The organism is Sedimenticola thiotaurini (genome assembly GCF_001007875.1).
GTDB lineage: Bacteria > Pseudomonadota > Gammaproteobacteria > Chromatiales > Chromatiaceae > Sedimenticola > Sedimenticola thiotaurini.
The window spans coordinates 2015092-2129524 of record NZ_CP011412.1 but is presented as its reverse complement, the minus strand read 5'-3'; the positions used below and the strand labels follow the sequence as shown (position 1 = coordinate 2129524).

General features: G+C 59.2%; 108 protein-coding genes, 1 other RNA gene, 2 pseudogenes and 1 riboswitch (2 of these 112 running past the window's edge). Of the genes and pseudogenes, 68 read left to right on the top strand and 43 right to left on the bottom strand.

All coding sequences use genetic code 11. The features are described 5' to 3' along the window. The 5 genes from AAY24_RS09680 to AAY24_RS09660 all read left to right on the top strand — a co-directional run. Nucleotides 1-199: the end of a FecCD family ABC transporter permease gene (locus AAY24_RS09680; RefSeq protein WP_046859513.1), read on the top strand. The gene continues 854 nt to the left of window position 1, outside the view; 199 of the gene's 1053 nt are visible here — the last part of the coding sequence; its start codon lies off the left edge, out of view; its stop codon occupies nt 197-199. Next, nucleotides 196-963: an ABC transporter ATP-binding protein gene (locus AAY24_RS09675; protein ID WP_046859512.1), complete on the top strand. Its 768-nt coding sequence runs from the start codon at nt 196-198 to the stop codon at nt 961-963. The genes AAY24_RS09680 and AAY24_RS09675 overlap by 4 nt, the downstream gene beginning before the upstream one ends. A gap of 241 nt (nt 964-1204) precedes the next feature. Then, nucleotides 1205-1945 carry a MotA/TolQ/ExbB proton channel family protein gene (locus tag AAY24_RS09670; protein WP_046861179.1) on the top strand — a complete coding sequence of 247 codons (741 nt, stop codon included), beginning with the start codon at nt 1205-1207 and terminating at the stop codon, nt 1943-1945. Continuing rightward, nucleotides 1920-2378, top strand: coding sequence for an ExbD/TolR family protein (locus tag AAY24_RS09665; RefSeq protein ID WP_046859511.1), 459 nt, complete (start codon nt 1920-1922; stop codon nt 2376-2378). Before AAY24_RS09670 ends, AAY24_RS09665 begins: the two co-directional genes overlap by 26 nt. 2 nt (nt 2379-2380) lie before the next feature. After that, the gene (locus tag AAY24_RS09660) at nt 2381-2785 is read left to right on the top strand and encodes an ExbD/TolR family protein (protein WP_046859510.1); all 405 of its coding nucleotides are present in this window, start codon (nt 2381-2383) and stop codon (nt 2783-2785) included. 52 nt (nt 2786-2837) lie between these two features. Here AAY24_RS09660 and AAY24_RS19195 read toward each other — a convergent pair whose 3' ends face one another. Then, nucleotides 2838-3359 (bottom strand): hypothetical protein, encoded by a 522-nt coding sequence (locus AAY24_RS19195; protein WP_199930335.1) that lies wholly within the window; start codon nt 3357-3359, stop codon nt 2838-2840. 112 nt (nt 3360-3471) lie between these two features. Between AAY24_RS19195 and AAY24_RS18910 the strand changes: the two genes are divergently transcribed. Continuing rightward, nucleotides 3472-3744, top strand: coding sequence for an energy transducer TonB (locus tag AAY24_RS18910; protein ID WP_199930334.1), 273 nt, complete (start codon nt 3472-3474; stop codon nt 3742-3744). Between the two features lie 240 nt (nt 3745-3984). Here the strand turns inward: AAY24_RS18910 and AAY24_RS09650 are convergent, their stop codons facing one another. From AAY24_RS09650 to metK, 8 genes are all read right to left on the bottom strand, one after another. Continuing rightward, nucleotides 3985-4188: a DUF2061 domain-containing protein gene (locus AAY24_RS09650; RefSeq protein WP_046859508.1), complete on the bottom strand. Its 204-nt coding sequence runs from the start codon at nt 4186-4188 to the stop codon at nt 3985-3987. A 134-nt stretch (nt 4189-4322) separates the two neighbouring features. Further along, nucleotides 4323-5255 carry a LysR substrate-binding domain-containing protein gene (locus AAY24_RS09645; RefSeq protein WP_046859507.1) on the bottom strand — a complete coding sequence of 311 codons (933 nt, stop codon included), beginning with the start codon at nt 5253-5255 and terminating at the stop codon, nt 4323-4325. A 115-nt stretch (nt 5256-5370) separates the two neighbouring features. Further along, a complete protein-coding gene (locus AAY24_RS09640; protein WP_046859506.1) occupies nt 5371-6105 on the bottom strand; it encodes a 16S rRNA (uracil(1498)-N(3))-methyltransferase in 735 nt (244 codons plus the stop codon). 1 nt (nt 6106) lies between these two features. Beyond that, nucleotides 6107-7459, bottom strand: coding sequence for an adenosylmethionine--8-amino-7-oxononanoate transaminase (locus AAY24_RS09635; protein WP_046859505.1), 1353 nt, complete (start codon nt 7457-7459; stop codon nt 6107-6109). Nucleotides 7460-7509: 50 nt separating this feature from the next. Continuing rightward, complete coding sequence (locus AAY24_RS09630) at nt 7510-8631, bottom strand: hypothetical protein (RefSeq protein WP_199930333.1); 1122 nt, start codon at nt 8629-8631, stop codon at nt 7510-7512. A 193-nt stretch (nt 8632-8824) separates the two neighbouring features. Next, nucleotides 8825-9682 (bottom strand): methylenetetrahydrofolate reductase [NAD(P)H], encoded by an 858-nt coding sequence (gene metF / locus AAY24_RS09625; protein WP_046859504.1) that lies wholly within the window; start codon nt 9680-9682, stop codon nt 8825-8827. 121 nt (nt 9683-9803) lie between these two features. Continuing rightward, entirely contained in the window at nt 9804-11219 is a 1416-nt protein-coding gene (gene ahcY, locus AAY24_RS09620) for an adenosylhomocysteinase (protein ID WP_046859503.1), read from the bottom strand. 13 nt (nt 11220-11232) lie between these two features. Then, nucleotides 11233-11311, bottom strand: a riboswitch (S-adenosyl-L-homocysteine riboswitch). 69 nt (nt 11312-11380) lie between these two features. Beyond that, nucleotides 11381-12553 (bottom strand): methionine adenosyltransferase, encoded by a 1173-nt coding sequence (metK, locus tag AAY24_RS09615; protein WP_046859502.1) that lies wholly within the window; start codon nt 12551-12553, stop codon nt 11381-11383. 272 nt (nt 12554-12825) lie between these two features. On the opposite strand from metK, the gene AAY24_RS09610 reads away from it, so the two are divergent. The 15 genes and pseudogenes from AAY24_RS09610 to AAY24_RS19680 all read left to right on the top strand — a co-directional run bounded on the left by AAY24_RS09610 (nt 12826) and on the right by AAY24_RS19680 (nt 30366). Further along, nucleotides 12826-13383, top strand: a complete 558-nt coding sequence (locus AAY24_RS09610; protein ID WP_046859501.1) for a thioredoxin family protein — start codon at nt 12826-12828, stop codon at nt 13381-13383. Nucleotides 13384-13668: 285 nt separating this feature from the next. Further along, a complete protein-coding gene (gene tkt / locus AAY24_RS09605; RefSeq protein ID WP_046859500.1) occupies nt 13669-15654 on the top strand; it encodes a transketolase in 1986 nt (661 codons plus the stop codon). An 84-nt stretch (nt 15655-15738) separates the two neighbouring features. Continuing rightward, a complete protein-coding gene (gene gap, locus AAY24_RS09600; protein WP_046859499.1) occupies nt 15739-16737 on the top strand; it encodes a type I glyceraldehyde-3-phosphate dehydrogenase in 999 nt (332 codons plus the stop codon). 170 nt (nt 16738-16907) lie between these two features. Continuing rightward, nucleotides 16908-18089, top strand: a complete 1182-nt coding sequence (locus AAY24_RS09595; RefSeq protein ID WP_046859498.1) for a phosphoglycerate kinase — start codon at nt 16908-16910, stop codon at nt 18087-18089. A gap of 51 nt (nt 18090-18140) precedes the next feature. Next, entirely contained in the window at nt 18141-19586 is a 1446-nt protein-coding gene (gene pyk, locus AAY24_RS09590) for a pyruvate kinase (protein WP_046859497.1), read from the top strand. A gap of 172 nt (nt 19587-19758) precedes the next feature. After that, entirely contained in the window at nt 19759-20823 is a 1065-nt protein-coding gene (fba, locus tag AAY24_RS09585) for a class II fructose-bisphosphate aldolase (protein WP_046859496.1), read from the top strand. Nucleotides 20824-21179: 356 nt separating this feature from the next. Beyond that, complete coding sequence (locus AAY24_RS18905; protein ID WP_052761163.1) at nt 21180-22445, top strand: BPSS1780 family membrane protein; 1266 nt, start codon at nt 21180-21182, stop codon at nt 22443-22445. Nucleotides 22446-22455: 10 nt separating this feature from the next. After that, complete coding sequence (locus AAY24_RS09575) at nt 22456-23139, top strand: RDD family protein (protein WP_046859495.1); 684 nt, start codon at nt 22456-22458, stop codon at nt 23137-23139. 1 nt (nt 23140) lies between these two features. After that, nucleotides 23141-24130 (top strand): stage II sporulation protein M, encoded by a 990-nt coding sequence (locus tag AAY24_RS09570; RefSeq protein ID WP_046859494.1) that lies wholly within the window; start codon nt 23141-23143, stop codon nt 24128-24130. Beyond that, nucleotides 24117-25640 carry a DUF4129 domain-containing protein gene (locus AAY24_RS09565; RefSeq protein WP_046859493.1) on the top strand — a complete coding sequence of 508 codons (1524 nt, stop codon included), beginning with the start codon at nt 24117-24119 and terminating at the stop codon, nt 25638-25640. The genes AAY24_RS09570 and AAY24_RS09565 overlap by 14 nt, the downstream gene beginning before the upstream one ends. After that, the gene (locus AAY24_RS09560) at nt 25630-26853 is read left to right on the top strand and encodes a DUF4350 domain-containing protein (protein WP_199930332.1); all 1224 of its coding nucleotides are present in this window, start codon (nt 25630-25632) and stop codon (nt 26851-26853) included. The genes AAY24_RS09565 and AAY24_RS09560 overlap by 11 nt, the downstream gene beginning before the upstream one ends. Next, complete coding sequence (locus tag AAY24_RS09555) at nt 26846-27844, top strand: MoxR family ATPase (RefSeq protein ID WP_335337163.1); 999 nt, start codon at nt 26846-26848, stop codon at nt 27842-27844. The genes AAY24_RS09560 and AAY24_RS09555 overlap by 8 nt, the downstream gene beginning before the upstream one ends. Continuing rightward, entirely contained in the window at nt 27841-29145 is a 1305-nt protein-coding gene (locus AAY24_RS09550; protein ID WP_046859491.1) for a DUF58 domain-containing protein, read from the top strand. Before AAY24_RS09555 ends, AAY24_RS09550 begins: the two co-directional genes overlap by 4 nt. A gap of 534 nt (nt 29146-29679) precedes the next feature. After that, nucleotides 29680-29877: pseudogene (locus AAY24_RS19685) on the top strand (methyl-accepting chemotaxis protein); the annotation flags it as partial. Nucleotides 29878-29898: 21 nt separating this feature from the next. Then, nucleotides 29899-30366 carry a CZB domain-containing protein gene (locus tag AAY24_RS19680; protein WP_418064579.1) on the top strand — a complete coding sequence of 156 codons (468 nt, stop codon included), beginning with the start codon at nt 29899-29901 and terminating at the stop codon, nt 30364-30366. Between the two features lie 88 nt (nt 30367-30454). Here AAY24_RS19680 and AAY24_RS09540 read toward each other — a convergent pair whose 3' ends face one another. The 3 genes from AAY24_RS09540 to AAY24_RS09530 form a co-directional block, all read right to left on the bottom strand. Then, nucleotides 30455-31444, bottom strand: coding sequence for a serine/threonine protein kinase (locus AAY24_RS09540; RefSeq protein WP_046859490.1), 990 nt, complete (start codon nt 31442-31444; stop codon nt 30455-30457). After that, entirely contained in the window at nt 31437-31694 is a 258-nt protein-coding gene (locus tag AAY24_RS09535; protein WP_046859489.1) for a glutaredoxin family protein, read from the bottom strand. The genes AAY24_RS09540 and AAY24_RS09535 overlap by 8 nt, the downstream gene beginning before the upstream one ends. A gap of 85 nt (nt 31695-31779) precedes the next feature. Continuing rightward, nucleotides 31780-32673 carry a phosphoribosylaminoimidazolesuccinocarboxamide synthase gene (locus AAY24_RS09530; RefSeq protein WP_046859488.1) on the bottom strand — a complete coding sequence of 298 codons (894 nt, stop codon included), beginning with the start codon at nt 32671-32673 and terminating at the stop codon, nt 31780-31782. A gap of 150 nt (nt 32674-32823) precedes the next feature. On the opposite strand from AAY24_RS09530, the gene AAY24_RS09525 reads away from it, so the two are divergent. Both AAY24_RS09525 and AAY24_RS09520 read left to right on the top strand, forming a co-directional pair. Beyond that, nucleotides 32824-33255, top strand: a complete 432-nt coding sequence (locus tag AAY24_RS09525) for a hypothetical protein (RefSeq protein ID WP_335337162.1) — start codon at nt 32824-32826, stop codon at nt 33253-33255. A gap of 77 nt (nt 33256-33332) precedes the next feature. Continuing rightward, nucleotides 33333-33731, top strand: coding sequence for an antitoxin Xre/MbcA/ParS toxin-binding domain-containing protein (locus AAY24_RS09520; protein ID WP_046859487.1), 399 nt, complete (start codon nt 33333-33335; stop codon nt 33729-33731). A gap of 3 nt (nt 33732-33734) precedes the next feature. Here the strand turns inward: AAY24_RS09520 and AAY24_RS09515 are convergent, their stop codons facing one another. Both AAY24_RS09515 and AAY24_RS09510 read right to left on the bottom strand, forming a co-directional pair. Next, nucleotides 33735-34106: a hypothetical protein gene (locus tag AAY24_RS09515; protein WP_046859486.1), complete on the bottom strand. Its 372-nt coding sequence runs from the start codon at nt 34104-34106 to the stop codon at nt 33735-33737. A gap of 6 nt (nt 34107-34112) precedes the next feature. Next, a complete protein-coding gene (locus AAY24_RS09510; RefSeq protein WP_234422152.1) occupies nt 34113-35063 on the bottom strand; it encodes an MBL fold metallo-hydrolase in 951 nt (316 codons plus the stop codon). 248 nt (nt 35064-35311) lie between these two features. Here AAY24_RS09510 and AAY24_RS09505 point away from each other — a divergent pair, with 248 nt between their 5' ends. After that, nucleotides 35312-35521, top strand: a complete 210-nt coding sequence (locus tag AAY24_RS09505) for a dodecin (protein ID WP_046859484.1) — start codon at nt 35312-35314, stop codon at nt 35519-35521. Nucleotides 35522-35542: 21 nt separating this feature from the next. Here the strand turns inward: AAY24_RS09505 and argF are convergent, their stop codons facing one another. The 4 genes from argF to AAY24_RS09485 all read right to left on the bottom strand — a co-directional run bounded on the left by argF (nt 35543) and on the right by AAY24_RS09485 (nt 39284). Continuing rightward, on the bottom strand, nt 35543-36469 hold the full coding sequence (argF, locus tag AAY24_RS09500; protein WP_082117102.1) for an ornithine carbamoyltransferase: 927 nt from the start codon (nt 36467-36469) through the stop codon (nt 35543-35545). Nucleotides 36470-36496: 27 nt separating this feature from the next. Then, nucleotides 36497-37681 carry an aspartate aminotransferase family protein gene (locus AAY24_RS09495; protein WP_046859482.1) on the bottom strand — a complete coding sequence of 395 codons (1185 nt, stop codon included), beginning with the start codon at nt 37679-37681 and terminating at the stop codon, nt 36497-36499. A gap of 410 nt (nt 37682-38091) precedes the next feature. Further along, nucleotides 38092-38946 carry a DUF2145 domain-containing protein gene (locus AAY24_RS09490; RefSeq protein WP_046859481.1) on the bottom strand — a complete coding sequence of 285 codons (855 nt, stop codon included), beginning with the start codon at nt 38944-38946 and terminating at the stop codon, nt 38092-38094. Further along, entirely contained in the window at nt 38943-39284 is a 342-nt protein-coding gene (locus AAY24_RS09485; RefSeq protein ID WP_046859480.1) for a hypothetical protein, read from the bottom strand. Before AAY24_RS09485 ends, AAY24_RS09490 begins: the two co-directional genes overlap by 4 nt. Nucleotides 39285-39425: 141 nt before the next feature. Here AAY24_RS09485 and AAY24_RS09480 point away from each other — a divergent pair, with 141 nt between their 5' ends. The 20 genes from AAY24_RS09480 to lpxC all read left to right on the top strand — a co-directional run bounded on the left by AAY24_RS09480 (nt 39426) and on the right by lpxC (nt 60031). After that, a complete protein-coding gene (locus AAY24_RS09480) occupies nt 39426-40181 on the top strand; it encodes a helix-turn-helix domain-containing protein (RefSeq protein ID WP_046859479.1) in 756 nt (251 codons plus the stop codon). Between the two features lie 80 nt (nt 40182-40261). Further along, nucleotides 40262-40626: RNase P RNA component class A (rnpB, locus tag AAY24_RS18710), an RNA gene on the top strand. 383 nt (nt 40627-41009) lie between these two features. Continuing rightward, nucleotides 41010-41465, top strand: a complete 456-nt coding sequence (gene mraZ / locus AAY24_RS09475; RefSeq protein ID WP_046859478.1) for a division/cell wall cluster transcriptional repressor MraZ — start codon at nt 41010-41012, stop codon at nt 41463-41465. 2 nt (nt 41466-41467) lie between these two features. Continuing rightward, nucleotides 41468-42403, top strand: a complete 936-nt coding sequence (rsmH, locus tag AAY24_RS09470) for a 16S rRNA (cytosine(1402)-N(4))-methyltransferase RsmH (RefSeq protein WP_046859477.1) — start codon at nt 41468-41470, stop codon at nt 42401-42403. Further along, a complete protein-coding gene (ftsL, locus tag AAY24_RS09465) occupies nt 42400-42672 on the top strand; it encodes a cell division protein FtsL (protein ID WP_234422151.1) in 273 nt (90 codons plus the stop codon). Before rsmH ends, ftsL begins: the two co-directional genes overlap by 4 nt. Before the next feature lie 2 nt (nt 42673-42674). Then, on the top strand, nt 42675-44438 hold the full coding sequence (locus AAY24_RS09460; RefSeq protein WP_046859476.1) for a peptidoglycan D,D-transpeptidase FtsI family protein: 1764 nt from the start codon (nt 42675-42677) through the stop codon (nt 44436-44438). Next, a complete protein-coding gene (locus AAY24_RS09455) occupies nt 44438-45958 on the top strand; it encodes a UDP-N-acetylmuramoyl-L-alanyl-D-glutamate--2,6-diaminopimelate ligase (RefSeq protein WP_046859475.1) in 1521 nt (506 codons plus the stop codon). The genes AAY24_RS09460 and AAY24_RS09455 overlap by 1 nt, the downstream gene beginning before the upstream one ends. Continuing rightward, nucleotides 45955-47316, top strand: a complete 1362-nt coding sequence (locus AAY24_RS09450; RefSeq protein ID WP_046859474.1) for a UDP-N-acetylmuramoyl-tripeptide--D-alanyl-D-alanine ligase — start codon at nt 45955-45957, stop codon at nt 47314-47316. The genes AAY24_RS09455 and AAY24_RS09450 overlap by 4 nt, the downstream gene beginning before the upstream one ends. A gap of 1 nt (nt 47317) precedes the next feature. After that, a complete protein-coding gene (gene mraY, locus AAY24_RS09445; protein ID WP_046861172.1) occupies nt 47318-48400 on the top strand; it encodes a phospho-N-acetylmuramoyl-pentapeptide-transferase in 1083 nt (360 codons plus the stop codon). 30 nt (nt 48401-48430) lie between these two features. Further along, nucleotides 48431-49783, top strand: a complete 1353-nt coding sequence (gene murD, locus AAY24_RS09440) for a UDP-N-acetylmuramoyl-L-alanine--D-glutamate ligase (protein ID WP_046859473.1) — start codon at nt 48431-48433, stop codon at nt 49781-49783. Beyond that, nucleotides 49780-50961: a putative lipid II flippase FtsW gene (gene ftsW / locus AAY24_RS09435; protein ID WP_046859472.1), complete on the top strand. Its 1182-nt coding sequence runs from the start codon at nt 49780-49782 to the stop codon at nt 50959-50961. The genes murD and ftsW overlap by 4 nt, the downstream gene beginning before the upstream one ends. Further along, nucleotides 50946-52025: an undecaprenyldiphospho-muramoylpentapeptide beta-N-acetylglucosaminyltransferase gene (gene murG, locus AAY24_RS09430; RefSeq protein WP_046859471.1), complete on the top strand. Its 1080-nt coding sequence runs from the start codon at nt 50946-50948 to the stop codon at nt 52023-52025. Before ftsW ends, murG begins: the two co-directional genes overlap by 16 nt. Beyond that, complete coding sequence (gene murC, locus AAY24_RS09425; RefSeq protein ID WP_046859470.1) at nt 52022-53467, top strand: UDP-N-acetylmuramate--L-alanine ligase; 1446 nt, start codon at nt 52022-52024, stop codon at nt 53465-53467. Before murG ends, murC begins: the two co-directional genes overlap by 4 nt. Next, nucleotides 53464-53622: a hypothetical protein gene (locus AAY24_RS19190; RefSeq protein WP_199930331.1), complete on the top strand. Its 159-nt coding sequence runs from the start codon at nt 53464-53466 to the stop codon at nt 53620-53622. Before murC ends, AAY24_RS19190 begins: the two co-directional genes overlap by 4 nt. After that, nucleotides 53622-54527, top strand: a complete 906-nt coding sequence (gene murB / locus AAY24_RS09420) for a UDP-N-acetylmuramate dehydrogenase (protein WP_046859469.1) — start codon at nt 53622-53624, stop codon at nt 54525-54527. Before AAY24_RS19190 ends, murB begins: the two co-directional genes overlap by 1 nt. Further along, nucleotides 54524-55447 carry a D-alanine--D-alanine ligase gene (locus AAY24_RS09415; protein ID WP_046859468.1) on the top strand — a complete coding sequence of 308 codons (924 nt, stop codon included), beginning with the start codon at nt 54524-54526 and terminating at the stop codon, nt 55445-55447. Before murB ends, AAY24_RS09415 begins: the two co-directional genes overlap by 4 nt. After that, nucleotides 55411-56217 carry a cell division protein FtsQ/DivIB gene (locus tag AAY24_RS09410; protein WP_199930330.1) on the top strand — a complete coding sequence of 269 codons (807 nt, stop codon included), beginning with the start codon at nt 55411-55413 and terminating at the stop codon, nt 56215-56217. The genes AAY24_RS09415 and AAY24_RS09410 overlap by 37 nt, the downstream gene beginning before the upstream one ends. Before the next feature lie 139 nt (nt 56218-56356). After that, on the top strand, nt 56357-57592 hold the full coding sequence (gene ftsA / locus AAY24_RS09405) for a cell division protein FtsA (protein WP_046859466.1): 1236 nt from the start codon (nt 56357-56359) through the stop codon (nt 57590-57592). 59 nt (nt 57593-57651) lie between these two features. Further along, the gene (gene ftsZ / locus AAY24_RS09400; RefSeq protein WP_046859465.1) at nt 57652-58821 is read left to right on the top strand and encodes a cell division protein FtsZ; all 1170 of its coding nucleotides are present in this window, start codon (nt 57652-57654) and stop codon (nt 58819-58821) included. Between the two features lie 298 nt (nt 58822-59119). Then, nucleotides 59120-60031 (top strand): UDP-3-O-acyl-N-acetylglucosamine deacetylase, encoded by a 912-nt coding sequence (lpxC, locus tag AAY24_RS09395; protein WP_046859464.1) that lies wholly within the window; start codon nt 59120-59122, stop codon nt 60029-60031. 3 nt (nt 60032-60034) lie between these two features. Here lpxC and AAY24_RS18490 read toward each other — a convergent pair whose 3' ends face one another. Continuing rightward, entirely contained in the window at nt 60035-60481 is a 447-nt protein-coding gene (locus AAY24_RS18490; RefSeq protein ID WP_082117101.1) for a DciA family protein, read from the bottom strand. A gap of 67 nt (nt 60482-60548) precedes the next feature. Between AAY24_RS18490 and AAY24_RS09385 the strand changes: the two genes are divergently transcribed. From AAY24_RS09385 to AAY24_RS09370, 4 genes are all read left to right on the top strand, one after another. Then, nucleotides 60549-61478: a M23 family metallopeptidase gene (locus AAY24_RS09385; protein ID WP_052761160.1), complete on the top strand. Its 930-nt coding sequence runs from the start codon at nt 60549-60551 to the stop codon at nt 61476-61478. A 172-nt stretch (nt 61479-61650) separates the two neighbouring features. Beyond that, nucleotides 61651-64461, top strand: coding sequence for a preprotein translocase subunit SecA (gene secA, locus AAY24_RS09380; protein ID WP_046859463.1), 2811 nt, complete (start codon nt 61651-61653; stop codon nt 64459-64461). 167 nt (nt 64462-64628) lie between these two features. Continuing rightward, nucleotides 64629-65837, top strand: a complete 1209-nt coding sequence (gene argJ, locus AAY24_RS09375) for a bifunctional glutamate N-acetyltransferase/amino-acid acetyltransferase ArgJ (protein ID WP_046859462.1) — start codon at nt 64629-64631, stop codon at nt 65835-65837. Between the two features lie 49 nt (nt 65838-65886). Continuing rightward, nucleotides 65887-66852, top strand: a complete 966-nt coding sequence (locus AAY24_RS09370) for a Nudix family hydrolase (protein WP_234422150.1) — start codon at nt 65887-65889, stop codon at nt 66850-66852. A gap of 60 nt (nt 66853-66912) precedes the next feature. Here AAY24_RS09370 and AAY24_RS18900 read toward each other — a convergent pair whose 3' ends face one another. The 11 genes and pseudogenes from AAY24_RS18900 to AAY24_RS19185 all read right to left on the bottom strand — a co-directional run bounded on the left by AAY24_RS18900 (nt 66913) and on the right by AAY24_RS19185 (nt 79467). Further along, nucleotides 66913-67110: a DNA gyrase inhibitor YacG gene (locus AAY24_RS18900; protein ID WP_082117100.1), complete on the bottom strand. Its 198-nt coding sequence runs from the start codon at nt 67108-67110 to the stop codon at nt 66913-66915. Between the two features lie 6 nt (nt 67111-67116). Continuing rightward, nucleotides 67117-67932, bottom strand: coding sequence for a cell division protein ZapD (gene zapD / locus AAY24_RS09365; protein ID WP_052761159.1), 816 nt, complete (start codon nt 67930-67932; stop codon nt 67117-67119). A gap of 55 nt (nt 67933-67987) precedes the next feature. Then, nucleotides 67988-68581, bottom strand: a complete 594-nt coding sequence (gene coaE, locus AAY24_RS09360) for a dephospho-CoA kinase (RefSeq protein WP_046859461.1) — start codon at nt 68579-68581, stop codon at nt 67988-67990. 3 nt (nt 68582-68584) lie between these two features. Continuing rightward, entirely contained in the window at nt 68585-69463 is an 879-nt protein-coding gene (locus AAY24_RS09355) for a prepilin peptidase (RefSeq protein WP_046859460.1), read from the bottom strand. 39 nt (nt 69464-69502) lie between these two features. Continuing rightward, entirely contained in the window at nt 69503-70744 is a 1242-nt protein-coding gene (locus AAY24_RS09350; protein WP_046859459.1) for a type II secretion system F family protein, read from the bottom strand. Nucleotides 70745-70749: 5 nt separating this feature from the next. Continuing rightward, nucleotides 70750-72462, bottom strand: a complete 1713-nt coding sequence (gene pilB / locus AAY24_RS09345) for a type IV-A pilus assembly ATPase PilB (protein WP_046859458.1) — start codon at nt 72460-72462, stop codon at nt 70750-70752. A gap of 1220 nt (nt 72463-73682) precedes the next feature. Next, a pseudogene (locus AAY24_RS09340) lies at nt 73683-74852 on the bottom strand (IS3 family transposase). A gap of 459 nt (nt 74853-75311) precedes the next feature. After that, nucleotides 75312-75791 carry a pilin gene (locus AAY24_RS09335; protein WP_046859457.1) on the bottom strand — a complete coding sequence of 160 codons (480 nt, stop codon included), beginning with the start codon at nt 75789-75791 and terminating at the stop codon, nt 75312-75314. A gap of 400 nt (nt 75792-76191) precedes the next feature. Next, a complete protein-coding gene (locus AAY24_RS09330) occupies nt 76192-77544 on the bottom strand; it encodes a sigma-54-dependent transcriptional regulator (protein WP_046859456.1) in 1353 nt (450 codons plus the stop codon). Nucleotides 77545-77551: 7 nt separating this feature from the next. Beyond that, nucleotides 77552-79192: a sensor histidine kinase gene (locus AAY24_RS09325; protein WP_046859455.1), complete on the bottom strand. Its 1641-nt coding sequence runs from the start codon at nt 79190-79192 to the stop codon at nt 77552-77554. Nucleotides 79193-79233: 41 nt separating this feature from the next. After that, nucleotides 79234-79467 carry a PP0621 family protein gene (locus AAY24_RS19185; protein WP_199930329.1) on the bottom strand — a complete coding sequence of 78 codons (234 nt, stop codon included), beginning with the start codon at nt 79465-79467 and terminating at the stop codon, nt 79234-79236. A 96-nt stretch (nt 79468-79563) separates the two neighbouring features. Between AAY24_RS19185 and sucC the strand changes: the two genes are divergently transcribed. The 4 genes from sucC to AAY24_RS09300 all read left to right on the top strand — a co-directional run bounded on the left by sucC (nt 79564) and on the right by AAY24_RS09300 (nt 83878). Further along, nucleotides 79564-80727, top strand: coding sequence for an ADP-forming succinate--CoA ligase subunit beta (gene sucC, locus AAY24_RS09315; RefSeq protein WP_046859453.1), 1164 nt, complete (start codon nt 79564-79566; stop codon nt 80725-80727). Between the two features lie 66 nt (nt 80728-80793). Next, nucleotides 80794-81663, top strand: coding sequence for a succinate--CoA ligase subunit alpha (sucD, locus tag AAY24_RS09310; RefSeq protein ID WP_046859452.1), 870 nt, complete (start codon nt 80794-80796; stop codon nt 81661-81663). A gap of 130 nt (nt 81664-81793) precedes the next feature. Then, nucleotides 81794-83407, top strand: a complete 1614-nt coding sequence (locus AAY24_RS09305; RefSeq protein ID WP_082117099.1) for an NAD+ synthase — start codon at nt 81794-81796, stop codon at nt 83405-83407. A 132-nt stretch (nt 83408-83539) separates the two neighbouring features. Further along, nucleotides 83540-83878, top strand: a complete 339-nt coding sequence (locus tag AAY24_RS09300; RefSeq protein WP_046859450.1) for a P-II family nitrogen regulator — start codon at nt 83540-83542, stop codon at nt 83876-83878. Nucleotides 83879-83956: 78 nt separating this feature from the next. Here AAY24_RS09300 and AAY24_RS09295 read toward each other — a convergent pair whose 3' ends face one another. After that, nucleotides 83957-84781 (bottom strand): outer membrane protein assembly factor BamD, encoded by an 825-nt coding sequence (locus AAY24_RS09295; RefSeq protein ID WP_046859449.1) that lies wholly within the window; start codon nt 84779-84781, stop codon nt 83957-83959. 186 nt (nt 84782-84967) lie between these two features. Between AAY24_RS09295 and rluD the strand changes: the two genes are divergently transcribed. The 6 genes from rluD to clpB all read left to right on the top strand — a co-directional run bounded on the left by rluD (nt 84968) and on the right by clpB (nt 91261). Continuing rightward, nucleotides 84968-85927: a 23S rRNA pseudouridine(1911/1915/1917) synthase RluD gene (gene rluD / locus AAY24_RS09290; protein WP_046859448.1), complete on the top strand. Its 960-nt coding sequence runs from the start codon at nt 84968-84970 to the stop codon at nt 85925-85927. Beyond that, a complete protein-coding gene (pgeF, locus tag AAY24_RS09285; RefSeq protein ID WP_046859447.1) occupies nt 85920-86663 on the top strand; it encodes a peptidoglycan editing factor PgeF in 744 nt (247 codons plus the stop codon). Before rluD ends, pgeF begins: the two co-directional genes overlap by 8 nt. A 107-nt stretch (nt 86664-86770) precedes the next feature. Then, on the top strand, nt 86771-87277 hold the full coding sequence (locus tag AAY24_RS09280; RefSeq protein ID WP_046859446.1) for a glycine cleavage system transcriptional repressor: 507 nt from the start codon (nt 86771-86773) through the stop codon (nt 87275-87277). 2 nt (nt 87278-87279) lie between these two features. After that, the gene (gene def / locus AAY24_RS09275) at nt 87280-87804 is read left to right on the top strand and encodes a peptide deformylase (protein ID WP_046859445.1); all 525 of its coding nucleotides are present in this window, start codon (nt 87280-87282) and stop codon (nt 87802-87804) included. 96 nt (nt 87805-87900) lie between these two features. Continuing rightward, a complete protein-coding gene (locus AAY24_RS09270; RefSeq protein ID WP_046859444.1) occupies nt 87901-88614 on the top strand; it encodes a lysophospholipid acyltransferase family protein in 714 nt (237 codons plus the stop codon). Between the two features lie 70 nt (nt 88615-88684). Then, the gene (gene clpB, locus AAY24_RS09265) at nt 88685-91261 is read left to right on the top strand and encodes an ATP-dependent chaperone ClpB (protein WP_046859443.1); all 2577 of its coding nucleotides are present in this window, start codon (nt 88685-88687) and stop codon (nt 91259-91261) included. Between the two features lie 108 nt (nt 91262-91369). On the opposite strand, the gene AAY24_RS09260 is transcribed toward clpB, so the two are convergent. The 5 genes from AAY24_RS09260 to AAY24_RS09240 are packed head-to-tail and all read right to left on the bottom strand — an operon-like array spanning nt 91370 to nt 96412. Continuing rightward, a complete protein-coding gene (locus AAY24_RS09260) occupies nt 91370-91858 on the bottom strand; it encodes a hydrogenase maturation protease (RefSeq protein ID WP_046859442.1) in 489 nt (162 codons plus the stop codon). Beyond that, the gene (locus tag AAY24_RS09255; protein WP_046859441.1) at nt 91855-93360 is read right to left on the bottom strand and encodes a Ni/Fe hydrogenase subunit alpha; all 1506 of its coding nucleotides are present in this window, start codon (nt 93358-93360) and stop codon (nt 91855-91857) included. The genes AAY24_RS09260 and AAY24_RS09255 overlap by 4 nt, the downstream gene beginning before the upstream one ends. Next, nucleotides 93353-93892: an NADH-quinone oxidoreductase subunit B family protein gene (locus AAY24_RS09250; protein ID WP_046859440.1), complete on the bottom strand. Its 540-nt coding sequence runs from the start codon at nt 93890-93892 to the stop codon at nt 93353-93355. The genes AAY24_RS09255 and AAY24_RS09250 overlap by 8 nt, the downstream gene beginning before the upstream one ends. Continuing rightward, nucleotides 93885-94607, bottom strand: a complete 723-nt coding sequence (locus tag AAY24_RS09245) for a 2Fe-2S iron-sulfur cluster-binding protein (RefSeq protein WP_046859439.1) — start codon at nt 94605-94607, stop codon at nt 93885-93887. The genes AAY24_RS09250 and AAY24_RS09245 overlap by 8 nt, the downstream gene beginning before the upstream one ends. Further along, nucleotides 94604-96412, bottom strand: coding sequence for an NAD(P)H-dependent oxidoreductase subunit E (locus tag AAY24_RS09240; protein WP_234422149.1), 1809 nt, complete (start codon nt 96410-96412; stop codon nt 94604-94606). The genes AAY24_RS09245 and AAY24_RS09240 overlap by 4 nt, the downstream gene beginning before the upstream one ends. Nucleotides 96413-96613: 201 nt before the next feature. Between AAY24_RS09240 and AAY24_RS09235 the strand changes: the two genes are divergently transcribed. Further along, nucleotides 96614-97063 carry a hypothetical protein gene (locus AAY24_RS09235; RefSeq protein ID WP_234422148.1) on the top strand — a complete coding sequence of 150 codons (450 nt, stop codon included), beginning with the start codon at nt 96614-96616 and terminating at the stop codon, nt 97061-97063. 174 nt (nt 97064-97237) lie between these two features. Here AAY24_RS09235 and AAY24_RS09230 read toward each other — a convergent pair whose 3' ends face one another. Further along, nucleotides 97238-97438, bottom strand: a complete 201-nt coding sequence (locus AAY24_RS09230; protein ID WP_046859437.1) for a hypothetical protein — start codon at nt 97436-97438, stop codon at nt 97238-97240. 55 nt (nt 97439-97493) lie between these two features. Next, nucleotides 97494-98150 carry a histidinol-phosphatase gene (locus tag AAY24_RS09225; RefSeq protein ID WP_046859436.1) on the bottom strand — a complete coding sequence of 219 codons (657 nt, stop codon included), beginning with the start codon at nt 98148-98150 and terminating at the stop codon, nt 97494-97496. A gap of 192 nt (nt 98151-98342) precedes the next feature. Between AAY24_RS09225 and AAY24_RS09220 the strand changes: the two genes are divergently transcribed. Both AAY24_RS09220 and ptsP read left to right on the top strand, forming a co-directional pair. Next, nucleotides 98343-98870 carry an RNA pyrophosphohydrolase gene (locus AAY24_RS09220; RefSeq protein ID WP_046859435.1) on the top strand — a complete coding sequence of 176 codons (528 nt, stop codon included), beginning with the start codon at nt 98343-98345 and terminating at the stop codon, nt 98868-98870. Between the two features lie 144 nt (nt 98871-99014). Further along, the gene (gene ptsP, locus AAY24_RS09215; protein ID WP_046859434.1) at nt 99015-101279 is read left to right on the top strand and encodes a phosphoenolpyruvate--protein phosphotransferase; all 2265 of its coding nucleotides are present in this window, start codon (nt 99015-99017) and stop codon (nt 101277-101279) included. Between the two features lie 37 nt (nt 101280-101316). Here the strand turns inward: ptsP and AAY24_RS09210 are convergent, their stop codons facing one another. After that, the gene (locus AAY24_RS09210) at nt 101317-102444 is read right to left on the bottom strand and encodes an NAD(P)/FAD-dependent oxidoreductase (protein ID WP_046859433.1); all 1128 of its coding nucleotides are present in this window, start codon (nt 102442-102444) and stop codon (nt 101317-101319) included. Between the two features lie 361 nt (nt 102445-102805). Between AAY24_RS09210 and AAY24_RS09200 the strand changes: the two genes are divergently transcribed. Then, nucleotides 102806-103735 (top strand): ABC transporter ATP-binding protein, encoded by a 930-nt coding sequence (locus tag AAY24_RS09200; protein ID WP_046859431.1) that lies wholly within the window; start codon nt 102806-102808, stop codon nt 103733-103735. Further along, nucleotides 103732-104508: an ABC transporter permease gene (locus AAY24_RS09195; protein WP_046859430.1), complete on the top strand. Its 777-nt coding sequence runs from the start codon at nt 103732-103734 to the stop codon at nt 104506-104508. The genes AAY24_RS09200 and AAY24_RS09195 overlap by 4 nt, the downstream gene beginning before the upstream one ends. Before the next feature lie 1326 nt (nt 104509-105834). Here AAY24_RS09195 and pdsS read toward each other — a convergent pair. The 3 genes from pdsS to mobB form a co-directional block, all read right to left on the bottom strand. Beyond that, nucleotides 105835-107949, bottom strand: a complete 2115-nt coding sequence (gene pdsS / locus AAY24_RS09190; RefSeq protein ID WP_046859429.1) for a proteobacterial dedicated sortase system histidine kinase — start codon at nt 107947-107949, stop codon at nt 105835-105837. Beyond that, a complete protein-coding gene (gene pdsR / locus AAY24_RS09185; RefSeq protein WP_046859428.1) occupies nt 107946-108656 on the bottom strand; it encodes a proteobacterial dedicated sortase system response regulator in 711 nt (236 codons plus the stop codon). The genes pdsS and pdsR overlap by 4 nt, the downstream gene beginning before the upstream one ends. 120 nt (nt 108657-108776) lie before the next feature. Continuing rightward, entirely contained in the window at nt 108777-109346 is a 570-nt protein-coding gene (gene mobB / locus AAY24_RS09180) for a molybdopterin-guanine dinucleotide biosynthesis protein B (RefSeq protein ID WP_046859427.1), read from the bottom strand. A 454-nt stretch (nt 109347-109800) separates the two neighbouring features. Between mobB and AAY24_RS09175 the strand changes: the two genes are divergently transcribed. Further along, entirely contained in the window at nt 109801-111171 is a 1371-nt protein-coding gene (locus tag AAY24_RS09175; protein WP_046861166.1) for a sigma-54-dependent transcriptional regulator, read from the top strand. 177 nt (nt 111172-111348) lie between these two features. Further along, complete coding sequence (locus AAY24_RS09170; RefSeq protein ID WP_046859426.1) at nt 111349-111597, top strand: hypothetical protein; 249 nt, start codon at nt 111349-111351, stop codon at nt 111595-111597. Between the two features lie 12 nt (nt 111598-111609). Here the strand turns inward: AAY24_RS09170 and AAY24_RS09165 are convergent, their stop codons facing one another. Then, on the bottom strand, nt 111610-112512 hold the full coding sequence (locus tag AAY24_RS09165; RefSeq protein WP_046861165.1) for a helix-turn-helix transcriptional regulator: 903 nt from the start codon (nt 112510-112512) through the stop codon (nt 111610-111612). A 350-nt stretch (nt 112513-112862) separates the two neighbouring features. Here AAY24_RS09165 and AAY24_RS09160 point away from each other — a divergent pair, with 350 nt between their 5' ends. The 3 genes in view from AAY24_RS09160 to AAY24_RS09155 are tightly spaced (each overlapping or abutting the next) and all read left to right on the top strand, a layout consistent with a single transcriptional unit that may run on beyond the window. Continuing rightward, entirely contained in the window at nt 112863-113615 is a 753-nt protein-coding gene (locus tag AAY24_RS09160) for an OmpA family protein (protein WP_082117097.1), read from the top strand. Further along, a complete protein-coding gene (locus AAY24_RS19180) occupies nt 113612-113773 on the top strand; it encodes a hypothetical protein (RefSeq protein ID WP_199930328.1) in 162 nt (53 codons plus the stop codon). The genes AAY24_RS09160 and AAY24_RS19180 overlap by 4 nt, the downstream gene beginning before the upstream one ends. Further along, nucleotides 113751-114433, top strand: the start of a protein-coding gene (locus AAY24_RS09155; protein WP_199930327.1) for a marine proteobacterial sortase target protein. Its footprint extends 1486 nt past the window's final position; only the first 683 of its 2169 coding nucleotides appear in the window; the start codon lies at nt 113751-113753; its stop codon lies off the right edge, out of view. The genes AAY24_RS19180 and AAY24_RS09155 overlap by 23 nt, the downstream gene beginning before the upstream one ends.

Genomic DNA, 114433 nt, shown 5'->3' with positions numbered 1-114433 from the left:
ACTGCTGGTCGGGGAGGATCAACGTTACTTCCTACCCATGTCCATGCTGGCTGGTGGGCTGATGATGTCCCTGACATCCCTGATCAGTAAATCGGTAACGCCCGGGGTTATCTACCCGGTGGGTATCGTGACATCGTTGATCGGGGTGCCGTTCTTCATCAGCCTGATACTGTCAATACGGCGCAGGAACTGGTCATGACGTTACGGGTAGAGAGGCTGACCTTTGGTTATCCGGATAAGCCGGTACTGCGGTCGGTGAATACCGGCGACCTGCCGGTCGGCAGACTGACCGCTCTGTTGGGACCCAATGCAGCGGGTAAATCCACCTTTTTTCGTTGTGTTGCCGGCTTGCAGCAACCACAGGCTGGCCAGGTGTTGCTGGCCGGAAATGATCTGCACGCGGCGACACGGGCAGAGCTGATCCGTGATGTCTGCTATATGCCGCAGAGTTTTTCCAGCAATGCTGCTTTAACAGTTTTTGAAGTGGTTCTGCTGGCACGGAAACAGCTGCAGGACTGGCGTGTCCATGACGACGACGTGAGTGCCGTGTCCCACTTGCTGCTGCGTTTTGGAATTCAGCACCTGGCGGAGCGTTATATCGCCGAGCTGTCCGGTGGGCAGCAGCAGATGGTGGCCCTGTGCCAGGCCATGGTGCGTCGGGGCCGCCTGTTTCTGCTGGATGAGCCGACCAGTGCGCTCGATCTGCGGCATCAGTTGGAGGTGATGCAGACGCTGCGGGAGATCACCCGGGAGCGGGAAGCTGTCACCATTGCCGCAATGCACGATCTGAACCTGGCGGCCCGCTTTGCGGACCATATTTTATTGATGGAAGAGGGACGGGTGGTGGCCTCGGGTGCCACTGACGATGTGCTCTGCTCCTCGGAACTGGCCCGTACCTATGGCGTGGACATCGAACTGCAACGTTCCAGAGATGGTGTCTATATGGTCGGGGCCAGAATCTAGGGCAACTGCCGGTACCTGATGGAACCGGTAGTCCAATCCAATTATTCGGGTTCGGCAAAATCCGCTGTAACGGGAATGCCGGAACCACGCAATGTCTGTTGAGGTGATTGTGATGAAAGATTCAGTCCAGAAAACGGGGCAGGGCCTGATGCAGGGGAACGGCCTGCAACCGCAGATACCTATGGACGGGCCGACCCCCTTGCCAGATGGTCCGGGGTTGGGTGTGGATCCGGCATCCGGTATGGAGCCACTGCCCGGCCTGCTGGAGCGGGCACAGTCCCTGTTGGAGATTGGTGGTCCGGTGGTCACCATCCTGGTGATGATGTCATTTGTGGCGTTGTTGATCGTGGTGATGAAACTGATCCAGTTCAGGGCGCTTCGTATCGGAAACATCCGACCGGCGATGCGCGCCGTTTCAGCTTGGCGTAGCGGGGATCGGGAGCAGGCCCTGGAGCATCTGGACGGCTGTTCCAATCCCGTTGCCAGGGTGGTGGCGCAGGCGATACATGGCCGGCAATCCGCACTGCCGGAGGAGCGGGTGCGGGAAGAGGTATTACGCTGCGGCAGCGATATTCTTTTCCAACTCAGGCGGGGATTCCGACCACTGGAAGTGATCGGCTCACTGGCACCACTGCTGGGTCTGCTGGGTACGGTGCTGGGGATGATCAAGGCGTTCCAACAGCTGGAAGCTGCCGGTAACCAGGTGAACCCTGCGATCCTGTCCGGCGGTATCTGGGAGGCCCTGCTGACCACGGCGGTTGGCCTCTGTGTGGCAATACCCGCGGTGGCCATGCTGAACTGGCTGGAGCGGCGTATCGATCACCTGGCCCATGAGATGGATAACCTGGTTACCCAGATCTTTACCGAAGAGCTGTCCCAGCCTGTCGCTGTAAAACAGGATTCCGTGCCGGAACCGGCGCGACCTGTGTTACGGCGCCCAGCGATCACCGAATCCCATGCAGACGCCATCCAGACAGCCTAGTTTCAGCCAAGGAGAGGGGCGGCGCAGGGGCATCATCAGCCTGACACCACTGATCGACGTGGTTTTTATCCTGTTGGTGTTTTTTATGTTGTCCTCGAGCTTTCTCGAATGGCGTGCCATCACGGTCGCCACCACCGGATCATCGACGACTGGCTCTGGGGAGCGCAGCCGGGAATCCCTGTTACTGAGTGTCAGCGATGTAACAATCCGGCTGAATGGTGAGCAGATTTCCATCCGGGAGCTGATACCACTCCTGCAGCGACAGATGGAAGCGGACCCGACGCTGTTTATCCAAGTGATGCCGATAGGAGAGACCCGTCTGCAGTCGGTGGTGAAGCTGCTTGATCAGTTCAAACTGGCTGGAATTACGCGCTTCCGCCTGATCCGTGACGGCAACTGGTCCACTCCACCAGCGGGTGTGGCGGGTAGTTGAGAATGCATTTTGAACAACGTTCCCCAGACAACAGTGAGGCCAGCATACTGCCGCTGATCAATGTGGTGTTTCTGCTGCTGATTTTTTTCATGATTGCCGGCAGCCTCAGCGTCAGTGAGCCGTTGGATGTCAGCGCGCCGGAATCCACCAGTCAAGGTACGCCGGAACAGGAGAGCTTGCGCCTGTTGCTCGCTGGTGATGGTCAGATGGCGCTGCAGGGCAGGGTTATGGATGAAGCCGCGCTGCTGCATCAGGTGGAACTGGCTCTCCAGGCGGAACCCGGTTTGCGGGTACAACTCAAGGCCGATGCCGCTGTTCCCGGCAACCGTGTTGTTAAGTTCATGGAGCAGCTTCATCAGGCCGGTGTGGAGAAGCTGTTCCTGATCACCCTGCAGGCTGACCAATGACCCGGTTGCGGAGTCGTCACTGGCTGTTGGGAGGGGGCGTCACACTGCTCCTCTATCTGGGCCTGCTGGTGCTGATTCTGTGGCGTCCGCCTGCTCCGGCTGTGGCGGCCAATACGGGCGTGGGCGGCATAGAGATCGGTCTTGGTCCCCCGGGTGGTACAGCGGCAAGCGTACCATCGAGGGAGAATGGGCAGACAACAGCAGTCGAATCGACTGCCGGACAGGAGCCGGAGCCGGAGCCGAAGCCGGAGCCGAAGCCGAAGCCGAAGCCGAAGCCGGAGCCGAAGCCGAAGCCGAAGCCGAAGCCGGAGCCGAAGCCGGAGCCGGAGCCGGAGCCGAAGCCGAAGCCGAAGCCGAAGCCGAAGCCGAAGCCGAAGCCGGAGCCGAAGCCGAAGCCGGAGCCGGAGCCGAAGCCGAAGCCGAAGCCGAAGCCGGAACCGAAGCCGGAACCGAAGCCGGAACCGAAGCCGAAACCGGTATCGAAACCGGAACCGAAGCCGGAACAGACATCATCGTCCGTACCTGAGGCACTCTCCCGATCTCCATCGAATACCGGGGCAGACAGCCAATCCAAAACCCAGGCAGTGTCCGGGCCGGTTGCAGATGGGGCGACCAATGAAAGTGGAGGAGCTGATCGGGGTGACAACAGTCCCGGGGGTGGTCAGGTCGGCCGTTCCAAAGACTATATGCTGATCCTGCAGAGCTGGCTGGAACGGCACAAGGAGTATCCGAGACGGGCGCGGCGCCGGCACCAGCAAGGTGTGGTCATGCTCTATTTTGTCATGAATCGGCAGGGACAGGTCCTGCATTATGAGATACGCAAGAGTTCAGGTTATGCGCTGCTGGACCGGGAAGTGAGTGAGATGATCAAACGGGCCCAGCCTTTGCCGCCCATGCCGGCGACACTGACAGGTTCCCGGTTGGAACTGGTGGTGCCGGTGGAATTTGCACTCCGCTGACAGGTTTCCGAACAGAGGAACAGTATTTCTATTTGCTGGCGGTTCCCGGGAGCGCCAGGTTTAAACAGGTAGAGTGGGGAGCGACCCGCTATACAGGCCGCTCCCCGGTGTCGGGCCGACGGATCAGGCCACTTTCAACTGGCCCAGGCAGGCCTCAAGGACTTCCGATCCACCGGCGTACTCTCCGTCGATGCCGCTTTTGCCTTGGTAATGTTCAAACACGCCTTTACTCCGGTGGATTCAGTTAAATTCGGGGTGCTGTGAAAAAAGTGGGCGGTTTTGCCGATGTTCCCAAAACAGCTCGTGAAAGTGATAAGCGACGGTATTGATGGCCGGTTCGATCAACGCGATCGCTCCCCCCAACAGGGCGCTGCCGGTCATCAGGTAAGCGACCGAGAAGGCGACGCTGAAGTGCACTGCGGCAAAAGTGATTGTCTTGGTCATGGTTTGTTCCTTCCGGCATCCGGTATTTCCTGGTGATGGAAGGATTATCCAGCTTGACGGTAAATAGGTAAAATCGTTAGTTACTATCTGTATGATAGCTAATACCTATAGATGAGGTTATTAGCCCCGGGGTGTCAGGCCGTGCTGGAGGGGCGGATTCGATCCACGGTATTGGGGAGGTTGTCCAGTATCACCGTGGCCAGGGCCTGTAGCGCTGCCAGTCGTGGAAAACTGTGGCGATAGATCAGGGCCACCTGTCGGTAGGCGTTTCCGGCCTCGAGCGGCTGGGCCACCACCCCGCTGCCACTGATCCAGGAGCTGCGCATCGCCAGGGCGGGAATCAGGGTGATACCGTAACCGGCACCGACCAGCTGGATCAGGGTCTCCAGACTGGCAGCGCGCAGATCCGCCAGGTTGCCCTCCGCCTGGCGCTGTTGCAGACGGCATACCGCCATCGCCTGGTCCGCCAGACAGTGACCCTCGGAGAGCAGCAGCAGATTCTCCTTGTCCAGGTCCTGCTGGGTGATCTTTTCCCGGGTGTAGAACGGGTGATTGCGGGGATAGGCAACCCAGAACGGCTCCTTGAACAGTGGCCAGGTCTCCAGGTCGGGTGAACCCGCCGGGGTGGCCAGCAGGGCGGCGTCGATCTCATGCCGCTGCAGGCGCTGTAGCAGGGTATCGGTCAACTCTTCGGACAGCACCAGCTGTATCTGGGGGTAGCGTGTTTTCAGCGGCATCAGGAGCAGCGGCATCAGGTAGGGACTGAGGGTGGGAATGGCGCCGATGCGCAGGGGACCGGCCAGTGGATCCTGGTGGCGCTGGGATACCTGCTGGATCGCCTCTGCCTGCTCCATGATCTGCCGTGCATGGTCCAGTATCTCCTCCCCCACCGGGGTGATCTGCACATGGCGGTTGTTGCGTTCGAACAGGGTGACTCCCAACTCCTCCTCAAGCTTCCTGAGCTGGCCGCTGAGTGTGGGCTGGCTGACGAAGCAGCGCTCTGCCGCCCGGCCGAAGTGCCGGGTTTCGGCCACCGCAATGATGTATTTCAGATCCCGCAGGTTCATGGCATGGCCATCGCTGAAAACGATGATTCCGAGTATATCCCACTGGTAGGGACGATCAATCGGTTATCCCCGGAGGGGCCTATAACCGGGCGGCGATGGGGGCGCCCCAGTGGGATCAGCGGAAATCGCCCCACTGGGTCTGGATGGCCGCGATGGCCGCCAGTGGTGCGGTCTCGGTACGCAACACCCGGGGACCCAGACGCAGACCGGAGAATCCGTTTGTGGTGGCCTGTGTGCGTTCCGTTGCTGACAGCCCCCCCTCGGGCCCCACCAACAGGGTCACGGCTTCTCCCGGTGGCGGCAGTTCATGCAGGGCCCGGTCGGCCCGATGATCCAGTAGTAGCCCGTCCGCTGTGTTGGCAACGCCAAGCCAGCTATGCAGCTCCTGCACCGGATTGAGGCTGGGGATGCGGCGTCGGCCCGACTGCTCGCAGGCGGCGATGATCACCTGTCGCCAATGCTGCAGCCGTTTTGCCTGTCGTTCGCTCGGCAACCGTACCTGGCAGCGTTCGGTGATCAACGGGGTGATTTCAGCAACCCCCAGTTCCACGGCTTTCTGGATGGCGAAGTCCATCCGTTCGCCTTTGGAGATACCGATGGCCAGATGGATCTGTAAACAAGCCGGCGCCTCGGCGGGTTCCAGGCGCTGCTGCACCTCTGCGTAGCTGCTGCGTCGGGATGTCTCTCCCAGGTGGGCGCTGTAGTCATGGCCATCGCCGTTGAACAGGATGATCTCTGCTCCCGTCTTCAAGCGCAGTACCTGGACCAGGTGTCGGGTGGGGCCCTCCTCCAGCATGATGCGGTTGCCCGGTTGCAGGGGCTGGCTGGTGTAGATGCGATGCCGTTGCATATCAGTCCCGGGTGGCCAGATCGATGCCCTCGGTGGCGATCCGTGCCAGCTCCCGAATCTGCTCCGGAGTGATTACATAGGGGGGCATGAAATAGGTGACATTACCCAGTGGGCGGAGCAGGGCGCCCTGGCTGAGGGCGTGCTGGTAGACCCGCAGGCCGCGCCGCTCCTGCCAGGGGAAGGGCGTGCGGCTGGCCTTGTCCTTTACCATCTCGATGGCCAGGATCATGCCGTGTTGACGTACCTCCGCCACGTGGGGGTGATCGTTCAGGTGGGCGGTTGCTTCCGCCATCACCCGCGCCAGTTGGCGGTTGTTTTCGATCACCTGATCCTGGTCAAAAATCTCCAGGCTGGCCAGCGCCACGGCACAACCGAGCGGGTTGCCGGTGTAGCTGTGGGAGTGCAGAAAGGCGGTCAGGTTTTCGTAGTTGTCGTAAAAGCTCTGGTAGACAGACTCGCTGGTCAGCACCAGGGAGAGGGGCAGGTACCCGGCGGTCAGCCCTTTGGAAAGGCAGAGAAAGTCCGGGCTGATCTGGGCCTGTTCACAGGCGAACAGAGTGCCGGTACGGCCGAATCCTACCGCGATCTCGTCGGCGATCAGGTGCACCTGATAACGATCGCACGCCTCCCGCAGCAGTTTCAGATAGGTTGGATGATACATGCGCATGCCGCCGGCGCACTGCACCAGTGGCTCCACAATCACGGCACTGATCTCTTTATGGTGCTCAGCCAGCAGCGCCTCCATGTCGGCAAAGCGACGGACCGAGTAATCCTCCCAGGACTCGCCCGCTTCCCGGTCGAAACAGTCCGGGGAGGGGGCGGTAAACACCTCCATCAGCAGCGGTTCGTATGTCTCCTTGTAGAGTGATACGTCACCCACCGCCAGGGCCCCGAGGGTCTCCCCGTGATAGCTGTTGGAGAGGGTGACGAAACGGTGCTTGCCCTTGTAACCCTGATTGCGCCAGCTGTGGTAGCTCATTTTCAGGGCTGCCTCGATAGCCGAGGAGCCGTTATCCACGTAGAAGCAGCGCTCCATCCCCGGCGGAGTGAGCTCGACCAGTTTTTCCGCCAGCTGTATGGCTGGCTCGTGGGAGAATCCGGCCAGCATCACGTGTTCCAGCTGATCCACCTGGGCTTTCAGGGCGGCGTTGATGCGGGGGTTGGCGTGGCCGAACAGGTTGACCCACCAGGAGCTGACCGCATCGATATAGCGGTTGCCGTCAAAGTCCTCCAGCCAGACCCCTTCGCCGCGCCGGATCGGAATCATGGGCAGCCATTCGTGATCCTTCATCTGGGTGCAGGGGTGCCAGAGCACCGAGAGATCGCGCCGGGTGATTTGCTGATTGTTACTCATATCATTTTTACCTGATCCGCATTCGTGAGGGGGGATGATAACAGTTGCACTCAATAATTGGGGCGCAGAGAGAGGAGTACCGTGACGAGGAACTGGGCCAGCGCCAACAGCACCGGAACCAGGCCCCAACCCTGGCCGGCCAGGATGAACAGACCGCCCAGCAGGAATAGTGTTGCCCGCACTGCACTGTAACGCCCCAGCCGTGATCGGAGCGACTGTTCCCGCTGCTTGTTGCTGGTGCTGAGCCAGAGTGGCAACAGATGGGTTGCTGCGCCGCTCACCAGAGGCAGCAGAAACAGCGGAATAAAGGCGTGGGTGGTGTTGGTCGGCGGGAGCCAGCCCTCTGCGTGGGCTGCACCGCTGAGCAGAATCACCAGCAGACCCAGCACGGCACCGGCCAGGGATGTAACAGCGCCATGGGAGCGCCAGACAGTGCTGCGATGGGTCACCAGCAGTGATTTAAGCAGTCGGGCCAGCGGCAGCAGCCAAAGCAGCACGCCAAGCAGGGCTGCGGCCGGTGACCAGGCGGCTCCCGCCGCAATCAGCAGTGTGCCCGCCACCATCCAGGGCCATTGCTGCATCAGCCAGGGACCCGCGTCGGGGTCGCTGTACCCGCCGGTGGTGGGGAGCAGCACCCGCAGGGTACCCAGGGCGGTGAGACCGACAAATCCCAGGAGATTCAGGTGCAGGTGCAGGCGTCGCAACGGTCCCCACTGCTCCGGCAGGAAAAAGGCAGCCAGGATGGCGAGCAGTCCCCCTATCAGGGCCAGCAGCGCCAGTTGATACCAGAGCAGCCCCGGATGGGGGCGGCCCAGAGTCTGTCGTTTGCGTTGCAATATCCATAAACTCAGCCAGCCGGCGGCTACCAGTCCCAGCAGCGCGGCCAGCGGATAGAGGGAAAAGGAGAAGAACAGGCTGAAGCTGAGCAGCAGACCGGCGGCGAGCGCCAACAGGGCCGGCGCCAGAGCCCGGGGTTCAGCTGTCCGGGTACGGGTCAGTACCGGTACGAAATAGGTCATGGCGCCCATGATCAGCGGCATAATGCCCAGGGCGAAGATCAGGTGCAGTGGTGCGGATGGCCGCAACGGGAGCAGCTGGGGCAGCAGCAGCCCCGAGGCGAATCCCACCAGGGTAGTTAACAGCAGAACGATCAGCAACGGGTGCAGTTTCACCGGCACTCCCTATATGGCCCATGTGTGTGCCGCAGCGGGTGCGGTCGGGCTGTTGATTATATCGGATTGTGCGTGAACGCTCCCGGTACCACCGGCGGGATTGGCTGGATGCTTGAGCGGCAGATTGGTCGGGTGGACCGGTTCGCCCACCCGACACAGTTAAACGGATCAGCGCCGCAGCCCGCCGGCGGAATTACTCCGGCAGGTTGAGATTGTCCCAGATCTTCAGGGTCGCCGCCGACTGGTTCATGGTGTAGAAGTGCAGTCCGGGGGCGCCCTGATCCAGCAGGCGCTGGCACAGCTCGCTGACCACGTCTACGCCAAAGGCGCGGATACTCTCCACGTCATCGGCATAGGACTCCAGGCGCTTGCGTATCCAGCGCGGTATCTCCGCACCACAGGCATCGGAGAAGCGGCTCAGATTGCTGTAGTTGGTGATCGGCATGATACCCGGCACGATGGGGATCTGGATCGCCAGTTCTTTACAGCTGTCGACAAAACGGAAGTAGGCGTCCGCGTTGTAGAAGTACTGGGTGATGGCGCCGTTCGCTCCGGCCGCCACCTTGCGCTTGAAGTTCTCCAGGTCAACCCGGGCATTGGCAGCCTGGGGGTGGAACTCGGGATAGGCGGCCACTTCGATATGGAAATAGTCCCCGAACTCGCGCCGGATCAGTGCCACCAGTTCGTTGGCGTAGTTGAGTTCACCCCGGCCACTCATGCCGGTGCCCGAGGGCAGGTCACCGCGCAGGGCAACCAGTCGACGGATGCCCTGTGCTCTATAGCGGGTCAGCATCTCCACGATCTCGACCTCACTGCTGCTGACGCAGGAGATGTGGGGGGCCGCCTCGATTCCTTCGGTAACCAGCCACTCGACGCTCTGGAAGGTGCGCTGCTGGGTCGATCCGCCGGCCCCGAAAGTGACGGAGACATAGAGCGGATTGATCCGCGCAAGTTTTTTTACCTGGGTTTTCAGCTTCTCCATCCCCTCCTCGCTCTTGGGCGGGAAGAGTTCGAAACTGAACAGTTTTTGATCAGTCTGTTGTGAATGCATCGGCTTCTATTGATCTGTGAATAGCGCCCATACCGGTAACAAACTGCTATCCGGTATGGGGGCAATGAATGGGACAATGGCCGGGTCCCACCGTCAGGTCGGGACCCGGGTCAAACGGGGATCAGTAGCGGTAGTGATCGGGCTTGTAGGGCCCCTCTACCGGTACGCCGATATAGTCGGCCTGTTCCTGGGTCAGGGTGGTCAGCTTGACGCCGATCTTCTCCAGGTGCAGGCGGGCCACCTCTTCATCCAGCTTTTTCGGCAGGGTGTAGACCCGGTTTTCATATTCGCCGGTGTGATTCCAGATCTCCATCTGGGCCAGGGTCTGGTTGGTGAAGCTGTTGGACATCACGAAGCTGGGGTGGCCGGTGGCGCAACCCAGGTTCACCAGCCGGCCCTTGGCCAGCAGGATGATCCGCTTGCCGTCCGGGAAGATGATGTGATCCACCTGGGGCTTGATGTTCTCCCACTGGTACTGCTCCAGGCTGGCGACGTCTATCTCGTTATCGAAGTGACCAATGTTGCAGACGATGGCCTGGTCTTTCATTCGCGCCATGTGATCGTGCTGGATCACGTGGTAGTTACCGGTGGTGGTGACAAAGATATCGGCCTGGTTGCACACCTCGTCCATGTTCACCACCCGGAACCCCTCCATGGCCGCCTGCAGGGCGCAGATCGGATCGATCTCGCTGACCCAGACAGTGGCACCGAGCCCTTTCAGGGATTGGGCGCAGCCCTTGCCCACGTCGCCATAGCCCAGTACCAGGGCGATCTTGCCGGCGATCATCACGTCGGTGGCCCGTTTGATACCGTCCACCAGGGATTCCCGACAGCCGTACAGGTTGTCGAACTTGGACTTGGTTACCGAATCGTTGACGTTGATGGCGGGGAAGGGCAGCTCGCCCCGCTCCTGCATCTGATAGAGCCGGTGTACCCCGGTAGTGGTCTCCTCGGTAACGCCCTTGATGTTCTTCATTTTACTGGAGTACCAGTCGGACTGGATGGCCAGGTGTTCACGGATCGCAGCGTACAGTACCCGCTCCTCTTCGCTGCCCGGGTTGTCCAGCACGCTGATATCCTGCTCCGCCTTGCTGCCCAGGATCAGCAGCAGGGTGGCGTCGCCGCCATCATCCAGGATCATGTTGGGTGTGCCGCCATCGTGCCACTCCATGATCTTGTGGGTGTAGGCCCAGTACTCCTCCAGGCTCTCGCCCTTGTAGGCAAACACCGGGATCTGCTGGTCGGCAATGGCGGCTGCGGCATGATCCTGGGTGGAGAAGATGTTGCAGGAGGCCCAGCGAACCTCGGCCCCCAGCTTGATCAGGGTCTCGATCAGTACGGCGGTCTGGATAGTCATGTGCAGGCTGCCGGCAATGCGTGCACCTTTGAGGGGTTTGCTGTCGCCATACTTCTCCTGCAGGGCCACCAGGCCCGGCATTTCCGTATAGGCGATGGCGATCTCCTTGTGGCCCCACTGGGCCAGGGAGATGTCGGCGATCTTGTAGTCGTTAAAGTTGTTGTCCACTACGGCGTTCATGTTTAGTCTCCGAAAAAACCAAGCGCCGTTCATTACCCATGTTCCCACTCCCGAGCCTGGCAGGTGACCCTGTTGCAGCGCTTCTCGGGAGGGGTATTACGTTATCTCACTCTACTGTTTGCAGGCTGAATGGTTGGTTTCCCATGCCAGCGTGCTGCAGGTCATAACCCGGCGTCGGCGCGCAGTGCCTCGGCCTTGTCTGTCCGTTCCCAGGTAAACTCCGGTTCTTCCCGGCCGAAGTGGCCGTAGGCGGCTGTCTTCCGATAGATGGGCTTGACCAGGTCCAGCATCTGCAGAATGCCGTAGGGGCGCAGATCGAAGTGATCACGCACCAGCTGGGCGATCTTCGCCTCATCGATCTTGGCGGTACCGAAGGTCTCAATCGAGATGGAAGTGGGCTCGGCCACGCCAATGGCGTAGGAGACCTGGATCTCACAACGGTCGGCCAAGCCTGCCGCCACGATGTTTTTTGCCACGTAGCGCCCCGCGTAGGCAGCTGAACGGTCCACCTTGGAGGGGTCCTTGCCGGAGAAGGCGCCACCACCATGGCGCGCCGCGCCACCGTAGGTGTCGACGATAATCTTGCGTCCGGTCAGGCCGCAATCCCCCACCGGGCCACCGATCACAAAGGAGCCGGTGGGATTGATGTGGATCTTCTCCTGCGGGCACTTGTCCAGCCACGCCTTGGGCAGTACCGGCTGCAGGATGTTCTCCATCACCGCCTCAATCAGATCACTCTGCTTGATATCCGGGTCGTGCTGGGTGGAGAGCACCACGGCGTCGATACCGGTGACCACATCGTTCTCATAGCGCAGGGTTACCTGGCTCTTGGCGTCGGGACGCAGCCAGGGCAGTACCCGCTTCTTGCGCATCTCCGATTGGCGCTCCACCAGCCGGTGGGCATAGGTGATGGGGGCGGGCATCAATACATCGGTTTCATTGGTGGCATAGCCGAACATCAGGCCCTGATCGCCGGCCCCCTGCTCCTCCGGTGCCTTACGGTCCACGCCCTGGGCGATGTTGCTGGACTGTTTGCCGATCAGGGACATGACCGCGCAGGTGCTGCCATCAAAGCCCACGTCCGAACTGGTGTAGCCGATATCACAGATCACCTTGCGCACCAGATCATCCAGATCGACCCAGGCGTTGGTGGTGATTTCGCCGGCCACAATAACAGCACCGGTTTTGATCATGGTTTCACAGGCCACCCGGGCGTGTTCCGGGTCCGGATCCCGGGCCAGGATCTCGTCCAGCACCGCGTCGGAGATCTGGTCTGCGACTTTGTCGGGGTGGCCTTCAGAGACCGATTCGGAGGTAAAGATATAATCACTCATAAAGTATGTCTTCCGGAAAATAAAAAACCCGTCCAGCGAGTGCTAAAGACGGGTTTACAGTAATCCTTATAACTGTTCCCTCGCTTTAGCTGCATTTGTAGAGCGCCCGCAATCTGAGTCAAATTGGCGCCGTCCTACGGTAGCCGCAGCCCCAACCAATGTCAATTAATCCACGGTAATGACTTCCATAAGAATTTTATATCAATCTTGTCATTCTTTTAAGGTAGGATTATGTTCCTTTGATTTTGCGCCTCTGAATGGGAGGGTGCGGTATGGTTTCCCTGCAGACTCCGGTATGCGATTTCGGATTGCCGGCGATTGATTTTAATCTCCCCGGCGTGGACGGAAAACAGTGGACCCTGGCGGATTGCCGGGGGGAGAACGGGCTGCTGGTGATGTTTATCTGTAATCACTGCCCTTACGTCCAGGCGATACGGGAACGGATTGTCCGTGACACAGCAGAACTGAAGGAGTTGGGGGTTAACTCGGTGGCGATCATGTCGAATGACCCGACCCTCTACGAAGAGGATTCTTTTGAGAACATGGTCAGGGTTGCGCAGCAGTACCGCTTCCCGTTCCCCTACCTGTTGGATGAGAGCCAGTCCGTGGCCAAGCAGTACGGGGCTGTCTGTACACCCGATTTTTTTGGCTATAACGCTGATCTCCGGTTGCAGTACCGTGGGCGACTGGATGCCAGTGGCAAGGCGGCTGCACCGGAGGATGTGCGGCGTGAACTGTATGAGGCAATGCGCCAGGTCGCCATGACCGGAGCGGGTCCGGAGGAGCAGATCCCCAGCATTGGCTGTTCGATAAAATGGCGGGACCAGTAACCGGGACAGGTACGGTTCGTCCATTTTTTGTTTTTATTAAATATAAATAAATCAATATATTGCGATTAAATCGGGGCACTGTTTTTACCCCTATAAGCGGATCTGGCTTGCCCCGCGCAGATGATGGCGCAAGAATGATCCACCCGGTGCCGGGCATATGACCGGATCAGTACAGTTAAAAAATTTATCAGGCAACGCCTCCCTTGGCGGCGTTTCCTGTTGCCGACCAGGTTACAGCCGGACGGCCACAAAATTACTAAACCATCCTTAAGACAGGAGAGACATATGTCCTCACGCAGAAATCTTGCAAATGCCGTCCGTGCCCTGAGCATGGATGCGGTCCAGAAAGCCAAATCGGGCCACCCCGGTGCGCCCATGGGTATGGCGGATATTGCCGAAGTGCTTTGGAATGACTATCTGAAACACAATCCGGCCAATCCCGATTGGCCCGACCGGGATCGCTTTGTACTCTCCAACGGACACGGTTCCATGCTGATCTACTCCCTGCTGCACCTGAGCGGCTACGATCTGAGCATTGATGACCTGAAACAGTTCCGGCAGTTGCACTCCAAGACGCCGGGACACCCGGAGTATGGTTATGCGCCGGGCGTGGAGACCACCACCGGCCCGCTTGGCCAGGGCATCACCAATGCGGTGGGTATGGCCATTGCCGAGCGTGCCCTGGCGGCGGAGTTCAACCGTGATGGTCACACCATCGTCGACCACAATACCTACGTGTTTCTTGGCGATGGCTGCATGATGGAAGGCATCTCCCACGAAGCCTGCTCCCTGGCCGGTACCCTGGGCCTGGGTAACCTGATTGCTGTCTGGGATGACAACGGTATCTCCATCGATGGTCATGTGGAGGGCTGGTTCCGGGATGACACGCCGAAGCGCTTCGAGGCCTACGGCTGGCATGTGATTCGCGACGTGGACGGACATGATGCCGAGGCGATCAACAAAGCGCTGGAGATGGCCAAGGCGATGACCGACAAGCCGACCCTGATCTGTGCCAGGACCACCATCGGTTTCGGTTCACCCAACAAGGCCGGCAGCCACGCCTGCCACGGTGCGCCGCTGGGCGATGAAGAGATCAATCTGACCAAGGCTGCGCTGGGTTGGGATCACGGTCCGTTTGAAGTGCCGGAAGATGTCTATGCCGGTTGGGATGCCCGTGAGAAAGGTGCTGCTGCCGAGGCGGCCTGGAACCAGAAGTTTGCCGCTTACCAGGAGGCCTACCCGGAACTGGCAGCGGAATTCAAACGGCGCATGGCCGGCGATCTGCCGGAAGATTGGGCCGCCAAGTCGGCTGAGTTCGTAGCCCAGATGAATGCCGAGGCGAAGAGTCCGGCCACCCGCCAGGCCTCCCTGGCGTCGATCGAGGGTTATGCCGCCCTGTTGCCGGAGCTGTTTGGCGGTTCCGCCGACCTGGGTTGTTCCAACCTGACTGAGTGGTCTGGCTACAAGCCGATGCGGGCCGACTCGCCCGAATCCAACTACATCAACTACGGGGTGCGTGAGTTTGGTATGTCCGCCATCATGAATGGTGTGGCGCTGCATGGCGGGCTGATTCCGTTCGGTGCCACCTTCCTGATGTTCTCCGAGTATGCCCGTAACGCCCTGCGTATGGCGGCGCTGATGAAACAGCGCTCCCTGTTTGTTTACACCCATGACTCGATTGGCCTGGGTGAGGATGGACCGACCCATCAGCCGGTTGAACAGATCGCCACCCTGCGCATGATCCCCAACATGTCGGTATGGCGCCCCTGTGATACGGTGGAGACCGCCGTGGCCTGGAAGGCCGCCATTGAACGTGCGGATGGCCCCTCCTGTCTGATCTTCTCCCGTCAGGGGTTACCGTTTATGCAGCGGGACGAACAGCAGATCGCCGATATCGCCAAGGGTGGTTATGTATTGCGTGACTGCGAAGGTACGCCGGATGCCATCCTGATCGCCACCGGTTCGGAAGTGGGGCTGGCGGTTGACGCGGCGGCGGAGTTGACCGGCAAGGGCAAGCGCATCCGGGTGGTATCTATGCCGTCGGTGGATCTGTTTGAGGCCCAGAGCGAGGACTATCGTGAGCGTGTCCTGCCCGCAGCGGTGACGGCCCGGGTGGTGGTCGAAGCGGGTATCCCGGATGGGTGGTACAAGTATGCCAACAAAGTGGTGGGCATCAGCCGCTTCGGTGAATCTGCACCGGCAGACCAGCTGTTCAAGGAGTTCGGTTTTACCGTTGAAAATGTCGTCAAGGCAGTGGAAGAGACGCTTTAAACGAATTGGTGCCGGGGCGCCCCCGGGCGGCCCCGGTCTCAGGATCAGAATGCAGTAACTTACAATTATCTGGAGGTTTGTCTTATGACTATCAAAGTGGGTATTAACGGTTTTGGCCGGATCGGACGCATGGTGTTCCGTGCCGCGGTGCAGAATTTCGACGATATCGAGATTGTCGGTATCAATGATCTGCTGGATCCCGACTACCTGGCCTATATGCTGAAGTTCGACTCGGTACATGGCCGTTTCCAGGGTGATGTGGCGGTTGATGGCAATACCCTGGTGGTAAATGGCAAGCGCATCCGTCTGACTGCCGAGCGTGATCCGGCTAACCTGAAATGGAACGAAGTGGGTGCCGACGTGGTGGTGGAGTCCACCGGTCTGTTCCTGACCAAGGAGACCTGTGAAAAACATATCGCGGCTGGTGCCAAGAAGGTGATTCAGAGTGCCCCCAGCAAGGATGACACGCCGATGTTCGTTTACGGTGTGAACCACGACAAGTACGCCGGTGAGACCATCATCTCCAACGCCTCCTGTACCACCAACTGTCTGGCGCCGATCGCCAAGGTGCTGAATGACAGCTTCGGTATCAAGCGTGGCCTGATGACCACCGTGCATGCGGCAACCGCCACCCAGAAGACGGTGGACGGCCCCTCCATGAAAGATTGGCGCGGCGGTCGCGGTATCCTGGAAAACATGATCCCCTCGTCCACCGGTGCCGCCAAGGCGGTTGGCAAAGTGATTCCCGAGCTGAACGGCCTGCTGACCGGTATGTCGATCCGCGTGCCGACCTCCGATGTCTCGGTGGTGGATCTGACCGTTGAGCTGAAAAACGACGCCACCTATGCCGATATCTGCAGCGCCATGAAAGACGCTTCGGAAGGCAACATGAAGGGTGTCCTGGGTTATACCAACGAAAAAGTGGTCTCCACCGACTTCCGTGGTGAGTCCTGCACCTCCACCTTCGACGAGGGTGCCGGTATTGCGCTGGATAACACCTTTGTGAAAGTTGTCTCCTGGTACGACAACGAGTGGGGTTACTCCAGCAAGGTGCTGGAGATGATCCGCGTCATGCAGAAATAGTGGCATGGCCGGGCGGGAGTCGCTCTCTCCTCCCGCCTGACAACCGTCGCCCCGGTGCCGCAGCTGCGGCACCGGGGCGACGGTTTCACCACTAGAGGTATTAGCTGAGACAACCGTTTCATCTAATCCCTTTATAAGTAATAACCATACCTTCTCAGGAGATCCTTTCCATGTCCGTTATCAAAATGACCGACCTTGACCTTGCGGGTAAACGGGTGCTGATCCGTCAGGATCTGAATGTACCCATCAAGGCGGGCAAGGTGGCTTCGGATAAGCGTATCCGCGCCTCCCTGCCGACCATTGAACACTGCGTCAAGGCGGGTGCCCAGGTGCTGCTGATGTCCCATCTGGGGCGCCCCACCGAGGGTGAGTTTGCTGAAGAGTTCTCGCTGCAACCGGTGGCCACTTATCTGTCCGATGCGCTGGGGAAGGAGGTGCGGCTGGTCAGCGACTATCTGCAGACCCCCCCGTCCATGAATAACGGTGACGTGGTGTTGCTGGAGAATGTGCGCTTCAACGTGGGGGAGAAGAAAAACGACGAGACCCTGTCACGCCAGTATGCGTCCTTGTGCGACGTCTATGTGATGGACGCCTTCGGTACCGCCCACCGGGCCCAGGCATCCACCCATGGTGCCGGCACCTATGCGCCGACCGCCTGTGCCGGTCCGTTATTGGCGGGCGAACTGGAGGCCCTCGGCCGGGCGTTGGATAACCCGGCGCGCCCCATGGCGGCCATCGTGGGTGGTTCCAAGGTCTCCACTAAGCTGACCGTGCTGGATGCACTGTCAAAGATCGTCGATCAGCTGATTCCCGGTGGCGGTATTGCCAACACCTTTATTGCCGCGGCCGGTTATAACGTGGGCAAATCGCTTTACGAGGCGGACCTGATCCCGGAGGCCAAGCGGCTGATGGAGGTGGCCAAGGCCAAGGGTGGCGAGATACCGGTCCCCACCGACGTGGTCTGTGGCAAGGAGTTTTCCGAATCCGCCGAGGCGACCGTCAAGCGGGTCGAGGATGTGGCGGATGATGACATGATTTTCGATATCGGTCCCGAGACGGCGGCCCGCTTTGCCGAGATGATGAAATCGGCCGGCACCATCGTCTGGAATGGCCCGGTGGGCGTGTTTGAATTTGATCAGTTTGGCGCCGGCACCCAGACCCTGGGGTTGGCGATTGCCGAATCGGCGGCGTTTTCGATTGCAGGTGGCGGCGATACATTGGCCGCCGTGGATAAATATGCCATCGCCGATCGTGTCTCCTATATCTCAACCGGTGGTGGAGCCTTCCTGGAATTCCTGGAAGGCAAGAAACTGCCGGCGGTGGAGATGCTGGAGTCGCGGGCGGCTGGCTGACCAACGGGAAGCCGGCACCCGTGAGGATCGGGCGCCGGCTTCGGAGAAATTATGCTAAGAAGAACCAAAATATTGGCCACACTGGGTCCGGCAACCGACGACCCCAAGGTGCTTGATCAACTGATCGGTGCCGGTGTGGATGTGGTACGCCTGAATCTCTCGCACGGCACCCATGAGGAGCATCTGCGCCGTGCCGAAGCGGTGCGGGACCGGGCCCGGGCCAGCGGCCGGCAGGTGGGTGTGCTGGTGGATCTGCAGGGACCCAAGATCCGGATCACCGGATTCCGTGAGGGCAAGGTCTTTCTGGAGCAGGGGGCGCGTTTTGTGCTGGATACCCGCTGCGGACCCAAAGAGGGCAATCAGGAGCGGGTCGGACTCACCTTTCCTGAACTGATAAAGGATGTGAAACGGGGCGATACCCTGGTACTGGCCGACGGGGCTATTGTGCTCTGGGTCAACGAGGTGAGCGAGACCGAGATCGACTGCAAGGTGGAGACCGGTGGCGAACTCTCCAACAGCAAGGGCATCAACAAGCAGGGGGGTGGGCTCTCCGCCCCGGCGCTGACCGACAAGGACAAGGAGGATATCCGTTTTGCCGCCAGTATCGAGGCGGACTACCTGGCGGTCTCCTTCGTGCGCAGCGCCGAGGATGTGAACCAGGCCAGGGCGCTGCTGCGGGAGGCGGGCGGCGAGGGCGGTATCGTCTCCAAGGTGGAGCGGGCTGAGGCGCTGGAGGTGATCGAAGAGATTGTCGAGGCGTCCGAGGCGATCATGATCGCCCGGGGCGACCTGGGAGTCGAGATTGGTGATGCCGAACTGCCGGCGGTACAGAAGCGGCTGATTCGCCTGGCCCGTTCACGCAACAAGGTGGCGATTACCGCCACCCAGATGATGGAGTCGATGATCGAACATCCGATCCCGACCCGGGCCGAAGTGTTTGACGTGGCCAATGCGGTGCTGGACGGTACCGATGCGGTGATGCTGTCGGCGGAGACCGCCGCCGGCCACTACCCGGTACAGACCGTGGAGGCGATGAGCAAGATCTGCCGCGAGGCGGAGAAGCAGCGCAAGGTGCGCAAGTCCCATCACCGTCTCAACAGCGTGTTCGGCCGTATTGATGAGGCCATCGCCATGGCCGCCATGTATACTGCCAACCACCTGAATGTGGCGGCTATCGCGGCCTGGACCGAGACCGGCTATACGCCCATGTGGATGTCCCGTATCAGTTCCGGGATTCCGATTTATGCCCTCACTTCCCACGTAGGGACCCGGCGCAAAGTGACCCTGTTCCGGGGTGTCTATCCGGTCAGTTTCGATGTGGCCAATGGCGACGCTCAGGATATCAACAAGGCGATCGTGGATGAGATGCTGCAGCGGGGCGCGGTGCGCAACGGCGATCTGCTGATCATCACCAAAGGTGATACCAACGGGGTGATGGGTGGCACCAACGTGATGAAAATTCTGCGTGTCGGTGAACATACTGCCGACCCGGCCTGAATGGGATAACAGTGGACAGGATGGGCATAGTGAAGATGCCCTCATGAGAATAACGCGTCCGGGATGACCGCAGGGTCTGGAAAAGATGTGCACCCCCGGCGCTTGATTTATTACACGGGCGGGTTATCGTCCGGCGGATTACATAAGACATCATCTAGAGAAGGAGAACACAATGCCTCTTATTTCCATGCGACAGCTGCTGGACTATGCCGCTGACCACCAGTTCGGTATGCCGGCGTTCAACGTCAACAATATGGAGCAGGTTCACGCCATCATGCAGGCGGCTGATGAAACCGACAGCCCGGTCATCATGCAGGGTTCGGCAGGGGCGCGTGCCTACGCCGGCGAGACCTTCCTGCGGCACCTGATCCTGGCGGCCCTGGAGGCTTATCCGCACATCCCCATCGTTATGCACCAGGATCATGGCACCTCCCCGGCAGTCTGCCTGCGCTCCATCCAGTCCGGTTTCTCGTCGGTCATGATGGATGGGTCCCTGATGACCGATGGCAAGACCCCCTCATCCTACGAGTACAACGTGGATGTGACCCGGCGGGTGGTGGAGATGGCTCACGCCGGTGGCGTATCTGTCGAGGGTGAGCTGGGTTGTCTCGGCTCCCTGGAGACCGGTGAAGCGGGTGAAGAGGACGGCATCGGTGCTGAGGGTAAGCTGGATATGGACCAGCTGCTGACCGATCCCGAACAGGCGGCTGATTTTGTCAAGCAGACCCAGGTGGACGCCCTGGCCATCGCCATCGGTACCTCCCACGGTGCCTACAAGTTCACCAAGAAACCGACCGGTGAAGTACTCCGCATCGACCGGATCAAGGAGATCCATCAGCGCATTCCCAACACCCATCTGGTGATGCACGGCTCCTCCTCGGTGCCGCAGGAGTGGCTGGCCATTATCAACAACTTCGGTGGTGACATGGGGCAGACCTATGGTGTACCGGTTGAAGAGATTGTTGAAGGTATCAAGCACGGTGTGCGCAAGGTCAATATCGACACCGACCTGCGCATGGCATCGACCGGTTCGATTCGCCGGCACCTGCAGGAGAACCCCTCCAACTTTGATCCGCGTAAGTTCCTGAAGGAGGCCACCCAGGGCATGAAGGAGATCTGCAAAGCCCGCTACGAAGCGTTTGGTTGCAGTGGTCACGCCTCAAAGATCCGCGCCAAATCTCTCGAGACCATGTTCGGTCTGTATGAAAAGGGCGAGCTGGATCCGAAAATCAGCTGACCGGGATCGGTGCTGCTGCATGAAAGGGTGCCTGCGGGCACCCTTTTTTTATGCGGCTTCGGCCAGGTGTTCAGGACAGGGGTGGTCGGGATCAGGGTAGGGGAATTAAAAGGCGGGTCTCTCCGCCCATAGCCGGAATGCGGTAACGAAACCGGGTATAACCGACAAAATAGCCACCTGCGGGGCAATTTAATGGCGCCTTCGATTTAGATTTTTGGCCGCATGTCTTAGAATCCACCGCTAGTGCTCTGTCGGCGGCGAGGTCGGATGGTTGCGGATTTAGGGTACGGGCTTGGTGGACCACACCCGGGCGTGGTCCGCATAACAATAATGACAACCAGTTAGGAGATGATATTGTGGCGGAGCACTATCAGGTTATCTACACCGGTAAACTGCGATCCGGCATTGATGTTGAGGATGCCATCGCGGATTTCTGTAAACGCTTCAAAGTGCCCGAAGCCAAGGCGCGAAAGCTGCTCTCATCGGTCCGCGAGGTGGTTCTGAAGAAATCGCTGGAGAAGCTGAAGGCGGAAAAGTATCTGCAGGCACTGGAATCGGTCGGTATGGTGGTACGCCTGGAGCCGATGCAAGCGATACCTGACTCTGGAAAACTGTCACTGGTGCCGATCGAAGAAGAGGAGCGGGTCGATCCGGACAGCCCCACGGTCGCCTCACTGGATCCCGCCGCAGTGCAGGCCGCCAAGGCAACAAAGGTCTGCCCCAAGTGCGGCTCCGATCGACTGGAGAACGACAGCTGTCTCGCCTGTGGCATTGTGATTCCCAAGTATCTGGCCCGACAGGCCGAGCTGGCTGCCGCCGGTGAAACGGAAGCAAATTCTGAAGACCCCTATGCGGCACCCCAGGCGGACCTGGTCGGCGAGGCGCAGCAGGGCGAGTTGTCCGGACCGCACGCCCGCCCGTTCGGCAATGGCTGGAAATGGATCAGCCAGGGTTTCTGGCATTTCAAGCAGAATCCGCTGGCGTGGCTCGTGGCACTGGTTATCTGGGTGGTGCTGTCGGTGGTGCTCAGTCTGGTGCCGTTTATCGGTTCCCTGGTGATCACCCTGTTGTCACCGGTCATGCTGGCCGGCCTGATGCTGGGCTCCGCCGCCCAGGAGCATGGGGATGATTTCGAGATCAGCCACCTGTTTGCCGGTTTCTCATCCAGTGTGGGGCAGTTGGTGCTGGTGGGCCTGCTCTACCTGGTGGGTATGCTTGTGATGGGCTTTGTGATGGTCATGGTCGGTGGTGGAGTGATGTTCGGCATGCTGGGAGGAATGAGCGGTATGCCGGGGGCTGAACCGGGCGCAATGCAGTCCGCCGTGGGTGTCGGTTCCGTGCTGCTGATCGGGCTGCTAGGCCTGGGGTTGTCGATTCCGCTGATGATGGCCTACTGGTTTGCACCGGCGCTGATCGCCATGGAGGGATTGTCGGCGGTGTCTGCCATGAAGCAGAGTTTTACCGGCTGTCTGAAGAATATCCTGCCGTTCCTGCTGTATGGGGTGATCGGTCTGATACTGTTCTTTATCGGTGCCATACCGGTGGGTCTGGGTCTGCTGGTGGTGATGCCGGTGATGGCAGCCTCCATGTATACCGCCTATCGGGATATCTATTATCAGTGAACCCGGCTTGATGCTGGACACCATCCGCAGCTACGAGACACCTGAAGGGGTGGCGCTCAGTCTGCGCCTCGCCGGCCCGGTGGTTCGTAGCTGCGCCTGGGCCATCGACATGCTGATCCGTGCCGGACTCTATCTGGCGATTGCCATACCGTTTTCGTTTCTTGGGGGGCTGGGGTTCGGCCTCAGTCTGGTGCTGTTTTTTCTGATCGAGTGGTTCTACCCGGTACTGTTTGAAATGCGCCAGGGAGCCACACCGGGCAAAAAGGCCATGGGTCTGGAGGTGATTCAGGATAACGGGACACCAGTATCCTGGTCCGCTTCCCTGATCAGAAACCTGTTGCGGGCGGCCGATTTCCTGCCGTTTCTCTATGCGGCGGGGCTGGTTTCCATGCTGTTGAACCGAAACTTTCAGCGCCTGGGGGACCTGGCTGCCGGTACGTTGGTGGTCTATCGGAGCAGGGTGGTGGAGCGCCCCGCACTGCCGGATGTGCCGCCGGTTCATCCACCCATGCAGTTTGTCAGCGAGGAGAAACGTTCCCTGCTGGAGTTTGCCGAGCGTGCGCCCCAGTTAACCCAGGCACGACGGATCGAACTGGCCGAAATTCTTACTGACCTGACTAATCAGCGGGGTGAAGCGGCGGTCCATGAACTGCTGGCCTACGCCGGGTGGCTGGCCCAGGGGCAGGGGCGCTGACATGCGGCAGCGTGGCTTCGAGCAGCAGCACCGGGAGCAGTGGGAAAGGATGGGGCAGCTACTGGATGATCTTGACCGCTCATCACGTCGCCGCCAACACAGCGCAGCGGAACTGGATGCCCTGCCCGGACTTTACCGGGAAGTGTGCAATCACTACGCGATCGCCCGCAGTCGTCACTACAGCCCGGCGTTGGAACAGCAGCTGCACGAACTGGTATTGCGCGGCCATCGACAGCTCTACTCCGGTCGCACCGCCGAGCTCTGGCGCCTGGTGCAGTTCATCGCCTATGGTTTTCCCTGCGCCCTGCGTCGCCAGATCCGTTACTTCTGGCTGGCGGCGGCGCTGCTGTTGTTACCCGGCCTGCTGCTGGGTGGATTCTGCTACCTGCAACCGGATGTGATCTACAGCGTGATGGACGAGGATCAGGTGGCGACTATGGAGTCGATGTATGACCCGGCCAACCGCAAGCCGGGACGCTCCCTTGAGCGCACCGCCGAGACCGATCTGATGATGTTCGGGCACTATATATCGAACAATATCGGCATCGGCTTCCGCACCTTCGCCGGCGGCATACTGTTCGGCCTGGGAACGGTGCTGCTGTTGCTGTTCAATGGGGTGGTGCTGGGGGCCGTGGCAGGCCACCTGACCCGGATCGGCTACCAGGAGACGTTCTGGTCGTTTGTCTCGGGGCACGGGGCTTTTGAGCTGACCGCTATCGTGATCTGTGGCGCCTCCGGGCTGATTATCGGTCATGCCCTGATCGCGCCAGGTCGGCTACCCCGCCTGGCCGCCCTGAAACAGCGGGCCAGAGTGGCACTGCCGCTGGTGATGGGGGCCGCTTTCATGCTGCTGATTGCCGCCTTTGTAGAGGCCTTCTGGTCCTCCAGTTCACTGTCCGCCCCCATCAAGTACGCCGTGGCCGGTCTGTTCTGGATGTTGGTGTTGCTCTATCTTGGCCTGGCCGGGAGGAAGAGGCATGGAACTGGATAGGATCGCCGTGACCGTGCGGCCCCGCACCTCCTGGGAAGCGATAGACCTGGGCTTCGTCATGGCCCGGACCTGGTTCTTACCGCTCTGGTTGCTCTGGTTGGCCCTGGCCCTGCCGGTCTATCTGTTGTCTGCGCTGTTTTTTAACGATGATCCGGTCTGGGCGATCCTGGTTGTCTGGTGGTGCAAGCCGCTTTACGAACCGCTGCTGCTGTTCTGGTTGAGTCGTGCCCTGTTTGCCGATCAACTTGGTATCGGGGCGACTCTGGGGCAGACCTTCAGCGTTATCCGCCCTCAGTTGCTGGCCAATCTGACCTGGCGCCGCTTCAACCCCAACCGATCTTTCAACATGCCGGTGGCGGTGCTGGAGAAGCTCAGGGGCAAGGCGCGGAAAAAACGCCTCGGGATATTGAGTCGGGCGCAGCAGGCGAGTATCTGGCTGACTCTGGTCGGGCTGCTGTTTGAAGTGATACTACAGCTCGCCGCCATCTTTCTGATCGTTATCATGCTGCCCGAGGAGTTGCGTTGGCTGGATCTGGATAACTTCCTGTTTAATCCCGGACGGCTGGAGCAGTGGCTGCAGCATCTGGCCGATCTGCTGGCCATGTCATTGATCGCGCCGTTCTACGTGGCCGCCGGCTTTTCCCTCTACCTGAGCCGGCGTACCGATCTGGAGGCGTGGGATATCGAGATCGCCTTTCGGCGTCTGAGCCGTAGCAGGCGGGATGAAAAATCGGCTGGGCAGCGCAGGGCACCGGGTCAGGCCGCGCTCCTGTTGCTGTGTGGAGCGCTGCTGGGTGGTGGTTATGCCGCCGATCTGCGGGCCGCTGCGGCAGTGGACAGGGCTGAGGCGAAAGTGCTGATCCATGAGGTGTTGAAGGATCCGGCATTTGGTAAACGGGAATCGGTGACCTACTGGAAATATATCGGCAGGCAGGATGACCCGGTCGACGATCCGCAGGAGCTGCCTACACTCCTGCAGTGGATACTGGATATGCTGGAGGGCTTCACCCGGGGGTTCGCCGCATTTGGCAAGGCGCTGCTGCTAATGGTGGCAGGGGTGCTGTTGGGTTGGCTGCTGTACCGGGCCTGGCTCAATCGGGGCTATTGGGTGGTTCGTCAGCCTGCTGAAGTGCGGCAGAAAAATGGTCCATCCAGCCTGTTTGGCCTCTCCCTGGAGCAGGATGCCCTGCCCAGCGATGTGGCCGCGGCCTGTCGGGATCTGCTGCGGCAGGGGGATGTGCGAGGGGCCCTGAGTCTGCTCTACCGGGGGGTGCTGGTGGCGTTGCTTGAGCATGATCGACTGGAGATACCGGACAGCGCCACCGAGTATGAGTGCGTCGAGCAGGTCCGGGCATTCTGCCCCGAGGAACAGGCGAGCTACTTTGCCCGCCTGACACGGCTCTGGATTGCCACCGCCTACGGCCACCAGGCTCCGGAACAGCAGCGGATGGCCGGACTCTGTGATGAATGGGAAAGGCTGTTTGGCGGAGTGTCTGACCGTGCGCAATAGGTTGTTATGGATACTGTTCGTTCTGCTACTGCTGCTACTGGTCGGCTGGGGTGTACGGTGGTTTTTCGACAACTTTGAACGGGGTACTCGGGACGTGGTGCAGGGGATCTCCCCGGCGGCCAGGAAAAACCCGTTACTGGCGGCGGAGCGTTTTCTCAACCGGCTCGATATCGCCACCGAGAGTATCAGTGGCCGGGACCAACTGCTCAAGCCGCCCGCCGAGCCGGGACTGCTGCTGGTCTACCGTCTGGGGAGCAGTCTGCCGGCTGAGCGGGAGCAGGCGTTGCTGGACTGGGTCAGGGGAGGTGGCCATCTGCTGGTGGCGCCCCAGCAGGCTTGGGATGAAGAGACGGAAACCAGTGGCAACAGCCTGTTGGACAGACTCGGTGTTCAGCCGGTTTTCCAGGATAGCGAAGGGGATGAGTCTGATCTGGAAGCGTCGGATTCAGCCCCGGATGAAGGGGCTGTACCGGCCCTGGTACGCTTCCGGATGCCAGGGGTCAGCGGGCCCATGGCGGTCGCCTTCAATCCCCAGCGGCAGCTGTTTGACCGGCTGGGACATGCGCAGTGGGCGGTTGAGACGGCGCAGGGGAGTCACCTGCTGCAATACGCCCTCGGGCGCGGCAACGTAACGGTGATGAGTGATCTGCAGCCGTTCTCCAATGGCTCCATCGGTGAGCATGATCACGCCCTGCTGCTGGCCCTGCTGGCGGGAGAGCAGCGCCGCGTCTGGCTGCTCTACAGCAGCGCCATGCCGTCCCTGCCGGTGCTGCTGTGGCGGCACGCCTCCGGGTTGGTGGTATCGCTGTCGACGCTGGTCCTGTTATTGCTCTGGTGGCTGACCCGGCGCAGCGGGCCGCTGCGGTCGGGGGAACAGCCGCCCCGGCGTAACCTGATGGAACATCTGGCAGCCGTGGGTCGTTACCTGTGGCGCATTGATCGGGCGGTCGGGACTTTCCGCCAATCCCAACTGGCCCTGGAACAGGCGTGGCAGCGGCGCCATCCGGTGTTGGGAGGTCTGCAGCAGCGCGGGCGCTGTGAATGGATTGCCAAATATGCCGGCCTCTCGCCCAGGGCGGTGGAGCAGGCGCTATATGGTGACTATCAGGGCGAACAGGAGTTTATCCGGGTGACAATCACACAACAGCGACTGGCAGCCCAGTTGCGTCTTCAGAAAAAGCAGCAGGAATTCGGGGGAGAGGCGAGTGGATGAGGCGATGAACGGGACGGGGCAGGCAGCGAGCGGTCTGCCCGAGGAGATCCAGGCGCAGGTGCGGGGTCTGGAGCGGGAAGTACAGCGGGCGGTGATCGGTCAGAACCGGGTCATCCGGGAGGTGATCGTGGGTCTGCTGGCGGCGGGCCACGTGCTGGTGGAAGGGGTGCCGGGGCTCGGCAAGACCTTGCTGGTACGGGCACTGGCCGCAGCAGTGGGCGGCCACTTCAGCCGGGTCCAGTTCACACCTGATCTGATGCCCAGTGACATCAGTGGACACGTCATGTTCGATATGAAACGGGACGCCTTCCGGGTACGCAAGGGGCCGGTTTTCTGTAACTTTCTGCTGGCGGACGAGATCAACCGGGCGCCGGCCAAGACCCAGTCGGCCCTACTGGAGGTGATGCAGGAGCAGCAGGTGACCATCGAAGGCAACGCCTATCCGCTGGAGCTACCGTTCCTGGTGCTGGCTACCCAGAACCCGATTGAACAGGAGGGCACCTACCCGCTGCCGCAGGCGCAGTTGGACCGCTTTCTGCTCAAGGTCTATATCGACTACCCGACCGAGGATGAGGAGCAGGCCCTGGTGCACCATGTCACCCATGGTGCGGTGGGGGACCAGCTGGATATCTCCCAGGTGGGGCGCTTGCTGCAGCCTGCCCAGGTGTTGAAGCTGCAACAGGTGGCGGCCGGCCTGCGGGTGGATGAACAGATTGTCGCCTACGCGGTGCGGATTGTACGGGCAGCGCGGGACTGGAGCGGGGTGGAAGTGGGGCCGGGACCGCGTGGCAGTATCGCTCTGTTGCGTGCCGCACGGGCCCACGCCCTGCTGGCCGGCAACGCCTTTGTTACGCCCGACGATGTGAAGGGAGTGGCGCCGGCAGTACTGCGTCACCGCATGAAACTGACCACCGATCTGGAGATCGAGGGTTATCAACCGGACGATGTGTTGGCCGATATCCTGGTCAATGTGGATGCGCCCCGCATATGACCCCTGATCGGTCGCTGCTCTGGGCCCTCTCTGCCGTCTGCCTGGTGGCATTGCTGGCGGCTTTCTATCCGGCCCTGCAGATACTCTGGCAGGTGCTGTTCTGGATGCTGCTGGGGGTGGCGCTGCTGGATGCCCTGCTGGCGTTGAAGGAGCCGCCGGTTACGCTCAGTCGCAGTCTGCGCCGCGCGATCCCGGTGGGCGTCTGGTCGAAGGTGGCATTGAGACTGGAAAATAGCGGACCTCAGCCGCTTCGGTTATGGCTGCATGATCACTATCCGGCCGACTTCGACAGCGAGGCCATGCCCTACCGGCTGGAGGTTCCGGCGGGTGGCTTCAGCCAGGTAACGTACCGGGTCCGGCCACGCCGACGCGGCGATGCTAAATTTGCCGGTTGCGACCTGGTCGGGATCTCACCACTGGGGCTATGGCGCCGGCGCCACTTCTACCCGCTGGCGGAACCGGTCCAGGTGTTTCCCGACTTCCAGGAGATCGGCCGTTATGCCCTGCTGGCTACCGATCACCGCCTCAGTCAGATGGGGGTGCGACGGCGCCAGCGGCGCGGCCAGGGCAACGACTTCCACCAGTTGCGGGCGTATCAGGCTGGCGACGCGCTGCGCCAGATCGACTGGAAAGCCAGCTCACGCTACCGAAAGCTCATCTCCAGGGAGTATCAGGATGAGCGGGATCAACAGGTGCTGTTCCTGCTGGATTGTGGGCGTCGCATGCGCCACGAGGAGTCCGGCCGGGTGCATCTGGATCAGGCCCTGAATGCCCTGTTGCTGCTGGCCCATGTGGCGGCCCAGCAGGGGGACGCGGTGGGTCTGCTCACCTTCGGGGGCGTGGATCGCTGGTTGCCGCCCCGCAAGGGCGATGGGGTGGTTCGGGAGCTGCTGGCACGCACTTATGATGTCAGCGCCGGAGCCGGGGCGGCGGATTTCCTGCTGGCGGCCAAACAGTTAATGGCGCTGCAACAGCGCCGGGCCCTGGTGATAGTGATGACCAACACCCGGGATGAAGACCATGCCGACCTGGCCGCGGCCATTCAGTTGCTGAAACGGCGTCACCTGGTGGTGGTGGCCAATCTGCGCGAATCCATACTGGATGAGGTGTTGGAACGGCCGGTGACGGATCTTGATGGGGCACTGGAGTTTCATGCGGTCAATGAGTACCTGGAGAGCCGACGCAAGAGCCTGGAGCGACTGCGGCACCAGGGCGTATTGATGCTGGACCTGCAGGCTCCCCAACTGCCGGTGGCCCTGGTGAATGGCTACCTGATGATCAAGGCAGCCGGTTCCCTCTGAGCAAAATGGCAGAAAAACTGCAGAATACCGGTGAAATGACGCTATAGCTCTTTACAGGAAGGCAGGAATGCAACGAATCGTAACAGAGGGATGTTTGTTAGGGAGGTCGTGATGGCATTGTTTGGCATGGGTGAGCAGAAAAAACGTTTAGTTGAGCTGGAAGAGGAGAATCAGCGGCTTAGCCGGGAAGTGGAGCAGTGTAGAGCGGAACTGGCGGCCCGGGATGAGGAGCTGGATCGTCTCAGGGCGACCGCTGGCCGGGAGGCGCAACTGGATCAACTGATGCGCTTCGAGAATGAAAACCTGAAGCTGGGGCTGGTGGATATTCAGGGAAATCTGGCCGGATCGGTGAGCGCTGCCAAGCACTCATTGGCCGGATTTGGCGCAATCAGCGGTGAGATCGAGACGCTGGTGAACCACATCCAGCAGATCACCGCGGATCTTGACACCCTTTCCGCTGTGTCAGCAAGATCCGGTGAGTCGGTATCGGATATGTCTTCCCGGGCCGGTGAGATCAGTTCCATCCTGGCCCTGATCAAGGGGATCGCGGAGCAGACCAACCTGCTGGCCCTGAACGCGGCCATTGAGGCGGCACGGGCTGGCGAGCAGGGGCGCGGCTTTGCCGTGGTCGCCGATGAGGTGCGTGGGCTGGCCGACAAGACTCAGTCTGCCATCACCGAGATCAACGACGTGATTCAGACCATGCAGGATAATGTCAGGTCAGTCTCCCAGGCGTCGGTGCAGGTGATCGAGATGGTGGGCAAGGTGGCGAGCGCGGTCACTGGTTTTCAACAGGACCTGGGCAAGATGGGCGGCGGGATGCAGTCCTATTTTGAGGACCTCAACAAGATGACCGACAGTGTCTTCCTCAGTCTGGCCAAGCTGGATCATGTGCTCTGGAAGGTGAATACCTACCTCTCGGTCAATATGAATGCGCCGGCCTTCGATTTTGTCGATCATCATAACTGTCGTCTGGGCAAGTGGTTCTACGAAGGAGAGGGTAAGGAGTTTTTCTCCCACTCGAGTTACTATCAGCAGATCGAGGAGCCCCACTCGGTAGTACACCAGGGGACCAAAGGGGTATTCGAACTGCTGGGTGGCGAGCAGCGCAATTATCCTGCCCTGTTGCAGGCATTTGAGGTGATGGAGCAGAACAGCCACCAGGTATTCGAGATGCTGGACCGGGTCGAGGCGGATGTGTTGGACAATCCTCGCCGGTAAATAGATTTTTTGCGCGATACGCATCCTTCTGCCCATGCCGCTCTATTGCAGGGTAGGGGGCAATATCAGGCGCGGACAGGGGAGTAACTCAGTAGAGCGGCAGCGGTGGCTCATCCAGCAGGCGGAGCTGCTGCTCCAGTTCCCCCAGGTGGGACTGCCAGTACTGGTGGGTGTGGAACCAGGGGAACGCCTGGGGAAAGGCCGGGTCGCGCCAGCGTCGGGCCAGCCAGGCAGCGTAGTGGATCATGCGCAGGGTACGCAGCGGTTCAATCAGGGCCACCTCCCGGCTATCCAGTTCGCGGAAGGTCTCGTAGCCCTCCCGGATATAGCTCAACTGCAACGCCATCTCCTGTCGATCACCGGACAGCAGCATCCACAGATCCTGAATCGCCGGGCCGCTGCGACAATCATCCATGTCCACGAAGTGCGGGCCCTGGTCAGTCCAGAGGATATTGCCCGGGTGGCAGTCGCCATGCAGACGAATTGTCTGGCAATCCCTGGTGGCGCTGAAGGCGGCATCAATGTGCTGCTGGAGTGCCTCGGTGATCCGCCGATAGCTGGATTCCAGTTCCAGGGGAATAGCCCCCTCATCTAACAGATACTGGGCGCAGGCCCGGCCCATCTGATCCGGATCGATGCGGGGACGGTGTTCGAACGGCCGGGCGGCGCCCAGCAGATGAATCCGGGCGATAAAGCGGCCGATCCAGGCCAGGTTATCGGGGTTCTCCAGCTCCGGCCAGCGGCCGCCACGGCGGGGAAACAGGGCGAAACGGTAGCCCTGGTAGTGGTGCAGGGTGTTTCCCGCCGGGTCCTGCAACGGCGGAACAACCGGTATCTCGTCGGCGGCCAGTGCCAGGGTGAAGTCGTGCTCCTCCTGGATGCTGGCATCGCTCCAGCGTTCCGGTCGATAGAACTTGGCCACCAGGGGTGGGGAATCCTCCATGCCGATCTGGTAGACCCGGTTTTCGTAGCTGTTGAGAGCCAGCATGCCGCCACTGGGCTGGTAACCGACCGATTCCAGGGCGCAGAGGATGGTTTCGGGGCTTAGATCGGCGTAAGGGGTCTCCGCCTCAGACATCGAAGCCTGCCTGGCGCAGGGCCCGCTGCAACTGACGGGGTTCAAAGCCGTGGACCTGCTGTTCGCCCACCATGATCAGGGGTACGCCACGGCCGCCGGCGCGCATGAAATCGAGTTGCGCGCGCCGGTTGCGCTCCACATCCTGCTCGGTAAAGGGGATGTGGTGCTCTTTCAGGTAAGCTTTGGCCCGGCGGCAGTGACTGCAGTTGCGGCTGCTGTAGAGCGTGATGCGTGTCTGGCGCTTTTTCATCAGTGGATCACCTGGTCAGTTCCGCAGGGTGGGCACCAAAGCGGTGCCCACGCTTATGCACGACTTTGTCGCCAGTAAGTAGCGCTCAGCGGCCGGTCAGGATCTGCTCGGCCTCGCGGTACTTCTCGGCAGTCCGGGTGATCACCTCGTCCGGCAGCACCGGTCCTGGCGGGGTCTTGTCCCAGTCCAGGGTCTCCAGGTAATCCCGCACAAACTGCTTGTCGAAACTGGGCGGACTCATGCCCGGCTGGTACTGGTCGGCAGGCCAGAAGCGGGAGGAGTCGGGGGTCAGTACTTCGTCGATCAGGTAGAGCTGACCCTGCTCGTCCAGGCCAAATTCAAACTTGGTATCGGCAATGATAATACCCTTCTGCAGGGCGTAGTCGGCGCACTCGCTGTAGATGCGCAGGCTGGCGTCCCGTACCTGGTTGGCCAGTTCCTCGCCGATCAGATCAATCATCTGCTGGAAGCTGATGTTCTCATCGTGATCGCCCACTTCCGCCTTGGACGAGGGGGTGAAGATCGGTTCCGGCAGTTTGTCCGCCTGGCGCAGTCCCTCCGGCAGGCGGATGCCGCAGACCTCACCGGTTTTCTGATAATCCTTCCAGCCCGAACCGATGATGTAGCCCCGCACGATGGCCTCCACCGGCAGGGGTTTCAGCTTGCGTACCACGGTGGCCCGATCGCCCAGTCTGGCCCGCTGCGCCACGTCCGGTACCACCTCTTCCAGGGGCATATCGGACAGGTGGTTGGGCAGGATGGAACGGGTCCGTTCAAACCAGAAGTTGGCCACCCGGGTGAGTACTTCACCCTTGCCGGGGATCGGCTGGGGCAGTACCACGTCGAATGCCGACAGGCGGTCGCTGGCGACGATCAGCATGTGCTGGTCATCAATATCAAAAATGTCCCGGACCTTGCCGCGGTTCAGCAGCTTCAGGTGGGGCAGGTCGGTTTCAAACAGTGCGTCAGCTTGGCTCATAGTGGCGGAACTTGGTGATTGAAAAGGACCCGATTATACCCCGATCAGGGGCCTGTTTATAATCCCTTAACAGATTTTGATTTCAAATAGTTTACCGGTCGTGCGAGACTTCCCCAACCACCCAAATTTGGTTGCCTGGAGGCTGGATCATTGGAAGAAAACCCGTTTATGGCGGCCTTTCGGGGCAGTTTTATCGCCACCCTGCGCTGGCCCCAGCTGGATGCGCTCTGGGCCCTGTTGCTGCAAAACCCCACCGATGACTGGTATATCTACGCGATCGGAGAAGTTCCGCCGGAAAGTCCGGCAAGCGCACAGGATCTGTGCCGTTTTCTGGAAGAGATGGCGCTGTTTCTGCGTCGTGAGCATGATGAGGATTACTGCGGGATTGTCTATGCAGACAATCTGGAGCAGCCGGCCCTGATCAAGATTTATGATCCCCATAACCTGGGAGTCAGTTGCGGGTACAGTGACAACCCGCCCCTGCCGGGTTGGGTGTTGAGCAAACTCCCCCCCTGCGACCTGCCTTCAACCCGTGTCCTGCCCAACAATCGCCGCCGTTGGTGGCGGAAAATATTTGGCTGAAGCAAAGCTTTTCGAATAGTGGTACACTTAAAACCCAGTAAATAACTATGAAATAGAGACGGGTGGGAGGTTGTTTCATGAGTGCAGTAGCCATGAACCAGGCGATAAATAAAACGCGCGAGACCATGGAAGTGCTCCGGGTCTGGCGTCTTGGTGTTGAGCAGGTCTGTTTTGTCCTGGGGCTTCCGGAGACCCGTTCAAGAAAACTGAACCGGCTGGGTCAGTACGAGGCGTTTCCTGATGATCCGGATATTCAGCGTCGCGCCGCCTACGTGCGCCGCATTGCCGAAGCGCTGCATACCAGCTATCCCACTAATCCGACCATGGGCGGTCGCTGGTTGCGGCAGACCCATCGGCGTCTGGGCCGGGCGCCGTTGTCGCTTATCCTTGAGCAGGGCGAGGATGGTCTGGAGCAGGTGCTGGCGGAGCTGGACTGTACTTTCTGCTGGGAGCTGAACAGCACCCGCCCCTCGTGAGGGTTATTGGCCCGGGTTGAGCGCTTCAGCCAGACCGGTTCGCCAATCCTCCACGAACTGCTCTATTGATTCGATAAAATCCTGATCGTGTTCAGCGCGGTTGATGGTGCAGTGGATAACGATATGGTCGGGATTGGCAGTGATAGTCCAGGCCAGGGCATTAATACAGCCAGGCAGAGTGAAGCGAACCCCATCTCTGATCTTCTGGCGGGTAACTTCGAATGCGCCCCAGACACAATAGATCTGACCCTCCTCACCCCGCTGCTCCAGCAGCGTGTCAATGGAGGCACACAGGCTGGGGAGTTGCTCCAGCGTGATCAGTGCCTGCAGCTGTGCGGCGCTGCACTTTGACTCAACCCGTCGATAAAACTCCATTCTGAACTACTTCTGTTTTTCCCGCCGTTTCAACCACACCTCAAGCCCCTGAGCGCAGAGTGCAATGTCCATGCCCAGCACCTGATCGATTTCAGCACTGCTCAATGGCGAGCCGTGCTGTCTGAGCTGCTCCTGATAGTAGTGCGTCAGCTCCTGGTGGATCTGCTGTTCTCGCTGCTCGCCACCCGCGTTGAGTGCAATGGCTACATAGTCGTCGATCTCTTTATGCAACACCTTGGCCCGGAGCGCCGGTTGATCGATGCGACAGAAATGGGTCAGGTAGAGCTGGGTCGGGTCGAGACGGCAAAGCCGCTCCAGGGAATCATGCCACGCCTCCGGATCAAAATCGATCGGGGTGGAGGGGAGGAACATAAAGGGACCCTGGTCACTATCCAGTTCCCGGTAGGATATGCCGAATGTATCGCCGGTAAACAGTCCCCGGCTCTGTTGGTCCCAGATGCAGAGGTGGTGCCGGGCGTGCCCTTCGGTGTGAATGCAGCGCAGGGTGCGTCCGCCCAGGGAGAACTCAAAGCCATCTTCGGCCGCAATGGTACGCGCCTCCGGCACCGGCAGGATGGCGCCGTAACGCTCTTTGAAGATCTCCTCGCCATAAACGGCAATGGTACCGGCAATGATCTTCTCCGGATGATTCATGTGGCGCGCGCCGCGGGGATGGATGATCATCTCTGCTTCAGGCAACATGGCCATGAGCTGGCCGGTTCCGCCGGCATGATCCAGGTGGACGTGGGTCGGGATGACGTACTTGACCTGTTCTGGTGTCAGGCCACGCAGTTTCAACAGCTCCATCACCGCCGGTGCCACGTGGGACGTGCCGGCGTCAATCAGCGCCGCCTGGTCGCCCTGCTGGATCAGATAGCAGCCATCCAGGTTGGGGCGGTAGTAGAAGGTATCGATACAGAATATGCCCTGTCCGAGATCTTGATAGGAGAGTTTCACGAGATTGGTCCACCGCATGTTGTACTTCAGGCGGTGGACTTTGCCACGGATCGGGTGAGGCGGGCAAGTTCTTATTACCTTGTTTTTAAAAAGGATAATTGCTCTGCGCTGTTCCGGTCCTGGCTACCGTTATGGAAGCGTGTTGCCGATTGAGCTTTGTGACTGAGGCGGATGCTTTCCGGCACACGGCCCGGGTTCCGCCTACACTCGATCAGATCAGCTGATGATTCACAACCGGGAGATTGGATATGCATTCACACATATATAAAAAGATAGAGCTGGTGGGCTCCTCCAGTGAGAGCTCCGACAAGGCGGTGGAGAACGCCCTGGCCCATGCGGCCGACAGTGTACGCAACATGGACTGGTTCGAAGTGGTCGAGACCCGTGGTCACGTGGTGGAAGGCAAGGTGGCCCACTGGCAGGTGGTGATCAAGGTCGGCTTCCGGCTGGATGATTGACCGCCTGCGTCGATATAGGGATCAGGGGCGCAGCAGCATCTCCAGCAGGGCTTTCTGGGCGTGCATGCGGTTTTCCGCCTCATCCCAGACCACGCTGTCGGGGTGATCGATCACTCCGGCGGTCACCTCTTCGCCCCGGTGTGCCGGCAGGCAGTGCATGAACAGGGCGTCGGGCCGGGCCTGCGCCATCAACTGCTCGTTCACCTGGTAGTTGGCAAAGGTGATTTCCCGTTGCCGCTGCTCCTCTTCCTGCCCCATGCTGGCCCATACATCGGTGACCACCAGGTCGGCATCGGTGGCGGCTTCCATAGGCTCGCGGATGATCCGGCAGCGATCACCGGCTCCCTGCAGGATCGAAGGATCCGGGTCATGCCCCTCCGGGCAGCTGATATTCAGCTGGAAATCGAACTGGCGGGCGGCATTGATATAGGAGTGGCACATGTTGTTCCCATCACCGACCCAGGTAACCGTCTTGCCGGCAATATCGCCACGATGTTCAAAATAGGTCTGCATGTCAGCCAGTAGCTGGCAGGGGTGCAGCAGGTCGGTCAGGGCGTTGATCACCGGCACCCGGGAGTGGGCGGCAAACAGCTCCACCTTCTCGTGTTCGAAAGTACGGATCATGACGCAGTCCACCATCCGGGAGATGACCCGGGCGCTGTCCTCGATCGGCTCGCCGCGTCCCAACTGGGTATCCCGGGAGGAGAGAAACAGCGCATGTCCTCCGAGCTGGGTGACACCCGCCTCGAAGGAGATCCGGGTCCGGGTCGAGGATTTCTCGAAAATCATCCCCAGGGTCTGGTTCTTCAGCGGCTCGTACAACTCGCCCGCCCGCAGTATCCGCTTCAGTTCAGTGGCCCGGTGAATCAGGGCACGCAGCTCGTCGGGCGAAAGATCCAGAAGTGACAGGAAGTGTCTGACGGGTTTGTTGGCTGGAAGTGTCATCATTTCTACCTTGCGCGGCCCTGACAGGCCCTATTCGCTCTGTTCGGTCAGGAAGTCCCGGATCAACGTGGAGAGCGTCTGCACCAGTTGTTCGGCCTCCTTGTCGCTCATGATCAGTGGTGGCAGCAGCCGGATCACTTTGTCGGCGGTGACATTGATCAGCAGGCCCTGCTCCAGGGCCCGCAGGACCAGTTCACCACAGGGGTGCTCCAGCTCTATGCCGATCAACAGCCCCTGGCCGCGGATCTCTTCCACACCGGTCACATCGATCAGGGCATCGGCAAAATCGGCCAGTAACTTGGCGCCCAGCACCTCGGCCCGGGTCGTGAGGTCCGCCTGCTCAACGGTCTCCAGTACGGTCAGTGCGACCCGGCAGGCCAGTGGATTACCGCCAAACGTGGTGCCATGATTGCCCGGTCCCAGCAGATTGGCCGCCTTGCCGCTTACCAGGCAGGCGCCGATGGGCATGCCGTTACCCAGCGCCTTGGCCAGGGTCATTACGTCAGGCACGATGCCCTGGTGCTGATGGGAGAAAAATTTACCGCTGCGGCCTATGCCGGTCTGAATTTCGTCCAGCATCATCAGCCATCCGTTTTCATCGCAAAGCTGGCGGATCTGGGTCAGGTAGTCTTCGGCCGGGATATTGATACCACCCTCGCCCTGTACCGGTTCAACCAGCACGGCAACCACGTTGGGGCTGTTTTCGGCGACATTTTTCAAGCTCTCGATATCGTCGTAGGGGATCCGTATGAAACCCTGCACCAGTGGCTCGAAGCCGGCCTGCACCTTGCGATTACCGGTGGCGGTCAGGGTGGCCAGGGTCCGGCCATGGAAACTCCGTTCCATGACCACTATGGTGGGGTTCTGCACACCCTTCTGGTTACCGTGGAAGCGGGCGATCTTGATTGCCGCCTCGTTGGCCTCGGCGCCGGAATTGGCAAAAAAGACCTGCTGCATGTTCGCCAGGCCGATCAGTTTTTCGCCCAGTTGTTCCTGCAGCGGAATCTGGTAGAGATTGGAGGTGTGCAGCAGCTTGGAGGCCTGGTCACAGATGGCTTTCTGAATGGCCGGGTGGGCGTGTCCGAGACCGCATACCGCAATGCCTGAGAGGGCATCCAGATAACGTTTACCCTCGGTGTCCCAGAGCCAAACCCCATCGCCCCGTTCAAAACTGACCGGGAGCCTCTTGTATGTGGCCATCAAAGCGTTCGACATGGTCGTTATCCTAAATCTCCAATTCTGGAAAGCGTATAAACAGGCGCCTTGATCTTCAGGCGCAAATAGCCAAGAAAACCGTTAATACTATGAGTATTGGTCATCCATGGCAAGTGATTGCGCCGGCTATTCCGATTACAGGGCTGCGGGGATGGAAGGTGGCAGTTGTCCGGGGTCTGCTGGAACGGGGGGGCTGGCGCGCCTGATTGGCTGTGATCAGGGCAAGGTGGGGAAGAAAACTACCCGGTATCGGTCCGGTGTGGGCGGCTTGAGGGCGCTGGTGAGAGTCTGTTGTCGGGCTTGGCAGTAGCGGATTTCTTACATTCGGAAAAGCGGGCGGGTCGCCGGTTTCGATGACTTGTCGATACGACAATCCAAACCGGCAACCCCCATCTATCGCCAGCCCGGTATCAGGTTGAATCCGAGCTGTTTACCTGATGTCGGCCAGGCTGTTCCGGGCCTCCTGCTGTCTGCGTATCCGCCGTGAGGGTGAAGTGTTCCTGGCTTAAACTGTACTCTTCGAGATACTTGGTGATGGTGCCAAATGTCGTGGTGACTACCGGGCCTTGGTGATCCGACAAGGCGATGTCTGGTTTAAACATGGAACCGAGCAGTAGTTTAAACCCCCCTACATCAACCCTTTGCGGTTTAAAATAGGCTCGGGTATTTGCCTTGATTACTTCAATATCGTCGGTCTGGTAAATCGCGGCATTCAGCACATTCAGTACAAATCCGGTGCAGTTCTGGAATTTCTGTTTGAACGGATTTGCCAGCACAGAGTAGTTCGGATTGTGCAGATTGCTATAGGTTTTCGAGCGAATGACCCTAAGCAGCCTTTCCTGCAGTTTTGGCACTGGTATCACAATGCCCGCTTTCATTACATGGGCGCTGCTGAAAAAGTCCACCGGGAAATCCACAACCAGTTCACTGACATCCGGTTGCCCATCGCGCTGGTAGAGGTTGTATATGGCGTACCCGGGGGCTTTGTTTCCATCTTCGGTGGTAATTTCAGAATAGACGGCGAGAGCTGTATGGGTATAGTTGATGCCTTTCGGAAGCTCCTCTTCGGGTATCCCGACTCTGCTGATGAGGAATACCCGCGCCCCCTTCTCTGCCAGGGTCTGTTCTACTTTTTTTGCAAATGCCGATACTTGTTGTGGTGTAAAGATGGAAGCGGTACCAGCGGCGCTGCTATTGGCCTGGACGTTGCCGGTTGCGGTCATGATAAGGCCGATGAGTATGGCCTTTAATATATTGGTTTTCATTGGTTATCCCCCTCGTTGAACACGGCTTCTTTTGGTGAATGACCAACTGTGAATGTTTCCTGTGCGATCGGTAGCGGCGTACCGATGGGTTGATTGGCAAGGTCCCAGAGTTCTTCCGCGGCCTGGCCACTTACCTGGCCGGCTGTGCCCGCGACTGCAAGAGGCAGTGCCACGCTGCCGGCTACAGTTTTCGCGCTCATTGCAGCAGAGTGCCCGGCGGCTTGCGTGGAGTGAGTGGCGGCCTTGCTTCCGTGGTTTGCACTACCGTTCGCCCGGGCGGGTGAAACAGCGATGACTGAAGCCAGTACGATTGCGGTGATTGGTTTCCAATGGTCCATTTTTCTATCTCTCCATGTTGTGTTTGAAACGCGAGAGATACTTTTAGACAAAGTTATCTTTATTGCTACTATTTTTGATAAAGTTGCAGAAAATAGGACAGTGGGTCACGCATAGCGTGACTATTGGATGTCGGAGGGGCTATGAGCCAATCAACTGCGCTGGTGGATGCGCTGAAACAGGTGTTGAGAAAGCATCGGGTTACCTACGCCCAGGTGGCAAAACATCTGGGGCTGAGTGAGGGGAGTGTCAAGCGACTGTTTTCATCCGGTGGGATGACATTAGAACGGCTGGAGTCTATCTGCGAATTGGTCGATGTGGAGTTGAGTGACCTGTTCCATGAGTATGAAAGGGGGCGTACCCATATCAGCCACCTGACGGTGGAGCAGGAAAAGGAGTTGGTAGCGAGTCCACGCCTGCTATTGGTGGCGATGTGCGTGCGGAACCATATCGCTTTTGAGGATATGGTTAATCAGTATCAATTGACCGAAGCGGAGTGTATCCAGGCGCTTGCAAATCTGGATCGCCTTAAGTTTCTCGACCTGTTGCCGGGTAATCGGATCAAAATGCGCATCGCTCCGGATTTTCACTGGTTGCCCAACGGGCCCGTGGTTCAGTACTACGCCAAAAGGGTCCAGGAAGATTTTTTCAACAGCCGGTTCACCGGCGACCACGAGGCGCGACGTTTTGTTACTGGTATGCTCTCCCGGGCGTCGCGGGAAATATTGTTAAGGAAGATCGATCACTGGTCCCAGGAGTTTGCACAGCTGCAGCGGGAGGATCTTGGCCTTGCGGTTGATGAGCGAACCAATGTCGGTCTGTTATTGGCGACCAGGCCCTGGAAACTGGAGGAGTTTGCATCCTCTGAGCGTAACGTCCGTGCAGGAGGAGCCGGTTGACCGGGGGCCTGCGGGCATTGGGGGTTGGAGTTGTTGAATTGGCTTGCACAAGTCGGGTGATGGGACTACTCTCCCCGCCGGGAGTCGGCCGGATGGTCGCTGCTTTTCAATAAAGCGGAGGAAAGTCCGGGCTCCGATGGGCAGGGTGCCAGGTAACGCCTGGGAGGCGCGAGCCTACGGAAAGTGCCACAGAAAATATACCGCCACCGGTCTACGGGCTGGCTGGTAAGGGTGAAATGGTGCGGTAAGAGCGCACCGCGCGACTGGCAACAGTCGTGGCAGGGTAAACCCCACCCGGAGCAAGACCAAATAGGGGGGCAGGCAGCCTCGGTTGCCACGTGTGGCCCGCACGGTCCCCGGGTAGGTCGCTTGAGGTGCGCGGTGACGCGCATCCCAGATGAATGGCCATTCAAGACAGAACCCGGCTTACAGGCCGACTCCCCATCCAATTTCCCGACCGGAGCAGGTTTCCTGCTCCGGTCGTTTTATTTCTGCTTTCTCAACGGTGCTGATGCCAATCCGTCCCCGCTGATCCGCTCGGTCCGTTTGTGGGGCGTGGTGGAGAATCGGTCAGTGGGAAAGGGGGTGTTAAATCCTGCTGGTCTTTACACTTTACTTTAACTCCGTAGTTTATCGCGCTGTTTTTTATTGTCTTGTGTGATTAATCGCCCTTTAAAGGGTGTCTCTAACTATCTGTCTTTAAAGGAACTTTCTCACATTTTGGTGGAGTGATTTCCTTGACAAGCCCTGATTTGAGTACCTATTATGGAAAGAAGTGGGTAAATGTGGATTTTTCTGGAAATCGGATTTCCTTAAAGGGGGCGATCTTTGTTTCGGGGGCTCAACAGGCTCAATCTGGATGCCAAGGGACGTTTGGCTGTGCCGACGCGCTATCGCGAGCGGATACAGGAGCGTTGTGCCTCCGAATTGGTGGTGACGATTGATCGTGATCACTGTCTCTTGATCTATCCACTGCCGGAATGGCAGGAGATCGAGAGAAAACTGATGAAACTCCCCTCCTTTAATAAGGCTGCACGTAATCTGCAGCGTCTGTTGGTTGGGCACGCCACGGAAGTTGATATGGATGGTCAGGGTCGTGTGTTGCTGCCGCCTGCGTTACGGGATTTTGCCCAGTTGGACAAGCGGGTGGTGTTGATTGGTCAGGGTAACAAGTTCGAATTGTGGGATGAGGAGCGCTGGAGCAATCAGAGAGAGGGCTGGTTGGATGAGATGGAACTGGGTGATGTCGATCTGCCGGCCGATTTCGACACCCTCTCGATATAGCCATGGCCTCCACGGACACACATCTGCCGGTGCTTTTTCATGAGGCGCTGGAGGCGCTGAATATCAGCCCCGAAGGGGTCTATATCGACGGTACCTTCGGGCGTGGCGGTCACAGCGGGGCAATTCTGCAGGCATTGGGTCCCTCGGGGCGGTTGCTGGGGATCGATAAGGACCCGGACGCCATTGCGTGTGCCCGGCGTCTGTTTGGTGATGATGAGCGGTTCGTGATCCGGCAGGGTTCTTTTGCCCAACTGGAACAGGTTGTGGGGGCGGCAGGACTGTTGGGCCGGGTCAACGGTGTGTTGCTGGATTTGGGCGTCTCCTCGCCACAACTGGACAGGGCGGAGAGAGGCTTCAGTTTTCTGAATGACGGGCCTCTGGATATGCGCATGGATAACAGTTCCGGTGTCAGTGCGGCCGATTGGTTGAACCGGGCCGAGGCGGACGAAATGGCACAGGTCTTCAAGACCTATGGCGAAGAGCGTTTTGCCCGTCGCATAGCGCGCGCCATTGTGGAGGCGCGCAGCACGCAGTCGATTCAGACCACGCGCCAGTTGGCGGAGGTTGTATCAGCAGCCAACCCGGCCTGGGAAAAGGGCAAACATCCGGCGACCCGCTGCTTTCAGGCGATCCGTATCCACATCAATCGGGAACTGGATGATCTGAAAGCCTGTCTCGATCAGTCTTTGCGGGTACTGGCCCCGGGCGGTCGGTTGGCGGTGATCAGCTTTCATTCGCTGGAAGACCGTATCGTGAAGCGTTTTATGCGGGATGCGGAACGGGGCGAACAGTTTCCCCCGGGCATCCCGGTAACGGAGCAGCAACGTAACTCGCAGTTGGCGCGGATCGGCAAGGCGATCAAGCCCTCCCGTCAGGAGGTGGATCAGAATCCCCGTGCACGTAGTGCGGTGTTACGGGTAGCGGAGCGTCGGCAGTGAACCGGGGGCAGGCCATTATGCTGCTGTTTCTGGCGTTCAGTCTGCTCATGACGGCGACCGGGGTGGTGTATTCCAAATACGCCACCCGCAAACATTTTGTGGCGTTGCAGATGCTGCGCGCCGAGCGTGATGCGATGGAAGTGGAGTGGGGGCGGTTGCAATTGGAACAGAGTACCTGGGCTACCCATGCCCGGGTCGAGAAGATTGCCCGCAAGCGGTTAAAAATGCACATACCGACGGCTGATGAAGTCGTGGTGGTGAAACCATAACGATGAGTGGGAAAACCAGAAACAGGCGTCAGAAGAATGCCCGCCGGGTCGAGCAGGCGTTGCCGAGCTACCGTGCCCGGCGCTGGACACTGTTGACCCTGTTATCTCTCTCAGCGGCCCTGCTGGTGTGGCGGGCGGTGGATCAGCAGATTTTTGAAACCGACTTTCTGCAGAATGAAGGGCAACGCCGTTATCTGCGGGTAGTCGAGATGCCGGCCCATCGGGGCATGATCAAAGATCGCTTTGGTGCGCCGGTAGCCATCAGCACGCCAGTGGACTCGGTATGGGCCAACCCGCGCACCCTGTCACCCGACCGCCGGATACTGGTCCCGGTGGCGAAGATACTGGAGATGGACCTGGATCATCTGCGCCAGCTGCTGGCGCGCCGCAGTAATCGCTCATTCGTGTATCTGAAACGCCGTATTAATCCCGACCGGGCCGAGCGTTTGATGGATTATGTGGAAGCGAACGATATATCGGGCATCGGACTGCAGCGTGAGTATCGTCGCTACTACCCGGATGGTGAGGTGTTCGCCCATGTGGTGGGCTTTACCAATATTGATGACCAGGGGCAGGAAGGTCTGGAACTGGCCTACGACGAGTGGCTGCGTGGAACGGCGGGTCGCAAGCGGGTGATTCAGGATGGTCGTGCCCGGGCGGTAAAGGATGTGGAGAACATTCTTGAGCCTCAGGCAGGTAAGGAGCTGATTACTTCAATCGACCGGCGTCTGCAGTTTCTTGCCTACCGGGAGTTGAAGGGGGCGGTCCGGCGCAACAAGGCCAAGTCCGGTTCGGCGGTTATTCTGGATGCGCGAAATGGCGAGATCCTGGCCATGGTCAACCAGCCAGCCTATAACCCCAACGGCAGCAAGTCCGGCAAGACCGGTCGCTTCCGCAATCGGGCAGTAACCGATGTCTTTGAGCCGGGTTCCACCATGAAACCCTTCACCATCGCCGCCGCTCTGGAGTCGGGTCGTTACAGTCCGGGTACGGTGATCGACACCACGCCGGGTACGTTTAAAGTGGGTCGCAACCTGGTGCGTGATCACCGGAACTACGGCCCCATTGATCTGACCCATGTGATCCTGAAGTCCAGTAATGTGGGGGTCAGCAAGATCGCCCTGGATCTGCCTAAGGATGAGTTCTGGGGATTCTTCTCACGGATCGGATTTGGCGATCCCACCAGTACCGGTTTCCCCGGAGAGGTGTCGGGTCAACTGGCACCCTATCGTCGCTGGGCGGAAATCGACCAGGCGACCCTGGCGTTCGGTTATGGCCTTTCGGTCACCACGTTGCAGCTGGCGCGGGCCTATGGTGTGTTGGCCAGTGACGGTATCCGTTATCCGGTCTCCCTGTTGCGCCAGGATGAGCCGGTCAGGGGTGAGCGGGTGATGCGGGCGTCCACCGCCCGGGCGGTGCGCAGGATGATGGAAGGTGTCGTGAGCAATGAGGGCACCGCGCCGGCTGCCGCGGTTTCCGGATATCGGGTGGCGGGCAAGACCGGCACGGCAAAGAAGAGTATCAGCGGCGGCTATGCGGATGACCGCTATATTTCAGTATTTGCCGGCATCGCACCCTCCAGTGATCCGCGCCTGGTGATGGTGGTGATGATCGATGAGCCGACGGCAGGCAAGTACTACGGCGGTTCGGTAGCTGCGCCGGTATTCTCCCGGGTGATGACCGGTGCGCTGCGACTGCTTAACGTGGCGCCCGATGCCCTGAATGATTCAGTGGTCAGACTGGCCGGAAACGGAGGTGGCAGGTAATGGTTAACTTGCCCCGCAGTCTCCGACTATCTCAGCTGCTTTCCGGCTGGGTGGATCTGGATCAGCAGGCGGACTGTGATATCACCGACATGACCCTGGACAGTCGACAGATTCGTCCGGGGTCGCTGTTTCTGGCCTGCGCGGGGATCTCCCACCACGGGCTTGAATTTGTCCACCAGGCGGTGGAGCGTGGAGCCGCCGCCGTGGTTTGCGAACCGGATGAACGGTGGACTCCGGATGCCATCCAGGCACTGGCGGATAGCGTGTCGATTCCGCTCTGCTCGGTGGTGGACTTGAGTGCCAAAGTCAGCGCAATAGCGGGCCGCTTCTATGCCGATCCCAGCCACCACATGGCCGTATTCGGTATCACCGGTACCAATGGCAAGACCAGTTGCAGCCATTTTCTCGCCCAGGTGTTCCGCCCGGAGCATCTCTGCGGCGTGATTGGTACGGTGGGCAACGGCCTGCCCGGGGAGCTGGAGAGCGCCAGCCATACCACGCCCGATGCGGTGACGGTACAGGCCCAGTTGCGGGATCTGCGTAACCGGGGCGCGGACATGGTCGCCATGGAGGTCTCCTCCCACGCCCTGGATCAGGATCGCGCAGCGGCGGTCCGTTTTGATGTGGCGCTGTTAACCAATCTGACCCAGGATCATCTCGATTATCACACCGACATGGATGGGTATGCCGCTGCCAAGCTGCGGCTGTTCACTGAGTGCCACATCAACTGTGCCGTACTCAATATGGATGACCCGTTTGCCGAGCGGGTACTTGTCGCACTGCCGGATCGGGTGGAGCGAATCGGCTACAGCACCAATGCAGAAAAAGTCCTCGCCACCGGGCGTTGGATTCGGGCAACTGAGATCGTCCCGAATGCTGATGGCATGTCCCTGACCATCGATAGCAGTTGGGGACAGGGTCACTTGTCCAGTCAATTGCTGGGACGTTTCAATGCCAGCAACCTGCTGGCAGTGCTGGCAGTGTTGCTCTATCGCGGCACACCGTTGGAGACAGCGCTGGAGAAACTGGCCCGGGTGGAGACAGTCACCGGGCGTATGCAGCGCCTGGGTGGTGGCGACCAGCCACTGGTGGTGGTGGATTATGCCCATACCCCCGACGCCCTGGAGCACGCCCTGGGGGCGCTGCGTGAACATGTGGGGGGACGGCTGGTCTGCGTGTTTGGTTGTGGTGGCGACCGGGATCGGGGCAAGCGGCCGCTGATGGGTGCCATCGCCGAGCGACTGGCGGATCGGGTGATTGTTACCGATGACAATCCCCGTACCGAATCTGGTGACCGTATCGTTACAGAGATCGTCGCCGGCATGACCGATGCGGAAGGCGTGCAGGTGGTGCGGGATCGTGCCGAGGCGATCGCCATCAGCATCCGGGAAGCCCAGCCGGGGGACCTGATTCTGATTGCCGGAAAGGGCCATGAGACCTACCAACTGGTGGGCGATCAGGTACTCCATTTCAGTGACTGCGAGCAGGTGGAGAAGGTGCTCCAGGAGGTGCGGCGATGATCGCATTCACGCTCGCCGAGATGGCCCAGGCGATTCATGCCCGGCACCTGGGTGATGATGGCCGGTTTAGCGCCGTCAGTACCGATACCCGCTCATTAGCGGCAGGGGATCTGTTCGTGGCGCTCAAGGGTCCCAACTTCGATGGCCATGACTACCTGCCTCAGGCCCTGGCAAAGGGAGCGGTGGCGGCGGTGGTGGAGCGGCAGATGCCGGTCAACTGTCCCCAGTTGGTGGTGGCGGATACGCGCATTGCCCTGGGTGAAATGGCGGCGGAATGGCGCCTGAAAAGCACTGCACAGGTGATCGCGGTGACCGGCAGTAACGGTAAGACCACGGTCAAGGAGATGATCGCGGCGATCCTGGCTCAACAGGGTCGTGTGCTGGCCACCCGGGGCAACCTGAACAATGACATCGGTCTGCCCCTGACCCTGATGGGCCTGCAGGATGAGGATTTTGCGGTTGTTGAGATGGGTGCTAACCACCCCGGTGAGATCGGTTATCTGAGCAAAATTGCCCGGCCGGATGTGGCCCTGCTGAACAACGCCTGTCGTTCACACCTGGAAGGATTCGGTGATCTGGAAGGGGTGGCCAAGGCGAAGAGCGAGATTGTCTCCGGACTAGCCGAGACCGGCTGTTTTGTATTTAACGCCGATGATAATTATGCGCCGTTCTGGGGTGGTGTTGCCGCCGGCCGGCGAATCTGCACATTCGGTATTCAGCAGCCGGCCGATGTCAGCAGTCCCGGCAGGCTGGAACTGCAGTGGCATGCGCAGGGTTTCAGCAGCCGCTTCGCTGTGCTGACCCCGAATGGTGAGCTGGATATCGAGTTGGCACTGGCCGGTGAGCACAATCGTATGAACGCCCTGGCGGCCATCGCTGCCGCTCTCCAGGTGGGGGTGAGTGAACAGAGCATTGTGAATGGACTGGCCTCGATGCGTCCGATCCGGGGACGGCTGCAGCCCCGACAGGGGCGACAGGGTGTCTGGCTGATCGATGACAGTTATAACGCCAATCCCGATTCGGTCGGGGCCGCCATCGAGGTACTGGCTCAGGCGCCGGGACGCCGTTTCCTGGTGCTGGGCGAACTGGGTGAACTGGGATCAGGTACTGAAGGTTTCTATCGGGAGCTTGGGGCGCGGGCCCAGGCAGCCGGAATTGAGCATCTCTACGCCGTGGGTAAGGCGGGCGTAGCGTCTGAACAGTTGGCGCAGGGTGGCGTCAGCTTTGCGAGTCGGGAGTCCTTGCTGGAACGATTACAGCAACAGTTGCGTCCGGGCGACCGGGTGCTGGTGAAAGGCTCCCGCAGCGCCGGTATGGAGAAAGTTATTAGCGTACTGGTCGATGGGGAGACTGACTGAGATGCTTGTTTATCTGGCCGACTACCTGACCCAATTCAACAGTGGTTTCAGTGTATTCCAATACCTTACGTTGCGCGCCATCCTGGGCATTCTCACGGCCCTGGTGATCTCGTTCATCGTCGGGCCGGTGATGATTCGCCGTCTGACCCATCACCAGATCGGCCAGACCGTGCGCAACGATGGTCCCCAGAGTCACCTATCCAAGGCGGGTACGCCGACCATGGGCGGCACCTTGTTACTGGTGGCGGTGGCGATCAGTACGCTGCTCTGGGCCAATCTGGATAACCGCTACGTCTGGATCGTTATCCTGGTGACCCTGCTGTTTGGTCTGATCGGCTTTTATGACGATTACAAGAAGCTGGTGTTGCAGGACTCCCGCGGACTCTCGGCCCGGTACAAGTACCTGTGGCAGTCCCTGGTGGGCGCCGGTGCGGCCTGGATACTCTACAGTACCGCTTCGGTGCCGGCCGAGACCCAGCTGATCATCCCGTTTGTGAAAAGCGTGGTGATCGACATGGGTCCCTGGTTTGTGCTGCTCAGTTATTTCGTGATTGTGGGTACCAGCAACGCGGTCAATCTGACCGACGGACTGGACGGTCTGGCGATCATGCCGACCGTCCTGGTGGCGGGTGCCCTGGGCATTTTCGCCTACGCCTCAGGCCATGCCCAGATCGCCAACTATCTGCTCATTCCCCATCTGCCCGGGGTGGGTGAGATGGTGATCTTCTGCGGCGCCCTGGTGGGGGCCGGTCTCGGGTTTCTCTGGTTCAACGCCTACCCGGCCCAGGTGTTCATGGGGGACGTGGGTGCACTGGCGCTGGGTGCCGCGCTGGGTGTGGTGGCGGTGATCGTGCGTCAGGAACTGGTGCTGGTGATCATGGGCGGCGTGTTCGTGATGGAGACGGTTTCGGTGATGCTGCAGGTGGCTTCGTTCAAGCTCACCGGGCGGCGTATCTTCCGTATGGCTCCGCTGCATCACCATTTTGAACTGCAGGGTTGGCCGGAACCGCGGGTGATTGTGCGGTTCTGGATTATCACGGTCATTCTGGTTCTGGTCGGATTGGCCAGTCTGAAAATACGTTAACGGTATCGGGCACTGAAGCGACAAACGTCTATGGAACGGCAATCGTTGAATAACAGGAAGAGTCTGATAGTCGGTCTGGGAAAGACCGGGCTCTCCTGCGCCCGTTATTTATCAGCCTGCGGCGTGCCGGTAGCGATCACCGACAGCCGGGAGACACCGCCAGGGCTCAGTGAGCTGCGCCAGGAGTTACCCGATATTGCCCTGTTCCTGGGAGGATTCGACCCGGATGCGTTTGCCGCAGCCGAGCAACTGGTGGTCAGCCCGGGTGTACCCATGAGTGAGCCCCTGATCCAACAGGCGGTGGCCCGGGGTGTGCCGGTGGTGGGGGATATCGAACTGTTTGCCCAGGCAGCCAGGGCGCCAGTGGTGGCAATTACCGGTTCGAATGGCAAGAGTACGGTCACCACGCTGCTGGGTGCCATGCTGCGGGATGCGGGGGTCAAGGCGGCGGTTGGCGGCAATCTGGGTGATCCGGCCCTGTCACTCCTGAAAGATGAGGTGGAGCTCTACGTTTTGGAGCTCTCCAGCTTCCAATTGGAAACCACCTACAGCCTGAAACCCAGTGTAGCGATTGTCCTGAATATCTCACCGGATCACATGGATCGTTACCCGGATCTGCAGGCCTATGCGGATACCAAGGCAAGCGTGTATCGCCATGCCGAGGCCGGGGTGTTCAACTTGGACGACCCCCAGGTGATGGCCATGAATCGGGACAGGGAGGGTGATCAGTTCTTTACCCTGGGGCAACCGGATGAGGGAGTATTCGGCGTCCGCGAAGCGGATGGTGAAGCCTGGCTCTGCCGTGGCAGCGAGCGCTTGATGCCCGTCTCCAGACTGAAAATCCCCGGTACGCACAATGTGGCCAATGCCCTGGCCTGCCTGGCGATGGGCAGCCTGCTGCAGTTGCCGGAAGAGACCATGCTGCGGACCCTGGAAGAGTTCTCCGGTCTCTCCCATCGGACCCAGTTCATTAAAGAGTCGGTCGGGGTGCGCTGGTACAACGACTCCAAGGGCACCAATGTGGGTGCCTGCGTGGCGGCGCTGGAAGGGCTGTCCACGGCAGATGAGAAGCGCACGGTACTGATTGCCGGTGGTGATGGTAAGGGGGCAGACTTCTCCCTGCTGACCCCTGCCGTGGCCCGGCATACCCGCGCCGTGGTCCTGCTGGGCAGGGACGCACCCCGCATCGCACAGGCGTTGGATGGCAGTGTGCCGGTAATGCATGCCAAGGATATGGATGATGCGGTGCTGCTGGCGGCCAGCTATGCCGAACCGGGGGACCGGGTACTGCTGTCGCCGGCCTGTGCCAGTTTTGACATGTACAAGAACTATCAACAGCGGGGCGACATGTTTGCCGATGCCGTGGCGAGGTTGACCCCATGAATCTGGCCACCCATCGACAAGCGACGATTGGCGGGGGGCGCAGGCCACTGCCGTCTCTGGATTATCCGTTGCTGTTTGCCGCACTGGTGCTGTTGGGAGTTGGACTGGTGATGGTCGCCTCCGCCTCCCTGCACCGGATCAGCGATGCGCCTTTCTACTATATGAATCGGCATCTGATTGCTATCGGCCTGGGTCTGGCTGGAGCGCTGGTTATTGCCCGGGTACCGGTATCGTTGTGGGAGCGCTCCGGTACGCTGCTCTATTTTACCGGGTTGCTGTTACTGCTGCTGGTGCTGGTACCGGGTATCGGCCGGGAGGCGAATGGTGCCACCCGCTGGATACCGCTTGGTGCGTTCAATCTGCAGAGCTCGGAATTCATGAAGCTGTTCATGGTGATCTATATCGCCGGTTACCTGGTGCGTCGTCAGCTGGAGGTGGCCCACAGCATCTGGGGATTCATCAAGCCCATGCTGCTGCTGGTGATCGCCTGCTCCCTGATTATGGTACAGCCCGATTTCGGCACTACCACGGTGCTGCTGGCCACCGCGATGGGCATGCTTTTTCTGGGCGGTGTACCGATCTGGCAGTTCGCTATTCTGATCGGACTGGCCGGGTCGGCCCTGGTGGGCCTGGTGCTGGTATCCCCTTACCGGTTGCAGCGCGTGACCGCCTTCCTGGATCCCTGGGCCGACGTTCAGAACAGCGGCTATCAACTGGCCCAGGCGCTGATCGCCTTTGGCCGGGGTGAGTGGTTCGGGGTCGGTCTGGGTAATGGCATCCAGAAACAGTTCTATCTGCCGGAAGCCCATACCGATTTCCTGATGGCGGTTATCGGCGAGGAGTTCGGCCTGCTGGGGACGGTGGTGGTGATCAGCCTGTTTGGCGTCATTGTCTGGCGCGCCTTCCGTATCGGTGCCCGGGCGGAGGCCCACGGGCGGCGTTTCTCAGCCTATGTGGCTTATGGTTTCGGCCTGTGGATCGGCATGCAGTCCTTTATCAATATCGGCGTCAACGTGGGTCTGCTGCCGACCAAGGGGTTGACTCTGCCGTTCATGAGTTACGGCGGTAACAGCATCATCGTGGCGATCCTGGTGGTGGCCATACTGCTGCGTATCGATTACGAGCTGCTGCGCCCGGAGCCGGTGGAGCAGGAGGGGGCGACATGGCGGGCGGCGTGATGCTGATGGCCGGTGGCACCGGTGGACATGTTTTTCCCGCCCTGGCGGTGGCCGAGGCGCTGCGGGAGCGGGGCGTGGCTGTCTCCTGGCTCGGCAGTCGGGACAGTTTTGAATCCCGGGTGGTACCTGAGCATGGGATTGAAATCCAGTTGGTGGATATCAAGGGTCTGCGTGGCAATGGGCTGAAACGCTGGTTGCTGGCGCCGTTCAAACTGACCCGCGCCATGCTCCAGTGCGGGCGGATACTGCGGGCCCGCAAGCCCGCTGTGGTGCTGGGAATGGGGGGCTTTGTCTCCGGTCCCGGTGGCCTGATGGCGCGTCTGCAGGGGATACCGTTGGTGATCCATGAGCAGAATGCGGTGCCGGGGATGACCAACAGCTGGCTGTCCCGGGCGGCCAGCCGGGTTTTCGAGGCGTTTCCCGGCAGTTTTAAACAAGGTGTGGGGGCTGTGGCCTGTGGCAATCCGGTGCGCCGGGAGATCACCGAACTACCGGGGCCTGCTGAGCGCCTGCAAGGTCGCACCGGACCGGTGCGGTTACTGGTGATCGGAGGGTCGTTGGGCGCACAGGCGCTGAACCAATCCCTACCCGGGGTGATTGCGGGGTTGGATAGCAGTGAACGACCGCTGGTGCGTCATCAGGCCGGTCGGGACAAGAGCGAGACCACCCGGGCGTTGTATGGACAACTCGGGGTAGCAGCCGAGGTGACTGATTTTATTCAGGATATGGCCGGAGCCTACGCCTGGGCCGATCTGGTGGTCTGCCGTGCCGGCGCCCTGACCATCAGCGAGCTGGCAACCGCCGGTGTGGCATCCATTCTGGTGCCCTATCCCCACGCCGTGGATGATCACCAGACCCGCAATGCCGGCTATCTGGTGGATGCGGGTGCGGCGCGATTGCTGCCCCAGCGGGAGCTGGAGCAGGACGGGTTTTCCGAGTCGCTGAAGCAGTTGTTACGGGATCGGACCATGTTGCTGGAGATGGCGCTGCAAGCCCGCGCCCTGGCCATGCCCGGTGCCACCGGTGTTGTGGCGGACTATTGCGAGGAGATGGCCGGTCGATGAAAAAGCGTGAAACACCACAGCGTCGCCTGGCGGCCACCACCATGGGACGGATTCGTCACCTGCACTTTGTCGGCATCGGCGGAGCGGGCATGAACGGTATTGCCCAGGTGATGCTCAATCTTGGTTATCAGATATCCGGTTCCGATCTGAAAACTAACCCGGCCATCAACCGCTTGACCAAGCAGGGGGCGACCATCCACATCGGCCATGCTGAATCCAATATCCAGGGTGCCGACGCCGTGGTGATCTCCACAGCGGTCAAGGAGGACAACCCGGAAGTGCGCATGGCCCGGGAGCAGCGTGTCCCGGTGGTGCCCCGGGCGGAGATGCTGGCTGAATTGATGCGCTTCCATTTCGGTATCGCGGTGGCGGGTACCCATGGCAAAACCACCACCACCAGCCTGGTGGCCAGTCTGTTGGCGGAAGGGGAGCTGGATCCGACTTTTGTGATCGGCGGACGACTCAACTCTGCCGGTACCCATGCCCGCCTGGGTGGTGGTGAGTATCTGGTGGCGGAGGCGGATGAGAGTGACGCCTCGTTCCTCTATCTGCAACCCATGATGGCCATTGTCACCAACGTGGATGCGGACCATATGACTACCTACGGCGGTGACTTCAACCGTCTGCGTCAGACCTTTATCGAGTTTCTGCACCACCTGCCGTTCTACGGTTTGGCCATTCTCTGTATCGACGATGAAGAGGTGCGCGGCCTGCTCTCCCGGATTACGCGACCGGTGATTACCTACGGCGAATCGGACGATGCGGACTGCCGGGTGAGCGGTATCAGACAGGAGGGGCTGCGTACCCATTTCACGGTTACCTTCAGTGGCGAAGCGCCATTCGATGTGACCCTCAATATGCCGGGTCGGCACAATGTGCTCAATGCCCTGGCGGCGATCGTGGTGGCCCACGAAGTGGGTGTGGATATATCGGCGATTCAGCGCGGCCTGGAGCAATTCGAGGGCATCGGGCGACGTTTCAACGCCACCGAATGCAGTCTGGCCGATGGTCGGCAGTTCATGTTGGTGGACGATTACGGACACCATCCGCGGGAAGTGGCGGCGACCCTGGACGCGGTACGGGCTGGCTGGCCGGATCGTCGGTTGGTGCTGGTGTTCCAACCGCACCGCTACAGCCGCACCCAGGAGCAGTTTGACGATTTCACCCAGGTGCTTTCCCGTCCTGATGTGCTGGTGCTCGGGGAGGTCTATGCCGCCGGTGAAACACCCATAGCGGGAGCGGACGGCCGCGCCCTGAGTCGCGCGGTGCGGGCCCGGGGACAGGTCGACCCGGTGTTTGTCGATCCGATCAGCGAGTTGCCGGAACTGCTGGACGGCATGATTCTGGACGGCGACATTGTGCTGACCCTGGGGGCGGGTGATATCGGACAGGTGGCTGCCCAATTACCCGACTGGTTCAAACAGCGGGGAGGTGCGGCATGACCGAAGGGATGGGACGACGTTTACATATGGGTTGTGGTGAGCCGCTGGTGGGGATCTATCCGTTGCGGGACAAAGCGTCCGTCATGACCCGCCAGACAGGCACGGCGATCAAACCACCCAACCGTTCAGGCAAATCGGGAGATAAGCCCACGTGATGACGGCACGGGACAGCGCCATATTGCGGGGCGAGCGGCGGTTCAACGAGCCGTTGGCCCGCTACACCACCTGGCGGGTGGGTGGTCCGGCACGCCAGTTCTACCGGCCGGCCGACAGCGCGGATCTGTGTCAGTTTCTCGCCACGCTGCCGCCGGATGAGCCGCTGCTGTGGCTCGGGCTGGGCAGTAATCTGCTGATTCGGGATGGTGGATTCAACGGCACCGTGATCCTGACCCAGGGCCGGCTGGATGAGATGGCACTGGTGTCGGATACCGAACTGCGGGTCGAGGCGGGCGTCAGCTGTGCCCGGGTGGCGCGCTTTGCAGCACGCCAGGGGCTCTGTGGCGTGGAGTTTCTGACCGGTATCCCGGGTACTTTCGGTGGTGCCCTGGCGATGAATGCCGGCGCCTTTGGTGGCGAGACCTGGAGCCGGGTGGCTGCGATTGAGACGGTGGACCGATCGGGGCAATCGCACCGGCGCCTGCCGGAAGAGTTCCAGGTCGCCTACCGGAGTGTGCAGCGTCCAGGCGATGAGTGGTTTCTGGCCGCCACCCTGGGTCTGGAGCCGGGCGATGTGAGGGAGAGTCAGCAGCGCATCCGGAGCTTGCTGGAGCGCCGCAACAGCAGCCAGCCGATCGGGCAGCCCAGTTGTGGCTCAGTATTCAGAAACCCGCCTGGTGATCATGCGGCGCGGTTGATCGAGGCATCGGGATTGAAGGGGACGGTGATTGGCGGCGCCCAGGTTTCGGAAAAGCACGCCAACTTCATTATCAACCGGGGCGATGCCACGGCAGCGGATATTGAAGCGATGATTCAGCGGGTGCGGCAACAGGTGAAGTCGGACAGCGGCGTGGAGCTGATTACAGAGGTGCATATCGTCGGTGAGGCGGGAGGGCAGCCATGACAGTAAAGGCGGCAGATTTCGGGAAGGTGGCGGTGCTGATGGGTGGACTTTCGGCAGAACGGGAGGTTTCGCTACAGGGTGGTCAGGCGGTGCTGGAGGCGTTGGTACGGCGCGGTGTGGATGCCCATGGTGTGGATGTGGGACGTGATGTGCTCAGCCTGCTGCAGCAGGAGCAGTACGACCGGGCCTTTATCATGCTGCACGGTCGTGGTGGTGAGGATGGCGTGATCCAGGGAGCGTTAGAGAATATCGGTATGCCTTACACCGGTTGCGGCGTGGCCGGTTCCGCTCTGGGCATGGATAAGTACCGCTGCAAACTGCTGTGGGCCGGACTGGGTCTGCCTACGGCCGAATTTGTCATGCTGGAGCAGGCGGCCGATCTGGAACGGGCCGAAGCGCTCGGTTTCCCGTTGATGATCAAGCCCTCCCATGAAGGGTCCAGTATCGGCATGGCCAAGGTGGAGAGCGGGCAACAACTGGAGGAGGCGTGGCGACAGGCAGCCGGTTATGACATTGAGGTGATGGCGGAGCGCTGGATCAGCGGGGCCGAATACACGGCGTCCATCCTGGATGACCAGGTACTGCCGCTGATCCGTATCGAAACGCCCAATACCTTCTATGACTATGAAGCCAAATACCAGGCCGACAGCACCGCTTATCACTGTCCCTGCGGCCTGGCGAGTGACCAGGAGGAGGCGCTGAAACGGCTTGCCGGGCAGGCCTTTCGCGCCGTCGGTGCCAGCGGCTGGGGGCGGGTTGACATCATGCTGGATGAGGCCGGTGCGCCTTATCTGCTGGAGGTGAATACCGTGCCCGGCATGACCAGTCACAGCCTGGTGCCCATGGCTGCCCGGGAAGCCGGAATCGATTTTGATGAGCTGGTGTGGCGGATTCTGCTGACCAGTGGGACGGGGAGTTGATGGCGATCCAACCCCGTAAAGGTCCGGCAAAGAAGCGGACCGTGGACACCGCCTCTGCCCGGTCACCCCAAATGGTGCGCTGGATGAGCGCTGTTGTGGTGCTGTCGCTGTTTGCCGGACTCGGCACCTGGGGTGTGATGACCCTGCGTGATCCCGCCGTGTTACCGCTTAAGGTGGTGCGGATCGACGGCAAGTTGAAGAATCTGGACCGGCGTGCGCTGGAGCAGGCGGTCGGTGGGGTGGTCGACGGCAATTTCTTTACCGTTGACCTGGACGTGGTCAGGGCGGCGGCGCTGAAGTTGCCCTGGGTGGATCAGGTGACGGTCAGGCGTATCTGGCCGGACACCCTGAATATGTGGGTGGAGGAGCAGCAACCGATAGCGCGCTGGGGTGACAAGCAGCTGGTTAATGACCGGGGCGATCTGTTTACTCCTGAACCGGAGGCGCTCAAAGTCCCGTTGCCACGTTTGAGCGGTCCCGATGACAGCGCAGTCGAGATGGTGTCCCGTTACCAGCGGATGAATCGCCGATTTGCTGCGCTGAAACTGGAGATCGATCGGTTGATCAGGGATCGGCGGGGTGCCTGGACAGTGGGTTTTAAACAGGGAGTGGAGCTGAAGCTCGGTCACAGCGAGACGGAAGCCCGGGTAGAGCGCTTTGTGCGGCTCTATCCACGGCTTGAGCAGGCGGAAAAACGCCGAGTCAAGCGGGTTGATATGCGTTACGCCAATGGCGTGGCAGTGCTCTGGGAAGAGGCGAGTAAAACGTGATGATGATAAGAGCAACAGCATGGGTGAAGTCTGACGGATTAGGCAGACGGTCGGGACAGATCGGTTCTGGCAGATTCAGCAGACCGGGAAGAGAAGCATCCCTGAAACAGGTCGGCCAGGTTGCAGAGGAACGGTTTTAATGACCAAAAAGACAGAGAAAAATCTGATAGTCGGGCTGGATGTGGGCACCTCGAAAGTGGTGGCCATCGTGGGTGAGATCAAACCGGATGACCAGATTGAGATCATCGGCATCGGATCGCACCCATCGCGCGGCATGAAAAAAGGTGTGGTGGTGAATATTGAATCCACTGTCCAGTCAATTCAGCGCGCCCTGGAAGAGGCTGAATTGATGGCGGGGTGCGAGATTCATTCGGTACATGCCGGAATCGCCGGTAACCATGTGCGGAGTCTCAACTCCCACGGCATTGTGGCCATCAAGGACCGGGAGGTGACCCATGGCGACGTGGAACGGGTCATTGATGCCGCCCGGGCGGTGGCCATTCCGGCCGATCAGAAGATCCTGCATATCCTGCCCCAGGAGTTCATCATCGATGAGCAGGAGGGCATTCGGGAGCCGGTCGGCATGTCCGGAGTGCGCCTGGAGGCCCGGGTGCACATGGTCACCGGTGCCGTCAGCGCAGCGCAGAATATCGTCAAGTGCGTGCGCCGCTGCGGACTGGATGTGGATGACCTGATCCTGGAACAGCTGAGTTCCAGTTACGCCGTGCTCAGTGACGATGAGAAGGAGTTGGGTGTCTGCCTGGTGGATATTGGCGGTGGTACCACCGATATCGCGGTTTTTACCGAGGGCTCGATACGCCATACCGCGGTGATTCCCATCGCCGGTGACCAGGTGACGAACGATATCGCGGTGGCCTTGCGCACCCCGACCCAGCACGCCGAAGAGATCAAGATCCGGTACGCCTGCGCGCTTACCCAACTGGCCGCCAGTGATGAAACCATCGAGGTGCCGAGTATTGGTGAAAGACCGCCCCGGCGATTGTCCAGGCAAACGCTGGCGGAGGTGGTGGAGCCCCGTTACGAGGAGCTGTTGAGCCTGGTGCAGGCGGAGTTGCGACGTAGTGGTTTTGAGGACCTGATCGCCGGCGGCGTGGTGCTGACCGGTGGCAGTTCCAAGATGGAAGGGCTGATTGAGTTGGCGGAAGAGGTGTTCCATATGCCGGTCAGGTTGGGCGTTCCGCAGTATGTGACGGGATTGGTGGATGTGGTGCGAAACCCGATCTATGCGACGGGAGTGGGATTATTGCTGTTCGGGCGGCAGAACCAAACGGGACGGTTACAGGATATCCCGGGGCATAACAATTTTAAGGCGGTCTGGACCAGGATGAAGAGCTGGTTTCAGGGCAATTTCTGACATTTTTTAAGTTTTCAGGTGGCCGTGTAGCAGGGCCTGGATCATGAGGAGAGAGTGACATGTTCGAATTGATGGATGCATATAGTCAAAACGCAGTGATTAAAGTCATTGGTGTTGGCGGGGGCGGTGGTAACGCCGTCAATCACATGCTCAACGCCAGTATAGAGGGGGTGGATTTCATCTGTGCCAATACTGATGCCCAGGCCCTGAAGAACAGCCAGGTACGTACCCTGCTTCAACTGGGTTCGAATATCACCAAGGGGCTGGGTGCCGGGGCCAATCCGGATGTGGGTCGTGATGCCGCTATGGAGGATCGGGATCGCATCCACGAAGCACTGCAGGGCAGTGACATGGTGTTCATCACCGCCGGTATGGGCGGTGGTACCGGTACCGGTGCAGCACCGGTGGTGGCTGAAGTAGCCCGGGAAATGGGCATCCTGACGGTGGCGGTTGTGACCAAGCCGTTTCCTTTCGAGGGTGGTAAGCGGATGCAGATTGCCGAGAAGGGCATCGAGGCCCTGGGTCAGTATGTGGATTCCCTGATCACTATCCCCAACGAGAAACTGCTGGCGGTACTGGGTCGGGACATGAGTCTGCTGAACGCCTTCAAGTCGGCCAACGATGTGTTGCAGGGGGCGGTCCAGGGGATTGCCGAACTGATCACCCGTCCCGGTTTGATCAACGTTGACTTCGCCGATGTGCGGACCGTTATGTCGGAAATGGGTACTGCGATGATGGGTTCCGGCTCATCCAAGGGTGACAATCGTGCCCGTGATGCAGCGGAGCAGGCGATCAACAGCCCACTGCTGGAGGATGTGAATCTGGCCGGGGCCAAGGGTATTCTGGTCAATATCACGGCGGGTCTGGATCTTTCCATTGGTGAATTTGATGAAGTGGGCAGCACGGTCAAAGAGTTCGCCTGTGATGACGCCACTGTTGTGGTGGGTACGGTGATAGATCCGGATATGAGTGACGAATTGCGGGTCACCGTAGTGGCGACCGGTCTCGGTTCCGTGGGCGAGGAGAAGCTTGCCCAGCCGGCAATCGAAGATCCGGCGCCGGTGAGACTGGTGAACTCCGATGTGGTGGCCCCCGGCCCGGAAGAGTACCGTGAAATGGATAGCCCCACCGTGGTAAGAAAGGCGGCCAAGTCCTATGTGGCTGCAGCACAGGATCACAATATGGATTACCTGGATATTCCAGCGTTTTTGCGTCGTCAGGCGGATTGAAAAATGGGGCTGGGATCAGTCCGTTTTCCAGGTGAGTCAGGGGCTCCGAGGGCGGTATCCTGGCGACAGGATTACTGTTTGCGGCATGAAATAAACTTGCAATAGAGGGGGGAAACTGATACCAATATAGGGAATACCCTAATGGGTGTGGGGCAGGTATTCATCTGACCGATGTTTTAGCCTGATACTATTTTTATCGAGCGCAGTTCGGTTTAGTGGGCTTCAATTTAGCTCAATAGGCGGAATGTGTGATACCATCCGGCTGTTTTAGTGGCTGGAAAGCGGGAATACAGGCAACATGATACGGCAACGTACGCTCAAGAACGTTATACGTGCGACAGGGGTAGGTCTGCATACGGGGGAGAAGGTCTACCTGACTCTGCGCCCCGCAGCCATTGATACTGGTGTGGTTTTTCGTCGAGTCGATCTGGATGAACCGGTCGAGATCGCAGCGCGCCCGGACAATGTGGGGGACACGCGCCTCTCAACTACTCTGGAGCAGGATGGCCAGAAGATCTCCACCGTGGAGCATCTGCTGTCCGCCTTCGCTGGACTGGGTATCGATAACGCTTACGTGGACGTGAGTGCGCCTGAAGTCCCCATCATGGACGGTAGCGCTGGTCCCTTTGTGTTTCTGATCCAGTCGGCTGGCGTGGAAGAGCAGAATGCGCCGAAGCGTTTTATTCGGATTAAGCGCAAGGTGATGGTAGAGGAAGACGACAAATATGCCGCTTTCGAACCGTTTGATGGTTTCAAGGTCTCCTTCGGTATCGATTTCAATCATCCAGCCTTTGCGGAGCGGACCAAGTCGGCCACTATCGACTTCTCCTCCACTTCTTTCGTGAAAGAGGTGAGTCGCGCGCGCACATTTGGCTTTTTGCGGGATATAGAGATGTTGCGGGAGCGGGAACTGGCGCTCGGCGGCAGCATGAGCAACGCCATTGTTGTAGATGATTACCGGGTGCTCAACGAAGACGGCTTACGTTACGAGGATGAGTTCGTCAAGCATAAGATTCTGGATGCGATTGGTGATCTGTATCTGCTTGGGCACAGCCTGATCGGGGCATTCAGCGGTTATAAATCCGGACATGCACTGAATAACAAGTTGCTCAAAGCCCTGATTGCGGATCAGTCCGCTTGGGAAGAGGTCACTTTTGAGGATGGTGACAGTGTGCCCATCTCGTACATGAAACCGGTGCAGGCGAACTGACGACTATTCAGTTGCCTTGGTGGCGTGTTTACTGAGACGTACCAGGGCTTCACTCAGGTCATGATCGTCGATGTCTGCCGCGGTTTGATTAATCAGGAATGCATTTTCTGCGCTCAAATGTCTGATTTTTGAGCGTTTTCGTTCAGGCGGTTTGCTGGTTACCAATACCCGCACTGTGATGCGTTTAATCTCCATGCCTTCGGCGTTTAATCGTCGTACAAGGTCGCGGGAAGTGAAGCGCAGTCGGCTGGCCCAGGTGGATGAGTCGGCGTAAAGCACCAGGCCGGACTCTTTTAGAACCGCTGCCGTGCAGTGTGTATCCATCGGCGGCGGAATCAGTGTACGAAGGCGCTTTAGCAGCAAGGATTGCTCTATGGATTGTTCAAGTAATCCATAGAGTTTGTTTGTGCGTTGAAAATAGTCCTTGATTAGACGCGGTCGTTTGTTCATGGATGAATTGTGTCACGGAAGTCGTTGTCGTGGTGAATTATCTTTTGAACAGGTTTCAATGCTATCCATGAAGATGATGCTACTCTCCAGGTTTTTCCACAAGACGGGCCGTTTGCCGATCGCTTCCGCTGGGTCGCTGGGTATTCTGGTGCCGGCGTTTCTGCTTCTGCTGGGCGGAACTCTCTGGGGTGGTTATCAGTGGGGTGTAAGCGCTTCATCACAGGCGGCCGGCGATACAACCACCGACGTGGTGCGAGATCTGCTGCTGGCGCAACGTGACGAACTTCAGGAGACCAAGGGCCGCACCCAGGATCACCTTGATGCCCTGGCTTTACGGCTTGGTCAGCTACAGTCACATATTCTTCGTATCAATGCGTTAGGTGAGCGGTTGGCTCAGGCCGCCAAGCTTGATGAGGACGAGTTCGACTTCGATGAAGAGCCGGCACGCGGTGGTATTGAAGAGGGGGAACTGGCTCAGTCAGTCAGTCTGTCAGAGCTGGTTGCCGATATGGAGCAGCTTTCCCAGGTGATCACCGATCGCGAGCATAAACTGGATTTGATGGAAGGGCTGATTTTTGACAAGCAGATGAATGAGGCGATGCTTCCGGCTGGCCGACCGGTGGAGAAGGGTTGGATTTCGTCCCGTTACGGTTATCGTAAAGATCCTTTCACCGGCAAGAAGACCTTTCACCGCGGTGTGGATCTGGCCGGTAAAAAGAACTCCAATGTGGTTGCCGTCGCTTCTGGCATTGTCACCTGGATTGGCGAGCGGGGAGGTTATGGCAAGTTGGTTGAGATACGCCATACAGACGGTTACGTAACCCGCTATGGCCATAACAGCAAGATATTGGTGGAGCCTGGTGAATTGGTGACCCAGGGGCAGCCCATCGCCCTGATGGGCTCCAGTGGACGCTCCACCGGCCCCCATGTCCATTTTGAGATTGTCAAAAACGGTAAAACCGTCAATCCATCCAAATACCTCCGCATCAAACGCTAATCCCGCATGTCGGGCAGTTCCAGGGGGCAGAGAAATCCCGGGCGTTTTAGCGCCCGAATTGCATCTAATGCCTGCTATCTTGGCCTTTTTGCGGTATTATCAGCGCTTTATTTTCTGTCCGTCCCGGGCTCGACCGGTGTGGGCCTAAATTCATATCAGCAAGAGTTTTTTCATGGTCAGTAAGATTCTCAGGAAGGTCTTTGGCAGTCGCAATGACCGCCTCATCAAGCGGATGTCGAAGGTAGTTGCCCAGATCAATGCATTGGAGCCGGAGCTGGAGGCGCTTACAGATGACGAGCTGAAAGCCAAAACCGGGGAATTCAGGCAGCGCTTGGAGCAGGGAGCTGAGTTGAACTCGCTGATGCCAGAGGCGTTTGCCGTAGTGCGCGAGGCGGGTCGGCGAGTTTTGAATATGCGTCACTTCGACGTACAGATGATCGGCGGCATGGTCCTGAATGACGGCAAGATCGCAGAGATGCGCACCGGTGAGGGCAAGACGCTGGTTGCTACTCTGGCGGTCTATCTCAACGCGCTGCCGGGCAAAGGTGTTCACGTGGTAACGGTGAATGACTACCTGGCCCGACGTGATGCGGAGTGGATGGGGAAACTTTACGATTTTCTCGGCTTGAGTGTCGGGGTGATCCAGTCCTCCGGTGGTGGCGTGGATGAATCCTCCTTCAGTTGCGATTATTCATACGATGGCAAGAGCGGCGGCTATCTCCACCTGCGTCCGGTGACCCGCCGGGAAGCTTACGCCTGCGATATCACCTACGGCACCAATAACGAATTTGGTTTTGATTACCTGCGGGATAACATGGCATTTAGCGCCGATCAGCGGGTACAGCGGGAAAAGTTCTTCGCAGTGGTGGACGAGGTGGATTCGATCCTGATCGACGAGGCGCGCACACCGTTGATTATCTCTGGTCCTGCCGAGGGGGGGTCGGATCTTTATACCCGTATCGATCAGCTGATTCCCCGTCTGACCAGGCAGGAGCCGATTGAAGCGGACGAGGATGGTAAGCCCGCCTTCGGGCCGGGTGACTACTCGGTGGATGAGAAGGCACGGCAGGTGTTCCTGAGTGAAGAGGGGCATCAGCATGTGGAGGAGATGCTGGTGGAGATGGGGTTGCTGGACCCCGAAACCAGCCTCTATGACACCGCCAATATCAGCCTGATGCATCACGTCACTTCCGCCTTGCGGGCCCACGCGCTGTTCCAGAAGAATGTGGATTACATCGTGCGCGATGGCCAGATTGTCATCGTTGACGAGTTCACGGGCCGGACCATGCCGGGGCGGCGTTGGTCGGAAGGATTGCACCAGGCGGTGGAAGCGAAAGAGGGGGTGGAGATTCAGAAGGAGAATCAGACACTGGCCTCGATCACCTTCCAGAACTACTTCCGTCTCTACAACAAGCTCTCCGGTATGACCGGTACAGCCGATACCGAAGCGCCGGAATTCCTGCAGATCTACGGACTGGAAGTGGTGGTGATCCCGACCAACCGGGATATGATTCGTAAGGATCTGGGAGACCTGGTCTACCTGACCGCCGCTGAGAAGTATCAGGCGATCACCAAGGATATTCAGGATTGTGTAAAACGGGGTCAGCCGGTACTGGTAGGCACCGCCTCCATCGAGACATCGGAACTGATCTCCGGATTGCTGGACAAGGCCAAGGTTCCGCATCAGGTGCTGAATGCCAAACACCATGAGCGGGAGGCCAATATCGTTGCCGAAGCGGGCCGACCCGGGGCGGTGACCATCGCTACTAACATGGCGGGCCGCGGTACCGATATCGTATTGGGCGGCAATCCGGACATGGAAATTGCCGAGCTGGGCGATGCGGCGACACCGGAGGCCATCGAAAAAATCCGCGCGGACTGGAAGCAGCGCCATCAGCAGGTGCTGGAGGCCGGCGGTCTGCATGTAGTGGGCACTGAGCGGCACGAGTCACGCCGTGTCGACAATCAGCTGCGGGGTCGTTCCGGTCGTCAGGGCGATCCCGGTTCGACCCGTTTTTATCTCTCTCTGGAAGACAACCTGATGCGGATTTTCGCCTCCGATCGGGTGTCGGCCATCATGCAAAAGCTGGGTATGGAAGAGGGTGAGGCGATCGAACATCCCTGGGTGACCAAGGCCATCGCCAATGCCCAGAAGAAGGTGGAGGGGCGCAACTTCGATATCCGTAAGCAGTTGCTTGAATACGATGATGTGGCCAATGACCAGCGTAAGGTGATCTACCAGCAGCGGGACGAATTGATGGATGCGGGCGATGTATCCGAATCTATTATCTCCATCCGCCGCGACGTGGTTAATGGGCTGATCGATCGCTACATCCCACCCCAAAGTCTCGAAGAGCAGTGGGATGTCCCCGGGCTGACAGAAGCCTTGAAGAGCGAATACGAGCTGGATTACCCGATCCAGGAGTGGCTCGATGCGGATGACAGCCTGCATGAAGAGACTCTGAGGGAGCGGATCATCTCCCAGATGGAACAGGAGTACGCCGAAAAAGAGGCACTGGCCGGTAGTGAAAATCTGCGCATGTTCGAGAAGGCGGTCATGCTGCAGATTCTGGACGCCAGCTGGAAAGAGCATCTGGCAGCGATGGACTATCTGCGTCAGGGTATTCATCTGCGTGGCTACGCCCAGAAAAATCCCAAGCAGGAGTATAAGCGGGAGGCGTATGAGCTGTTCTCCAACATGCTGGAAGGGATCAAACAGGAGCTTGTCTCTGTCCTGACCAAGGTCCCGGTACAGGCCCAGGAGATGATGGAGATCCCGGAGCTTGAGCAGAATGAAGCCGATTTCCAGTTCCAGCATGAAGCGTTTGGTGGTTTTGACGATGTGGAAGCGCAGCCGGCCGCTGGTGCGGAAGAGGAGCAACAGCAGCCGTTTGTCCGATCAGACCGCAAGATAGGACGCAATGAACCCTGTCCCTGTGGATCCGGTAAAAAATACAAGCAGTGCCACGGACGGATTCAGTAGTTGCCCTTATCCAGAGGGGAATTGCCAGCGAAATAGTGGGGGCGGGATTAAGTAAGCTTGCCCGGCAATCCGCTCCCAGTGACCGGGGATCTCTTTGTCCATCCATTGCCCGGTCAGCGGCTGTCGATGGGCATTAAACCAACAACCGTATTGGCGGAATTGAGTCAATGAGCGAAACATTGGAGTTTTATCCGGTTCCGGGTATTCGGCTTGGCACCGCCGGTGCTGGCATCAAGTACCCGGATCGGGACGACCTGGTCGTCATGGAACTGGCGGAGGGGAGCACTTGCGCGGCGGTTTTTACCCGTAATGCCTTCTGCGCGGCCCCTGTGGTTGTGGCCCGGGAACATCTGGCGGCAGTGATGCCCCGCTATCTGCTGATCAATTCCGGCAATGCGAATGCCGGTACGGGGGATAACGGTCTGCGGGCAGCCCGGGAGGCCTGTAAGGCGGTGGCCGCGGCACGCGCCTGTGCCATCAATCAGGTGTTGCCATTCTCCACCGGAGTGATCGGAGAACCCCTGCCTGTCGATCGTATTGCCGTGGCGGTGCCGGATGCCCTCACTGCCCTGTCCGAACGGGGCTGGGAGAGAGCCGCCCGCGCTATCATGACCACCGATACAGTACCCAAGCTGATCTCCCGGCAGCTGGAGCTTTCTGGCAAGACCGTCACAGTGACCGGCATGGCCAAAGGATCGGGAATGATCCGGCCCGACATGGCCACTATGCTGGCTTATATCGCTACGGATGCCCTAGTGGACCGGCAACTGCTGCAGCAGTGCCTTGAGCGCGCGGTCAAACCTTCATTTAACTCAATCAGCGTGGACGGGGATACCTCCACCAATGACGCCTGTATTCTGGTGGCGTCAGGCGTAAGTGGGTGCTCACCTATTACGGACCAGGCGTCGGCTGATTTTGCAAAACTGTGCGAGGTTGTCGAGGACGTCTGCATGCAGCTGGCCCGGGCTATCGTGCTGGACGGCGAGGGTGCCACTAAGCTGGTGGAAATTCGGGTTGAGGAGGCGGCCAGCGAACAGGAGGCGCGGGATGTGGCCTATACCATCGCCCACTCTCCCCTGGTCAAGACAGCCCTGTTTGCCTCCGATCCCAACTGGGGCCGCATACTGGCAGCGGTGGGACGCGCCGGCATCGAACAGCTGGCGATCGAACCGATTCGGATCTGGCTGGATGATGTCTGTATTGTGCGGGATGGCGGGCGTGCCGCCGACTATAGCGAAGCGGCGGGTCAACGGGTCATGCAGCAGGACCAGCTCTCTATCCGGGTTGCACTGGGTCGGGGTGAAGCGAAGACCCGGGTGCTGACCTGTGATCTCTCCTATGAGTATGTGAAAATCAATGCGGAGTACCGCACCTGAATCCTGTTTCAGGGACCAGGAAGGTTTTGATTGCATGGGGTTAGGATAGGTGATATTGCCGGTCCATGTTGCTGTCGGTGTGATCCAGGACGCCCAGGGGCGGGTGCTGCTAACGCGCCGCGCCGTCAGCGCGCACCAGGGTGGTCTATGGGAATTTCCCGGGGGCAAAGTGGAGCGGGGCGAAGATCTGGCCAGGGCGTTGCGTCGTGAGATACAGGAAGAACTGGGCATTGTAGTAAATACTCACCAACCACTTATACAGATCACCCATAGCTATCCGGACAAGACGGTCCGGCTCGATGTTCACAGCATACAAGACTATTCCGGCACGCCTATCGGGTTAGAGGGGCAGCCGCTGGAATGGGTGTTTCCAGAGCAGTTATCTCAATATGCCATGCCGGCGGCCGATCGACCTATCTGCACTGCCATAAGATTGCCCCAGCACTATCTGATTACCGGCCCTGATCCCCGCAAGCCTGACCAGTTTCTGTTACGTCTGAAGACTTCGTTGGTCCGCGGCATACGCCTGGTGCAACTCAGGGCTCCCGGTTTAAATCCAATCGAATATGCTGCCCTGGCGGCGGAAGCGCGAGCGCTGTGTCGACAATACGAAGCGAAGCTGTTATTGAATTGTCCCGTTCAACTGGCCCGGGAACTGGGCGCCGACGGCGTGCACTTGAACAGTCATCATCTGGCTGAGCTGAGTGAGCGACCACTAACAGACGATAAATGGGTCGCTGCCTCCTGCCATAACCTCAGCGAAGTTCGCAAGGCGATGGCTATTAATGCGGATTTCTGTCAGCTCTCACCGGTACTGGCGACCCGTTCCCATCCAGGGGCTTCTCCCTTGGGATGGGACTCTTTTGCACAAATCGTTGCGTCGGCCAGCATCCCGGTCTACGCCCTGGGCGGCATGGATAGGGGGCATGTCAGAGAAGCTCTGGAACGGGGTGGGCAAGGTGTCGCGGCCATCACTTCGCTTTGGGCTGAGGAAGAGCCCGCCGGGCAGAGGTGACAGGATTACCATTCCAACGCTGTCCCGGTCGGCACAGCGTGCTTCTCGGGGTTTCGGGATTTAACTGTAGTCGTCTTCCGGTGGCAGGAACGGATTTGCCGGCGTTCTGTCGGGTATCCGGTGCTTCTCCTCCAGCCAGTCCCCCAGATCAATCAGTCGGCAGCGTTCGCTGCAGAAGGGGCGTGAACTGGCATTCGAGTGCCAGTCAAAGGCCTTTTTGCAGACAGGACAACGGACGTTTTTTAGCGCTTCAGACATGTTTATTCAGAGTATGCAGCAGTTCAGAAAGAAGGTGGTGTCCAGTTTTGTCTGGGTGGCGCGCTCCTCTTTGGATTGCTCCATGAAGCGGATAGTGAAGCGGTGTTTACCGCCACTGATTTCAGCAAACAGCTGGCTTTCACGGGGCAGTCCGACCCGGATTAGTTGGGCGGGTGACTGGGCATCCAGGCTCTGTTGAAAGAAGCCATTCGGTGCCAGTTCCCGGGTTGGTGTAGTACTGCCGCGAATGAGCGAGAGTAACAGGTTGACAGCGGTGAAGACTGGCTCCAGCGTGTCCCGCCAGGCAACGATCTCCTGATGACGCTGCTCGAAGGGTTGCTGCAACCAGAAGTGATATAGAGGCAGATCGAAAGCACAGCTTCCACCGGGAATACTGCTGCGCTGGGTGATGCTTTTGAGGAATTCGTTTTCCCGCAACTCCTGCCCCAACTGTCCACTATGCTGCTGCAACTTGACTGAGACAGTCTGCAACTCCCGCAGGATCTGATCCAGGCGCTCCTCATGCACATCCGGCATGGCACGGATACCGGCCAAGGTCTCCTGATGGCGTTTGAGCTCCTTGATCAACTCGGTTTTTATATCCGCACGGGAGAAAATCGCCACCATATCCATAAGACTGGTAATCGCGGCACGGCTATCCCAGGTGCTGGACTGGGGAATATGGAAATCAACCTGGCGAAACAGATGCTCCAGACGGAGAAAAGTTCTGGTCTTTTCATTGAGCGGATGCTCGTAAATAATCTTGTCTGAAACGGCTGGTTGCATGAACTGGTGTCTGTCTGTTTTGAGTGCGCCTGACATGGCGCCTGACCCTGACTATAGCTTCATTATACCGGTTCTAACAGTGATAAGCTTGTTAGCCGGCAAGTATAAGATATTTACGGTGGAGCTGTTCAACTCGAATGCGAAGATCATCCAGACTGCCGGAATTGTCGATAATATCATCGGCTCGGGCCAAGCGGCTTTTGCGATCTATCTGTGCGTCGATAATCGATCGGGTCTGAGCCTCACTTGTCTGATCGCGGCGAGTTACCCGACTGAGCTGCAGTTCCGGAGGACAGTCCACCACCAGAACCCGGTCTACGCCCTTGTCCTGTCCGGTTTCAAATAACAAAGGAATGGAAAAGATCGCATAGGGTGTATCCAACGCATCCAGCCGGCGGCGCATTTCGGCGCGTATCCTGGGGTGTAGTATCTGCTCCAGCGCTGTCTTCGCTTGCGGGTCGGAGAAGATGGACGCTCTGAGCCAGGCCCGATTGAGGCTGCCATCCGGGAGCTGGGCCTGTTCGCCAAACTGATCGACAATCTCTGCCAGGGCAGGCTGGCCGGGCTCCACCACTTCACGGGCCACCAGATCGGCGTCAATTACCGGTATACCCAGTGTAATAAAACAATCGGTCACGGCGCTCTTGCCACAGCCGATTCCACCGGTGACGCCAACAACAAACATGGGTCAGGCCAAACCGGCCCACTGAAGGTAGGCACTGTTAATCTGTTCACCCCAGATCAGGCTGATCCAGCCGGCGGCAGCCAGATAGGGTCCAAATGGAATGGGGATATTCCGGTCCCGGCCCCGAATTATAATCAACAGGATACCTACCACTGCGCCAACCACAGAAGAGAGCAGGATCACCTGGACCAGGGACTGCCAGCCAAACCAGGCACCAAACAGGGCGAACAGTTTGAAATCCCCATATCCCATGCCCTCCTTGCCGGTCAACAGCTTGAATAACTGGAATACCAGCCAGAGCGAGAGGTAGCCACAGGCGGCGCCAATGATGGCTGAGTGGCTGTCAGTAAAAATATCAAACAGACTGAGTAGCAGCCCCAACCAGAGCATGGGCAGCACGATGGAGTCGGGCAGCAGTTGCTCGTCAAAATCGATCAGGGTCAGGGCAATCAGGGCCCAGGTCAGCGGGAGTGCCGCCGCCGTCTGCCAAGTGAAACCGAAATGGAGTGCGACGGCCAGGGAAAGCAGTCCGGTGGTCAGTTCGACCAGGGGGTAACGCAGGGAGATGGGCTCCTTGCAGGCTGAACAGCGACCCCGCAGCAACAGCCAGCTGATCACGGGGATATTCTCCCAGGGGCGTATCGTATGGCCACAACGAGGGCAGTTAGAGCCCGGGCGACTCAGGGTCAGGGGTGGGTCGGCTGGTTTGGTAGTATCCTGCAGTTCCAGAAACTCCTGGCACTGTTGCCGCCAGTCGCTCTCCATCATCTTCGGCAGGCGATAGGCCACCACATTCAGAAAACTGCCAATAAACAGCCCGAGCAATGTGCAAGTTACTGCGAAAAGCAGCGGGCTTTGCTGGAATACGGTAATAAAGTCCATTAATGATGGCTTGTTATATAGGCCATTGCGTTATGTTGTTTAAACAACCGATGCCATCTTGAAGATCGGCAGATACATGGCCACTACCAGACTGCCCACCAAGCCACCAATGACCACCATGATCAAGGGCTCCATCAGGCTGCTGAGGGCATCGACGGCGTTATCCACCTCCTCTTCATAGAAATCAGCCACCTTGGAGAGCATGTGATCCAGTGAGCCGGACTCCTCACCGATGGATACCATCTGCACCACCATGTGGGGGAAAAGCTGCTGCTGCTTCATGGTGAGCTGCAGTGACTGGCCAGTGGCCACGTCCTCACGCATACGCATGACGGCATCGCTGTAGACGATATTGCCGGTGGCCCCGGCGACCGATTCGAGGGCTTCCACCAAGGGTACACCGGCCGCAAACATGGTGGCCAGGGTGCGGGAGAAGCGGGCGATGGTCGCCTTGTGGATGATGACCCCGATAATGGGTATCTGCAGGGTCAGCTTATCGATCACGTGGCGCATTTTACGCGAGCGCTTAAAGGAGTAGCTGAATACGTAGACCGATCCAATCACACCTAGCAACATCAACCACCAGTAGCTGTTCATCCATTTGGATATGGAAATGACCATTTTGGTGAAGGCCGGCAAGTCGCCGCCGAAACTGGAAAATAGGCTCTCAAACTGGGGAATGACGAACAGCATGATTAGGATGGTCACCAGAATGGCGACAATAATCACGGCGGCAGGATAAAACAGCGCCTTCTTGATCTTACCCTTGATGGATTCGGTTTTCTCCTTATAGGTGGCAATCTTGTCCAGCAGATCTTCCAACACACCGGCGGCTTCACCAGCCCGCACCAGGTTGCAGAACAGGTCGTCAAAATAGAGCGGATGCTTGGCCAGCGCCTCAGCAAGGGCGGTACCTCCCTCCACATCGGCCTTGATTGACAGGATCAGATCCTGCATAGAGGGGTTGTCGTGCCCGCGGCCGACGATATCAAACGCCTGCACCAGGGGCACGCCGGACTCCATCATGGTGGCCAGCTGACGGGAAAAGATTGCGATATCACCAGGAGTAATCCTCTTTTTGGTGTTGAAAAGGGCTGTAGGCTTTTTCTTCACCTTTAACGGATTGATGCCCTGCCGCCTGAGGTCGGCCCGCACCAGTGCCAGGGAGGCGGCGCGTGTCTCCCCTTTGATCCGTTTGCCGTTCCGGTCGGCACCTTCCCAGGTATAGACATAGGCCTTCTCGGCCTTGGGTGCTTTTTTAACCGCGCTTGCAGTGGCCATATCGCTTAATCCTTGGTAACCCTGTTAATCTCTTCCAGGCTGGTAACGCCTGCCCTGACCTTGTTCAATCCGGCTTCCCGCAGTGTGAGAATGCCCTCGGCTCTTGACTGTTTCTCCAGTTCCAGCGAGTTGCCCCCCTCCATAACCAGCTTTTCCATGGCGGCGGAGATGGGCATGATCTGAAATATACCAACACGTCCCTTGTAACCCATAGTGCAGTGATCACATCCTACGGGTTTGTATACGGTCAGATCGTTCAGTTCATCCTCTTTGAAGCCCTCTTCCAGCAAAGCCTCCCTTGGCAGATCATCGGCAACCTTGCAGTGTTCGCAGAGTCGCCGGGCCAGTCGCTGGGCCATGATCAGGATCACGGAGGAGGCGATGTTGAAGGGTGGAATGCCCATGTTGGCCAGTCGCGTCAAGGTCTGGGGAGCATCATTGGTATGCAGTGTGGAAAGGACCAGGTGACCGGTCTGAGCCGCCTTGACTGCGATTTCAGCTGTCTCCAGGTCACGTATCTCACCCACCATCACGATATCGGGATCCTGACGGAGGAAGGCCCGCAAAGCCTCGGCAAAGGTCAGGCCGGTCCGGGTACTCACGTTGACCTGATTGATGCCGGCTACCTGGATCTCCACCGGATCCTCTGCGGTGGAGATGTTGACCCCCTCGTCATTTAGCATATTCAGGGCGGTGTAGAGTGACACCGTCTTACCACTACCGGTCGGTCCGGTCACCAGGATCATGCCGTAGGGTTTGCGAATGGCGGTTTCAAACAATCGCTGCTGTTCGGGCTCAAATCCGAGCGCCTCAATACCCAGTTGGGCGCTGGCAGGATCGAGAATACGCAGTACCACCTTCTCCCCGTAAAGAGTGGGGCAGGTGTTGACACGAAAGTCGATCGCCCGGTTGCGCGACAGCTTCATCTTGATCCGCCCGTCCTGGGGTACCCGTCGCTCGGCAATGTTCATGCGGGACATCACCTTGAGGCGTGCCGTGAGGCGTGAGGCGATATTGACCGGCGGAGAAGCGATTTCATGCAGAATACCGTCCTGCCTGAAGCGGACCCGGAAGGTCTTTTCGTAAGGTTCGAAGTGGATATCAGAGGCGCCGCTATTAATAGCATCCACCAGCATCTTGTTAACAAAACGGACCACCGGAGCATCGTCGACATCCAGGTCCCCGTCTTTTTTCTGATCATCCTGGTCCTCGGATGAGATATCCAGGTTGTCCAGGTCCGCATCCAGCAGATCAGACATGCTGGTGTCGCTGGCGTCCAGTATTACTTCAATGGCCCGGACCAGTTTGTCCTCTTCCACCACAATGGCTTCAATGGCCAGGCCGGTATGGAACTTGATCTCATCTAGCCCCTGGATATTGGTCGGGTCTGAGACCGCCAGGAAGAGCCGGTTGCCGCGACGAAAGATCGGCAGGGCGTGATGAATGCGGATCAGCTTCTCATCCACCAGGCCGACGGGGGCGGCGGCCATATCCAGGGCCTCCAGCTGAAACAGGGGCACACCAAACTCCTGCGAGGCGGAGAGGGCAATACTGCTGCTGTCGAGCAATTTGTTCTCAACCAGGTAGGAGACGAACTGCTGACGTTTTTTGGCGGATTCCTGAACGGCTTTCTGGGCTATCTCTTCAGACAACAGTTTGTCTTCGACAAGACGCCGCGGCAGGCCGCTCAATGCTATTTTTTGTGTTGCTGTTGCCATCTGTTCCGGGATTTCTGGAGAATGAATGTGGTTGGATCGGTATATTAATACCGTGCAAATGCTTACCTGCTTGAAGCCTATCGGTGGTTCCCAATTATTTCCCCTACACGAGGAAAAACTATACCTTAACCGAATCTAATAATCGATTATAGGTTCTTTTTCAAGTTGATTATATTTTTTTAGACCAAGTTGTTATTTTTTAATGAGTAATTATGGATAATGCTAGGCATTTGTCGATCCTGAGTGATTAATCAAGATTGGTATGTCTATAGTGCCAAAACGGCGGTGATGTACATAGTTAATTCGATTTGCTCTAAGCACCCCGGTGTAGAAAGTTGGGCAATTATTAATCGGTTTTTCCCGTTTGTCGCTGAACGCAGTTTGTTACGGCTAAATGTTGGTAGTTGCGATGGTATCTTTAGATGTGAGTAAGACTCTGCAGGTGAGGATTGCCGACCTGATGTGCCGGCCAACTTGCTCCGCGGTTGCCTGCATTCTGTGGCTGTACCCGATAGAGCTTTGGCCAAGGGGACTCTCAATCAATGCTTAGCAACTGCGAGGTTGGGCTTTGTGATTACTATATAATTCATGTTTGTTCCTGTCAGCAACTTACGTATGTTTGTTAAGGGTCTCTGGGTTCCGTGTGCTCAGATCGAAGTTACTATAGACTTTCAATTTCGGGGTTCTGTAGAAAGGGAAAAGGACAGGCAATCATGAAGACATCCTCCAGTGGAAACATTCGTCATTTAGGTTTGATGGAGCTCCATGATAACTAAAAAAGCGCTAGCCGCTCAAGGAAGACACAAGGGAGATCATGAGGCAAGTAGGGAGTTTTTTAATCATGCCGAGTGGGTGTTCAAGTACGCCAATTGCGTGTATCCCGAAATGCCGAAGAAAGGTTATTTTGGTTAGATCAGAAAAGGACTAAAGGGAGGTTTTCTACCAGCTGTCAAGGTGAAAAGAGAGCTTTATCGAAGATGGGCATGATATGGTTGATTACGTTCATAGATGATGTTGATACATGCCTAAACATGCGATATCGTATGTAATCGGTTTCAAAGAACAAGAATGCAATTTATATAGCTAAATATATCAGGGGGAGAGGGGAAATGTCTGGGGCAGTACTTTTTGGCCAAAGCGTACTTTTATTTGATTGTGGATAGCGGTGAGAAGGTGATGCGGGGTATATCTGACGTGGTCAACCATTTTGTTACACCCAGCTAAGCCGCTTTCTTTATCTCCAGCAATTGCCGCTCGAAGTCATTAGGACTCATATAGTTCAGGTACGAGTACAACCGTCTGTTGTTATAGAACATGGAAATGTATTCCAGAATGTCCTGTTGGGCTGCATAGCGTGTCTGGTAGTTCCGCCAGTGCACCCGTTCCTGCTTCAGGCTACCAAAGAAACTCTCGACCGCAGCATTATCCCAGCAGTCTCCTTTCCTACTCATACTGCCGTGGATACCGTGTGCTGTCAGCAAGCGCCGGAACGCCTTGCTGGCATATGGCTATCCACGGTCCGAATGATGGATCAAACCAGCCCCTGGTCGGCGTTGCCAAATGGCCATCTGCAAGGCATCACAAACCAGTCTAGCCTTCATGCATGAACTCATGCTCCAGCCCACCACCCGACGTGAACACAGATCGATCACCACCGCCAGGTATAACCAGCTCTCCGGCGTCCAGATATAGGTCACATCCGCCGCGTAAACCCGATCTGGCTGGGCCACGTCAAACCCACGCATCAGCAGGTTATCAAACGCCGGCTGCGAGTGGTTGCTGTTGGTGGTGACCTTGTATTTCTTGCGTTGGCGGGCCTGCACGCCCGCCTCACGCATCAGTTTTCTGGCCTTGCTCCGACTCACCGGATAACTCAGCGCATTGAGCGCCTTCTTTATCCGACGGCTGCCATAGGCATGGTCCGCACTCTCAGCGATATCTTTGACCCATTCCAGCATCTCTTGATGCGCGGGATCATCCGGCTTGTTACTCAGACGTTTTCTGTGCTGGTAATAGCCATTACGGGTCACACCCAATACCTGGCATTGCGGGCTGATGGGATAGGCATTCTTATGTTGGGTGATAAACGAGTATTTTACTTCGTTTCTGCTGCAAAGAATGCCGTCGCTTTTTTTTAAGATATCCCTCTCCATCTCAAGGCGTTTCACCTGGGCCTTGAGCTTTCTAATCTCTTCCTGTTCCGGTGTCAGCTTGCCATTGCCGCGAAAGGCCTGGCCATCAACCGACCGATGCTCTTGCACCCAACGACCCAGCATCTGGGCATTGATGCCAAGGTTCTTCGCTGCCTCGGCCTGGCTGTAATTCTGATCAATCACCAGACTGACCGCATCCAGCTTGAATTCTTTTGAGTACTTCTTTCGTGTTGTCATTATTTTTACCTCAGTTAAGTGGATTATGCTTAACTGGGTTGTACAAATCTATTAGACCACCTCAATCCGCCACCCAGAAGAGATGATCGTAGGATGGATCAGTTGAAACTGGTGTGTAAGCTCTTTTCAGTCGATCGAAGAGCCATTAGGTTCGTCAAGAAGATTGTTCTGAGTGTTTGGCAGCTAAAGCTACGGACTTTGCTGGAGGCTTAACTTAAAACCACTAGTGGTAGTTTGCGCTAAGAATAGGGGCGCTGTGTCGCTTAATTTTGAGTGCGGGGAAAAGCCGCCACTGTTGCGGCTATTTGTACAGGGGAGAACGAGAGGGGGTCTCTATCTCTCGCGCGTTGTAAAATAAAAAGCCCCCGACGACGGAGGCTTTAATGGGTTGCCTTACGAAGGCTGGTGAGAAAATGAGTCTTGCTCGTTCTACCTTGCCTTTAGCATTATACTATGCGGTTAGAGAGAACCCTTGCATGAGCCTGGTAGGTATTTAGTGGGCACTGAGCCGCTACCGGTATCACCCGCACACTCAAATCCATAAACCTGGAGGGGGATGTTGGCGGCGGCGGCCGCAACTCCGGGTGCCGTAATCGGTGTCAATACAATGGTCTCACCATCTACGGCGGCATCAATATTTTGGAGTGTTACCGTTATAGCACCATTGGCACTGGTTGAAATTGACGAAACGTATTGGGTTGTCGTGGTTCCTTCCCCACAGCCCCAATCGTCAGCGGCAGGGGCGTTAGCGGCAGTCCCTGTTTGATAGACTTCCGAGATTGTTGTGCGGCATTGACTGGTTGCCAGAATACCTTCTGAGACCTTGGCCTTTATGACATAGTCTTGATAAGCAGGCAGCGCAATGGCCGCCAGAATGCCGATGATCGCAACCACGATCATCAGTTCGATCAATGTAAAACCAGCTTGTGTCTTTTTCATGGGTATCTCCCTTTAAGTGTTAAATATTCTGTGGCAAGTGCCTGTTGGAATATGTCATCCCTTTCATCATGCGGTCCGGCAGTTGCCAGCCCCAGATTACTTGTCTGTTATTAAGCAATGGTCGTGCCAGTTCTTGTAAGCGGTTTACAGTTTATACATAAGTCCTTGAATATTAATGAATGGTACTTGTTCGGCAGGCTGTTCTGTGGTTGCTGGAGCTGGACCGGATTCCGCTATGGACCTTGCTGTGAGTGTCAAAAAGTGACGTAAATTGTCACATTGAAAGAGACAAAAAGTGTCACGGATTGCGCTTATGTGTGGTGATCCTGTGTCCGTGCCGATCTGGCCCGGGGGTTATCGGGCCGTGCAGTCTTGGTTTGTGGTCATCGCTGGCGTTGCGTCACTCCAACCCCAGCTTCTCCAGCTTGTATCGGAGTGCCCGGAAAGAGATGCCCAGTCGTTTCGCGGCGGCCGTCTTGTTCCAGTGGGTCGCCTCCAGCGCGGTGGTGATCATGTTGCGTTCCACCTGTTCCAGGTGCGCCTCCAGCGGCATGTCCGGGTCGACATCGAGTGGCGTGGTTCTTTCTGGTGCCGGGTCGGTGGGAATCTGCAGATCCTCCCGGGTGATGATGCCATTCTCACAGAGGGCGACCGCCCGTTCCAGGATGTTCTCCAGTTCCCGGATATTGCCGGGAAAGCTGTAGCCAAGCAGGGCCTGCAGTGCGTCCCGGTCGATACGGGGCTTGCTGCCGCCGGTGTAGGCAGCGATGCGGCTCAGCATCATGTCGGCCAGCAGGGGGATGTCGTCCCGTCGCTCGCGCAGGGTGGGGATGGGCAGTTCGATGACATTGATCCGGTAGAACAGGTCCTGGCGGAAATGGCCGCTCTCCACTAACGCGGCCAGGTCTTTATGGGTGGCACTGGTGATGCGGACATCCACCGGTATCTCCCGTTGCGCACCGATGGGCCGGATCGACTTCTCCTGGATAGCCCGCAGCAGCTTGACCTGCATATTGAGCGGCAGGTCGGCCACTTCGTCCAGGAACAGGGTGCCGCCATCTGCGGCCTGGAACAGTCCCTGTTTGTCGCTGATAGCGCCGGTAAAGCTGCCCTTCATGTGGCCGAAAAACTCGCTCTCCATCAGCTCCTGGGGGATGGCGCCGCAGTTGACAGCAATAAAGCTGTGGTCGGCACGCGGACTCTGTTGGTGTATCTGCCGGGCGGCCAGCTCCTTGCCGGTACCCGATTCGCCACTGATGAAGACCGGGGCCTGGCTGCGGGCCAGTTTGCGGATCAGGGTACGGATACGTTCGGCGGCGGGTGATTTGCCCAATAGTTCCGGTTTCTGTTTACTGTTTCCCGGTCGGGCGGCACCGGTGTCGTTCCGTTCCAGTTTCAGCGCAGTATTGACCAGCTTGCGCAACATACCCAGATCGACCGGTTTGGAGACAAAGTCGAATGCCCCTGCCTTCAGTGCCTGTACGGCAGAGTCCATGTTGCCGTGTGCCGTGATGACCGCTACCGGCAGTTCCGGATAGTGCTGGTTGATGTTCTCCACCAGTTCGATACCGTTGCCGTCCGGCAGGCGCATATCGGTCAGGCAGAGGTCGAATCGTTCGGATTCCAGCAACTGCCGGGCGCTGTGTAAATCCTCCGCTGTGCGGGCGTCGATATTCATGCGTCCCAGGGTGATCTCCAGGAGTTCCCGGATATCCGGTTCGTCATCAACAATGAGTGCCAGTGGATTGCTCATCGTCCCATCACCTGACCGGATGATTACCCCGGGCGGGGAAAGTAATACGGAAACAGCTGCCACCACTGGGGACGGGAATATAGTCCAGCCCGAGTCGGTTGGTCTCGCACAGCTCCTTGGCGATATAGAGTCCCAGGCCGGTGCCCGAATTGCGGGTGGTAAAGAAAGGTTCGAACATCTGTCGCACATGCTCCGGCGCGATGCCCGGGCCGTTATCGATGATGTCCACGAAGGGGCCTCCCGACTCGCGGGTAATGCCGCCATTGATCTGTATGCTCAAGGCTTCACGCTCCCTGTTGAAGTGTTTGATTGAGTTTTCGCACAGGATAACAAAAATCTGCCGGAATTGGCCCGGGTCGGTGCGGACCAGCGTGCTGTCCGGCTCGATCTGCAACTGTATCACGCCCTCCGGCAGACTCAGGGTGCGGGCCAGCTCGATGGTGAACTGTGTCAGCCAGGGTTTGAGCAGAAACTCCTCGGGCTGGGAGTTGCCGCGTCGTGACAGCTGCAGGATGTTTTCGATAATCTCGTTAACCCGCCGGGTATTGGTGCTGATGATGTCGATCAGTCGCCGGTCCGCCGGGGGAATATCGGGGGACTCTTTCAACAACTGCTCGGCATGGCCGATGGCGCCCAGCGGGTTGCGGATTTCGTGGGCGATGCTGGCGGTCAGACGGCCCAGGGAGGCGAGCTTCATCTGCTGCGCCTGTTGGGTCACGGTGGCGCTATCCTCCAGGAAGATAACCGCACCGCCCTTATTGTTTTCGCCCAGCATGGAGAAGCCCGCGGTCAGCTCACGACCCCCCACCACGGGGCGAAACGGCTCTGGCGGCATGTGCTGTTTCTGGTCCCATTCCGAGAGTTGGTCCGCCAGTTTGGGGCTCGCCTGCTCCAGGGAGCTCCCGGTGCCAACCTCCGGCATGCCCAGCAGGTACCAGGCGGATTCGTTCATCAGACGAATGGTGTTCTCCGTATCCACCACGATAATGCCGGTGAGCATGTGCTGAATGACATACTCATTCAGCTGCTCCATGTTGGCCAGGTCCAGTTGGCGCTGGGTGGCAAGGGCCTCACTGGATTTGAGCTGGTGGGCCATAACCCGGGCCAGAATGGCAATGGCGAAGAACAGGGTGCCGAGCAGTCCCGCCTGGGTATAGGCGGTGGTGGTGAAGGTCTGGTTCAGATGGGCGTAAGCCTGCTCTGCCAGTATAAATATGGACGCCAGGGCCGCCTCCAGGCCGGCATGGGCGCCCCGGGTGATGATACTGCCGGCGGCAATGGAGACGGCCAGCAACATGCCCAGACCGGAGCTGATACCGCCACTGGCATGCATCAGCAGGGTAATGCAGCAGATGTCCGCAAACACCATCAGGAAGGTCTGCTGGTTATGGGAGGCGGGGCGATCGGCGTACAGCAGGACGCCGCTGGCGATCACCAGGCCGATGTAGATGATCACAACCAGGGTGAACAGTCCTGGATTGGTGTGGCCCAGCAAGGTGGGACCGGATTTGCTGAAGAAGAGTATTCCCAGCAGGGATGCGACGATCAGCCGATAGTAAAAAAAGATGGTCAGTGACCGGTCGCTGGGGGCGCTGATCTGGGCCTCGTCCAGATCCAGGACCTGTTGTCGGGTATCAGCAAGTGGCATGGGGGCGGGAGCTCCTAGCCGGCAGAACGTCGGGTATGTGGTTACTGGTCATTCTGTTGCTGTGTCAGATGTTCACGGGAGCAGAAGAATTCACCCTCATGCTGCAATGCCTCCGCTTCGGGCAGATAGGTATCGCAAACCTTGCATTTGACCGTATTGGCGCTGGAACCGGGCGATTTTACGGAGGCCGATTTTCTCCGGCGAGCCAGGTGACCCCGTACTATAATGTAGAGGCCCCACAGGGTGAGGAGAACCAGTATTAACCTTATGCCCATAATTTCTGCTTATCCGGGTATTCTATACTTTTGCTTATTTTGTCAATTTCGACCAAAATAGTGCCTTTTATTTTATCACGTTGACCGGTTGCGAGAATGAATCTACACGAGTATCAATCAAAACAGTTGTTTGCGAAACAGGGTATTCCTGTACCGGAGGGTAGTCCAGTGACCTCCGTCGAAGAGGCGCGTCAGGCGGCGGAAGCCCTGGGTGGTGGACGTTGGGTCGTCAAGGCGCAGGTGCACGCCGGTGGACGCGGCAAGGTCGGCGGAGTGGTCCTGGTGGACAGCCTCGATCAGGTCGAGGAGGAGGCCAAGCGGCTGCTGGGCAGCATGCTGGTGACCAAGCAGACCGGCGAGCCCGGCCTGCCGATCAACACCCTGTTGATCGAGACCATTACCGATATCGATCGGGAACTCTATCTGAGCGTACTGGTGGATCGGGACTCCAAGAAGGTTCTGTTCATGGCTTCCCAGGCGGGTGGCATGAATATCGAAGAGGTGGCGGAAGAGACCCCGGAACAGATTCACATTGTTCGGGTCGATCCGGCCGCCGGCCTGCAGCCCTATCAGTGCCGCAAGCTGGGTTTTGCCCTGGCGCTTGAGGGTACCCAGATCCGTGAGTTCCAGAAATTCATGTTCGCGCTCTACCAGCTGTTCATCGACAGCGATGCCAGCCTGGTGGAGATCAACCCCCTGGTGGTGACCAAGGCGGGCAACCTGATCGCCCTGGATGCCAAGATCAACCTGGACAGCAACGCCCTCTACCGTCAGCCCAACCTGTTGGCCATGCGGGATATCAGCCAGGAAGATGAGCGTGAGGCGAAGGCAGCCGAGCACGACCTGAACTACATTACGCTGGATGGCAATATCGGCTGCATGGTAAACGGCGCCGGGCTGGCCATGGCCACCATGGACCTGGTGCAGCTGAAGGGCGGTTCACCGGCCAACTTCCTGGATGTGGGCGGTGGCACCACGGCAGAGCGGGTAGCCGAAGCGTTCAAACTGATCCTGTCCGATGACAAGGTGCAGGCCGTACTGGTCAACATCTTCGGTGGCATTGTCCGCTGTGACCTGATCGCCGAGGGCATTATCGAGGCGGTCAAAGAGGTGGACGTCAAGGTGCCGGTGGTGGTGCGTCTGGAAGGTACCAAGGCGCCGGAAGGGTTGGAGCTGCTGGCCAACAGTGGTCTGGCCATCACCACCGCCGCTGATCTCTCGGAAGGCGCAGAAAAAGTCGTCGCTGCCGCCAAAGGTTGATTGTTTGAACCGGTGGCAGCGTCCGGCGGGCGCTGAACCGGTATCACCAGATACAGGAAAAGAATTGTGAGTATCCTTATTGATAAAGACACCCGTGTGATCTGCCAGGGTTTTACCGGCAAGCAGGGCACCTTCCATACTGAGCAGGCAATCGCCTACGGCACCAATATGGTGGGCGGCGTAACTCCCGGAAAAGGCGGCCAGAAACACCTGGATCTGCCGGTTTTCAATACTGTCCATGACGCCGTTGAGGCGACCGGTGCCGATGCCACCATGATCTACGTCCCGGCTGCGTTTGCTGCCGATGCGATCCTGGAAGCGGCAGACGCCGGCATCAAGGTGATCGCCTGTATCACCGAAGGCATCCCGGTACTGGATATGCTGAAGGTTAAGGCGGCCCTGGCCAACTCTGAAAGCCGCCTGATTGGCCCCAACTGCCCCGGTATCATTACCCCGGGTGCCTGCAAGATCGGCATCATGCCCGGCATGATCCACAAACCGGGCAAGATCGGCATTGTGTCCCGATCCGGCACCCTGACCTACGAGGCGGTGTTCCAGACCACCTCTACCGGACAGGGCCAGAGCACCTGCGTCGGCATCGGTGGCGATCCGATCCACGGCATGAACTTCATCGACTGCCTGGAACTGTTCCAGGCGGATCCCCAGACCGAAGGTATTGTCATGGTGGGTGAGATCGGTGGTACGGCTGAAGAGGATGCGGCAGCCTACATCAAGGCCAACGTCACCAAGCCGGTTGTGGGTTACATCGCTGGCGTGACCGCACCTCCGGGTAAGCGGATGGGTCATGCCGGAGCCATCGTGAGTGGTGGCAAGGGCACGGCTGACAGCAAGTTCGCCGCTCTGGAAGCTGCTGGCGTGGCAACCGTCCGCTCTCCGTCGGAGATCGGCGCCAAGATGCTGGAACTGATGAGCTGATAGCGCCAAAATCTCTGATTTTGGGTATCATATGCCGCCCCGGCCGTCAGGTCGGTGGCGGTTTCTTGATTTTAGGGGGCGGTTTTTCAGCTGATGCCGCTTTGTACCGGCACTTTAAATAGGTGGTTCCTTGGGCCCGAGAATATCTTTAGCACAAATCGACTTGCTGGTAGGCGATATCCGCGGCAATGCCGACCGGGTTCTGGCGGCGATGCGGGTGGCCCGCGATCAGCAGCAGGCCCATGCGGTGGTGTTCCCGGAACTGACGCTGACCGGCTATCCCCCGGAGGATCTGCTGCTGCGTCCGGAACTGATTGCCCGGGTGGAGACGGAACTGCAGCGTCTGTGTCGTGAATGTCGCGGTATTGATGTGATCCTGGGTTACCCGAAATGTCAGGACGGCAAACTGTACAACGCCGCCGGCGTAATTCGGGACGGTGTGGTTATTGCCGAATATTTCAAATCGCTGCTGCCCAACTACAGCGTATTTGATGAGAAGCGCTATTTCGAGTCGGGTGATCAGCCCTGTGTGTTCGAGTTGCAGGGTGTGCCGGTCGGCGTCACTATCTGTGAGGATATCTGGTACCGGACCCCGGCCGCCTCCGCCGCCGAGGCGGGGGCGAAGATTCTCCTCAATCTGAATGCGTCACCGTTCCATGCCGGCAAGGCGCCGGAACGGGAGACCCTGCTGCAGAAGCGGGCCCAGGAGACCGGGCTTTCAATTATCTATCTCAACCTGGTGGGGGCGCAGGACGAACTGGTGTTTGATGGCGGCTCCTTCGTGGTCGATCCCCGGGGGGAGATTACCCAGCGGGCGGCTTTTTTCCGCGAGGATCAGCCGTTGGTGGAGTTTGTCGAGCAGGAAGGTCAGCTGCTTCCCGTTGCGGCCCCAGTGGCTCCGCTGCTCCCTGAAGAGGAGGCGGTCTACACTGCTCTGGTCAGTGGTGTGCGGGGATATGTGCGGAAAAACGGTTTTAAAGGGGCGGTACTGGGGCTCTCCGGTGGGATCGACTCGGCGTTGACCCTGGCGATTGCAGTGGATGCCCTGGGTGCCGACCAGGTGGAAGTGGTGCTGATGCCGTCCCGCTATACGGCGGATATGAGCAATGAGGACGCGATAAAGGAGGCGGAACTCCTCGGTGTAAAACACCAGACTATCCCCATTGAGCCAGCGTTCAACGCCTTTCTGGATCTGCTGAAACCGGCCTTTGCCGATGCTCCACGCGATACTACTGAAGAGAATATACAGGCCCGTTGCCGGGGGGTGCTGTTGATGGCCATCAGCAACAAGACTGGCAAAATTCTATTGACCACCGGTAACAAGAGCGAGATGTCGGTTGGCTATGCCACCCTGTACGGCGACATGGCCGGGGGATTCGCCCCGATCAAGGATGTGCCAAAGCTGCTGGTCTACCGGTTGGCTGAGTACCGTAACCGGACCGGCGAAGTGATTCCGCGCCGGGTGATTGAGCGTCCCCCGTCGGCGGAACTGGCACCGGATCAGAAAGACTCTGACTCCCTGCCACCCTACGAGATCCTGGATCCGGTCCTGGCGATGTATATCGAGCAGGACAAAGGGGTCGATGAGATAGTGGCGGCCGGTTTCGACGAGGCGGATGTGCGCCGCGTGGTGCGGCTGGTGGATCGTAACGAGTACAAGCGTCGCCAGGCGCCGCCGGGGGTCAAGATCAGTCAGCGTGCCTTCGGCCGGGACCGGCGCTATCCCCTGACCAACGGATTCTAGCGGCGCTGCCCGATTGCAGCGAAATCTATTCCACTACCTTACCGGTGGCTTTAATTCCGGTAAGATGTGCGTATCCATGAAACAGTAAATCTGCCGCCGATGCGGTAAGGTGTTAACAGGAGCCTGGAAACAATGAAAAAAGTCGACGCGATTATTAAGCCTTTTAAACTGGACGATGTGCGGGAAGCACTGTCCGCTGTCGGGATCACCGGTATGACGGCCAGTGAGGTAAAAGGGTTCGGTCGACAAAAAGGTCACACAGAGCTCTATCGTGGAGCGGAGTACGTGGTGGACTTTCTTCCCAAGGTGAAGATCGAGGTGGTGATCAACGAAAACCAGTTGGATGACTGTATCGAAGCCATCACCAGTGCCGCCAAAACCGGCAAGATTGGTGATGGAAAGATCTTTGTGACCAGCGTCGAGAAGGTGGTGCGGATTCGCACCGGCGAGGAAGACGAAACCGCGATCTGACAATCGGTTACAACAGACAGAAGGGGGCGCCCGCCGGCGCCCCCTTCTGTTTTGTCAGACCGGATGGATCGCGCTGGTTCAGTTCTTGTCCAGTTCCAGGTAGTCCCAGATCGCTTTGCCTAGCGACTTCTCCTCATAGTCACTCTCCGGTACCTGCAGGGCGCCGTTCTCCAGGTTCAGCGCCAGCACCCGCTGGGCATCCGCCGAGAGCTCTTCCAGTCCCAGTTTGTCATAGGCCTGGATCATGATCTCCAGGGCATCCTTGACCGCCGGCGTGCGCTGGTACTTTTCCACCACGGTAACGCAGCGGTTGGCAGCCGCCAGGTAGGCGCCCCGTCTCATATAGTAACGGGCCACATGAATCTCATGGGCGGCCAGGTTGTTGCGCAGATAGTACATACGCTTGCGGGCATCCTCCGCATAGGGGCTCTCCGGAAAGCGGCGTACCAGTTCGGCGAAGTCGTTGAAAGAGTCAATGGTGGAGCCGGGATCACGTTGGGACGTATCGGTCGGGATAAACCGGGTAATGAAACTCAGGTTGCGATTGAAGTTAACAATCCCCTTCAGGTAGTAGGCGTAGTCCACGTGGGCGTCCCGTGGATGCAGCCGGATGAAGCGATCGGCGGCAGCAATGGCGGCTTCTGGATTGCCATCCTTGTAATGGGCGTAGGCCACGTCCAGTTGCGCCTGCATGGCAAAACGTCCGAAGGGGTAGCGGGATTCCAGTCCTTCAAAATACCGGATAGCGGTCTCGTAATCGCCTTCGTTCATGGCGAAGCTGGCCTCGCTATAGAATTTCTGGGCGCTCCAGCCGATGGTTTCGTCCTCCTCCTTGGGCAGCAGGGAGCAGCCGGAGAGCAGTAACAGGATGAGCAGAGCAGTGAATATGGGATATTTGGCCATTGGCGATGCGAACCGGATGATGAATATAACCGAAAAGTATACCCGAAAGGTGCCGGCCGGGCGACACGACACCCGGTTACAGACAGCGCCCGTGATTTCCCGTTCCGGTTCGGGAGGCCCGGCGGGGCCGAATGGGGTAAACTCTCCCTTTTTTATCCTTACAGTGGACGATCGGGAGCGGCGGCATTGTCTGAACGAGTAGAACATCTTAGGGCCCAGGTCGGGATCGAACTGGCGGGCAAACGGCTCGATCAGGCCCTGGCCCAGCTGTTTCCCGATTACTCCCGCAGCCGTCTGCAGCAGTGGGTTAAAGAGGGTCTGGTGACCCTGGATGGAGTCACCTGTCGGCCACGGGACAAGGTGATCGGCGGTGAATGGGTGGACCTGGAGGCACGCCTGGAGGATCAGGTGGAGTGCAAGCCGCAGGCGATCGATCTGGATATTGTTTATGAGGATGAGGCCCTTATCCTGATCAACAAACCGGCTGGACTGGTGGTGCATCCGGCCGCCGGTAATCCCGATGGCACGCTGCAGAATGCCCTGCTGCACCATGACCCGGAACTGATCCAGTTGCCCCGGGCCGGTATTGTGCACCGGCTCGATAAAGAGACCACCGGATTGCTGGTGATAGCCCGGACGCCGGCGGCCCACAAGTCCCTGGTGGAGCAGTTGCAGGCCCGGGAATTTGACCGGGAGTACCGGGCCATCGCCACCGGGGTGATGACCGCGGGTGGCTCGGTGGATGAGCCGATCGGTCGCCACCCGACCCAGCGTATCAAGATGGCGGTCCATCCGGCCGGCAAGGAGGCGGTGACCCACTACCGGGTACTGGAGCGGTTCCGTGCCCATACCTATCTGAAGGTCAAACTGGAGACAGGCCGTACCCACCAGATTCGGGTGCACATGGCTCACCTGCGCTATCCGCTGGTGGGTGATCCGGTTTACGCGGGCCGGCTGCGTCAGCCAGCCGGGGCCTCGGAACAGCTGCGTGACGCCCTGCGCCGTTTCCATCGCCAGGCCCTGCATGCCCTGAAACTGGGGCTGACCCATCCGGCCAGCGGCGAGTGGATGGAGTGGGAGACACCCCTGCCGGAGGATATGCAACAGTTGCTGGAGACGCTGCGGGAGGATTGTCAGCATGCCTGAGGCCCAGCCTGATCTGCTGCTGCCGGACTGGCCGGCCCCGGCCAATGTGCGCGCCGTGATATCGACCCGCCGCGGCGGCGTGAGTGGGCCGCCGTTTGACACACTCAATCTGGGCGATCACGTGGGGGATGATCCGGCCGCCGTCGCCGAGAATCGTCGACGACTACAAATGGCCGCCGGTGCACCAGCCACACCCTTCTGGCTCAATCAGGTGCATGGTACCCGGGTGCTGGAGTGTGCTTCAGACCTGGCGGACCGGGAGGCGGATGCCAGCATCACCGGTCATCCCGGACAGGTGTGCGTAGTGATGACCGCCGATTGTCTGCCGGTGCTGATCTGCAACCGCGCCGGCAACCGGGTCGCGGCGGCCCATGCCGGCTGGCGCGGGCTGGCCGATGGCGTGCTGGAGGCGACCCTGGCGGGCTTCGATGATCCGGCCGAGCAGCTGCTGGTGTGGCTGGGTCCGGCCATTGGGCCGGCCGCCTTCGAGGTGGGTGCCGAGGTCAGGGCGCGCTTTCTGCAGGATGATCCCCGGGCCGATAACGCGTTTCAACCGGGCCGGCCGGGACACTGGCTGGCAGACATCTACCGGCTGGCCCGGTTGCGCCTGGAACGGGCCGGGGTCGGTTTTATCGGCGGCGGGGATTACTGTACAGTAACCGACCGCGAACGCTTCTTCTCCTATCGGCGTGATGGAGTGACAGGACGCATGGCGTCCATGATCTGGATGGAATAGGGCGCTGTTGCCTGGCTTTCCGGGTGACCGGGGGAAGGTTAGCGCAGGTGCTGGGTGGCCGCCCGACGAATTGAAATAACAACCGTTTAACAACGGGGGAAAGAGAGATGAATGACTGGAAAATGCTGACCCTGGTCGGCGCCGATCAGCCCGGCATCGTGGGGCAGGTCACTAATGCCCTGTACCAGGCGGGCTGGAATCTGGGCGAGGCCTCGATGATCCGCCTGGGGGGTAACTTCACCATCATGATGATGGTGACCGGCGAGGGCACCGTTGAATCGGTGTTGCAACCGGTGGCGGATGCCCTGGGGTTGCATATGCATGTGGATGAAATTGCCGGTTCACTGCATCAACACGTGGTGCCCAATATCCAGGTGCGGGTGACCGGTGCCGATCGTGCCGGCATTGTTGCCCAGGTGACCGGATTGCTGGCCGAGCAGGGGTTGAACATACTGGAACTGGAGTCGGACGTGGCCGGTTCCAGCGAGCGACCGGTCTACATCATGCATATCCAGGGGTATACGGACCTGCCCTTGGAGTCGCTGGAAGCGGCATTGGATAATCTGGGTGATATCGATGTGCAGGTGTCGCCGATTGAGACACTGATTGGATAACAATGGCAGTTCTGGAAATTTTAAAAATACCCGATGAACGGCTGAAGCAGGTATCGGAGCCGGTCGAACGGTTTGATGATGAACTGCGCGCCTTTATCGATGACCTGGAGCAGACCCGGCGTGACGGCCCCGCCGCGGTCGGCATCGCCGCCCCCCAAGTGGGGCGGTTTCAACGCATCGTGATTGTGGATGTCTCCAATACCCGGAAACCGGTGCCCAATCATGGCTACATGATTCTGGTAAACCCGGAGATCACCGAGTGGGACGGGTTCGAGATGGGCCGGGAGGGGTGCCTGTCGGTGCCTGACTATACCGGTAACGTGATTCGAGCCACCCGGATCAGGATCCGTGCCCAGGATCCCTGGGGTGAACCGCTGGAGTACGAAATGGAAGGTTACGAGGCACGCGCCGTGCAGCATGAACTGGATCATCTGGACGGCATGCTGTTTATCGACCGGGTGGTGAGCCGGCGTACCGACCTGTTTCAGCGCAAGGTTTACCAGAAAGGTGGCAAGTCGAAAAAATAGTCCTGTCCGGAGCGCTCTGGTGTATCCGGGCAGGATTTCGTCTTCATACTATTGGCGTGGGTACGAAACTGTGTCCACCCTGCGGCTGGAGTGTGTATGCCATCCATAGATGTCATTCTCTGGTTCCTGCTGATCGCCCTGCTGCTGTGGTCGCTGCAGCGGCTCTACCGGGCCTGCCGCCGTGCCAACCGGGTCGACTGGGGGCACGACTGGGTCAATCTGCTGGATGGGCTCAATCGGCTGTTCTGTTATCGCTATCATCGGCTCAACCGGATCGGCATGCGTCTGCCGAAGAAAGGCCCGGCGATTGTGGTGGCGAATCACGTGTCGGGACTCGATCCCCTGCTGCTGGCCGCCTCGGCCCGCCGTCCGCTGCGCTTTATCATTGCCCGGGAAGAGTATCAGCGCTTCGGCCTCAACTGGCTGTTCCGGGCTATCGGCTGCATTCCGGTGGATCGGGAAAAGCGCCCGGAACAGGCGTTGCGGGAGGCGTTGCGCTGTCTGCGCAGTGGTGAAGTGGTGGCGCTGTTTCCCCATGGCCGGATCCACCTGGATTCGGATCCACCCCGCCGCATCAAGGCCGGTGCCATCCGTCTTTCCCAGATCACCGGCGCACCCATCTATCCGCACCGTATCAGCGGCATTCGTGGTGCCGGGAGCGTGTTCGGCGGTGTGCTGCTACGCAGTCGGGCACGCATAAAGGCCGCTTCCGTGATCTATCCCGAAGCCTGGGGCCGGGATCAGTTACAGACCCTGGTACAGGGCATCCTGGAAGGTGACGAGGATCAAGAGAACCCGTTAGCGATCTGAATATTCAGTTGAATTCCGATATCGATTGCCCCATCTCCTGGGTAACCTTAGAAATATCGGAGTAATTTCCATGCGAATGGACAGATTGACAAGTAAATTCCAGATGGCCCTGGCGGATGCCCAGAGCCTGGCGGTGGGACGGGACCACCAATTCATCGAACCCGTACACTTGATGTTGGCGCTGTTGGATCAGGAGGGTGGCACGGTGCGCCACCTGTTGAGTCAGGCGGACGTCAATATCAACCAGCTGCGATCCGGCCTAGGGGATATCCTGGATCGGCTGCCCAGTATAGAAGGCGCGGCCGGGGATCTACACATCTCCAATGACCTGGGCCGACTGCTTAACCAGTGCGACAAACTGGCGCAGCAGCGCAAGGATCAATACATCTCCAGTGAACTCTTCGTACTGGCAGCCCTGGATGACAAGGGGCAGCTGGGTGATCTGCTGCGCAAAGCGGGGGCCGCCAAGGCGCCGATTGAAAAAGTGATCGAAAACCTGCGTGGTGGCCAGCAGGTGAATGATCCCAACGCGGAAGAGCAGCGCCAGGCGCTGGAGAAATACACCATCGACCTGACAGAGCGGGCCGAGCAGGGCAAGCTGGATCCGGTCATTGGCCGGGACAGCGAGATTCGCCGTACCATCCAGGTCCTGCAGCGTCGTACCAAGAACAACCCGGTGCTGATCGGTGAGCCCGGCGTGGGTAAGACCGCCATCGTGGAGGGACTGGCGCAACGCATTATCAACGGCGAAGTGCCGGAAGGACTGAAAAACAAACGTCTGCTCTCCCTGGATATGGGTTCTTTGATCGCCGGCGCCAAGTTTCGCGGTGAGTTCGAGGAGCGCCTGAAGGCGGTATTGAATGACCTGGCCAAGCAGGAGGGGCAGATCATCCTGTTTATCGACGAGCTGCACACCATGGTGGGCGCCGGCAAGGCGGAAGGCGCCATGGATGCCGGCAACATGCTCAAACCGGCCCTGGCCCGGGGTGAGCTGCACTGCGTCGGTGCCACCACCCTGGATGAGTACCGCCAGTACATCGAGAAAGATGCGGCGCTGGAGCGGCGTTTCCAGAAGGTGCTGGTGGATGAGCCGACGGTGGAAGACACCATCGCCATTCTGCGTGGCCTGAAAGAGCGTTACGAGCTGCATCATGGCGTGGATATTACCGACCCGGCGATCGTGGCGGCTGCCACCCTCTCCACCCGTTACATCACCGACCGTCAGTTGCCGGACAAAGCGATCGATCTGATCGACGAGGCGGCCTCCCAGATCCGCATGGAGATCGACTCCCTGCCGGAGGAGATGGATCGCCTCGAACGGCGGCTGATACAGCTGAAGATCGAGCGGGAAGCACTTAAGAAAGAGTCCGATGACGCCTCGAAAAAGCGCTTGGCCCAGCTGGAGGCGGATATCGAGAAGGCGGAGCGGGAGTTTTCTGATCTGGATGAGATCTGGAAGTCGGAAAAAGCGGCCCTGCAGGGTACCGCCCACATCAAGGAGGACCTGGAACGGGCCCGGCTGGAGCTGGAGACCGCCCGTCGTGCCGGTGATCTGGGTCGCATGTCTGAGCTGCAGTACGGCCGTATACCGGAGCTGGAGAAGCAGCTGGATATGGCCTCCCAGGCCGAGATGCAGGAGATGAAACTGCTGCGCAACAAGGTGACCGAGGAGGAGATTGCCGATGTGATCTCCAAGTGGACCGGTATCCCGGTGAGCAAGATGCTGGAGGGCGAGCGAGACAAGCTGCTGCGCCTGGAAGAGGAGTTGGGCAAGCGGGTAATCGGTCAGGCCGAAGGTATCTCCGCTGTCTCCAATGCGATTCGCCGCTCCCGGGCCGGGCTCTCCGATCCGCGCCAGCCGAACGGCTCGTTCCTGTTCCTGGGTCCCACCGGTGTCGGTAAGACCGAGCTCTCCAAGGCGCTGGCGGATTTCCTGTTTGATACAGAAGAGGCCATGGTGCGGATCGATATGTCCGAGTTCATGGAGAAGCACTCGGTGGCACGCCTGATCGGTGCGCCTCCCGGTTACGTGGGCTACGAGGAGGGTGGTTACCTGACCGAAGCGGTGCGTCGTCGGCCCTATTCGGTGATCCTGCTGGACGAGGTGGAGAAGGCCCATCCGGATGTGTTCAACGTGCTGTTGCAGGTGCTGGATGATGGCCGCCTGACCGATGGCCAGGGACGTACGGTGGATTTCCGTAACACGGTTATCATCATGACCTCCAACCTCGGTTCCGACCTGATTCAGAGCATGGCGGGCGAGGAGCGTTACGAGGATATGAAGCGTGCCGTGATGGAGGTCGTGGGTCAGCACTTCCGTCCCGAGTTCATCAACCGGGTGGACGATATCGTGGTCTTCCATCCGCTGGGTCGCGAGCAGATCCGCGCTATCACGGAGATTCAGGTGGGCTACCTGGAGCAGCGTCTGGCCGATCACGAGATGGAGCTGAAACTCACCGAGGCGGCCCTGGATCGGTTGGGCGAGGCCGGATTCGACCCGGTTTACGGTGCCCGGCCGCTGCAGCGGGCGATCCGCCAGCAGCTGGAGAATCCGCTGGCCCAGGAGATTCTCAGTGGCCGCTTTGGCCCGGGAGATACCATCCAGGTCGACGCCTCGGATGGGGGCTTGCTTTTCAACCAGGGATGATCGGAAGAGCGGCCGGGTCAACCGGTCGGTTGATCGACAAACCGCAGGGGTTGAAGTCAGTGCTGGCTGCAGCCCCTGTTTTCATTCCGGGTTGGGCCAGGTCGCGCTTCAGTGACGAATTGCCCGGTCCCAGAACGCCCTCTGCGGCTGCTGTAACAATCCCCGTACAAAATCCACCACCTGTTCGAAATAGCTGGCGGCCCGGGGGCTGAGTGGCTGACCCAGCTCAAAGGAGTAACCGGGCATGGTCAGCAGGTAGGCGGGTGGCGGCGGGATTCCATAGACCTGTTCGAAAACCGCCAGCAGGGTGGCCGGACTCAAACTGTGGCTGCTGTAGCTGTGATCCTGCAGTGGGGTCAGGCGGCTAAATCCGTACGGTGCCTCGGCCGAGACCGAGGCGTCGGCAAACAGCAGCAGTTGACGCTGCTCCAGATCGGTGACGTGTTCAATCTGTAGCTGGAAATCGGTGATCGGCTCATATATGCCGGCAGCGATATCCGGGCACTGCTCCAGCCGCTCCAGCAGCAACGGCCCCAGGGCGTCGTCGCCCCGGGAGGGATTGCCGTAGCCGATAATGACAACCGGGGCGCGGCTCAACGGCTCAGTTCACCCCGGGTATCCTTGATCAACCGGTCGACGATGCGCCCATCCGGCTCCTGCAACTCAATTACCAGGGGCATTTTGCCCAGGGCGTGGGTGGCGCAGGAGAGGCAGGGATCGTAGGCGCGGACCGCCACCTCGATACTGTTCAGCATCCCCTCGGTGATCTCCTGGCCATTGAACAGATCCGCCGCCACCGCCCTGACCGATTCGTTCATGGCCCGGTTGTTGTGGGTGGTGGAGACAATCAGGTTGGCCCGGGTCACCAGACCGTCCGGGTTGATTTCATAGTCGTGGATCAGGGTACCCCGGGGCGCCTCGATCACGCCGATGCCCCGGGAGCCCATCTCCCCGGTCCGTGTCAGCTCGTCGCCCAGCAGGTCCGGGTCATCCAGCAGTTGCTGGATCTTCTCGATACAGTGCAGCAGTTCCAGCATGCGGGCCCAGTGGTAGGCGAGGGTGGACTGCACCAGCCCGTCTGGCTCCAGGGCGCGGAACTCGACCCGGGCCTGTTCCGCCAGTGGGGTGTCGATATAGTCGCAGCTGTTGATCCGGGCCAGGGGGCCGACCCGGTAGGAGCCCTGCTCCGTGCCGAACTGTTGCAGATAGGGGAATTTCATGTAGCTCCAGGATTTCACCTGCTCCCGGATGTGCTTGTGATAATCCCGCGAATCAATGTTATCCAGCAGTTTGCTGCCATCGCCCGCGACCACCCGCAGGTTGCCGTGGTACAGCTCCAGCGCCCCGTCGTCGCGGCACAGGCTCATCATCGGGGTGTCGATGCGGGCAAATCGCCGGTGCTGCTCCCGCGCTTCCAGGAACAGGCGGCGGGCCAGTTCCAGCGCCTCCTGTCCCCAGGCGATCATCTGGACAAGATCCTGTTTCAGGTAATCCCGTTCGCCGCTGTCCAGAGACTTGTTGACACCGCCCGGAATGGCGCAGGTGCCGTGAATCCGTTTGCCGGCGGTGACCCGGATCACTTCCTGGCCAAATTTGCGCAGCAGCACGCCCTGTTTGGCCAGTTCCGGATACTGCTCGATGAGTCCCACCACGTTGCGCTGGCTGATGTCGCTGTCAAATCCGAACAGTAGGTCCGGCGAGGAGAGATGGAAAAAGTGCAGGGCGTGGGATTGCAGAATCTGGCCGTAGTGCATCAGGCGGCGAACTTTCTCGGCGGTGGGGGTCAACTGGTCCACTCCGACCAGTTGATCGATCGCCTTGCCGGCCGCCAGGTGATGGCTGACCGGGCAGATACCGCAAAGTCGCTGTACCAGCACCGGTAACTCCCAGTAGGGACGGCCCTGGATAAACTTCTCGAATCCCCGGAACTCCACGATATGTAGGCGCGCCTGCTGGATCCTGTTTTCATCGTCCAGCAGCAGGGTGACCTTGCCGTGGCCCTCTACCCGGGTGATCGGTTCAATGGCGATGCGCCGGAGTTTTTCCGGATGCTTCGCGGTCTCCAGGCGGTTGATGTCGGTTGGCGTGTTGTCAGTCATAATGGATCTGCTTGTAGGCGAACTGGATCGGTTTACCCGACAGCAGTTCATCCAGGAAAGTGAATATGGTGTCGCCGGAAGGGGGGCAGCCGGGTAGGAAGTAATCGACCCAGACCACATCATGGATCGGGTGGACCTGGTCCAGCAGCAGGGGCAACTCCGGATCGCTGGGGATCTGGGGCTGCTCGATATTGGTGCCGTTGCGGTAGGCCTCATCGAGGCACTCTGTCAGGCTGTAGTGGTTGCGCATGGCCGGGATGCCGCCATTGATGGCGCAGGCCCCGACCGCCACCAGCAGATTGCATTGTTGCCGAAACGCCTTCAATACCTCCACATTCTCTGAATTGCACACACCCCCTTCAATCAGGCCCACGTCGCAGTGGCCGATCTCCTTGATGTCGGTCAGCGGTGACCGGTCGAATTCCACGTGGGCCACCAGCTCGATCAGTCGCTCATCGATATCCAGCAGGGACATGTGGCAGCCGAAACAGCCGGCCAGAGAGGCGGTGGCGATTTTAATCTTGTCAGTCATCACTGAGCTCCTGGTGACTGGCTACGTCTCCCACCTGACTGATCGACTCCTGATCATACAGGCGCTGGCCGATGGGTGTTTCGTAGGCATGATTCCTGGGCAGGATGGCACCCACCGGGCAGACCCGGGCCGCTTTGTCATGGGCGCTGAAGTTGGAGTCGCCCAGCTTGCCGCTGGGTGAGTTGACGGTCAGGTGGGCGTTGATGCCCCGGCCACTGATGTTGAACACGGATTTGCCGTCGTAATCCCGGCTGGCCCTGACACACAGTTCACAGAGGATGCAGCGATTGAAGTCGATGATCATCTCCGGGTGCGAGGCGTCCACCTCCCGTTTCGGGTAGAAGTGGACAAACTCAGGGGCCAGCATGCCACAGTGGTAGGCCACCGCCTGCAGTTGGCAGGCCCCGCTCTTTTCGCAGGCAGGGCAGACGTGGTTACCTTCGACAAACAGCAGTTTCAACAGCAGGCGTCGCTGGGTGGTGATCTCGTGGGTCTCATTGGCCACTTCCAGCCCGTCAGCGGCCGGGGTGGTGCAGGCGGCGACCATGCGATCATTAACCGACACGCAACATAACCGGCAACTGCCCTGGGGGACGAACTCCGGATTGTGACAGAGATGGGGGATATAGATCTTCGCGGCCAGGGCGGCATCCATGATGGTCTGCCCCTCGGTGAACGGTACGGTCACACCGTCGATGCTGAAGCTGCCACTCATACGCCACCTCCCTTAACATGGGCGCCTGGGTCGTTGCGGCCAGTCAGGTTGCGGGCCTCTTCCAGGGATGCATCCAGGTCAAATGCCGGCTCGAAACTGGTGGAGCGCAGGCGCGCCTGGAAAATGCCCGGGAACTTCTCCAGGCCGTCCAGAATTGGATTGGCGGCGGTGTGTCCCAGGCCGCACTGGCTGGTCTGTTGCATGAGATTGCCCAGGGTACTGAGTTCATCAAGATCCCGGATAGTGGCGTGGCCCACCATCACTTTTTTCATCTGCTTGGTCAACATACTGGTACCGACCCGGCAGGGGGTACAGAAGCCGCAGCTTTCGTGACGGAAAAACCGGGTGAAGTTATCAATGGCATTGAGCAGTTCCCGGCCCTGGTTGAACACCATGAAGGATCCACCGGTGGCGTGATCCTCAAAGGCCAGGACGCGGTCGAATTCATTCGGCGCTATCAGTCGACCCGCGGCCCCACCGATCTGCACCGCCTGGGTGTGGTGAGCTCCGCAGGCCGCCAGTATGTCGTTTATGGAGGTGCCGAAGGGGAATTCATAGATGCCCGGTTGATCGCAATCACCCGAAATGCTGAGCAACTTGGTGCCGGGGGATTTGGCGGTACCGACGGAACAGAACCACTCCGCACCGTGTTGTGTGATCATGGCGGCGTTGATAAAGGTCTCTACATTGTTCACCACGGTGGGCATGTCCCGGTAGCCCCGGGTTACCGGGAAGGGGGGACGGATCCGGGGAATGCCGCGTCTGCCCTCCAGTGATTCGATCAGGGCCGACTCTTCACCACAGATATAGGCGCCGGCTCCCAGGTGGATGTGGATATCGAAGTCGAAACCCTCCTGGCCCAGGATGTTGGGACCCAACAGGCCCTGCTCCCGACGCTGTTGCAGGGTGCGTTGCAACGGTTCCAGCAGGTAGCGATATTCGCCCCGCAGATAGATGAATCCCTGGCGGGCGCCGATAACAGCCGCGCACAGGGTCATACCCTCGCACAGCCGGTCCGCTTCCGCCTGCAGCAGGTAACGATCCTTGAAGGTGCCGGGTTCCCCTTCGTCCGCATTGCAGACCACATAGTGCTCGGCAGCGGTAGTGTCGGCGCAGATCTGCCACTTTTGTGCCGTGTTGAAACCGGCCCCACCACAGCCCCGCAGTCCGGCCTGGCTCAGCTGGTCAAGAATTACCGCTGTACCCTCGGTCTGGTGGCGTCGCAGTGCGGCTCCCGGGGTATAGTCAGCGCTGAGTACCAGGTCGCGGCGCTCAACCCTGTCGTGAACAAGGAACAGATCGGCCGGCCACTCGGCAAGGGGCACGGCCTGTTCCACCAGCGCCGCAATCTGATCGATCCGTTCCGGCGTCAGGCCAATAACGGTGCGGCCATTGACCAGTGCCGCCGGCCCCTGGTCGCTCATGCCGGTACAGGAGGTGTAGTCGATACTGACTCGCTGATCGTCGCGGGTCTGGCCGATTTTGACTGATAGCCGGCTGGCGAGACGCTCAGCCAGCAGTCGGCTGCCCTGCATCTGGTCAGTGATGTTGTCGCTGAACAGAACTTCATAGTCGCCGCGGTGTGAGCGGTGCAGGAAGCTGTAGAACTCGATCACTCCGAGGATAAACGTCCGGCTCAGGCCGAGTGACTCAGCGAGATGCTGGATTGCCTCTTCCGGGATGTAGTGGGACGACTGCTGAATACCGATCAGGATCTGGAGCAGGTTGAACGGGTCCTGTTCCCCGCTTCCATGCATGGCCTGTGTGTTCTGATATGGATTGTCTCCGGTCATTTTGGAGTCCATGGTTTCCAATAGTGTGAATGCAATAGCGAATACATTCGGCTCAGTCCACTATAGCGTAATTCATCTCCTTCCGGCACTCCCGTTTGAGCAGGGAATCCTTGGAACAATGAGGGTATTTGCCGGGATCTTGCGCTCGATCAATCCACCGGGCATAGGGGCTGGCAATGGCCGATTCTTGCATTCAGGCCTTGAATGTGAAGAATGTTGCTGCATACCCGTTATAGCAGGATCAAGGTCCCCTCCATGCTGGAATATATCTTTTTTGACGAACGTCCCTGGCAGCAATTCATCACTTTTCTGGAAGATAAAGGGCTGCAACCGCTCTCCGCCAGTGAAACCCAGGGCTTTATGGTGCGCTTGCCGGAAGATACCGATGACAGCCTGATGGATGACATCGAGGCTTACTATGACGAGATGCTGGATATGAACGAAGCGCTGTTCGTGGAGCAGGCCGACGAAACCGAGCATGTGCATACTGCCGGGGTCAGCGTCAATCTCAGCGACGGGCGTTCCGTGCAGGCGCTGGTGGACCCGAAACTGCTCAACCGGATTCTGGATGTATTGAGTACCGACGAACTGGGCCAGTTTATCAACGCCATCGTGGATGCGGTGGAAAACCCGGATGAGCGCTCAGTCTGCAGAAGATTCTAAGGGCGGGGTCTGCATCCATCTGCAAGCGTTTTTGCCGGAAACTATCTGCCCATTCCCATAAAACCCGCCACAACGAAACCCGCTGGAGTTTATCGAATAACGCTAGTCGGAATCTGGTCTGCCGGCCCGGCCAGTGGTGGGGCGCCTGTTACTCCCAGAAGGGATTCAGGTTTATTACCTGGTTTTATTGCTCTCCCTGGTCTCGTCCTGCTTGTCCTGAGCCCTCCGCGCCTCCTTTTTCTTCTCCACCAGCTCAATATACTGCTTCGGCGTCAGGGTGCTGGCCGATTCCGGGGATTTCTCCGGCGCGTTATAGGCATAGATAATAACGCCGATCAGAACCACCATTATCAGAAGAAAGGGTTTTTGCTTCATTGGTTTCTCAGTCTGCCATGTAAGCCCTATGGATAGCCTGACTATAGCATGTGGTTCACTGGCGCAGACTGATGATGGGCCAGCCGTGGGTATTGGCATGTTGTGCCAGGATCTCATCCGGGTCCACTGCGACCGGACGCTCGACCTGGTTCAATAGGGGCAGGTCGTTGTGGGAGTCGCTGTAGAAACTGCTGCCGGCAAGACTCTGCTGATGCTGTTCCAGCCACTGTTGCAACCGGACCACCTTGCCCTCCTGAAAACAGGGGGTGCCCGCTACCCTGCCGGTGTAGCGTCCATTAACCATCTCCGGCTCGGTGGCAATCAGGTTATCGATGCCGAAAGCTGCGGCGATCGGCGCTGTCACAAAGGCATTGGTGGCGGTGATGATCATCAGGGTGTCACCGGCGGCCCGGTGTTTGTCCACCAGCGCGCGGGCGGCGGGTAGCAGGATCGGTTCGATCTTCTCCCGCATAAATGCCTGGTGCCACTGTTGCAACTGGGCCGGCGGATGCTCACTCAACGGCTTGAGGGAGAAGCGCAGGAATTCGAAGATATCCAGTCGTCCCTCCTTATATTCCTGGTAGAAACGGTTGTTTTCGCGCTCATACCACTCCCCATCCACAATCCCCTGCTCGGCCAGGAATACCCCCCAGAGGTGGTCGGAGTCGCCATCCAGCAGGGTGTTGTCGAGATCGAATATCGCTAAAGCCAAGGTTTATGCTCCTCATGTGTCGGGGGCGAGCATTTTAACCTGGAAAGCTGCAGCGATATAAGTCATGCCGGGAGGGAAAACCTGACCCGTTTCGGTTCCGGCAAGCTGCCGGATATGTGTGCTGGTGGTTGCCGGGGTACGGTAAATTATGGAACAATCAAGTCAGTTTATTGATTTTAGATAGGTTTTCCTTTGATTGATTCAGAAGGGTATAGACCTAACGTCGGTATCATACTTTGCAATAATCAGCGGCAACTGTTCTGGGGTAGACGAATAGGGCAGGATGCCTGGCAGTTCCCCCAGGGCGGGATCAACGAGGGCGAGACGCCGGAAGAGGCGATGTTTCGTGAACTCGAAGAGGAAGTGGGGCTGCGTCAGCACCAGGTGGAGATCATGGGTGTGACGTCAGACTGGCTGAAATACCGTTTGCCGAAACGGTTTCTGCGCCGCCACTGCAAGCCGTTGTGCATCGGCCAGAAACAGCTCTGGTATCTGCTGCGGGTGCTGTGTGAAGAGACAGATTTCTGCCTGGATCACGCCCCCAAGCCGGAATTTGATAGTTGGCGTTGGGTAAAGTACTGGCATCCGTTACGCGAAGTGGTCTACTTCAAGCGCAAGGTCTACGTGCGGGCGCTTGAAGAGCTGGCGCCGTTGTTGTTTCCGGAAGGCCCGCCCGCCCGGACACAGGCCAACTATCTGCGCCAGAATCGGCGCCCGTAACCAACCCAACCGATCGGCATCCTGAAGTGGGGTGCCGGTTGGAACTACCCGGATGCCCGGACCACCCCGGGCGGGACAGGGTATCTGCGTTGCTGCCCGGCAACGTACCCCGCATTTGGCAACACAACCTGATCAGACGAGAGCATGCTTGAGATACTTCACCGGATAGTACAAGAGGTCAACGCCGCACCGGACCTGGGTGAGGCGCTCAATGTAATTGTGAAGCGGGTCAAGCAGGCGATTAAAACCGATGTCTGCTCGGTCTATCTGACCGATTTCGACCGGCGTGAGCACGTGCTGCTGGCTACCGAAGGTCTGCGCCAGGATGCGGTCGGCAAGGTCAGCCTGCCCATGCATCGCGGCCTGGTGGGCCTGGTCTGTGAACGGGCCGAGACGGTCAACCTGGATGATGCCACGGAGCATCCCCGCTACCTGGCCAAGCACTCCACCGGTGAGACCCAGTATCGGGGTTTCCTGGGTGTACCCATTATCCAGAATCGCAAGGTTTTGGGGGTGCTGGTGGTGCGGCAGGTGGAGTCGCGCAAGTTTGATGACAACGAGGTCACCTTCCTGTTTACCCTGGCGGCACAACTGGCCGGGGCTATTACCCATGCCCGGGCCAGTGGCGAACTGAACCAGCTGCAGCCCTCACGCAAACCGCTCAATCGTTATCTGAGCGGGCAGCCGGCCTCGCCCGGTGTGGGGACGGGGCAGGCGGTGGTCGCCTATCAGTTGGCGGATCTGGATGCGGTGCCGAGTCGTACCACGGACAATGTCGAGGCCGATGTCACTGCTTTCAAGGATGCGGTCTCCCTGACCCGGCAGGAGCTGGAGAACGTCAAGAACAGGCTCTCCAAAGAGTTGCCGGTGGAAGAGCTGGCGCTGTTCGATGCGCTGCTGCTGATGCTTGGCAGCGATACCCTGGTGAACCAGACGGTACTGCGCATTGAACAGGGACAGTGGGCGCAGGGGGCGCTGCGCGACACTATCGAAACCCACGCCCGGATGTTCGATAACATGGATGACGTCTATCTCCGGGAGCGGGCATCCGATATTCGCAATCTCGGCCGCCGCCTGTTGATGCATCTGCAGACGGAAAAGCCACGGGAGATGAATTTTCCGGAAAAGACCATTTTGGTGGGAGACGATATCAGCCCGGTACAGCTGGCGGAGGTGCCGCCGGAACGGCTGGCCGGTATCGTCTCCGCCAAGGGTTCCAGCTCCTCCCACGTCTCCATCCTGGCACGGGCCATGGGTGCCCCGGCCGTGATGGGGGTGAGCGAACTGCCGGTCGGTCGGCTGGAGGGGCTGGATATCATCATCGACGGTTATCGGGGTCGGGTTTACGTCTCTCCCGATCCATCGGTCACCGATGAGTATGCACGCCTGGCCCAGGAGGAGTCCGAGATCTCCAGTGAACTGGAGATGATGCGCGGCCTGAAGTCCGAGACCACCGATGGCGTAACCGTTCCGCTCTACCTGAATACCGGACTGATCTCCGATGTGATGGATATGGGGATGAATGAGGCGGAGGGTGTGGGGTTGCACCGTACCGAACTGCTCTACATCGTGCGGGACCGTTTCCCCGGTGAGGAGGTGCAGGTGGAGAGTTATCAGCGCATGCTCACCATGTTCGCACCCCGCCCGGTGATCCTGCGTACTCTGGATATCGGTGGTGACAAGCCGCTCCCCTATTTCCCGTTCACCGAGTCCAACCCGTTCCTCGGCTGGCGCGGCGTGCGCATTTCGCTGGATCATCCGGAGATCTTTCTGACTCAGATCCGGGCCATGATCCGGGCCAACATCGGCCTGAACAATCTGCGGATCATGCTGCCCATGATCACCAAGGTCTCCGAAGTAGAAGAGCTGCAGATGCTGATCCAGCGCGCCCATGAGGAGTTGCTGGAAGAGGGGTACAAGGCCGAATTGCCGCCGGTGGGAGTGATGATCGAGGTGCCGTCGGCGGTCTACCAGATTGACGAGATTGCCCGCCGGGTCGATTTCCTCTCCGTGGGCACCAACGACCTGACCCAGTATCTGCTGGCGGTGGACCGGAACAACCCCCGGGTCGCGGCGATCTTTGATGATATGCATCCGGTGGTGCTGCGGGCGCTGGTGCAGATTGTGGAGGGCGCGGCCACCTACCAACGGCCGGTCAGTGTCTGTGGTGAGCTGGCCGGCAATCCGCTGGCGGCTGTGCTGCTGCTCGGCATGGGGGTGGACAGCCTCAGCATGAGTGCCGGCAGTCTGCTTAAGATCAAGTGGGTTATCCGCAGTTACAGTCGGGCCAGGGCAAAGAGCCTGCTGCAGGCGGCGCTGCGCATGACCGACGCCCGGCAGGTCCGTGAACTGATGGAGAAATCCCTCGACGAGATGGGCCTCGGCGGCCTGGTACGTCCGGGTAAATAGCCGGCCGTTCGGGGGATAGAGGTCAGCCGCTGTCGGTTCAGCGATACTGGCGCAGGTACCACCACTCGAACAGCCGCTTCAGCCAATGGAACGCCCGCATCTGGGGCAGGGCGATATTGCGTTTGCTGGTGCGGGCCACCAGGCTGCCCCGGGTCTGGCTGTCCACAATACAGAACAGCTCCACCTTGAACGTGCGGGTCGGTTGTTGCCCGTTCAGCTCGGCCAGCAGATTGGCAGCGGAGGCTTCCGCCTGCAGATCGGCCATGTGCGCCTGTTTGGGCATCCAGTCGGGACCGGGGAAACTGCCGGAATCGCCGGCCACGTAGACCCGCGGCATCCCCTCCACCCGGCACTGGGCATCCGCCTTCACCAGGCCACCTGGCGAGCGGGGCAGGTCGGTGTTGTCAAACCACTGGTTACCGGTCATGCCGGGCATGAACAGGATCAGGTCGGCGTCAAACTCCCCGCCCTCGGTGACTACCTTGTTGTCGGTGAACTGTTTCATCTTGTGGCCCAGGTGGGTCTCAATGCCGCGTTTTTGCATCTCCCGCAACAGGCCCGCCACCGCCTTGGGTCCGAGTCGCTTGCCGGGCTCCGGTGCCGGGGTGAAAAAGATCAGTTTGAAGCGATCCCGTCGTCCTTCATTACGCAGCTGTTGATCGATACCAAACAGAAATTCGAACATCGGGCCACCGCGCATGGCGGAGGGCTCCTTGGGATTGCCGGCAAACCCAACGGCGATGGTGCCCTCCTGAAGTTCCCGCAGCCGGTCGCGGATCCGGACCGCTGCCGGTATCCCTTCACAGGGGGTGATGGCGTGTTCAATGCCAGGCAGTTTCTTGATGAAGCGCCCGCCGGAACAGATGATCAGGCCGTCGTTTTCGATCTCTCCCTGGTCGGTGACCAGGACTCTTCCCTCTGCCTTGAGTCCAGTAGCTGATCCCTGGTAGTAGTTGACCCCCATGCGGCGGAAGAAGTTGTTCAGGTCGACTTTCAGTTGCTCGGGCTGGCGCAGTCCGGCGGGAATCCAGATGGTGCCGGGCAGGTAGGAGAATTCGGGGGTCGGTGCCACCAGGGTGATTTCAGCGGTGGGATCGGCGGCGCGCAGTTTCTGCACGGCGGTCAGGGCAGCGAATCCGGCCCCGACTATAGTGATTCTGTTCATGCCTGTACCTCAGGGAAAGGGATAATGGCCGGGAGACCCGGTACATTTTTTCCCATTATATCGATTTTGCCCTGGTCGTCTCCCTGCCTTTGGCAGGGTTGGTGAACCGGGTCATCGGTCAGGTGGACCGATAAAGCCGACGGACTGTCCGGGTGATCCGAACCTGTTACGAATATGGATTGCTCTTGGCGGTCAGCCGGAAGCGCGGCTTGTGCGGTTGATTTCATCATTAACGGCTCCATATAGGCGTAATATTTTTGCCAATGGTTGTGTGACGTGCCCGGGCGGTTGATCCGGTGCCGCTGTTTCCTCTATTGTTCGTCCGCTACCCAGATCAGCTATCCGGATTTATCCATAACCCATGAATGCACTCGAAATCAGGGGCCTGAAAAAGGTCTACAAGAACGGTTTTGAGGCCCTGAAAGGGGTCGATATCACCGTACAGGAGGGCGACTTTTTTGCCCTGCTGGGGCCCAACGGGGCCGGCAAGTCCACTGCTATCGGCATCATCAGCTCCCTGGTCAACAAGACCTCTGGTCAGGTGCGGGTGTTTGGTCACGATCTGGATCGCGATCCGGAAGGAGTGAAGTCCTGCATCGGCCTGGTACCCCAGGAGTTCAATTTCAACATGTGGGAGCCGATTGGCGAGATCGTGGTCAATCAGGCCGGCTTCTACGGTATTCCCCGGAAAGAGGCGTGGCGACGCGCCGAACAGAGTCTGCGACAACTGGATCTGTGGGACAAGCGGCACCAGATGTCCCGTACCCTCTCGGGTGGCATGAAACGCCGGCTGATGATTGCCAGGGCCCTGGTGCACCAGCCAAAACTGCTGATACTTGATGAGCCGACCGCCGGCGTGGATCTGGAGATCCGCCGCTCCATGTGGGAGTTCATGGTTGAGCTGAACCGACAGGGCACCACCATCATCCTCACCACCCACTACCTGGAAGAGGCGGAGAGCCTGTGCCGCAATATCGCCATTATCAACCAGGGGCGTCTGGTGGAGCACTCCCGCATGGATCAGCTGCTGCATCAGCTGCGTACCGAGACCTTTATCCTGAATCTGCGCGATGAGGTGGCGGAGCTGCCCCGGCTACAGGGTTTTGAGCTGAAACGGCTGGATGAGCAGCGGGTGGAAGTGTCGGTCAGCAGTGAGCAGAGTATCAACCAGCTGTTCGAACAGCTTACCCGGCAGGGGATCGGTATCACCTCGTTGCGCAATAAACAGAACAGACTGGAGCAGTTATTCATGAACATGGTGGAGAACAGCCGGAACGGAGCGTCGAAATGAGCCGTTTCAGCCGCTACCTGACCGCTTTTCAGACCATATTTACCAAGGAGCTGCTGCGTTTCACCCGGATCTGGCTGCAGACCATTCTGCCTCCCGTGATCACCACCGTGCTCTACTACATCATTTTCGGCAACCTGATCGGTTCCCGGATCGGTGAGATGGATGGTTTCAGCTATATCGACTTTATCGTGCCGGGACTGATCCTGATGGCGGTGATCACCAACTCCTACTCCAACGTGGTGTCGTCATTTTTCAGCAGCAAGTTCCAGCGCCACGTGGAGGAGCTGATCATCTCGCCGGTGCCCAACTGGGTGATCCTGGCCGGTTACGTGGCCGGTGGCGTGGCGCGCGGCGTACTGGTGGGGATCGCGGTGACCGGGGTGTCGCTATTCTTCACCGATATCCAGGTGCAGAGTTACGTCTGGACCCTGACAGTGTTCGTGCTGACCGCGATCCTGTTCTCCCTGGCCGGTTTCATCAACGCGGTCTATGCCGAGAGCTTTGATGACATCTCCATTGTGCCGACCTTCGTGCTGACCCCGCTGACCTACCTTGGCGGGGTGTTCTACTCCATCAGCATGTTGCCGGAGTTCTGGCAGACAGTGTCACTGGCCAATCCCATACTCTACATGGTGAACGCATTCCGATACGGCCTGCTGGGGGTTTCGGATATTCCCATCGGCGCGGCGCTGGGTATTGTGGTGCTGTTTATCGTAGTCCTGACCGGTTTCAGTCTGCGCCTGCTCAATCGTGGCGTGGGTATCAAGAACTAAAGATTCTTTGCAGATGACGGTGGAAAAAGGATTGACGGACTAAAGGCATTTCGCCCGGCCTGACGGCTTGTGGCGAGATACTTTTGTGGCCAAAAGTATCCAAAAGCCTTTCCCCGGTCAGCCTGCCCTGCGGGTACTCTGCGCTTCTCGGTCTGAGCGGCGCGTGAAAAAACTCGCCGCGTTGCGGCTCAGACAATTTCACGCGTATCTCCGCTCAGCCCTGCGATGCTCGACAGGCTGAACGGGAAGGCGCACTGATATACAGCCTGCCAATCCGCTTGTCCTTCATATAAAAACTTCATTCTAAGTTTAGGCTTCGTAGGATAGCCCGACTTCCACGCCACCGAGTATCGCAGCCGGCGACGGAAAACGGCGCGCATCTGTCTGAGCGCAGCGAGTTATGCGCGCCCCGTCGCTGGCGAGAAACGCAGGGAACCCCGCAGGGGTGGCGGGGTGGAGCGAGGGTTTTGGTTACTTTTACCCGTAAAAGTAACCCGGCCCGGAGGGTCGGAACTCCTTCTTAACTAAAGACTCTTCGCTGCTAATAGTTAAGAAATACTTGAGCAGCGAAAGGCATTTCGCCCGGCCTGGCGGCCTTTGGCGAGGTACTTTTGTGGCCAAAACTGCCCAAAAGCCTTTTCCCGGTCAGCCTGCCCTTCGGGTGCTCTGCGCTTCTCGGTCCGAGCGGCGCGTGAAAAAACTCGCCGCGTTGCGGCTCAGACAATTTCACGCTTGATTCCGCTCAGCCCTGCGATGCTCGACAGGCTGAACGGGGAGGCGCACTGATATACAGCCTGCCAATCCGCTGGTTCTTCATATAAAAACTTCATTCGAAGTTTGGGTTCCGCAGGAAGATCCGACCTCCACGCCACCGAGTATCGCAGCCGGCGACGGAAAACGGCGCGCATTTGTTTGAGCGCAGCGAGTTATGCGCGCCCCGTCGCTGGCGAGAAACGCAGGGGACCCCGCAGGGGTGGCGTGGTGGAGCGAGGGTTTTGGTTACTTTTACCCGTAAAAGTAACCCGGCCCAATGGGCCGGATCCCCGGTTTAAAAAAGAATTGATCTGTTATAGGAATTCGCCCGGCCTGGCGGCCTTTGGTGAGGTACTTTTGTGGCCAAAACTGCCCAAAAGCCTTTCCCCGGTCAGCCTGCCCTTCGGGTACTCTGCGCTTCTCGGTCCGAGCGGCGCGTGAAAAAAACTCGCCGCGGCGCGGGCGAGAAACGCAGGGAACCCCGCCGGGGTGGCGTGGTGGAGTGAGGGTTTTGGTTACTTTTACCCGTAAAAGTAACCCGGCCCAGCGGGCCGGATCCCCGGTTTAAACAGCCTAACGGGACGGCTGTGCGACCGGGAAAAACAGCCGGAACGCCACCCCGGCAGGTGTCTCCAGTGTGACCGCCTCGGCATGACCACCGTGAAACTCGCTGATCAGGCGCACCAGGTAGAGACCCAGCCCCAGGTGCGGTTCGTCGCTGCTCTTTTTACGGATCGACACCATGGATGAAAACAGCTCCTGCTCCATCCCCGGGGGGAGGGCCGGGCCGCTGTTGCAGACACTCAACAGAACCTGTTGCTGGTCCACTCTTTCCAGGATCAGCCGGATCGGTGTACCGGTCTGGTGGAAATCCACTGCATTGCTGATCAGTTTATCCAGGGCCTGACTGATCAGGTCGGGAGCGCCCTGGATCACGATCGGCTCCGGGCACCGCTCCAGTTCGAACGCCACCTCGGGAAAGGCACCCCGGTAGCCCTCCAGGGCCATATCCAGCAACCCGCCAAGATCGAACGCGACCAGCTCGGTCTGGAGCAGCTGTTGCTCCAGTCGGGTCGCCTCGCGCATGCGATGCAGGATCAGGCCGAGCCGTTCCACTCCCTCCTGGGCGCGCCGGATATAGCGCTGTTGATCTTCCGGTACGTTGTTGCCCTGCAGATTCTCCAACGAGGAGCTGACGATGGTCAGCGGTGTGCGGAACTCGTGGGCGAGTCTTGACGCCATCGCCTCCAGGTAGCGGTTGTACTCGGCCAGTCGGTTCAGCACCCCGGAGAAGCTGCGGCTCAGGTCGCCGATCTCATCCGCCGAACGGTCCGGCTCCAGTGTGCCCAGTATGCGCCCATCGGCGGTTACCGCCTTGTCGACCCGCCGACTGAGGCGGTGTATCCGGCTGGTCAGCAGGCTGGCGAAGCCGAGGATCGCCAGCCCGATGAACAGAAACAGCACCAGGGTGATGCCGCTGATCTGTTCCAGCGCCCGGTTCTGCAGGGTGAGGATCTGGTTGGTGGTCTGCTCCACCAGCACCGCACCGGTGACGCCGCTGGATGATTGGATCGGCCAGGCGGCGGAGAGAATAACCGCCCGCTGGTCCGGTGTGCTGCGCCGGCGTGATTGTGGCTGGCCCGCCAGCGCGGCGTCGATCTCGGGCCCGGTCAGGCGGGCGCTGCGGGAGAGGTCGTCCTGGAAATTGGTGCTGGGCTGATCCAGTACCAGTCGCAACAGGGGTTGCAACGGCGAGATGCGCAGGGAGTCGCTGTCGTCGGTGATCGATTCCGGCGGTTGCAGGCGGCCCCGTTTGGCCAGCACCAGGCGCTGGTTGTTGATCACCCAGATGCGGGCGTTCTCATGTTCCAGACCTCCGATCAGGCGACCGATCTCCGGGTCGGGGCGCACGATACGTCCCAGTGGAGGCGGTTGCCCAGGGCCGGTGGAATTTACCCGATGGTAAGTTGATGATCCGCTGCCGTCGTGCAGGTCTGCCACCGTGATGGCGATCTGCTCCCCAACCAGGTATTGGGGGATCTTCAGTTCCAGGGTGTAGCCGCTCTCCGAGGTCTGCCAGCCGCCCCGGATGCGGTCTTCCCGGCCGATTGGCAACGGCGCTTCGCTGTCGTTCGGCATCCGGCGCACCGTGACATAGCCGGGGCCGGTGGGGGCGATCCGGTAGCGGACCGGTTCCCCGGTCCTGGCGGTGAGGCGGAGCTCCACATAGTCCCCCTGGTCCAGGCGGGTGTTGCCCGGTGGGCGATAGCGAACCTGGTGATCCTGCACACGCAGCAGTAGGTAGAGGTAGTCGCCGTATTCGCCCAGGATACCCTCGAACAGCCACTTATCCGGCTCCGGGTAGCGTTGCAGATTACCGAGGTAGGGCTGCCACTCCTCGCTGTAGCCATCCGGCTGGATCGGCTGTTCCAGCTGATTCACATACTGCAAAGGTTCCGCTGAGCCACCTGACGGCAGGCGGGAGGAGCGGCTCATGGCGCTGCTGTTGTGCAGGATGGCGGCCACCGCCTGGGCCGTTCCCAGCAGCATGGTCTCCTGGGTCTGGCGCAGGAATCGCTCGGTCTCCTGCAGGTAACGGTAGCCGGCCCAGGGAATCGCCAGCAGGGCGAGTGCCACCAGCAGCAGCTTGAAGCGGATACTCTGGGAAAAGCGGCGCTTTTGGCTCATCCCGAGGCGGTGGGGTTACTGTTTTGCCAGCGATAACCGATGCCGTAGACGGTCTCGATGGCGTTGAACTGCGGATCGCACTCTTCGAATTTCCGCCGGATACGCTTGATATGGGTGCTGATGCTGGTGGCATCCACCAGGATATTGGCGGCCTCCATCAGCTGATCCCGGCTGCGCACGTGACCCGGTCGCTGACAGAGGGCGTGGACAAACCAGAATTCGGTCAGGGTCAGGTCGATCGGTGTCGCTTGCCAACTCACCTGCAGCCGGTCCAGATCCAGCTTCAGGGGGCCGCGCTGAATGATATTCTCCTCCTGGACCGGTTGGCTGAGTGCTTCCATACGACGAAACAGAGCGGAGATACGGGCCGCCAGGTGGGCCAACGTGATGTCCTTGGTCAGGTAGTCATCCGCCCCCAAACGCAGACCGGATACGGCATCCAGTTCGCTGTCCCGGGCAGTGAGGAAGATGATCGGCAGGGTGCTGGAGCGGGCACGCAGTTCACGGCACAGGGTGAATCCACCCTCCATTTCATCATCCAGGCCGATATCCAGAATGGCCAGGTCAGGCAGTTGTTCACGAAACGCTGCGTCCGCCTCCTGGCGCGAGGCATAGCCTCGCACCTCGTAACCTTCACGACGTAACAGGTCGGCATAGTTTTCCCGGATGGCGGGTTCGTCTTCAACAATGGCTATCAGTTTTTTCATGGTGTCAGCGTGCGCTTTTTGCACTGCACTTTACACCATATCGACCCTTGGCAATAAGTGGTGTGTGGCGTTAACTCACCCACAGAATACCTGCCCGGCAGACCGGGTCGGGATGCCGGGTTAACCCTGTCCGAACTCCGGCACGACCGGTGCCGGCTTCCCGGGACGGCCGAAACAGCGTGCAAGCAGGAAGTCGGAGATACTGTCCGGCTGGTTCAGGTTCAGTAGCGGAATATGGCATGGCTGGGTGGTGAGCGGGCCATCGGTGGCGATGGCGATAATGTCCGGATCGTCCGGGTAGAGGAGTCGTTTACCCAGGCTGGGCCGGTGCAGCTCGATCTTGGGAAAACGCTCTCTCTTGAACCCCTCCACCAGTACCAGATCCAGGCTGGAGGGATCCAGCACCCTGAGCAGTTCGGCCAGGCGGGGCTCCGGTTCCGCTTCGTCCAGTTCGGTCACCAGGGCCATGCGGTTGGGGGATGCCACCAGCATCTGGTCGGCCCCCGCCATGCGCAGCTGGTAGCTGTCACTCTGAGGGTGGTCCACCTCGAACCGGTGATGGGCATGTTTGACGGCACCGATACGCAGCCCCTGTCGCCCCAGTATCTGCAGCACCTGGGTCAGCAAGCGGGTTTTGCCGGTCCCGCTGAAGGCACTGAATCCAAAAATCGGCAGCGGAAATTCAATCATATGTCTGCTGTCCTGGCCCGGCTGTCAGAATAGGGAAGCCTGTTTACGGTTGCACGGTTATCTAATCAGCAATAAGGGTGCCAGTTGCATGATCTGTCAGGAACCGTATAAAGCCGGGTCGACCATGCAGGTCGGAAATCTGAAAAAAGTCAGCAGAATGGGCTGTTTGTCCCAACAGGCGGGTCCGTTTGTCATGGGCAGGATCGGGTCGGAAGGCTGATCCTCCGGTGGTATGGTCAGATTGTCGTCATTTGGCCACTGGCATTTGTGACAAAATGTCCCATACTTGGGAGACGCAGGGCAGTTATCGCCCCTCTGCAGCGGCCTGACTGATCGGTCACACTATCTTTTATAAAGCTTTCAGAATAACAAGATGTCCACGGGCCAGGTCGGTTCCCGTGCTTATCCATTCCCGGATTCCAGACGGAAGGTGACAACAGTGGCAGAGCATCAAATGGATCCCAGAAGGATCGATTCAGAGACGCGCATGACTTCGGTGCTGATTGTGGACCACGAACCGGAGTCCCGCAGTTTTCTGCAGCGCGGTCTGAAAAACTATTTCAGCCTGGTGGAGACGGCGGAGAGCGCCGCAGCTGCAGAGGTTCTCAATGATCGCTGCTATTTTGATCTGATCATTGCGGATATCCGCTTGCCGGGCAGTGGTGGCGTCGAGTGGGTGACTTCGCTACGGGGTCAGGGTGCCGCCACCGGAGTCATCTTCATGACCGCCAACGCCGACCTGGGCTCCGCCATCGCCGCACTTCGGGCCGGTGCCGAGGATTTCATCATGAAGCCGTTTCGCATGGAGCAGATGCTGGCGGCGGTCAAGCGTTTCGTGGATCGTCAGAAAATGCAGCGGGAGAACTATGTGCTGCAGCGTCAGGTGGATCATCTCTATGACAGTTCCGGCATGGTGGGTGAGTGCGAACTGATCCGCCATCTTTGTCAGGTGATTAAACGGGTCGCCCCGATGCCATCCACCGTACTGATCGAGGGAGAGTCCGGCACCGGCAAGGAGTTGGCTGCCCGGGCGATCCACCAGTGGAGTGGTCGACCCGGCAGTTTTGTACCGGTGAATTGCGGTGCCATCACTGCGGAACTGCTGGAGAGTGAGCTGTTCGGCCATATCCGGGGGGCTTTTACCGGGGCACACCAGGCCCGTGAGGGACTTTTCACTTATGCCAATGAAGGGACCCTGTTCCTGGATGAGATCGGTGAGATGCCGCTCTCCATGCAGGCCCATCTGCTGCGGGTATTGGAGGAGCGCACCGTGCGTCCGGTCGGCTCCAACAAGGAGGTGCCGGTGGCGGTTCGGATTATCGCCGCGACCAACCAGAACCTGGAAGAGCGGGTGCGCAGCGGCGAGTTTCGGGAGGATCTCTTCTACCGCCTGAATGTGCTCTCGATCCGCATGCCAGCACTGCGGGAGCGGGTTGGTGATATTCCGGTGCTGGCCGACTATTTCAGCCAATCCCTGGCGGCGGAACTGGGGGTCGCCAGGCCGGAGTTCTCCGCCTTTGAACTGGCCTGCCTGGAGCGTTATGACTGGCCCGGCAATGTGCGCGAACTGAAGAATGTGATCGAGCGCTGTCTGTTGCTGAACTGCACTCCCAGTCAATGCCTGGCGGGTATTAACCCCGGCAGTTCGATACCCGGCACAGGGGGCGAGGATGATAACGACCTGCAACTGGAGAGCGTGGAAAAACGGCACATCCTGCGGGTGCTGGAGAGTGAGCGGGGAAACAAGTCGGCGGCGGCCCGGCTGCTGGGTATATCCCGTAAAACCCTGGAACGAAAAGTCCAGGCGTGGGGGTTGAACGGCTAGACAGAGCGTCGCTTTCCCCGTCACGTCCGGCACGATCTCTCTATCAGGTGGGACCGGCTCGCTGCTCCGCCGATCAGCACCACAGCAAAAACCCACATTCAGTTGGCCCTGGCACCGGCGAGCGGATACTATCCATGCAGGGATCAGGATTATGGATGTTTTACAGGCGGTACTGTTATGACCGATGAGCACGGATTAATTGTTGAAGATGAACTGGACGACCTGGGCAAACAGCGCCGGGATATGCTTGAACAGCACGCCAACCTGCTGGACAAAAACAGCTACCTGGTGCGCTGGGGACAGGTAGTGGCAGCGATGCTGGCTGAGGGAGAAATGTCCCGTGACGAGTGGCGTGAACGCTGCTCCCGCTATCTGCAGGGCGAACCTCTGGAAGACGCCCTGAAGGGGCTGGAGCATCTCGAATAGGGATTCCCCGGGTTACTCATCGCCCCAGATCAAGCGACCGGTCTCCTCCAGATCGTAGCCGGTCAACAGGTCGGCCATCGCCTGGCAGGGTTGGGACTTCAGGCGTCCCAACAGCTCCTGAAACAGCTTTCTGAACCAGATTGCCCGGGGCAGGACCAGATCGAACGAGACCTGCCCGCAGGGGATATACCCCAGACCATAGCCCGTCGCGGTGGCCCGGGTGCCGGGTGCAACATCCGCCAGCCGCATGGCAATGGCCGCCGCCGCTTCCCGTTCGGAGAGTGCGGTGGTGAGGCAGTTCAGCTGATCCCAATCGACACCGTGATGGCTGAACAGCTCCAGCAGGAATCGTTGTGCCCCCGATCCACTCTGCCGCAACACCCAGCGATAGCGCTTCTCAAACAGCTGTTGCGGCTCCTTCTCCCCGGCTGCCAGAGTGGGGTTGACCATCAGACCCTGTTCCCGCCTGAAGGCGCGGATCAGCACCCACTGGCGATGCTGGGAGTATTGGCTCAACAGGGCCGGATGGCGGATGTGGCTCTCTCCGTCCGGCCCCCAGTGGATGGCGCAGGTGTCCACCCGGTTGGACTGCAGCAGGTCCAGCCCCAGTCGGGTGCCGGTTGGCGTGTAGCAGATCAGGGCGTGGCTCCCCCGTTCCCGGGCGAACTCCTGTACCAGGTGATAAAGCAGTGGATCGTCGCCACCGGAGATCACTAACCGGTCACTGAGCAGGCCGCCATGGGTGGAGTCCAGCATCCAGCGATCCACCAATTCCCGGGGAAACATCCATTTGCCGGTCACCTTGGTGGCCGGGATGCCCCCCTCGTTGACCAGTGCATAGATCTTCTTCTCGTTCAGATGGAGATACTCCGCCACCTGTTTGACGCTCATAAACGCATCGCTCTGGGGGGGCATTGTGGCCACCATCGCTGAATTCCCTGGTTTCGCCGGCTGGACCCGGAATTCTCAGGCAAATTTCATACCGCGCTGATTTTATCCCCCTTTTCTGTCTGGATATTGGGGTGAGGTCCCTGATGGCTCGCCAGGGGCAGTTCGCAGGATATGGGCCGATTTGTACCACTCTCCCGGCGCCGTTTGGACAAATTGCCACAATTCTGCCCGAATCTGCCACCACCTTGCCCGGCCTGTGCAACCCATCTGCCACCCCCGCCCTGTTTAATCACTGCCAACACAACCAGCAACCGGCGCAAGTCAGGATGACTGTCTCACCAGGGAAGGTGCGCTGGGCCAACCAGGAGTAGGGGATGAACAGACAACTCGTTAATTCGTTGATGATCGGGATGCTGCTGGCGGGCAACGCCAGCGCCTATGGGGGTGACCAGGAGAGCCCCCAGGGGCTGGAACAGTGGCAGCAGCCCTGGAGCGGAGAGTCAGCCGATACCACCGACTACCGGGAAACCTGGCAGGGTGCCGGCATCGGTGCCATCGCCGGGGCCATCATTGGTGGACCGCCCGGATTTATCGTGGGTGCCGCCGGTGGCGGACTGCTCGGCCGTCACCGGGGGCTGGAAGCGGATCTGCACAGTACCCGGCAGGCGATGGCGCAGTTGAGCCAGGCGGAGCGGGTCAAAAGCGGGCAGCTGCAGACGCTGACCCGGCAACTGGCGGCGGCACAATCCGACTACCGGCAACGGCTGGAGGTGATCGCCCGGGGATTCGTACAGCGTATCCATTTCCGCACCGGTGAAACGACCCTGGAGCCGGAAGATCGGCAGGATCTGGCCGAACTGGCCGCCATGCTGCGAACCCTGGATGAGTGGCGGATCGTGCTGCATGCCCATGCCGACCGGCGTGGCGGACAGGGGGCTAATCAGGCGTTGAGTGCGGCGCGGGCCGAGGTGGTCAGTCATGCCCTGATTCAACAGGGTGTGCAGCCGGCCCGCATCTCCCGGCAGGCCCACGGAGAGACAGCGGCCCGTTATTCCGTCAACGACCCGGAGGGGTTGGTATATGACCGTCAGGTGGTGATCCGTCTGCAGGTTGGAGGTGCCCCATGAGCCAGTTGATCCAGCCCCTCAGCGAGCAGTTTCTCTACTGCTCGCCAGAGACTATGCATCGGGAACTCTATGAACTTCGGCCGGGACGGCCGGGCAGCCAACATCAGAAACAGAAAAACAGCAGCGGGGTGCGTCATGGCCGAGCAAAAAACGATTAATCATCTGGGGCGGGATATGTGGTTTACCTCGCTGATCTCCCTGCTGGCGGGGGTGGTGACCTCCCTGTTACTGGGACTGTTGGCGTTTCTCCTGATGAGCCCGGTGGAAGCGGCCGAGAGCATTGCCCCCCCGGACCCCACAGCAGCTGCACAGAACCGGATCGAGCCTGGTCAGGTACAGCGGGGTTCATTGCTGCTGAAACTGGCCAGTGGCGGTGTGGCAGTAGATGCACCGGTGCTGCAGAGCGATGTGCAGATGAACATCAGCGGTATGATCGCCCGGGTGCTGGTCAGCCAGCGCTTTCGCAATCCCGGCACTGAATGGGTCGAAGGTACCTATGTGTTTCCACTGCCGGAGCATGCGGCCGTGGATCGGATGCGTCTGCGTATCGGTGAGCGCCTGATCGAGGGAGAGATCCGGGAGAAGGGTGCGGCCCGTAAAGCCTACCAGGCGGCCCGGCGGGCGGGTAAAAAGGCCAGCCTGCTGAGCCAGGAACGCCCGAATATCTTCACCACTGCCGTGGCCAATATTGCGCCGGGTGAGACGGTACAGGTGGAGATTGAATATCAACAGACCATCGCCTACAGCCAGGGGCAGTTCAGGCTCCGTTTTCCGCTGGTGGTGGCACCCCGCTACATCCCGGGTACTCCCCTGGGAAG

Excerpts from the sequence above, each read along its gene's own strand:
- tkt (WP_046859500.1), top strand. The coding sequence starts at position 13,669 with ATGTCCTCACGCAGAAATCTTGCAAATGCCGTCCGTGCCCTGAGCATG.
- AAY24_RS09460 (WP_046859476.1), top strand. The coding sequence starts at position 42,675 with ATGAGTGGGAAAACCAGAAACAGGCGTCAGAAGAATGCCCGCCGGGTC.
- AAY24_RS09520 (WP_046859487.1), top strand. The coding sequence starts at position 33,333 with ATGAGTGCAGTAGCCATGAACCAGGCGATAAATAAAACGCGCGAGACC.
- AAY24_RS19680 (WP_418064579.1), top strand. The coding sequence starts at position 29,899 with ATGGTGGGCAAGGTGGCGAGCGCGGTCACTGGTTTTCAACAGGACCTG.
- AAY24_RS09295 (WP_046859449.1), bottom strand. The coding sequence starts at position 84,781 with ATGGCCAAATATCCCATATTCACTGCTCTGCTCATCCTGTTACTGCTC.
- AAY24_RS09595 (WP_046859498.1), top strand. The coding sequence starts at position 16,908 with ATGTCCGTTATCAAAATGACCGACCTTGACCTTGCGGGTAAACGGGTG.
- AAY24_RS09165 (WP_046861165.1), bottom strand. The coding sequence starts at position 112,512 with ATGCCCCCCCAGAGCGATGCGTTTATGAGCGTCAAACAGGTGGCGGAG.
- AAY24_RS19185 (WP_199930329.1), bottom strand. The coding sequence starts at position 79,467 with ATGGGCATAAGGTTAATACTGGTTCTCCTCACCCTGTGGGGCCTCTAC.
- AAY24_RS09660 (WP_046859510.1), top strand. The coding sequence starts at position 2,381 with ATGCATTTTGAACAACGTTCCCCAGACAACAGTGAGGCCAGCATACTG.
- sucC (WP_046859453.1), top strand. The coding sequence starts at position 79,564 with ATGAATCTACACGAGTATCAATCAAAACAGTTGTTTGCGAAACAGGGT.
- ftsZ (WP_046859465.1), top strand. The coding sequence starts at position 57,652 with ATGTTCGAATTGATGGATGCATATAGTCAAAACGCAGTGATTAAAGTC.
- AAY24_RS09160 (WP_082117097.1), top strand. The coding sequence starts at position 112,863 with ATGAACAGACAACTCGTTAATTCGTTGATGATCGGGATGCTGCTGGCG.
- AAY24_RS09230 (WP_046859437.1), bottom strand. The coding sequence starts at position 97,438 with ATGAAGCAAAAACCCTTTCTTCTGATAATGGTGGTTCTGATCGGCGTT.
- AAY24_RS18490 (WP_082117101.1), bottom strand. The coding sequence starts at position 60,481 with ATGAACAAACGACCGCGTCTAATCAAGGACTATTTTCAACGCACAAAC.
- clpB (WP_046859443.1), top strand. The coding sequence starts at position 88,685 with ATGCGAATGGACAGATTGACAAGTAAATTCCAGATGGCCCTGGCGGAT.
- AAY24_RS09415 (WP_046859468.1), top strand. The coding sequence starts at position 54,524 with ATGACAGTAAAGGCGGCAGATTTCGGGAAGGTGGCGGTGCTGATGGGT.
- AAY24_RS09490 (WP_046859481.1), bottom strand. The coding sequence starts at position 38,946 with ATGAAAACCAATATATTAAAGGCCATACTCATCGGCCTTATCATGACC.
- murD (WP_046859473.1), top strand. The coding sequence starts at position 48,431 with ATGGAACGGCAATCGTTGAATAACAGGAAGAGTCTGATAGTCGGTCTG.
- AAY24_RS09450 (WP_046859474.1), top strand. The coding sequence starts at position 45,955 with ATGATCGCATTCACGCTCGCCGAGATGGCCCAGGCGATTCATGCCCGG.
- AAY24_RS09335 (WP_046859457.1), bottom strand. The coding sequence starts at position 75,791 with ATGAAAAAGACACAAGCTGGTTTTACATTGATCGAACTGATGATCGTG.
- AAY24_RS18910 (WP_199930334.1), top strand. The coding sequence starts at position 3,472 with ATGCTGATCCTGCAGAGCTGGCTGGAACGGCACAAGGAGTATCCGAGA.
- AAY24_RS09350 (WP_046859459.1), bottom strand. The coding sequence starts at position 70,744 with ATGGCCACTGCAAGCGCGGTTAAAAAAGCACCCAAGGCCGAGAAGGCC.
- AAY24_RS09650 (WP_046859508.1), bottom strand. The coding sequence starts at position 4,188 with ATGACCAAGACAATCACTTTTGCCGCAGTGCACTTCAGCGTCGCCTTC.
- AAY24_RS09635 (WP_046859505.1), bottom strand. The coding sequence starts at position 7,459 with ATGAGTAACAATCAGCAAATCACCCGGCGCGATCTCTCGGTGCTCTGG.
- pilB (WP_046859458.1), bottom strand. The coding sequence starts at position 72,462 with ATGGCAACAGCAACACAAAAAATAGCATTGAGCGGCCTGCCGCGGCGT.
- secA (WP_046859463.1), top strand. The coding sequence starts at position 61,651 with ATGGTCAGTAAGATTCTCAGGAAGGTCTTTGGCAGTCGCAATGACCGC.
- AAY24_RS09300 (WP_046859450.1), top strand. The coding sequence starts at position 83,540 with ATGAAAAAAGTCGACGCGATTATTAAGCCTTTTAAACTGGACGATGTG.
- mraY (WP_046861172.1), top strand. The coding sequence starts at position 47,318 with ATGCTTGTTTATCTGGCCGACTACCTGACCCAATTCAACAGTGGTTTC.
- AAY24_RS09245 (WP_046859439.1), bottom strand. The coding sequence starts at position 94,607 with ATGAGTGGCAGCTTCAGCATCGACGGTGTGACCGTACCGTTCACCGAG.
- ftsA (WP_046859466.1), top strand. The coding sequence starts at position 56,357 with ATGACCAAAAAGACAGAGAAAAATCTGATAGTCGGGCTGGATGTGGGC.
- ahcY (WP_046859503.1), bottom strand. The coding sequence starts at position 11,219 with ATGAACGCCGTAGTGGACAACAACTTTAACGACTACAAGATCGCCGAC.
- metK (WP_046859502.1), bottom strand. The coding sequence starts at position 12,553 with ATGAGTGATTATATCTTTACCTCCGAATCGGTCTCTGAAGGCCACCCC.
- AAY24_RS09575 (WP_046859495.1), top strand. The coding sequence starts at position 22,456 with ATGCTGGACACCATCCGCAGCTACGAGACACCTGAAGGGGTGGCGCTC.
- AAY24_RS09495 (WP_046859482.1), bottom strand. The coding sequence starts at position 37,681 with ATGTCGAACGCTTTGATGGCCACATACAAGAGGCTCCCGGTCAGTTTT.
- AAY24_RS09640 (WP_046859506.1), bottom strand. The coding sequence starts at position 6,105 with ATGCAACGGCATCGCATCTACACCAGCCAGCCCCTGCAACCGGGCAAC.
- ptsP (WP_046859434.1), top strand. The coding sequence starts at position 99,015 with ATGCTTGAGATACTTCACCGGATAGTACAAGAGGTCAACGCCGCACCG.
- AAY24_RS09170 (WP_046859426.1), top strand. The coding sequence starts at position 111,349 with ATGACCGATGAGCACGGATTAATTGTTGAAGATGAACTGGACGACCTG.
- AAY24_RS09480 (WP_046859479.1), top strand. The coding sequence starts at position 39,426 with ATGAGCCAATCAACTGCGCTGGTGGATGCGCTGAAACAGGTGTTGAGA.
- AAY24_RS09330 (WP_046859456.1), bottom strand. The coding sequence starts at position 77,544 with ATGAGCAATCCACTGGCACTCATTGTTGATGACGAACCGGATATCCGG.
- murB (WP_046859469.1), top strand. The coding sequence starts at position 53,622 with ATGACGGCACGGGACAGCGCCATATTGCGGGGCGAGCGGCGGTTCAAC.
- AAY24_RS09240 (WP_234422149.1), bottom strand. The coding sequence starts at position 96,412 with ATGGACTCCAAAATGACCGGAGACAATCCATATCAGAACACACAGGCC.
- AAY24_RS09535 (WP_046859489.1), bottom strand. The coding sequence starts at position 31,694 with ATGAAAAAGCGCCAGACACGCATCACGCTCTACAGCAGCCGCAACTGC.
- AAY24_RS09235 (WP_234422148.1), top strand. The coding sequence starts at position 96,614 with ATGTTGCTGCATACCCGTTATAGCAGGATCAAGGTCCCCTCCATGCTG.
- AAY24_RS09540 (WP_046859490.1), bottom strand. The coding sequence starts at position 31,444 with ATGTCTGAGGCGGAGACCCCTTACGCCGATCTAAGCCCCGAAACCATC.
- AAY24_RS09530 (WP_046859488.1), bottom strand. The coding sequence starts at position 32,673 with ATGAGCCAAGCTGACGCACTGTTTGAAACCGACCTGCCCCACCTGAAG.
- metF (WP_046859504.1), bottom strand. The coding sequence starts at position 9,682 with ATGCATTCACAACAGACTGATCAAAAACTGTTCAGTTTCGAACTCTTC.
- pgeF (WP_046859447.1), top strand. The coding sequence starts at position 85,920 with ATGCCTGAGGCCCAGCCTGATCTGCTGCTGCCGGACTGGCCGGCCCCG.
- AAY24_RS09645 (WP_046859507.1), bottom strand. The coding sequence starts at position 5,255 with ATGAACCTGCGGGATCTGAAATACATCATTGCGGTGGCCGAAACCCGG.
- AAY24_RS09210 (WP_046859433.1), bottom strand. The coding sequence starts at position 102,444 with ATGAACAGAATCACTATAGTCGGGGCCGGATTCGCTGCCCTGACCGCC.
- gap (WP_046859499.1), top strand. The coding sequence starts at position 15,739 with ATGACTATCAAAGTGGGTATTAACGGTTTTGGCCGGATCGGACGCATG.
- AAY24_RS09550 (WP_046859491.1), top strand. The coding sequence starts at position 27,841 with ATGACCCCTGATCGGTCGCTGCTCTGGGCCCTCTCTGCCGTCTGCCTG.
- AAY24_RS09175 (WP_046861166.1), top strand. The coding sequence starts at position 109,801 with ATGGATCCCAGAAGGATCGATTCAGAGACGCGCATGACTTCGGTGCTG.
- AAY24_RS19190 (WP_199930331.1), top strand. The coding sequence starts at position 53,464 with ATGACCGAAGGGATGGGACGACGTTTACATATGGGTTGTGGTGAGCCG.
- AAY24_RS09610 (WP_046859501.1), top strand. The coding sequence starts at position 12,826 with ATGGTTTCCCTGCAGACTCCGGTATGCGATTTCGGATTGCCGGCGATT.
- AAY24_RS09505 (WP_046859484.1), top strand. The coding sequence starts at position 35,312 with ATGCATTCACACATATATAAAAAGATAGAGCTGGTGGGCTCCTCCAGT.
- AAY24_RS09565 (WP_046859493.1), top strand. The coding sequence starts at position 24,117 with ATGGAACTGGATAGGATCGCCGTGACCGTGCGGCCCCGCACCTCCTGG.
- rsmH (WP_046859477.1), top strand. The coding sequence starts at position 41,468 with ATGGCCTCCACGGACACACATCTGCCGGTGCTTTTTCATGAGGCGCTG.
- AAY24_RS09665 (WP_046859511.1), top strand. The coding sequence starts at position 1,920 with ATGCAGACGCCATCCAGACAGCCTAGTTTCAGCCAAGGAGAGGGGCGG.
- AAY24_RS09515 (WP_046859486.1), bottom strand. The coding sequence starts at position 34,106 with ATGGAGTTTTATCGACGGGTTGAGTCAAAGTGCAGCGCCGCACAGCTG.
- argF (WP_082117102.1), bottom strand. The coding sequence starts at position 36,469 with ATGATGACACTTCCAGCCAACAAACCCGTCAGACACTTCCTGTCACTT.
- AAY24_RS18900 (WP_082117100.1), bottom strand. The coding sequence starts at position 67,110 with ATGTCTGAAGCGCTAAAAAACGTCCGTTGTCCTGTCTGCAAAAAGGCC.
- pdsR (WP_046859428.1), bottom strand. The coding sequence starts at position 108,656 with ATGAAAAAACTGATAGCCATTGTTGAAGACGAACCCGCCATCCGGGAA.
- coaE (WP_046859461.1), bottom strand. The coding sequence starts at position 68,581 with ATGTTTGTTGTTGGCGTCACCGGTGGAATCGGCTGTGGCAAGAGCGCC.
- AAY24_RS09270 (WP_046859444.1), top strand. The coding sequence starts at position 87,901 with ATGCCATCCATAGATGTCATTCTCTGGTTCCTGCTGATCGCCCTGCTG.
- AAY24_RS09325 (WP_046859455.1), bottom strand. The coding sequence starts at position 79,192 with ATGCCACTTGCTGATACCCGACAACAGGTCCTGGATCTGGACGAGGCC.
- zapD (WP_052761159.1), bottom strand. The coding sequence starts at position 67,932 with ATGTCAGGCGCACTCAAAACAGACAGACACCAGTTCATGCAACCAGCC.
- fba (WP_046859496.1), top strand. The coding sequence starts at position 19,759 with ATGCCTCTTATTTCCATGCGACAGCTGCTGGACTATGCCGCTGACCAC.
- AAY24_RS09255 (WP_046859441.1), bottom strand. The coding sequence starts at position 93,360 with ATGACTGACAACACGCCAACCGACATCAACCGCCTGGAGACCGCGAAG.
- AAY24_RS09195 (WP_046859430.1), top strand. The coding sequence starts at position 103,732 with ATGAGCCGTTTCAGCCGCTACCTGACCGCTTTTCAGACCATATTTACC.
- AAY24_RS09485 (WP_046859480.1), bottom strand. The coding sequence starts at position 39,284 with ATGGACCATTGGAAACCAATCACCGCAATCGTACTGGCTTCAGTCATC.
- pyk (WP_046859497.1), top strand. The coding sequence starts at position 18,141 with ATGCTAAGAAGAACCAAAATATTGGCCACACTGGGTCCGGCAACCGAC.
- murC (WP_046859470.1), top strand. The coding sequence starts at position 52,022 with ATGAAAAAGCGTGAAACACCACAGCGTCGCCTGGCGGCCACCACCATG.
- AAY24_RS19180 (WP_199930328.1), top strand. The coding sequence starts at position 113,612 with ATGAGCCAGTTGATCCAGCCCCTCAGCGAGCAGTTTCTCTACTGCTCG.
- AAY24_RS09455 (WP_046859475.1), top strand. The coding sequence starts at position 44,438 with ATGGTTAACTTGCCCCGCAGTCTCCGACTATCTCAGCTGCTTTCCGGC.
- lpxC (WP_046859464.1), top strand. The coding sequence starts at position 59,120 with ATGATACGGCAACGTACGCTCAAGAACGTTATACGTGCGACAGGGGTA.
- AAY24_RS09675 (WP_046859512.1), top strand. The coding sequence starts at position 196 with ATGACGTTACGGGTAGAGAGGCTGACCTTTGGTTATCCGGATAAGCCG.
- AAY24_RS09200 (WP_046859431.1), top strand. The coding sequence starts at position 102,806 with ATGAATGCACTCGAAATCAGGGGCCTGAAAAAGGTCTACAAGAACGGT.
- def (WP_046859445.1), top strand. The coding sequence starts at position 87,280 with ATGGCAGTTCTGGAAATTTTAAAAATACCCGATGAACGGCTGAAGCAG.
- pdsS (WP_046859429.1), bottom strand. The coding sequence starts at position 107,949 with ATGAGCCAAAAGCGCCGCTTTTCCCAGAGTATCCGCTTCAAGCTGCTG.
- murG (WP_046859471.1), top strand. The coding sequence starts at position 50,946 with ATGGCGGGCGGCGTGATGCTGATGGCCGGTGGCACCGGTGGACATGTT.
- argJ (WP_046859462.1), top strand. The coding sequence starts at position 64,629 with ATGAGCGAAACATTGGAGTTTTATCCGGTTCCGGGTATTCGGCTTGGC.
- AAY24_RS09570 (WP_046859494.1), top strand. The coding sequence starts at position 23,141 with ATGCGGCAGCGTGGCTTCGAGCAGCAGCACCGGGAGCAGTGGGAAAGG.
- AAY24_RS09670 (WP_046861179.1), top strand. The coding sequence starts at position 1,205 with ATGGAGCCACTGCCCGGCCTGCTGGAGCGGGCACAGTCCCTGTTGGAG.
- mobB (WP_046859427.1), bottom strand. The coding sequence starts at position 109,346 with ATGATTGAATTTCCGCTGCCGATTTTTGGATTCAGTGCCTTCAGCGGG.
- ftsW (WP_046859472.1), top strand. The coding sequence starts at position 49,780 with ATGAATCTGGCCACCCATCGACAAGCGACGATTGGCGGGGGGCGCAGG.
- AAY24_RS09280 (WP_046859446.1), top strand. The coding sequence starts at position 86,771 with ATGAATGACTGGAAAATGCTGACCCTGGTCGGCGCCGATCAGCCCGGC.
- AAY24_RS09385 (WP_052761160.1), top strand. The coding sequence starts at position 60,549 with ATGAAGATGATGCTACTCTCCAGGTTTTTCCACAAGACGGGCCGTTTG.
- AAY24_RS09355 (WP_046859460.1), bottom strand. The coding sequence starts at position 69,463 with ATGGACTTTATTACCGTATTCCAGCAAAGCCCGCTGCTTTTCGCAGTA.
- AAY24_RS09250 (WP_046859440.1), bottom strand. The coding sequence starts at position 93,892 with ATGACTGACAAGATTAAAATCGCCACCGCCTCTCTGGCCGGCTGTTTC.